Genomic DNA, 115,343 nt, shown 5'->3' on the forward strand with positions numbered 1-115,343 from the left:
CAATATTTACGTTTCCTTTCCTATAAACATCCATAATGCCCGCAACCCCTAACACACTTTTAGCGTTAAACTCTAAAGGATCTAAAAAATCATCATCCACACGCCGGTAAATAACATCTACTTGTTTTAAACCATTCGTGGTTTTCATATAAACAAAATGATTTTTAACAACCAAATCACTGCCTTCTACCAATTCAATACCCATAAGCCGTGCTAGTGTAGTATGTTCATAATAAGCAGAATTATAGATGCCTGGAGTTAAAAGAACTATATTCGGATTTAAATTATTAGACAGCTCCTTTAATTTTTTGTAGAGCATGTTTGGATAGTTCGATACCGAGCGTACACCGCTTTTAGGTAAAATTCCGGGAAACAAACGTTTGGATATTTCCCGGTTTTCCAGCATATAACTTACTCCAGAAGGTGTGCGCAAATTATCTTCGAGCACATAAAATTCGCCATCATTGTTGCGTATTAAATCTACTCCCGAAATATGTACATAAATATCATAAGGGACTTTAACCCCTTTCATTTCCCGTAAAAAATTGGGGCAAGAATATATTAATTCGCCTGGGACGATACCATCTTTAATAATAAATTGTTCGTTGTAGATATCCTTGATAAACAGGTTTAAAGCTTTTAATCGTTGTTTAATACCCCGCTCTATTTTTTCCCATTCAACAGCCGTTATAATTCTCGGAACAATATCAAAAGGGAATATTTTCTCTATGCCTTCATTGTCGCTGTACACCGTGAAAGTGACCCCTTGACTCATGAATAATTGCTTAGAAAGTTCTTCTTTTTTTGTTAGTTTTTCGGGAGATGTATTTTTTAAATATTCTATAAATCCCTCATACTGAGTTCTTATCTTTGAATCGTTACAGTACATCTCATCCCAAGTGCTTGGTAATTGGTCGTAGGATGAAAAAAGATTATTGTTTTCCATAGGTTTTAATGTCTCTAACAAATGTAAAAAATTGTTGAAAAATATTCAATGAATTTACGTTTTAAGTAAATAAAAATCAGTGTTTATTCATTTTTGTTAAAAATATCATCATTAAAAAATTAAAAATAGAGATTTAACATAGCTTAATTGATTTCTTCACAACAAGGTGATAAGTTAAGAAAAGAAATTTTGTTTTACTTAATATTCTGCATGTTATTATTTAATGATTTGAGTTTTTTAATTATTTTTTAACCTTTAGGCAACCTTTTAATCAAAATTAGCGTCTTTATAAATAGATCAACCAATGAAGCCATTTTTGAAAGTCATTCAACTTTATAAAAACGAAGCCACGCTTGTAAAAAAAGCTGCGGAAAATAATCGTGAAGCACAAAAGGTGTTATTCGAAATGCATGCGCCTAAAATGCTAAGTGTTTGCAGATATTATATTACTGATTTGCAATATGCAGAAGATGTGATGCTGAATGGATTTTTTAAAGTGTTCACCCATTTAAAAAGTTTTAAGAACGAGGGTAGTTTTGAAGGGTGGATAAGACGGATTATGATTAGGGAAAGTATTTCGTTTTTAAGAAAGCAAAAGCAAGTGGAGTTTTTAATGGAAGACCTCAATTATGAAAATGATTACGACGATAGTATAAATACAAATATTGAAGTAGCTGATATACAAAAACTTATAGACGACCTCCCGGAAGGCTATAAAATAGTATTTGTGATGTATGCGATAGAAGGGTACAAGCATCAAGAAATTGCAAGCATGCTAAATATTACCGAAAGCACATCAAAATCGCAATTATTTAAAGCTAGAAAATTATTGCAAGAAAAAATAAAAGAAATAAATACCACTAGTTATGGCACCAAATAAATTTGAACAACATATAAAGGACAAGTTAACCAACCGAACACTACAACCTTCGCCCGATGCTTGGAATACATTATCTAAACGCTTAGATCACCAAACAGAAACACGTAAAAACAAACCTTACTGGTGGTTGGGTTTGGCAGCAAGTATTGTGGGTGTTTTATTGGTCACCACTTTATTTAATAATAGGGATGCAGATATAGAAAGCAATCCTATAATAGTTGATAATCCTCAACCCATTAAAGACGTGCTGCAAGAAAACGTTGAACCGCAAGATTTAATTAAAAAGAAGAAACCAATTATAACTGAACAAATAAATAAGAAGGAAGTTCTTATAGTTAATAATACCGACAACCAAACCACAGCCTTAACGAAAGAAACAGTTAAATCAGCAGAATTGGCAGTAAAGGAATTAACGTTTGAAGAACAGAAAATTCAAGATGTTGCTGCCCAAATACAACTATTAAAGGATAACAAAGGGGACGTATCCGATTCAGAAATTGATGCACTTTTATTAAAAGCGCAGAAAGAAATTAATTTAAATCAATTATATAGCAACAAAGGGTTGGTTGATGCCAAATCACTGCTTCAAGATGTGGAGGCAGATATAGATCAATCCTTTAGAAGCAAAGTTTTTGAAGCTTTAAAAGACAGTTTTGGCACAGTAAAATCGGCCGTTGCCAATCGAAATAATTAAAATCATCATCAATCATTAATCAAATCAAAAAACGAACAGTTATGCAAACTATTACAAAACATTTAGTGCTATTAGCGCTGCTACTCAGCATGCAATTAATCCATGCCCAAGATACCATTCCCACAACCCATAATCAAAAAAATATTGAATTGTTGGAAAAAACTAAAGTAGATATTCAAGAAGAAGAAAAGCAGCGTTTAAAAATTGAAGTGGAAGCAATTAACATGAGACTTGATAATAAGGATATTACAATGCAAGAAGCTGAAAAACTGAAAATGGATGCAGCAAAAAAAGCGGCTTTAAACATTGAAAATAGAATTGCCATTGTTGATAATAAAATAGCGCTTTTAGAAAGAAATCAAGAAATTTATGATGATGTTAGTGAAGATAAATTAACATTTAGAATAGGAGGAAGCGAAGGCGGTGAAAATAGCTTTTTTTACTTAGGAAAAGAAGAAAATGATAAACCTAGAATCAGAAAATATGATAGACGTACTGCAAGCGACTTCGTATTGGCATTTGGTTTTAATAATGCCATTGTAGAGGGGGAGAGCTTAAATGATTCGCCTTATAAATTTGGAGGGTCCCGTTTCTTTGAAATGGGCTGGGCTTGGAAAACACGTGTATTTGATCACGGCAATTTTATAAGGTTAAAATATGGCGTATCGCTTCAAATAAACGGATTAAAGCCAACCGATAACCAGTATTTTGTTCAACAAGGCAATCAAACCGTTCTTGAAAATTTTCCTTATGAATTAAGGAAAGCAAAATTATCTGTTTCTAACTTGGTATTTCCTGTTCATTTGGAATTTGGTCCTTCCAAAAGAATAGAAAAGGATAATTATATGAGATATTCAACCGACAATAAGTTTAAAATAGGTTTGGGGGGCTATGGCGGATTTAATATAGGCACGCGACAAAAATTAAAATATGAAATAGATGGCGAGCGCACCAAGGAAAAGCAAAAAAGAGGCTTCAACACAACCAATTTAGTGTACGGTCTTAGTGGTTATATTGCTTTTGACGATACGGCATTATATGTTAAATACGATTTGTCACCTATTTTTAATGACCAAGCTATAAAGCAAAATAATATTTCTATTGGCGTAAGGTTTGATATGGATTAAACCAAGAGGTGATTAAGGAACAAAAAAGCGTTGAAATAATATTTCAACGCTTTTTTTTACTAAAAATAAATACCCTCCAAATTTTATGAAAAAAGAGGTTTGTACTTTTTGCTGTTGTTAATTAATAAGAAAATGTTTAAAAAGGCAACCACTATGGCTGGCCAAAATTTGCTAATGTCATTATTGGTCATGTTGAAAATCAAGAACGACACACTTAAAGGAAATAAAACAATAACTATAAAAGGGGTCCATTTATTTATAACTAGAAGCAAGCCAATGATGATTTCAAAAATGTACAAGTAAGGTAAATATATGGCAACGGCATCAATAAAATACATGGAATCTTCGGGCATCTGCCCATAAGATGTTGGTAAAAAATGTAAAAATTGGTTTAAGGCATATACAATTAGAAATAAACCTAAAACAATTCGTGCCCATTTAAAAACATTAGAATTCATAATATCATGATTAGTTGGTTAATCATTCGAAGATATTAGGATTCCGTAAAATAAAATATGACGAATGTCATATACCCAAAAAAGCCAATTAAATTTTAGTTCTTAAACATAAACTTGACCTCTATGTGGTTTTAAAGTATCTCTAACAGGCTTCATTTGATCTTCATTTACAACTAAAAAAGCAATGGTATGCATATCACTTAAGGTTTCTATGCCGGTAATGGTTATGTCTAATTTTTCAATAATAATATAGTCTTTTAAATGGATTTCATGATGCTGTGCAATTTTGTAGGCATCTGGCCCATGAAAATCCCAAATAAGTTTTAGTTTGCGCATTATTTTATTGTTTATTGAACAAATATACGGCTTCATTTTTATTGGGTATTTTATAATACTAGAAAAGCTTTTTAAACGTTTGTTAATGCAACTTGCATTATAGGTTAATATTAGTATTTTTGTTGCTACTATAAAATTTAAAAGATTACATGAAGTTGAAGTGTTTTTCTGTTTTTTTATTGACATTTTTTTTGTTAGATGGTCAAGCGCAATCAAAAAGCAAAGACGTTCTCTTTACAGTTGACGGAGATTCTATTTACACATCAGAATTTATTAGGGTTTATAATAAGAATTTGGATTTGGTTCAAGATGAATCGCAAAAAGATGTTGATGAATATTTAAATATGTTCATTAATTATAAGTTGAAACTTAAGGAAGCCAAATCGTTAGGCTTTGATAGAAAGCCATCTTACATTAGAGAATTAGGTACTTATAAAAAACAACTTGCTCAAAATTTTATTACCGATAGTGAAGTAACAGAAGCGCTGGTTGAAGAAGCTTACGATAGGGTTTTAAATGAAGTGAAGGCATCACATATATTGGTAAGAGTAGACCAAAATGCCAATGCGCAGGATACTTTGGATGCCTATAACACCATTTTGAAATTTCGGGATCGTGCAGTAAAGCAAGGGTTCGAAACCGTTAGATTAGAAACGCATAATGGACAAACTGTTTTCGGGGAAGATTTGGGGTATTTTTCAGGGTTTAAAATGGTTTATCCGTTTGAAACAGCTGCATACAATACTAAAATGGGCGAGATATCACAACCATTTAGAACCCAATTTGGATACCATATTGTTTATGTGAAAGACAAACGAAAATCTAGAGGAGAACGCACGGTAGCACATATTATGGTAGTTGATAAAAAAGCAGATTCCATAGCGAGTAGTTCAGAAATGAGAATTCAGGATATTTATAAAAAATTGAATCAAGGAGAGAATTTTGAAGCATTGGCAAAACAATTTTCCAATGATACAAATTCTGCTTCAAAAGGCGGATTGTTGTCGCCTTTCACTTCAGGTCAATTAAGTTCTCAAGAATTTGAAGATGTCGCTTTTGCACTGGAAAATATAGGGGATGTATCTAAACCATTTAAAAGTAATTTTGGTTGGCACATTGTCAAGCTTTATGGTAAAAAACCCGTAGAGCCTTTTCAAAATTTAAAAGCTCAATTAGAAGACCAAGTAAAGCGTGACGACCGTTCTAAAATTATTGATAAAGCCTTGTATGACAAACTAAAGGCCAAATATGGTGTTAACAATCATCAGCCCGCTTTAGCTTATTTTGCATCACTTTTAAATGAAAACTATTTTAAGCGTTCATGGCAATTGCCCATTGAATTTGAAAGTGATAAAACGCTTTTCAAAATTAATGATAAACGCTTTTTGTATAAAGATTTTGGAAATTATTTGGTTAATAACCAGAGTAATGTGTCAGTAAAAGAAACCTATACCGATATAGTTACAAAAGCCTATGATTCTTTTTTAAATACTAGTTTGACACAATACCAAGAAGCCAATTTGGAAAATGAAAGTGTAGACTTTGCGAATATTGTTAACGAATATCGAGATGGTTTACTATTGTTTGATTTGATGGAAAATGTCATTTGGAATAACACAACGTCTGATTCATTAGAGATTCAAAAATATTATGGAAACCATAAAGAAAATTATTTTTTCCCTGAGCGCATAGATGCCATTGTCGCCTCATCAGCTAAACAAAACACCATAAAAAGAGTGTCTAAATTATTGGCTACAAATATGGGTTTAGACGAGATAAAAAAACTTGTAAATAACAATGAGGAAGTTCAAGTGCTTTTTACATCAGATGTTATGGACGCTAACCATCAGGTTCTTCCAGATAATTTTGACTTTAAAAAAGGCGTTTCCAAAGTATACAAGCATCATGATGCTTTTGTGGTAGTGCAGGTAAAAGATGTTATGCCTAAAAAATTAAAAACATTTGAAGAGGCTAGAGGTGAAGTTATTTCAGATTATCAGGTTGTTAAAGAAAACAAATGGCTTGAAGGTCTAAAAACAAAATATAAAGTGGAAGTGAATCAAGAATCACTAACTAAAGTAAAAACTCAAATTAAGAACCAGTAAGTGCGTTTTAGAATAGTCATCATATTTATATTAGTTACATCATGTCATTTTTTTAAAAAAGTAGATGATAGAGTCGCTGTTGCGCGGGTTAATGACACATATCTATATTACGATGACATAAAAGATTTAGTGTCTGAAGGTACCAATAAAGAAGATAGCATTCTTTTAGTTCAAAATTTTATTAATAGATGGGCTACACAGCAATTGTTTGTAGATGGTGCCTTGCGCAATTTAAGCGAAGAAAAACAAGTGGCGTTTGATAAACTGGTAGTACAATATAAACACGATTTATATACTAAAGCCTATATTGAAGCATTGGTAAAAAGAAGCATCGATACCAGTGTAACAACTGCAGAAGCCGAAGTATATTATAATTTAAATAAGGAGGTTTTTAAATTAAATGAAGAGCTTCTTAAATTGAGATATATTCATGTGCATGAAAATATTATTAATTATAAAAATATTGAACAAAAGTTTAAACGTTTTAATACAGCAGATAGAAAAGAACTGGATTCCTTATCCATTCAATTTAAATCCTATTCATTAAAGGATTCTATTTGGGTTAAAGCAAGTCAGGTAGTTGATAAAATTCCAGTAATTACATCCGAAAACAGAGATGAATTGTTAAAAAAATCTAATTTTATAGAGCTCAAAGATTCATTAGGAGTATATTTGGTGCAAATAAATGATGTATTATTACGTAATGATACAGCTCCTTTAGAATACGTAAAACCTACTATCGACCAAATCGTTATTAATAAAAGGAAACTGGAAATAATTAGGGAATTAGAAAAGGACATAACCAAAGATGCCATTAAAAATAAACAATTTGAAATTTATAATTAATTTGAAACATATAGTCACATTAAGTTTAACATTGTTATTGATAAATGTTATAACTGCCCAGGAAATTATTGAAGATGAAAAGGTTGAAACGCCTACTGAAGTAAAAGTAGATTCTATAGAAGCATTCAAACCTCGTAAAGTAGATGGTGTTGCAGCCGTGGTGGGCGATTTTATTGTATTAGAATCTGATATCCCAAAAGAAAGACAGCAGTTAATTGCCTCGGGAGCTAATTTAGATGATGTAACAGATTGCCAGCTATTTGGGCGAATGCTAGAATCAAAACTATACGCACACCATGCCATTCAGGATAGTATTATTGTTTCTGATGCTGAGGTGAAAGGGGAGGCAGATTATGTGATAGACCAATTTCTTCAAGAGATGAACGGTTCTATGGAACGTCTAGTAGCATTTTATAGAAAAGAGAATGAAAAAAGTCTTAGGGACGAAATGTTTGAATCAATAAAAAACAACAAGCTTTCTGCGAGAATGCAGGAGAAGATTGTTGAAGAGGTTGAAATAACCCCTGAGGAAGTAAGACAGTTTTTTAATAAAATCCCAAAAGAACAACGACCAACATTTGGAACGGAGTTGAAAGTTGCCGAAATAGTTGTAGACCCTAAAGTGTCTGTAGAAGACAAACAAAAAATAATAGACCGTTTAAACGAGTTTAAGAGAGATGTTATTGAAAATGGGGCTAGTTTCCGTACTAAAGCAGTACTATATTCTGATGATAAAGAGTCTGGTCGGGCGGGCGGTAGTGTTGGCACAATGCACAGGGATAAGCCAAAAATGGTTAAAGAATTTAGAGATGTTGCTTTTTCTATGCGAGAGGGAGATATTTCAGATCCTTTTGAAACAGATTTCGGTTTCCACATCATTAAAGTGGAGAAAATAAGAGGGAAAGAGTATGACGTGAGCCATATTTTGCTGATTCCAAAGGTGTCTGATGAAGCTCTAAAAGAAGCTAAAGAACGCATTGATAAAATAAGGCAGAAAATTGTTGCTGGAGAGCTTACGTTTGCTGAAGCTGCAAAAGAATCTAGCGATAGAAAAGAAACTAGGGGAGATGGCGGACAAATGATTAATCCGAAAACCCAAGATTATAAATTTGAATTGACCAAAATGGATACTGAATTGTACACACAAATTCAAAATTTAAAAGATAATGAGGTCAGTCCTGTTGTGACAGAAACGGAAAGAACAGGTAAAGTAAAGTTTAAAATTTTAACGGTTACAGGTAGAATTGATGATCATGAAGCAGATTATGCAACTGATTATTTAAAAATTAAAGAATTGGCTCTTAATGAAAAGCAGATAAAAACGATTGAAGAGTGGCAAGAAGAAAAAATAATGGATACCTATATTAAGATTGGTGAAGCCTATAAAGACTGTGATTTTTCTAGTAATTGGTTAAAAAAATAAATATATGTCCGACGTCGCTGCCGTAAAGCAATTTGTAGAAAAATATAAAGAACTTAAGAAGGAGATAGCCAAAGTTATCATTGGTCAAGACGACGTAGTAAACCAAATTTTAATTTCTGTTTTTTCTGGTGGTCACTCATTGCTTATAGGTGTTCCGGGATTGGCTAAAACTTTAATGGTTAACACTATAGCCCAAGCATTGGGATTGGATTTTAAACGCATTCAATTCACGCCCGATTTAATGCCCAGTGATATTTTAGGGAGTGAAATACTTGATGAAGACAGGCATTTCAAATTTATTAAAGGTCCTATTTTCGCCAACATTATATTGGCAGACGAGATCAATAGAACGCCTCCAAAAACCCAAGCAGCTCTACTGGAAGCCATGCAAGAGCGCTCCGTTACCGTAGCTGGACATAATTACAAATTGAGTTTGCCTTATTTTGTATTGGCAACGCAAAATCCCATAGAGCAAGAAGGAACCTATCCGTTGCCAGAAGCTCAGTTAGATCGTTTTATGTTTGCTATTAATTTAGATTACCCTTCTTTTGAAGAAGAAGTTCAAGTGGTAAAAACAACCACAAACGATGAGCCATCAAAAGTAAACGCCTTATTTTCGGCAGATGAGATCGTAGAGTATCAGCATTTAATGCGTCGTATTCCTGTGCCAGACAATGTGATTGAATATGCCGTAACGATGGTTGGAAAAACAAGACCCAATACGAACGCTGCCACCGCTTTAGTAAAAACGTATGTTGATTGGGGCGCGGGTCCAAGAGCATCTCAAAACCTTATTTTAGCAGCCAAAACCCATGCGGCCATTCATGGTAAATTTTCACCAGATATGGAGAATGTGCAAGCTGTTGCTCATAGTATTCTAAGACACAGAATCATTAAAAACTACAAAGCTGAAGCAGAAGGTATTTCTGAAGAACAAATTATAAAGAGTTTGTTTTAAACTATCATCATTTTTCATCAAAAAAAATGTTAAAAATTTAATCATATTAATTTATTATGTGACTATAGTAAATTAATATGATAGCTGTTTGTATTGATGGGTTTATTTTTAAAACTTTACATTAATTTTGTAATTTGCAACATTAAAAACTGAAATAAATTATATAGAATTATGGCATTTGACATAGACATGATTAAGGGTGTTTACACCAGAATGGCAGAGCGCGTTGATAAAGCCCGTGAAGTAGTTGGAAAACCGTTAACGCTTTCCGAAAAAATATTATACAATCACCTTTGGGATGGAACTCCAACGAAGGCTTTTACAAGAGGAAAGGATTATGTTGATTTCGCTCCAGACCGTATTGCTTGTCAAGATGCCACCGCGCAAATGGCTTTATTGCAATTTATGCAAGCTGGTAAAAGTAAAGCAGCCGTTCCAACAACGGTGCATTGCGATCACTTAATTCAAGCTAAAGATGGTGCTGCGGTAGATTTAAAACACGCCAACAGTGTCAGTAGTGAGGTTTTTGATTTCTTAGAGTCCGTTTCAAATAAATATGGTATTGGTTTCTGGAAACCAGGTGCAGGTATTATTCACCAAGTGGTTTTAGAAAATTATGCATTCCCAGGTGGTATGATGATTGGTACAGATTCACACACAGTAAACGCTGGTGGTTTAGGAATGGTTGCCATTGGAGTTGGTGGAGCCGATGCTGTGGATGTGATGGCAGGTATGGCTTGGGAATTAAAATTCCCAAAATTGATAGGTGTGAGGTTAACAGGGAAGTTATCTGGATGGACTGCACCAAAAGATGTGATTTTAAAAGTGGCTGAAATCCTAACCGTAAAAGGTGGAACAGGCGCGATTGTTGAATATTTTGGACCTGGAGCGCTTTCCATGTCTTGTACTGGTAAAGGAACGATTTGTAATATGGGTGCTGAAATAGGAGCTACCACTTCTACATTTGGTTATGACGAATCTATGGAACGTTATTTACGTTCTACTGATAGAGCCGATGTTGCTGATGCCGCCAATAAAGTGAAATCGTATTTAACGGCTGATCCAGAGGTTTATGCAAATCCTGAGCAGTTTTTCGATCAAGTTATAGACATTAATTTGTCTGAATTAGGACCATTATTAAACGGACCATTTACACCAGACTTATCATCGACTGTAGGTAAAGAAATAGGTGAAAAAGCCAAAGCTAACGATTGGCCAATCGCTGTAGAATGGGGATTGATTGGTTCTTGTACCAATTCATCTTATGAAGATTTATCTCGTGCAGCGTCTATTGCACAACAAGCTTTGGATAAAGGTGTGAAGATGAAATCGGAATTAGGGATTAATCCAGGTTCTGAACAAGTAAGATACACAGCCGAAAGAGACGGGATCCTTCAAGTATTTGAAAAATTAGACGCTAAAATCTTCACCAATGCTTGCGGACCATGTATTGGACAATGGGCACGTTATAGCGACCCAAAAAATGCGCCTAAAAACAGTATCGTGCATTCATTCAATAGAAACTTTGCTAAACGTGCTGATGGAAATCCGAATACCCATGCCTTTGTAGCGTCTCCTGAAATTACAGCAGCTATTGCTATTGCCGGACGTTTGGATTTTAATCCGATGACAGATTCGTTAATCAATGAGAACGGAGAAGAAGTGATGTTTGATGAACCAACAGGATGGGAATTGCCACCAAAAGGTTTTGAAGTGAAAGATAATGGGTATTTAGCTCCTGAAGCAGATGGAAGCCATGTGCAAGTTAAAGTTGCTGAAGATTCAGAGCGTCTACAATTATTAGCACCTTTTGAGCCTATTGGAAATACGATTACGGGTGCTAAATTGCTAATTAAAGCCTTTGGAAAATGTACAACCGACCATATTTCTATGGCAGGACCTTGGTTACGTTTTAGAGGGCATTTAGATAATATTGCAAACAACACCTTAATTGGAGCAGTAAATGCCTTTAACCAACAAACAAATTTTGTCAAAAATCAATTGAATGGCGAATATGGTGGTGTGCCAAATGTACAACGTGAATACAAAGCGAAAGGCATTAAAACCATTGTTGTGGGCGACCATAATTACGGTGAAGGGTCTTCGCGAGAGCATGCTGCTATGCAACCACGGTTTTTAGGTGTTGCGGCGGTGATTGTAAAATCGTTTGCACGTATCCACGAAACAAACCTTAAAAAACAAGGGATGTTAGGTTTAACATTTGCTAATGAAGCTGATTACGATTTGATACAAGAAGATGATACATTCAACTTTGTGGATTTAAACGCATTTGCACCAGGTAAGCAATTAACCCTTGAGGCTGTTCATGCCGATGGCAGTAAAGATTTAATTAAATTAAACCACACTTACAATCAATCTCAAATTGAATGGTATAATGCAGGTTCTGCTTTAAACTTAATTAAAATTCAAAATGCATCTTAATTTTTAAGATGTTATAAATTTGAAAATCCAGCTTTTAGCTGGATTTTTTTATGGATAATGTTGGGGATTATTTCAGTTGTTTTTTAACATCCATTCGTTGATGAAGAATTCTAACAATCTCAACGATTTCATTTTCGATTTTCCTGTAAAATATAAGATGCGATTTAATTTTGGTTACCCTATAATTTTTTCGAGTTTGTTCTGCGGATTTTCCAATGAGGTAATTATCAGCAATAAATTCAATCTCTTCAATAATCAAATCGTAATATCTATCGGCTTGTTCTTTAGACCATTTATTAAAAGTGTAAATCCAAATAGCATTTAAATCGTCAATCGCTTGTTTGCTTATTCGATAGCTGCTTTTGTTCATAAATGTTGACTATGTAAATCAGACAGATTTTGTTTTGGGTCGAAACTTTCAATAAATCCGCTTTTTTCGCCTATCTCAAGAGCCTTAATCAGTTCTTGTTCTTTTTTCTCTTCACGTTCCAATAATCGCAATGCTGAACGAATAACCTCACTAGCAGAAATGTATCTGCCTGACTTTACTTCGTCGTTGATAAATTCTTCAAAATGATCTCCGAGTGATATGGACGTGTTTTTTCCCATTTAATAAAAAAATTTTAAATCGAAGATACCAAATCTTGGTAATATTGACAAATAATTTGTTTTGAGATCTTTTAGAAGTGATAGATGGTTAGTTTAAACGTGTTTGTGTTGAAAATCATTTTTTTAATTAATAAAGTCGGTTAATATTTTTTCTAGATTAATTTTGAATTCAGTCGCATTTTTAAAAAGACCTATGTCTTTAAATTTTTCATCATTTTCAGGGTTGCCAGTTTTTAAAATTGGACCTATATCTTTAATGCCTAGTCCAAAATTATAGATATAAATAAAACCAGATTTTTCAGGATGTTCCAAAAGAATGTTTCTAATATTTCTGATGCCTATACATTCAAAATTTTTTCCCAAGCCGCCAGAATATCTAATTATGTTTCGTAATCGAAATGCTTTATAATAAAACATTTCAGTGTAAAGTTTTGCTTCAAATAAAACTTTCATTGATTCATAGTGATTATAAATTTTTGAAAGTTCATCACGTTTTTCTAATCTATAAGGCAGGTAATCTATATTATTTTCAATACAGTACAGTGTCCAAGTTTCAATCCTTTTTGTTAATTCTTCGTTTTGTTCGGCAAAATAATTATTGGCTATTGTTACCTTTTCATAGAGGAAATCCAACTGTTCTAAAATTTCTAATCCATCTATTGTATAACCTATTTGAAATCCCACAACTGGTTTCTGAATGTTTATTTTTTTATATTGCTCATATAGATGATAAGTGCTATCAAAATAGTACATATTATTTTTCCTTAAGTTCATGAGTCAACTATCTAAAAAGTTCATCAGTAATGAAACGAATCTAGCTGTTTTTTCTGATAAAATCAAGTTGTTTTTACTTTAAGTAATTTTAAAAATAATCTCAATAGAAAACTAATAGTATTTTATATTAACGCTATTACAAAAATCATTTATAATTGTATTTTTACTAAAACACTTTTAATGAATACCAGAGACCATCAGCTAAAAGCCTTCGACCGTTTGTTAACTATTATGGATGAGTTGCGTACTCAATGTCCGTGGGACAAAAAGCAAACCATGGAAACCTTACGTCATTTAACCATTGAGGAAACCTACGAATTGGGGGATGCCATTTTAGATAATGATTTGGAAGAAGTCAAAAAAGAATTGGGTGATGTTTTGCTGCATATTGTTTTTTACGCTAAAATAGGCAGTGAAACCAACAGTTTTGATATTGCCGATGTGTGTAATAGCATTTGCGAAAAATTAATAAGCAGGCATCCACATATTTATGGCGATGTAAAAGTGGAGAATGAAGAGGATGTGAAGCGTAATTGGGAAAATTTAAAATTGAAGGAAGGGAAGAAAAGCGTTTTGGAAGGTGTGCCTAACAGTCTTCCTGCCTTGGTAAAAGCCAACAGAATACAAGAAAAAGTAGCAGGCGTTGGTTTTGATTGGGAAAAACCGGAACAAGTTTGGGAAAAAGTTCAAGAAGAACTGAATGAATTTAAAGTTGAGGTGGAATCAGGTGATAAAAACGCCATGGAAAGTGAATTTGGTGATGTTTTGTTTTCAATGGTCAACTATGCACGGTTTTTAAAAATCAATCCAGAAAATGCTTTAGAACGCACCAATAAAAAGTTTTCAAAACGTTTTCAGTATCTTGAGCAAAAAGCCAAAGCCATCAATAAGCCACTTAAAGATATGACCTTAGCTGAAATGGATGTATTTTGGGAAGAAGCGAAGCGATTGCCAAATTAAGGAATTAGAAAATCTCTGATTTTCAAATTTAAAAAAGGGAAGAAGCTAAAAAATCAGATATTTAATTATGGAAAAAGGCCAAATAAGTAAAATTATTTTTTTGATAATTGTTGCTGCTTTAATCATTCCGCAGACGCGAAAACCGATACAGGTGTTGTTGCAAAAAGGCGTCATGCTGATAAACAAACCATCCATAGAGAAAAATGAAACGTCAACCAAATTAACTGAATATAACTGGAACTTAATAGATGGAACTAATGCTGGGTATAATCTTCAAGAAGCAAAAGGCAAAGTGATTTTAATCAATTTTTGGGCGACTTGGTGTCCGCCCTGCATTGCCGAAATGCCCAGTTTACAAAAACTTTATAATGATTATAACGACAAAGTCGTATTTCTTTTTGTCACTAATGAAGAACTAAGCGACATCACACCTTTTTTAGAAAAGAAGCAATATACGTTTGAAGTTTATAGACCAGTCAGTAATTATCCGGCTATTTTTGATGTGACTTCCATTCCAAGGACTTTTTTAATTGATAAAGAAGGAAACATTATCATTGATGAAAGTGGTGCTACGAATTGGAATAGTGAAACGGTAAGAAGCACTATTGATGGTTTGTTGAAATAGTTTCTACTGTAATCATTTTTCATTAATTTAATCATATTAAAAAAGACACAAATGAACATGGTAGTTTTAGATGGGTACACTTTAAACCCTGGTGATTTAACATGGGAAGGCCTCAAACAATTTGGTGATTTAAAAGTTTACGATCGTACCGATTTTAGTCCTAAAGCGGTCATTAAAACTATTGGAGATGCCGAAGTAGTATTCACCAATAAAGTTCCCTTTCCCAAAGAGGTGCTCACACAAGTTCCTAACCTTAAATACATCGGAGTTTTGGCAACTGGCTATAACATTATAGATATAGAAACAGCCCATAAATTAAATATTTTGGTGACCAATGTACCTGATTATAGCACCAATTCTGTAGCACAGTTTACAATGGGTCTGTTGTTAGAAATGTGCCATCATATTGGTGGTCATAACCAAGCTGTAAAGGACGGTGAATGGACGAAGTCATTGGATTTTTGTTTTTGGAATACACCGCTTATGGAGCTTGCGGGAAAAACCATGGGCATTATTGGTTTTGGACGTATAGGTCAGACCACGGCAAAAATGGCTCAAGCTTTTGGTTTGAACATTTTGGCATATAATAGAAGCAAGGATTTTTCGTTGGAATCTGATACCTGTCGGTATGTGGCATTGGAAGAATTGTTGATGAAATCTGATATTATAAGTTTGCATTGCCCCTTGACTGAAACCACAAAAGGCATTATTAATAAAAAACATATTTCCAAAATGAAGGATGGCGTGATGCTGATTAACACTTCCAGAGGCGGTTTAATTGTTGAAGACCATTTAAAGGAAGCGCTTAATTCGGGAAAAGTAGCTGGCGCCGCGGTTGATGTGATTTCATCTGAACCCATGCAAGAAAACAATCCGTTATTAAAAGCAAAAAACTGTATCATAACACCTCATATTGCTTGGGCTACCAAAGAATCAAGAACACGAATGATGGGAATTGTTAGCGACAATTTAAAAGCTTACATAAGCGGAAAGCCAATAAACGTTATACGCTAAAGTGTTTTAAAAAAGGCTTTTATAAATGTCCAAGAAAATAATGACCACATAATTTTAAGTTCTTCAAGAAAAGTCGATTCTTCATCTAAAAAACGAAACATTGTTTGTATGGAATTTTTATCATAAAATTGTTGAAAAATCCATTCACCTTTATCATTTTCATCTTTCAAAACTTTTAGAAAAACGGTGTCGTAAAATTTAAACTTTCCTTTAAAGAGTTGATGTGAAGGATTTTTGTTTGCTTTTAAATTCGCTAAAATTAAGGCTACTTTTTTTTCGGTATGTTTAAACGAATAGCCAGTAGAACCCTTTACCCAACCCCCGCCAGTGCCAATTTTTGTGGTGTGTTTGGTGTTGAAATCTTTAAATGGGAAATTCGTCATCGGAATCATTCCTTTTTCGGTTTCCGTAATCGTGTAAGTGTCAATTTTAAGGAAATTTTCAATGTATTTTTTTATGAAATGGTCGTAAACAGTGTCATTCACCATGTTTTCCGTGAAATAAGTGAACTCTACCAAAGCTTCTGTTTCAGAAAAAGGCAATACATAAGTAAAGGTAGTTTGTTCGCCATCTTTCAACCTATAATCCATCATAACGATAGCGTCTATATTAAAAGTGGGTACATCCGTTTTAATGATCCAGCCCTTAAAATGTTGTTTAATGGTAGTATAAGTTGAGACTGTTTTTAAGAAGGCCTCGGGAATTCGACTATCAAAAACATGCAACGCTGTGTAAATATGTTTATCGGTTTTCACAAGAACCTGGGAGGAGGTTTCTTCTGCGAATTCAACTTCTTCTATAATAAAATGAATGTTCTTGTGTTGATTTAGTTGGGTTTTAGCATGGTTATAAAAATCGATAGCGCGTATGGTTTTATAAGTATAAGGTTCAAGATTTAATGCTATTGTTTTTTTTGAGGTTTTTATGGTGGCGTGTTGCCATGATTTGTGGACAATAGCATCCCATGGCGACGGATGTGTTTCCCAAAAACTCCATGTTTTGTCGTTGCTGTTTTTTTCGGAGGGATCAATTAAAGCGATTTGTTTGTCATTAAAAAATGAATCGGAAGCAAATTTCAGCGCTAATTGTAAACCTGATAAACCATTTCCAATAATGATATAATCGAAATGGGTGTCGTTCGTCATTCTAAAGTTAAAAATCTATTTCTTGAAATATTTAAAAGGGACAAAGAGCATACCGAAGCATTCGCCATCTTCTTTCCCAATATGTTTGTGGTGCATTTTGTGGGCGCGTCTCACACCTTTTGCATACCAATTATTGGCATCTCTAAAGATTTTAAAACGCTGATGGATAAAAATATCGTGTACCATAAAATAGGACAATCCATAAGCAAATATGCCTAAACCAATGGGTAAGCCAGGCCAAAAACTGGTGTATTTCCAAAGTAAAAAGAAACCAATGCTCACCACCGCATAGAAAATAAAGAAAGCGTCGTTGCGTTCAAACCAACTATCATGATCTTTTTTGTGGTGATCTTTATGCAAACTCCATAAAAAACCGTGCATGATGTATTTATGTGTAAACCACGCCATAAACTCCATAAAGCAGTAAGTTCCTAAAAAAATAAGTATCCAGAATATGGTTTGCATTTTTGATTTTTAATTTACATTAAATTTAATTGATATTTTACATAACTCCGCATTAAAAGCTCGACTTTTTTTGGGTCTGACACCCGAATTCTGGTATTTTTAATTTGTAGTGCGGGTGTTTTTTTTAATTTTTTCAATAATTGGCTATAATATCTGTAGGCCATGAAAACGCCAAAACGAGCTTCGATAGGAAGTTTTTTAATGCCGCTTAAACCCTTTTCAAAATCAGCTTCAATATCGTTTATAATGTCTTGTTTGGAAGTTTCATCTAAGTTATTCAAATCCGTTTTCGGGAAATAACTTCTGTTCAAATCATCGAAATCTGCTTTCAAATCGCGTAAAAAATTAACCTTTTGAAATGCTGAACCTAAAGCCATAGCGGAATCTTTCAACTCATCATATTTGTCTTCATCACCATTTACGAAGACTTTTAAACACATCAAGCCAACAACATCGGCAGAGCCATAAATGTACATTTTAAATTCTTCTTCTGTTAGGTATTTCGATTTATGTAAATCCAATCGCATGCTGGCCATAAATGCATCAACCAAGGCTTTGTCAATATTATATTTATGAAAACTGTCTTGAAATGAATTCAAAATCGGATTTAAACTAATCTTGTATTTAAGAGCTAGTTCTAAATCGTTAGAAAAGTGTTCGAAGAGTTCTTTTTTATCATAATCATGAAAAGAATCAACGATTTCATCTGCAAACCGCACGAACCCATAAATGTTGTATATGTCACTTCTGATGGGTTTATACAACATTTTAGTAGCCAATGAAAACGAGGTACTGTAGGTTTTTGTTACCAACTTGCTACAGTCATAAGAAACGGTGTCGAATAATGCTTTCATTTGTTTATTGGATTGGTTTAGAGGTCATATGGAACTTAACTATTGTGTTTTAAAACTAAATCAGCTACTAATTTTCCAGAAATCAACGATGGAGGAACTCCTGGTCCTGGTACGGTTAACTGACCAGTAAAATAGAGATTTTCAACTTTTTTGCTTTTTAATTTTGGTCTCAAAAAAGCTGTTTGGGTCAATGTATTCGCCATTCCGTAGGCATTTCCTTTGTATGAATTATAATCTTTAATAAAGTCATTAATACAAAAGGACTCTTTAAATATAATATGATTTTTTATTTTTTGCGATGTTAAAGCCTCAAAACGTGTCATGATTTTTTCAAAATAGGTGTCCCTAAGTTCTGGTGTGTCTTCTATACCTGGAGCCAACGGAATTAAAAAAATACCAGCTTCTTTGCCTTCGGGTGCAACATCCTCGTCTGTTTTGCTTGGAAAGCTTGCATAAAATAATGGGTTTTCAGGCCACTTTGGATTGTCATAAATAGCTTCGGCATGAACATCAAAATCGACGTCGAAAAATAGTGTATGATGATTGACGTTGATTAATTTTTTATCAAACCCAACATAAAAAAGGAGGGAAGAAGGCGCGAATGTTTTTTTCGCCCAATAGTTTTCAGAATATTGTCTGTGATTTTTATCTAAAAGTGTTTCGGTATGATGATAATCGGCCCCGCTTACAACAATATCTGACTTGAAAGTTTCTCCGTTAGAAATAATGCCTGTCGACTTACCATTTTCAACAATGATTTTTTCGACAGAAACATTTGTTTTGATGGTTACGCCCAATTCTTTCGCTAAACTTTCTAAAGCTAGAATGACTTGATACATCCCTTTTTTTGGATGAAATGTGCCTAGTCCGAAATCGGCATAATTCATAAAACTATAAAAAGAAGGCGTGTCGCTTGGCTTGGCTCCTAAAAACAGGACAGGAAACTCTAGGATTTTAACGAGTTTGTCATTTTTAAATTCTTTTCGAACATCTTTTTTGATGTTGCTAAAAAATTGATTTAATTTTTTAATGGTAGCTGGCGTCACCAATTCTAAAGGAGAAACGCCGGGATTATAAACTAAATCTTTAATGGCGATATCATAATTGCTTTTAGCTTTCTCAATAAACGTATTCAGTTTTTTTGAGCTTCCTTTTTCTTCTTTTTCAAAGGCCAATGCTATTTTTTCTAAAGTATCTTCAATGGTAATGTAATCATCTTTTCCAAAGTAAACGCTATAGGCAGGGTTTAGTTTTTCTAAAGTATAATAGAGGGATGGTGATTTATCGAAATCAGAAAAAAAACGTTCAAAAACATCGGGCATCCAATACCAAGTAGGGCCAATATCAAAAGTAAATCCATCTTTAATCAGTTGTCGCGCACGACCACCAATAGTTTGGTTTTTCTCGAATATGGTGACATTGTAGCCATATTTGGCCAGATAACATGAGGCTGCTAAAGAAGAAAATCCGGAGCCAATAATAATAACTGATTTTTTCATATTGTTCAACAAATATACAAAAAAGTTAAACAAATATTACTTGTTTACAAATCTTTAACTAAGTTTTCTATAGAATTAAATATACTAACTTTTTTTGGAAGTAAGGTAATGTCAAAATTAGATAGTTTGGTGCCTAAAAGTAATAGCCTAGTATTGTCTTTTTTTAGAAGCAGTTCGTTAAATTTATTTATATAAATAGGGATGTCCTGAGTTTCTGGATATACCGTAAAGTAAGATATGAAGGTGACATCATCAAAAAATTCCAGTAAGTCTTTTAAGCTTTCCATGGGGACGCTTTCTCCCAAGAAGATAGTATGATACCCCTTGCTTCTCAATTTGTAATTTATAAAAAGCAATCCGATATCATGAATTTCATTGTCGGGTAAAAAAAGCACAAAAGTTTTAGAAATTGGCTTAGGTTCAAGACTTTGAAGTCTTTCAATGTTTATTAATATTTTTTGTTTTATATGAACAGATAAAAAGTGTTCATGCGCTGGTGTTATAGTGTTGGTTTGCCATAACAAGCCGATCTCATTTAATAAAGGAAGAAACACATTGTAAAATATATCACTAAAGGATTTTTTTTCAATAAGCGTATTGTATGTGTTATAAAACAGTACCTGGTCAAAATTAATCATAGCCATTTTGAAGGCGTTGATGGCGTGATTTTCTATTTTTGCCCGAGACGCAATTTCTCTAACTTTTACAGGAATTTCATCTTCTGTTAGATTTGCAATCTTGGAAATTTTTATACCATTATTGTTTAAGTACGAAATGTTTAATAGTTTTTGAAAACTGGCTAAACTGTAATTTCTAATATTTGTATCGGTTCTGTTAGGGCTCAGTAAATTATAGCGTTTTTCCCAAATTCTGATGGTATGTGCTTTGATGCCTGTTAAGTTTTCTAAATCTTTTATGCTAAAATTTATCTGTATATTGTTCATTGATACTTTGTAAAAGTTGAACAATATTACTTAAAATATAATTAAGATAAAAATTTTGATATTTGAATTTTGAATGTGCGCACGAGAAGACTCGAACTTCCACATCCTAAACGGATACTAGCCCCTCAAGCTAGCGCGTCTACCAATTCCGCCACGTGCGCATTAAGAATGTGGCAAAAATAGAAAAAGTTAATTAATTAGGCTTGGTTTTTTATTATTACCTCAAAGACTATGATTAACTACTATAAATATGACTTTTCTCAAAAGTTAAAATGGGGTAAATTATCTATATTTATGGTATATTGCAACATTAAAAAACATCATTTTAATGTGTGCTATTTGGACATCCTTAATAATAGGAAAAAGGTCCACCTAATCCCGTTAAAAGTTAGGATTACAATAACAATATGATTTCAAAATTTAATATAAGGTTCTTAGTATTCAAATTGGGAATGTTGGCTTTCATGTTTTCTTGGCCACCTGTCCAATCACAATCCCAGCTTACATCATTTATGCCTGTTGCACCAGAAGAATTGTCGAATTCCTTCGTTAGATGTTTCCTTAAAGACAGCAAGGGGTATATGTGGTTTGGTACAAACGATGGATTAATACGTTACGATGGAATCAATACCTATCGTTATGTGCATAACCCTATAGACAATAAAACCATAACCAATAATAGTATAAATGCCATTATAGAGGATTCTAATCATAAACTGTGGATAGGAACGGGTCAAGGGCTCAGTAATTATAACAGAGAAACTGATAATTTCACAAATGTTGATTCAATCCCTGGTAACAAAAACCACTTAAATAACGTTTATATTACAGCGTTGTCATTTGATGATCAAGGCAAGCTGTGGATAGGTACGCATGGAGGTGGAGTTAATATTTACGATATATCCAGTTTAACCTTTTCTTATCTCAGCGGAATCAATACGCATAGTAGTCCCTTGGCTAAAGATTATATTTCTAAATTACTACTTATTGATAATAACATGTGGTGTGGCACTAAGGGAGGTCTTAAAGTTTTTAATACAACTACTACAAAGCCCGCATCCTTAAAATTTACAGGTGAAGGCTTGCCAATGGACGAAATTTCCGAATTGATTATAGATGATTTTGATACCATTTTATTTTCAACTTCAAATGGTGAAATAACTAAAGTAATATATAAAGATGGCTATTATTCATTTAAAAACATCGTTTCGAAGTATTCTAAAAATGGTTTAGGTGTAAGTGGTATTTTAGCATTAGCAGCTGATAGTAAAGGTAACCTCTGGATAGGAGGAGAAAATTCTAAACTAATTTATTTTGATATCAAAAATAACAAATTAACCTATTTTGGTAATGAAAGTGGAAATCCTAAAAAATTGCCTACCAACTCGATACGATCTGTTTATATAGACGATGATGGACTAACTTGGATTGGAACGTTTAACAAAGGCGTTTATTTAATTGATAACAATGCTGGTAAATTTGATTCTTATCAATTAGGAGATTTTAAGGCAAGTGAGCTTGAAGGTAAGGACATTAGGGAATTTGTTGAGGATAAAAAAGGAGATATATGGATTGCATGTGATGGTATCGGGCTTATTAGATTGGATTCAGAAACTAATGAGTTAAAACGCTGTGATGAGATTAATAGGCAGCTCGATACTAAATTTATTACTGCAATGACTTTTGACCGCCAAGGTAATATTTGGGTAGCCTCATGGGCTGATGGTGTTTATAAAATTAATCTAAGCACTAATAGAGCTGTTAAGTATATGTTGCAGTCGGGAGGGTTTGGTGACAATAAGGCCTTTTTTTTATATCTAGATAAAAAGGGGACCATTTGGGCTGGAAGTAATGGAAGTGGGTTGTTTTATTTTGATGAAAAAAGACAACGCTTTGTTATTCTTTACGAAGAAAATAAGCCTAATTACATTTCAAAAACCTCATATGTGAGTTCCATGGTAGAGGATTATGAGGGAGGTTTATGGATAGGTACCATGTATGGTTTGTACAAGCTAACAAGAAATGAGGATGGGTTGTTTAACTACCAATTGTATAGACAAGATATAGCGCATGGTGGTTTTAGTAGTAATAATATTCAGGATATTTATCAAGATGCTCATGAGAATTTATGGTTTGGAACTACCGATAATGGTATCGTTTTAAAGCCAAGGCAAAGCAATGAATTCAAAACCTTTCAAAAAAAAGACGGGTTATCAAGTAACACCATCAGATCGATTTTGATGGATTCCGTTGGTAATATTTGGATTAGTGGAAATAAAGGCTTGTCTAAATTGGATCTTAGCACTAATACGTTTACAAATTATGATAAATTAGATGGTTTAGCATCAAACAATTTTAATAATAGTGCAAGTATTACCACTAGTAAAGGTAAATTGTTCTTTGGAAGCAATAACGGGTTCAATACTTTTTATCCCGATAGTATTCAAAGTCATTCTGGAACGCCAATAGTATATTTAACGGATTTAAAAATTAACAATCAGTCCATGGCGATTTCTGGCTCTGGATCACCTTTAAATAAGCATATAAGTCTTACTTCCAATATAGAGCTAAGTTATGATCAACGGTCCTTTACTATCGATTTTGTTGCTATTAATTATGGTAAAAAAGCTCCTTATGAATACTGCTATATGTTGGAAGGTTTCGATAAAAGTTGGAATTGTATAGGCTCTGGCCATTCAGCTACTTACACAAATATAGATCCAGGTGACTATGTGTTTTTGGTTAACGCATCTAATTCCGATGGAACTTGGGCCAATACTTCTGAGCGATTACATATTACCATAAAGCAAATATGGTGGAAAACTTGGTGGGCCATCCTTATATATGTCATTTTTATTGCGTCTGTTGTTTATTTCCTGTCAAGGATTCGTATGGAGCGCATCCGTATGAAAAACCAATTGGTTATGGAGCGTTTAGCTCGCGAACAAGAGCATCAGCTAAGTGAATCTAAAACGCAATTTTTTACCAATATTTCCCATGAATTTAGAACCCCTTTAAGTCTTATTGCCATGCCTTTGGAAAGCTTAAGCGCCATGGAGGAATTGCCGTTTAGTGTGAAGGAAAGAATAGGAGCCATTCAAGCTAGTTCAAACAAAATGTTACGTTTGGTCAATGAATTGATGGATTTTAATAAGCTAGAAAATACCAAATTAAAACTTCAGGTGCAACAAGGCGAGTTGGTTAGGTTTATTACGGATATTGCAGATTCTTTTAATGACATTTCCAAAAAAAGAAATATCCATTTTGGTATCCACAGTATGGTTGGGGCGCTTCATGGGTGGTTCGATCATGACAAATTAGACAAGATACTGGTAAACATACTTTCAAATGCTTTTAAGTTTACTTCAGACAAGGGTCAAATTAACATCATCATCAATTCCAAAGAAGCCATCGTTGGCGACCAACAGGTAAAGTCACGTTGCCTAGAGCTTAGTATTCTGGACAATGGTATAGGTATACCAGAAAATGAATTGCCTTTTATTTTTGATAAATTTTACCAGGCTACATCTTCACCGTCAATAGCTAATTCTGGCACTGGTATTGGTCTTTCTTTAACAAAAGGACTTGTAGAGTTGCATCATGGACATATAAAAGTAGAAAGTAAACCTAATCACGAAACGTTATTTGTAATAGTGATTCCTATTGATAAAGAAATTTATTCTGATGATAATGTTTGTGAAATTTCAGAGTGCATAGATACTGTTCCAGAATCCATGAATCATATAGAAACCATTAATTATGATTTAGATGACGAAGAAAGCAATGACAAACCTCAAATACTTATTGTTGAGGACAACGATGAGTTGAGAAAATATTTAGCACTAGAGTTAAGGCATCAGTTCCATGTTATGGAGGCTAAAAATGGACAGGAAGGATTAGAAGTGGCTTTAGAAACAAGTCCCGATTTAATAATTAGTGATATTTTAATGCCCATTAAAAACGGCATTGATCTTTGTAAAGACATAAAAACAAACTTAAAAACCAGTCACATCCCTTTTATTCTTTTAACAGCAAGAACAACAGTTGATGATCAGATTACAGGAATCGAGACAGGGGCCGATGTTTATATAACCAAGCCTTTTAGTATTCGTTTTTTAATTGTGCAAGTAAACCAAATTATTGAATCCCGTCAAAAATTGTATTCCCAGTTTAGTAAGGATGTTTATTTGCTGCCAAATAAAGTGGCACAGAACGAAATTGATCAAGAATTTCTTCAAAGAGCTATTGACTACATTATAGAGAATATACAAAATCCCCAATTAGGAGTTAATTCTATCGCAGAACTTTTTAATTTAAGTCGTATGCAAGTCTACAGAAAGATTAAGGCTCTTACCGGTAAATCTGTTGTCAATTTTATAAGAATGGTGAGGATTAAACAAGCCTTGAAACTTATGGATACCCAAAAATATGCATTGGCGGAAATAGCATATCTAACAGGCTTCAATTCCGCTTCCTATTTCACTACTTCTTTTAAAGAGGAATATGGAAAAGCACCCTCAGAATATTTGGAGCAAAATATTTAAACAAAACGCTTCCTTAACGGTTTGTTTTAATTTACTTAACTGAGTGATTATTTAAAATAAACAATCATTTTCTCAATGGATTTTACTGCCAAAATCCAACGCCATCTTGTTTTTAATAAAAAGGATATATTATTAATCGTAATAATGTATTAATAAATAGCTTATTATATTAAATCATCATCAGTGTTTTAAATTTTAAAGAGAATGTTCATTTATTGATAACCCAAATCAATGTTAAATGTGATATTTGGTAGTCTGTGTTTCAGAATTTATTTTTCTTGTAAAGACTGTCACAGTAACGGGTTATTAAGGGAGTTTGTTAAAAACAATTGTATTAAAAAGTGCTTCTAAATTCTTAATACTACAATTTTTTCTGGCTTTCAAGATGCTCACAATAGAATATTAAATTTTAACTAAACTTTATTAACATTAACTAATTTTAATTTTATGCAAAATGTAATTTTACTATTTTACTCAAGGAGAAGTCGTCCATGGTTTCTCAAAATTATTTGTTCAACAATCCTATTTTTCTCTATGGTTGTTAACGCCAATGCACAAAAAACCGTTAGTGGTACGGTAACCGATGAGGCAGGTGTGCCTATGCTTGGTGTAAATGTGGTTCTGAAGGGTACCAGTACTGGTACCAATACAGATTTTGATGGGAACTATTCCCTAAGTGTTTCTGGCAGTAATGCTGTATTAGTGTTTTCTTACTTAGGTTATGTAACCAAAGAAATTACTGTAGGAGCACAATCTGTTATTAGTGTTACCTTAGATCCAGATGTGTCAGCGCTTAGCGAAGTAGTTGTTATTGGTTATGGTACTCAAAGAAGAGAGTCTGTAACAGGTTCTGTGGTGTCCATTAAAGGGGAAACTTTAAACGAAGTACAGTCATCTAACTTTGCGCAAGCTTTACAAGGTCGTGCTGCTGGTGTTGATATTTCAACAACTGGAACAAGACCGGGTGCAAATCCAGTGATTAGAATTCGTGGTGTTCGTTCTTTATCAGGAAGTAACGACCCATTAATTGTATTGAACGGTATTCCGTTTTTTGGAGGCTTGAATGATATCAATCCTAATGATATTGAAAGTTTGGAGATTTTGAAGGATGCTTCTGCTACAGCTATTTATGGTTCTAGAGGTGCCAATGGGGTTATATTAATCTCAACCAAAAGCGGTAAAAAAGGACAAAAAGCGAAATTCAGTTATAACACGTATTACATGACTAAAGAGGTGTTTGCTAAGTTTCCTATGATGAATGGGCCAGAATTTGTGGCACTTAGAGCAGCTGCTGGTATTTATACAAATGGTGTAGACGAGTTTGATAACGTCGATACAGATTGGCAAGATTTAATTTATGGAACTGGGCTTCAAACAAGTCATGATATTAGTGTAACTGGTGGTGGAGAGAATGGCTCATACAATATAGGTTTGGGTTATTTTAAAGATACGTCTATTACACCTGGTGAAGATTTGCAAAGGTTTTCTTTGCGCGCACAAGTAGATCAACAATTAGGTGCCTTTCGTTTTGGTTTAAACTCGGTGAATAACTTTAATTTACAAAATGCTGCAGGTGTTGGCCTATATGGTAGCTTAAGTGCAACACCAATTTTAGACCCATACAATGCAGATGGCTCATTAAAGCGAGTGGTTAGTATGCCATTGGATAATTTTGTGTCAATGACAAGAGATGTTGTAAATGGTCTTGGTGATTCTAGGATAGACTTGCAAAAAGATTTTGGTACCTATAATAACCTTTATGGTGAGGTAAGTATTCCAGGGGTTGAAGGTCTGAAGTACCGTATGAACCTAGGTTTAAATATGCGTATGAGTAGAGATGGAAATTTTACTGGTAGAGGTGTATTGAATGAAAACTTAGCTAATCCATCAACTGCAAGAGTTAGCAGTGGTATTACAACAGATTATGTTATTGAGAACTTATTAACCTATGATAGAACCTTTGCAGATAAACACACAGTAAATTTTGTAGGGTTGTTCTCTGCTCAAGAGGGTAGATGGGACGATACCTTTTTACAGGTTAGAAATCTGCCTAATGAACAATTCCAATTCTATAACCTAGGGTCAGTACTTCAAGAAGATATTACTGGTTACGGAGGTGGCTATGGAGCAGCTGGTTTATTATCCTATATGGGTAGAGCCATGTACCAATATGATAACCGTTATATGATTACTGCTACTTTACGTTCTGATGCATCTTCTAGATTGGCGCCAGGCAAACAGTGGGTAACTTATCCTGCCATATCGTTAGGTTGGAATATCCATAACGAATCATTTATGGAAAATGTTGGATTTGTTGACCAATTGAAATTACGTGCAGGTTATGGTGAGACATCTAACCAAGCCATAGGGACATATGCTACACTAGGACGATTGGGAACAAGAGACTATAATTTTGGTAATACGTTTGCAACTGGTTTCTTTGTAACAGAACTCCCTAATCCCGTTCTTGGATGGGAATTCTCTGAAACGTATAACTACGCTTTAGAATTTGGTTTATTTAATAATCGTTTATCTGGTACCGTTGAATACTACATTACAAAAACCAACGATTTATTATACCGTTTAGGCTTACCACCAACATCTGGGGTAGGTTCTTATGTTGCCAATATTGGTAAAACAGAAAATAAAGGTTTAGAACTTGCCTTAAATGCTACCATTATAGATAATCCAGATGGTTTCACTTGGGACATGGGTATCAACCTTTATACAAATCAAAATAAAATTACAGCATTAGCTTCGGGTGAAACTGAGAATGTAGGTAATTTATGGTTTGTAGGTCAGCCAATTAATGTTATTTTTGACTATGAGAAAGTAGGGCTTTGGAACCAAACAGATGCAGATTACCAATATTTAAATCAATATGAGCCAGGAGGTAATGAAGGGATGATTAAAGTGAGATATACTGGTGATTTTAACCCTGATGGATCTCCAACAAGACAAATTAATGCTGAAGATAGGATCGTACAGGATCCAACGCCAGATTTTCAAGGTGGTTTTAATACCCGTTTAGCTTACAAAAATTTCGATTTAAGTATGGTGGGTACATTTAAAAGCGGTGGTACTGTTATCAGTACATTATATGGAGCTCAAGGGTATCTTAACTTGATGACTGGAAGAAGAAATAATGTACAAGTTGATTATTGGACACCAACCAACACAGATGCTAAATATCCTAAACCAGGTGGTATCCAAAGTGGTGATAATCCAAAATATGGAACTACTTTAGGCTATTTTGATGGGTCTTTTCTAAAAGTGCGTACCATTACTTTAGGTTACAATTTTGACCGAAACGTTCTTGGAAACATTGGTGTTGAAAGACTTCGCCTTTATGCAACTGTTCAAAATCCATTTGTACTATTTTCTCCTTTCTATGATGAATCTGGTATGGATCCAGAAACCAATTCATTAGGGGGTCAAAATTCTGCTACAGGTTCAGGAGGTGCTTTTTCTGGTGGAATTGCTACCATCGGCGCTAACCTACCTACCACACGTAACTACATGATAGGGTTAAACTTAACATTCTAAAAAAATTATTATGAAAAGATTTAAAATTAAACTAATAACAATAACAATGCTCGCTTTGACATTGCTTATTGGTTCTTGTACGAAAGACATCCTGGTGGAAAATCCTAGGAGTGTTTATACACCCGAATTTTTTAAGACGGAATTAGGTGTACAGGGAGGATTAACAGCATTGTATTCCAATTTGAGGTATATTTATGGACAAGCATACTATTATAATTCTCTAGAAACTGGAACAGATGAGTACACATGGGGACAAAGTGCCGATGGTAACTTTAGGGACATGGACATGTCTGGAGTAGGATCCATTATTTCAACAAGTTTCCCTACCAGTATTCCATGGAATAGCAGTTTTCCTTTCATTAATACAGCAAGTGGTATTATTGAAAATGCCGCTGAGGTGGGTCTTTCAGATGCTCTAATTTCTGAAGCAAAGTTTTTCAGAGGTTTTTATTACTTCTTATTGGTGCAAACCTATGGTGGTGTGCCATTAGATTTGGGAGCAGGTGAATTAAAATTTAATACATCAACTTCTAGAACCTCAGTACGTAATACAGTGCCTGAAGTGTATACAAAGGCTATTTTTCCAGATTTGTTGGCTGCAGTAAACGATTTGCCAGATAATCCTCGTTTAACAGGTACCTTAACTAAATCAGCTGCTCGTTTATATTTGTCTAAAGCTTATTTAACGTACGCATGGTGGTTGCAAAACCCAAATAACATTCCAACCTATCCTGAGACGCCTAGAACAGATCCTGATGGACATGATGCCGCTTGGTATTTTCAGCAAGCGTATGATGTTGCAGCGGCAGGTATAGACAATCCTGGCCCTTTTGGTTTGGAAAGTACATTTTACAATGCACATGTTGGATCAAATGATAGGAATAAAGAAATGGTATTGTTTGCAGACCATACTGAATTCAGTGAAAAATACAATGGGGCTAGCTTAACGTTTAGTGGTGCAGGTGGTGCAGACAATGCTGCTGTTTGGATGGTAACTTGGAACTATACTGAGATTAGAAGTTCAGGTGCAAGTACAGTTCAACGTGAAGCGTCCCAAGATTTAGGACGCCCTTGGACTCGTATGGCGCCAACTATTAATGTGTTTGAAGAAACATTTGCTGATAAGGAATTGGATTCTCGTTATGATGGGACTTTCGTAACAGTTTACCGTGGTAACTGGGATAAAGCAAATAATTCTACACCAACCTATAACAATGCCAATGGACTTCCTGTAGCACCTGGTGATGCTATATTAACATTCTTAGATGTAGAGAATCCTGCGGTTGTGTATCCTAGTGGTTCTGGGCCTAGCAATGTTGGTGGTGGTACCCTACCAGGAAGAGCAGATTGGGTTATCAATCCAAGTGGCATTAGCCGAGTAGTATATCCTGGTTTCTGGAAATTAGGTACTTATCGTACCGATAATGCAGGTGGATTGGGACAACCTAATGCGGCTACTACACGTCCATATAATATTGGTAAGTTCTCGGAATTTTATTTTATAGCTGCTGAAGCCGCTGTAAAAGGCGCCACACCACAAGGTGGTAAAAGTGCAAGGGAGTTAATCAATGTGATTCGTGCACGTGCAGGAAAATGGAGTTTTGACCGTGGTGCTAATACTGTTAGAATTGAGGATAACAGCGCTCTTTTAACTGCTGCTACACCAGCTGTGATTGATATTGACTATATTTTAGCTGAACGTTCTCGCGAATATTTTGGTGAAGGTTATAGATGGTTGGATTTAGTTCGTACCCAAAAATGGGGTGAATATGCTGCATCATATAAAATTGCAGGAACGACTAAAGGTGATCACAATGCTGTAACGGTTAATCGTACCATTTTACCTTATCACTATTTGCGCCCTATTCCACAAGGACAGATAGATTCAATGGAAGGAACTGCGGCTGAAAAAGAGGAATACCAAAATCCTGGTTATAGGCCATAATTAGAAATTAACATTGTATATTAAATATAATTGGGGCTACACTTTTGGGTAGCTCCAATTTTTTTTAATCTATCTGAAAGTTAAATATTAAAAAGATTAGGAATGCAACATGAATTTTATACTTTTTGTTAAATATTAATAAATATTAATCTTATTATTTCAATATTTATCATTAAATATTAAATGGAGGTAATATTTACTATTGGATATTTTAACTATGTTTTTGTTTAACCAAAGATAACTGTATTATAAATATGTCATGTTTTATATCACGGGCCCCACTTGGACAAAACAACAAGTGGAGTATCAAGAAGAATAATCTTAGTATAAATAATTCCATAAAAAAATGCCTTGACACACTGTCAAGGCATTTTTTTTATACTAAAATCTATCATCTATTTTCTAATATCTACTTAAACAAGAGCTGACTAAACATAAATATATCATGTCGCCATACAGGCCAAGCATGACCTCCGGGATATTCACTGTATTTATAATGAATGCCCATCTCATCAAACTTTTTTATCATGATTTCACAATTATCATGAGCGATGTCTTCTTCGCCTCCCATAGAAATCCAGAATTCCTTTAAATTGTTATTAATTGTAGATACATTGGTTTTCATAAATTCATATTGCGGAGCAGACAATTCGGTATTATTAGCCCACCAACCGGAACTAAAAACACCTAAATAAGCAAACATATCGGTGTTTTGAATACCAGCGTATAATGTTTGTAAACCACCCATGGAAAGTCCCGCTAACGCTCTATTTTGAACATCGGTTTTTACTCGGTAATTGCTTTCAATAAAAGGAATGGCTCCTCTTTTTAGTTCATTCTCAAATGCTTTCAAAGAATTTTCACCAAACCCAGCCATACCGCCGCCGCCAACATTGCCATCAATCATGGCGATTACCATAGAATTCGCTTTTCCTTCAGCAATCAAATTATCTAAAATGAGATTGGTCTTCCCTTGTGTAGCCCAGCCGCGTTGGTCTTCACCACCACCATGTAATAAATATAAAACAGGATATTTTTCGGTCGATGTATCATATCCGGGCGGTGTATAAATGTACATTTCACGCCAAGAATTGGTGCCTCTAGAAAAATATTTTTTAATACGGATATCTCCATGAGGTATATTGTTAAGGGCATAAATATCTTGGTCTTTGTGTGGTATTTCAATGCCACTAGCCATACGGCTCATCCCGTAGAATGTTTCACTAGCAGGATCGGCAACAGCAACACCATCAATGATTAAGGAGTAATAATTGAAACCAGGATTCACGACATCTGTGGTGACATTCCAAAAGCCTTCAGCATCTTTAACCATATCGTATTTTTTCCCTAAATCAATCTGTACTTTTTGAGCATCAGCCGCTTTTAATTTAAAAATCACGCGGTTATCAGGTAATACTTGGGGGTATTCAGCATTACGCATGTTAGTTTCTGGCTTAGTTCCCAAAACGGTATATTGAGTAAATGTAGATGGATCTACTTGTTTGAACAGAAATTGAGAAAACATATAAAGCCCATTCTTCCAAACTTTAAAATCGTGTACACCAGGTTCTATGTAGTAGATATGCGGTACATCATTTTTGAACAAATAGTCATGGGTACGTTTGCTATTGGTAATCAGACCGTCTTTATCCCCACATGAAATCCATAACACTTTTAGTTTTTTAATGGCTTCTTCGGGATTTGGCAACAATTCTTGAGGTTGTTTGGTATTTGGTGCCGATGAAAATCCCCCTACATAAGCAAAGGTGTCTAAATTACCCAAACCAAAATTTAAAGATTGTCCCCCACCCATAGATAAACCTGCAATGGCACGGTTTTCTCTATCGGTAAGTGCTGGATAATTTTTTTCGATATACGGTATTAAATCATGCAACAAATCTCTTTCAAAAGTAGCAAATGCTTGTACTTTATCTGGAGCCATAATATTGCCTTTATTGCTATCGTCTTTCATCGCTCTACCGTTTGGCATCACCACAATCATAGGTTCTATTTTGCCTTGAGCATATAAATTATCTAAAATAACTTGTGGTGTGCCACCATTTAGCCATTCGTTTTCATCGCCTCCAATGCCATGTAGCAGATACAAAACGGGATATTTTTTGGATTTTGTATATCCTGGAGGTGTATACACTAATGCCTTTCGGGTAGTTCCAACGGTTTTAGATTTGTAATTTATATACTTTAATTTCCCTTTAGCAATATTGGGGTTTACGACATCAAAACCTTTTGGGGCTTCCTTTTCAATATTTTGAGCCATTAAAGAGGTGTTTATAACAACCAAGCTAATGACCGATAAGATGATTTTTTTCATTTTTATAGGTATTTTCTAACTATGATAAACCCATTGCACAGAATGTGTACAATGGGTTTTTATAATTGGTGTAGTTAAATAGTATTATTTAAAAAGAAGTGGTGCTAATTCGCGTAAGCTTCTTCTCCATGTTTGAAATTCATGGGCTGTACCTTCAGAAACATAAGAAACGGCATTAAATCCTGCTTCTTTAAGTGCAACAACTGCAGCTTTAACAGGATCAGGGCGCTCTTTACTTCCTGTGCTAATAAATAAAAGTTTAATTTTATCTTTATTAGCTTTAACATCATCAACAGAATAGGTGCCCCCACTTAAAAGTGCATAATGTGAGAACACATCAGGATTTCCTAAAGTAATCGTTTTGGTTTCCATCGCCCCCATCGAAAGTCCGCCCATAGCACGGTTAGGTTGATCTGCAAGGGTTCGGAATTTTGAATCTACATAAGGAATCAATTCATTGATTAAAACTGTTTGGAAAGGTTCAATTTTGAAATCTCTCATACCGCCCATTCTAACTTCATTTGTCATTCCGTATGTCATAACAATAATGAAAGGTTTTGTTTTTCCTTCTGCTATTAGATTATCCATGATTAAGTTAGCATGGCCCTGATTGCTCCAAGCAGTTTCATCTTCACCCCATCCATGTTGTAAATAAAGTACAGGATAACGTTGTGTATTGGTTTCATACCCTGGAGGTGTGTAAACGAAAGCGCGTCTTGAAGTTTTAGTACTTGGTGAAGGGAATAGGATTTGATGAACATGACCATGAGGCACATCTTTTAAAGCATAAAAATCTTGATCGTGGGCTGGAATTTCAATACCACTTTCCCAACGGATAGATCCATAATAATTTAAAGCACCTGGATCGTTAAATTTGCCTCCATCGATATTAAGGTTATAATAGTGGAAACCTTCATCCATGGGGCCAGCGGTTGTACCCATCCATGAACCATCTGCTGCTTTTTGTAATTTGGTTCCACCTTGACCGCCTAAGCCCAGACTCACTCTAACGCTATCAGCAGCTGGAGCTATAATTTTAAAACGGGCATAACCTTGGGAATTAACCATTGGATATTCTTGTCCGGGTTGATTCTTCGTCGAGGGTTTAAAATCTTCTTTAATTTCTTGTGCTTGTACTAAAAATAGCGAACAAGACAAAAAGAGTGATAATACTAAGTGTTTCATAATGTTTGTTTTAATTGTTTTTATTTGAATATTAATTGTGCAAATTCTTTAAGGCTGCGTCTCCAACTTTGCCATTCATGGGCAGTTTGTGGAGATACATAAAAATGTGTATTCATGCCTGCTTTTTTAAGGTCTTCGGTAGTTGTTTTAGGGTTGGCGCTACCTTCTCTTGGGTTTTCAAGTTCACGACTGCCATAACTGATAAATAGTAATTTGACTTTATCTTTAAAATTAGGGGATTTGCTAATATCTTCTGTACTGATGCTTCCTCCACTAAACATACCTACATGTGAGAATACCTCTGGATTAGCTAAGGTAATGATGCGCGTTTGCATACCACCCATAGATAATCCTGCCATGGCTCTGTTTTGTTGATTTGCTAACGTGCGATAGTTTGCATCAATCATAGGAACAATATCATTTAAGAGCGTATTTTTGAATCCATCAGCCCAACCTTCAGGAAGACCTGGTCGACCACCTTGAGCGCCTTGAGGAGCGCTTTGAGCAGGTCTCGCCCAAGTGCCATTGTCCATCACAATGATAAAAGGATTGGCTTTCCCTTCAGCAATTAAGTTATCCATGATAAGGTTAGCATGACCTTGGCTTGACCAACCAGTTTCGTTTTCACCGCCACCATGTTGTAAGTATAAAACAGGATATTTTTTGTCATTAGTATTGTATCCGGGTGGTGTATATACAAAACAACGGCGCATACTATTTGAGGTTTTAGAGAAATAAGTAACCTCACGCACTTCGCCATGTGGTACATTTTTTAATGCATAGAAATCTTGGTCTTTTGCTGGGACTTCAATACCGCTGCTCCAACGGCTTGCACCATAAAAGTATAAACTACCTGGATCTGGCACGGAAGCACCATCAATGTTTAATTGGTAATAATGAAAGCCTTCATCTTGTGGTGCCGATTCACCAGTCCATACGCCTTTGTCATCTTTTACCAGATCATATTTAACGGCGCCAATGTCCAATTGTACTTTTTTAGCTTCAGGAGCTGAAATTTGTACACGCACACGTCCTTCAGAATTTACTTGTGGATATTCCTTCCCTTGTTGGGTGGTTTCGGTTTTTTTGAAATCTTCTACTACAGTGGTTTGCGCAAAGCAAATACTGCTTGTTAATACAGTAGAAAAAATAATTGCTAAAGATTTGTACTTCATTTTTATTATGTTTTAGTTTAGTTTAGAAATTTTAATTAATCTTGAAAAAGCAGTTGTGCAAAGCCATACAAACTTTTTCTCCAAGTTTGGAATTCGTGAGCCGTACCCGGAGCTTCATAATAAACATGTTTTACACCTGCTTTTTCTAATTCTTCATGAGTGCTTCTGCCAGCACGAGCGCCTTCTTTAGAACCCATGGTTACATAGAATAACTTTACTTGTTTTTCAAATTCACTTGGGGTTTTAAGCAATCCGTTATAGCCCGTTTCAACACCTGGAAAACCAAATGGCGCACTAAAAATGCCTATTGAAGAGAATTTATCAAGGTTAGCTTGGGAAATTTGATACGTTTGAGTGCCTCCTAAAGATAAACCAGCAATAGCACGATTTAATCGATCGCTTTTTGTACGGTAATTGGCATCAATATTAGGGATAAGATCTTTAATCATGATATCTTCAAAACCATCCCAGAAATTTTTATCCTGAGGTCTTTTCGGACTATTAAAAGCTTGTGCGATGCCACCATCTTCCATAACAATAATCATGGGTTTGGCTTTGCCTTCAGCAATAAGATTGTCTAGAATAAAATTGGTAAGACCTTGATTAGCCCATGCGCGACGGTCTTCACCCATACCATGTTGCAAGTATAAAACAGGATAACGTTCAGTTGAATTTTTATCATATCCCGGTGGTGTGTAAACATAAGCAAGACGTGTTTCTCCAGTAGAATTGGCCACATACCAATGAGATTCTATCTTGCCATGAGGTACATTTTTAATGTTGTAAAAATCAACACCTTCTTCTGGTACTTCAATACCGCTTGCCATACGACTCATACCATAGAAGGTTTCACTAAAAGGATCGTTCACATTAACACCATTGATTTTCAAAGTGTAATAATGAAATCCTGGGTCAAGTGGTTTTGTAACGCCTGTCCAAACACCCTTCGCATCTTTAGTTAAATTAACATTTCCTAAGCTGACAGAAATACTATCGGCTGCAGGTGCTTCAATTCTAAAATAGGCTTTTCTTTCGCTATCAATTCTTGGGTATTGTGCACCAGCAATATTGCTTGAAGCTGGTTTTGTGCCTTCTGGAAATGTGTTTTCTTGTGCATAAGAATTTATGAGCGCAAAAAAAGATAATATAAGTAATGCTGTTTTTTTCATTTAGTTGTTTATGTTTTATTGTTATTTAAAGAGTAATTGAGCAAATTGATGCAATGATCTACGCCAAGTCAGCCACTCGTGAGCCGTGCCAGGAGATTCATAGTAAATGTGTTTTATGCCTGCTTTTTCAAATTCCTTATGAACACTGTTTACGTTTTGATACATACCAGCTGGTTCATCTGTTCCTATACTGATGTAAACCAATTTAGCTTTTTCATTGAACGTTTTTGCATCTGCATATACACCATTGTATAAATTTTCGATAGTGCTTCCCGGAGCTCTCATTAATGCTGAACCACTAAAACCCCCTATGTAAGCAAATTTGTCTAGGTTATGCATGGTTGTGTGAAAGGTCTGGAAACCACCTAAAGAAAGTCCAGCCATAGCTCTGTGGTCTCTATCTGCAATAATCCTAAAGTCTTTTTCAACCATAGGTATGATTTCATCAATAAATACCTTTTCAAGTGTTTCAAAATTAAAACCACCTCCAGGTCTTTGGCCTTCTACAGGTTGTGCATTTGGGTCGGTTGCAGCACCTTTATCCATAACAATGATCATCGGGTCTGCTTTACCTTCAGCAATTAAATTATCTAAAATAAAATTAACGTTGCCTTGTTGTGTCCATCCTGTTTCATCTTCACCCCCTCCATGCAATAAGTATAGCACAGGATATTTTTTACTTAAATTGGTATCGTAGCCAGGCGGTGTGTAAACAAAAGCCCTTCTCCAATCTTGGGTAATTTTTGAATAATAATATTTTATTCTAATATCACCGTGAGGCACATCTTTTGGAAGGTAATAATCCACATTCTTTTCTGGAATTTCAATACCACTTGCCCAACGGCTCATTCCAAAATAGGTGTTGCTATTTGGGTCGGTTGTTGCAACACCATCGGCAATTAATGAATAATAATGAAAACCTTCAACAATGGGATCGGTTGTTACCGTCCAAATGCCTTTATCATTTTTCACCATGTCATATTTTTTACCCAAGTCTATCTGCAAACTTTTAGCATCTGGCGCATTCACTTGAAAAATGACTCTGTTATCTGGTAAAATTTTCGGGTATTCTCTTCCATCAACATTCGTTGAAGCAGGCATGCCATTATCTTGTGCGTTGCTTTCAAAAAAGGTTATAAAAATTATGAATATTAAAAGGAATTTCTTCATTTGATATTTAATTAGGTGTAATAATTTGATAGTTACCACTTAAATGCATTAAGCTAAAAAGATATAATATGCCATCATAATAAGGATCGAAATAACCATCTTCATAAGGCTCAAGTTTAGCATCCCAAATCGCATGAACAAAATCCATACTGCCTTTTTCCTTGTTCATAAATGCGGTTGTGGCGGCTGTAGAAACCAAACCAATGGAATGCCTTAATGTAGCAACATCACCAGCCTTAAGTATAAATTCTGGACGAGAGCCATCTAAATTAAATTGGTCTTCGTAAGTATCCATTCCTTTAGATCTTAGGAAATTTTGAAAGCGTTTCGCATAGCCTTCTTGCCATTCTTTGTCTTTGCCAAACCACACATAATCCATGGCGATATTCATGGGAACACGCCAAGAATCGTAACGAAATCCTGCAGGCATCCAACGAGTAGGGTGGGGTTCGCCGCTAAACTCAGTATAATCGGAATTTAGACCAGTGACTGGATGTGTGGCTCTGTGTAAAAAGACACGGGATGTATCCGCACAAGCTTTATAAAACTCTTCGTGCCCATCTTTGGCATATACAGTCCATATTTCGTAAAATGCTGGTAAATGATAGGAAGGGTCTGTCCAATTATAATTATTGCCCTCTGGAACGAAGGTTATTTGTTTGTGTTCAGTATTAATAAGGTTGTAAATATTTCCCGTTCCATCTTTTTCCCACATAGAATCCAATATGAATCTAGCTTCTTTATAGTAATCAATACCTGTATTATTTCCCCATTTGTTGGCTGCAAATAATAAGCTGGTGATGTAATATAGTTCACCATCAGATGCTGAGCCTGGCGAATTATGTTTCATCGTTACTGGGTTAAGGCTCCATGCGAAATAGCCTTTTCTAGGACCCGTTTGGTGCTGTAAATATGTTTTTGAAAATCTCCAAATTTTATCAAAAACTTCTTTTTTATCCAACTGAACAGCGATCATCATGCCATAAGACATGCCTTCTGTTCTGGCATCTTTGTTTTTGACATCGGATACATACGCCATGGAATCGCCAACTTCAAAGTAAACACGATTAGGACCTTCAAAAATATCGTAATATGCTTTTGAAAGTTTTTTATCAATGTCAGCTTTTTTGTAACCAGCTTCTTTGAATAAGTTTCGGTATTTCACATTTTTAAAACTTTCATTGTTTTGACCTGTAACTAGATAAGAACTGAATGTTACTAGTAAAACTATTAATAAACTACTTTTTTTAAATATGCTGATGTTATTAGATATGTATTTCATGATCCTAATTATTTAAAAACTTGTTGTAATGAATTTGCTAAAAAGAGTTTACAGTTCATCCAAGTATGGCCACCAGAAACTATTATAGGTTCTACTTCGATTTTTTTTTCCTTAAACATGGCTAGGTTTCCTTTCACACTTTCATATAGAAAATCTTCTGTGCCTACGCTGATGGTAAATAATTTTAGTTGTTCATTTATTTTTTTTGCATCTGGATTCCAATTAGTGAAATTCTTAGAAAACTCTTCTGTAGCTGTATAAGGCGCATAAGAAAAAATATAAGAGAATTTATCGGTGTTGGTTAAACCAATGTTTAATGTTTGACCCCCGCCAACTGAAAACCCAGCGACAGCTCTATTTGCTGTGTCCGTGTAAACTGGATAGTTGCTTTCAATAAAAGGAATGACATCATTCATAACATCTTTTGTGAAATCTGGCATGGGTGACGGACGCACATTTCCGTAAGGCATAACAATAATCATGGGTACGGCTTTTCCATCGGCAATTAAATTATCGGCAATTAAATTAGCTTTCCCAACTTTAGTCCACGTTTCTTCAGTATCCGAGCCACCGTGGATTAAGTAAAGAACAGGATATTTTTTTCCGTCCTGCATATTAAATCCCGGAGGTGTGTAAACCAATAATCGTCTTGTGGTATTTAATGATTCAGACTTGTAATAACGATAACTAATTTTTCCATGAGGCACATTTCTTAAGGAATGCACTAGTGGTTTGTTGCCCGGAACATCCACAATACTTCTTTTGAAACGTTCGTTGGCAAATACATAGGTATTGTTGGGGTCTTCTGTCTCTACACCGTCCACTTTAAAGCTGTATGGATAAATATCTGGTTTTACTTTTGAAAGAGTCGCTGTCCATACACCTTTATCGTCTTTTTTCATAGCAAGCTCTTTAGAAAGAATTTCGGTACTTAACAACACTTCTTTGGCGTTTGGTGCAAAATATCTGAAAGTAACATTATTATTTTTATCAACATCAGGAGAACTCAACCTAGGTGCTCTCTGGGCACTAACCAATTGAATTGACGTGAAAAGTATAAAAGCTGTATATATAAATTTTTTCATGATGCTTATTTTTTAAATAGTAATTGGGCTGTTTCGGTGACATATTTTTTAACATTCATCCAAGTATGTCCACCCGCAGTAATTAAGCTTTGAAACTTAATTTTATGTTCATCAAGATATTTAATGTACTCCATTGTTGAAGGGTACATAAAATCGGAATTACCTACACTTACCCAATTTAATTTTAGCATTTTATTGGTTTGTTCTGGATTACTACTAACGGAAATAAAATCGGTATCCATGTCTTTTGGAGACGCCGAAGCCGCATAAGAACACACCCAGGCAAACGTATCCATATTGCCATAAGCAACTCTTAAAGTTTGTCCGCCACCTCTTGAAAATCCAGCAATAGCTCTACTTTCTCTGTCTTTTATGGCTCTGTAGTTAGACTCTACATAAGGGATTATTTGTTTTATTAAATCATCTTCTAATTGTTTCATTCTTTCAAATGCAGCCTCAGTATCTCTTGCGGGATCATCTGGTTTAGCACCACCATTTTGTTCCGCTATTCTAGCGGCCGTATTGCCATTTGGCATCACTACAATCATGGGTTCTGCAAGTCCTTCAGCAATCAGATTATCTAAAATCCAATTGGTTCTTCCCACTTTAAAAAAAGTTTCTTCGGTATCTGTGGTTCCGCTAATAAGATAGAAAACAGGATACGATTTATCTGGAGAAGCATCATATCCGGGAGGTGTATAAACTACTAATGAACCCGTAGAACCTTCAATGGAAGGATAATATTCGTAATTTACGGAGCCATGGGGCACATCTCTTAATTCATACATGCGCGGTTCATCTCCTGGCACCAATAATATACTTCCTTTAAAACGTTCATTAGGGAAATAATCAACATTCCCAGGGTCCATCACGGAAGTACCATCAACCACAAAATTATAAGGATAGATATCTGGTTGAACTGGACCAACCGTTACACGCCAAATGCCTTGTTCACCTTTGGTCATTTCAACAGCACTATTTAAAAATTGCCCACTTAGCATGACCTTTTGTGCATTGGGAGCTAAATATTCAAAAGTGACGGTTTTATCGTTGTGTACTTGAGGAGAACGAACAAAAGGGCCTCTTGGGGGTTGGGCAAATGTGCTAAATTGTAGCATAAACACAACTGCGAAAAGCCATAAGTAAATACTTTTTCTCATTTTTATATTTAATTTAAAATTCATATGTATCATTTAAAAAGTTTTTCTGCTAAGATGGATAAATAGAGTTTACAATTCATCCAAGTATGTCCACCACCAGATATAAAACGCTCGTATTTAATCCCTTTACTATCCAATAATTCAAAATACTCTTTTACAACTCGGTAGGTGAAATCATCTTCACCAACTCCAATCCAAAAAAGGTCTAAATTTTTATTGGTTTGAGCAGGATTCTCAAAAGCAACAGCGTTATTACGCTCAAATTCATTAGGCAGCATGCCAGGTGCAAAACCAGCTACCCAACTAAACATATCTGGATTATTTAAGCCCATAAATAGACTTGTACCACCACCGCCAGAAAAACCAGCAATGGCATGGGAATTTCGGTCTTCTTTAACTCTGTAGTTTTCGTTTATGAATGGAAAAAGATAATTTAAAAAATCTTTTTTTATTTCCTGAAGATTGTCCCAATTTCTTAAACTTCCAGCTGATTTACTTATCGAAGGATAAGCTCTTCCATATGGCATGACGATAATCATTGGCTTCGCTTTTCCTTGAGCTATAAGATTGTCTAAAATAATATTTGCGCGACCCACTTTTGTCCAAGTTTCTTCGGTATCAGAACTTCCATGGAGTAAATAAAGTATTGGATATGTTTTGTCTGTGCTCGTTTCATACCCTGGTGGAGTATAAATAACAACAGGTCTTTCACCTAATTCTGGAGAGGTGTAATATCTATAAGATACTGTACCATGAGGCACATCTTTAATTGTATGTACCAATGGATTATTTCCAGTTATTTCTACGATGCTATTCTGAAATCCTTCATTAGGGAAAATATTTGTGTTTTTTGGATCTGCTACTTGAATGCCATCAACATTAAAAGCATAAGGGTACATATCTGGTTTTACCGGACCAATAGTTGCGCTCCATATACCTGATTCATCTTTAACCATATCAACCGAACCATTTTCTATTTGTGTATTGAGCTTTACTGAATTGGCATTAGGGGCCAAGAATTTAAACGTTACGGTATTATCTGAATTAACTTGTGGTGAATCAAACTCAGGTCTTCTTGCTGGTTGAGAAATTGCAATGGCACTGATAAAAAGAAGAAGTATGGTGTTAAATAATTTTTGGTTCATTTTTAATGTCATATATAAAGTTATTATTTTAGTAATTCATTTCTTTTCATCCACTCAAATAATGGGTTCATCCAACCTGGGTGTCTAAAAATAAATCCGTGGTCTCCCTTCGGATAAATATGCATTTCTGCATCTACTTTATTATGTCTTAGTTTTTGGAAATAGACAATACTGTTATCTACATCCACTGTTTTATCATCCGCCGTGTGGGTTAGATATGCTGGTGGGGTATTGGCGTTAATCTGCATTTCATTTGAAAAAAGGTGGATATCTTCCTTACTCGGATTTTTACCTATTAAAGCATCGCGAGAGCCAGTATGTGTTAAACTATCGGTCATGCTAATAACGGGATATACCAAAATTTGAAAATCTGGACGTAAACTGGTATTATTTGAATTTTCAATATAAGATTTTTCGAAATGAGTGGCAGCGGTTGAAGCTAAATGACCTCCCGCTGAAAAGCCCATAATGCCTATTTTGTTTTTATCCAATCCCCATTTTTCAGCGTTTTCCCTAACTAATTTGATAGCTTGTTGCGCATCTTGTAATGGACCAATTTTCTTGTCTTGCATAATCGCGTCATTAGGTAAACGGTATTTTAATACAAATACAGCGATGCCTTGTTCTGCCAGTGCTTTAGCGTTTGTAACACCTTCACCTTGATAAACCACCACACTGTAACCACCACCGGGAACAATAATAATAGCGGCTCCAGAAGCTTTGTCAGGATTAGGTTTAAAGTATTCTAGGGTAGGAGTGGTAACATTTCTGTACATACCTTCTCCAGATTCTTTGATATCTGATACTTTAGAGTTTGGAATATTAGAAGTGTATAATTGAATTATTTCTTGGGCATAAGTGAATTTACATGTCAGAAATAATAAAAAAATAATTACTAAAACAACCGATTGCTTAATGATGGAAATGTTAGCTGATTTTTGCATTAAAGTTTTATTTAGTTTAGTTGGTTTTTTAGTTGGGTAGGTTATATATCTTGTTATCAGTCGGTTTTAATATTATTGTAACCTAATAAAGATAACATTTTTGTTGCATATCTCTTACCAAAAGTTCTATAACCTTCAGCGTTAAAATGGAGATTATCAGGGCCGTCGGTACAACCTTGAGATGAAATAACGTATGAATTAGGAATTGTTTCTGGTAATGTTGCTATGATTTTGTTCATGCTCGCACAAACACCACCTTGGTCTTCATGAACGGTTTCTCCAGCTAAAAGAGGAACATCTGCTGGATTAAGGTTTAAATCTTTCATTAAATTGTCATAAACAATTTTCACTTTTTTAGTCCAAAGTGTATCATTAGTGTTTGATTCGCCTTGATGCAACAGAATCCCTTTTATAACACCATCTTTTTGGGCTAATTTCGCCATTTCAACAAGGCGTCCATAAGGATTCCCATCATACTCTTTTACCATATTGGTCATCCAACCAGGTACATTTGTTAAATATTCTTGGTATTTGTCTTTATCAAACAATTCAATTTTACAGCCTCCAATAGAAACATTTATAACACCAACTTTAACATTTTCTGGAAGATTGTCTACCATCGTTCTTCCAAAGTAATCAGTGGGGGAAAGTCCTGTTCTGCAACGGCATAATGGAGGAACGGCTGTGTACCATTTACCTTTTTCCCGATCTAAATTAGGACAATCAACAGCTTCCAAAACTTGAAAGCGATCATTCACATTTATGGTGTCCTGTGCTTCAATTCGTGCACTTCCTTCCATATTAGATTGTCCAAAATTTAAATAAATATGGAAATTAGGGTCTTGGGAATAAGAACAATTTACAACCATTAATAAAGTTGCGAATAATATAATGTTGAAATATTTTTTCATGATATAAGTGTGTTTGATATGGTTATTTATAGTCTAGTGGTCTTTTCATGGTGCTTATTTTTAAATCTTCTAAATCGTGCATAGGGCGTTCTATATCATAAGGTATAGGCATGTTGCTAAATTCTTGGAAATAAAGTAAGCAGGCATCTTTCCAAACTTGGGCATTTCTACTTTGGTTACGTAGTTTGCTTTGAACTTCGACAAATCTTTGATTATCTACATAAGGTTTTGCCATGTCCCATATTTTTTGGAATTCCCTAACTTTTTTTACACCAGCATCATAACGATAGGCAAGATTATCCCATAGACTTTTACCATTCTTCATTTTATAATCCCATGGCACATGATGGAACCATAATAATACGTTTTCCGGGCATGTTTCTATGTTATTCAATTGCGAACGAAGGGGCTCTTCATATTGGATGGTAGCATTACTTCCTGTAGGTGTTCTATCAAAACCAATTCCTAAACTATCTGCTTTATGATAGTAAAGCGATGTCCAATCTTTTCGAGCTCTAGCAGGACCATACCAAGGCCCAGGGCCATAATGTTCGTTTGCAGAAAAAATATGGTGCAGACCTAAAGGCATCATATAATCTACTATGGCTTCACGGCTATCCAGCATCATTTGTTTTACTGGTTTAAGGAAATTATTTGACCAATCACTTTTAGAGAAATCAGTTTTATTTTCACTGTTTGAAAGGTCAAAAGGAGAGAAGGTTAGCTTCACCCATTCGTCTGCTATTTGCTCGTTTGACAGTTCATGGTTCCATGCCAAACGTCCAAAAGCATACCAATTGGATTGCGCAAATGTATGTCCGGTCCAATTGTTATCTAATCCAGTATTCGCTACCCCTGCAATAGCCGATATTTTTTGATCAAAAAGGCTACCATCAGTAGTTTTTGCTACAGTACTGCCTTTCCCTTCTTGGTAAGTGTCACTGTCTAAAAACTCTTTCCACATAGGAGCCAGATAGGCTAAATGGATGGAATGGCCTAAGTATTCTTGTGTAATCTGTAATTCTGGCATGATAGCCGTTTTTTTAAGGGCACCAAATAGTGGGCTAAACGGTTCTCTAGGTTGAAAATCAATAGGGCCGTTTTTAACTTGAATAATAACATTATCCCTAAATTTACCATCAAGATGAACAAATTCATTATAAGCTTGTTTAGCTCTATCTTCATCATTGGCAATGTAAACGAAGGCTCGCCACATAACTATACCATTAAATGGCTTAAAGGCATCAGCCAACATGTTAGCCCCATCGGCATGTGTACGACCATAATCTTGTGGTCCTGGTTGCCCTTCACTGCTGGCTTTTACCAAAAAGCCACCAAAGTCGGGTATGAGTTTATAAATGTCTTTTACTTTATTGTTCCACCATTTTATGACTTCAGCATCCAAAGGATCTGAGGTTTTTAAACCTCCAATCAATGAAGGGGAAGAAAATTTAATGGAAAGGTATGTTTTAACACCATAGGGACGCAACACATCGGCAATGGCTTTCACTTTTTCTAAATACCCTTGTGTTAGCATCATGGGCGATGCATTGACATTGTTAAGAACAGCGCCATTAATGCCCACAGACGCATTTGCTCTGGCATATTCTTTCCAAAGTTTTATATCACTTTCTGTAACGTCTAAAGAATCTTTGCCAAAATGCCAAAATAAGGACTTACCGGCATATCCGCGTTCTATACTTCCATTAGGATTGTCCCAATGGTTTAGAACGCGTCTATCGTAAGATGGATTAATGCTTTCATCTTTAATTGTGCTTTCTGTTTGTTGTTTTCTTAAAAGCTCGTAAACGCCGTATAGAATTCCTAAATCAGTGTTTGCTTGTATACTGGTCGGTGTTATCTTAAATCCATCCGTATGTAAGGATTTGTCTTTTTTTATGGTTAAAGTTATGGTAGATCCTTCTGCGCCTTGCCAACCATTTATTAATTCATTTTTTGCGATATCAATAGTAGGGGATTGTTTTGTAGTTGTGACATTAACGGGTTTTGCCTTTTTATTTTGAAGCCATATATCATGACCATTTTGTGCGTTTAGAGTTAAGGCGAAGATTAGAAAAAGGACGAGACTTACACGACGTTTAAAATAATTCATTTGATACTTTAAATTTATTAATTCAGATATGGAATTATTCCATCATCATCTTTCATTATTTGATATTTTAATTCTAAAACCCAATGGTTTCATGATACTGATTTTCAGATAATGAATTATCAGGTTAAAGTAGGAAGATTGGTATTGGGTTATATTAGACTCTTGATTTCAGTAAAAGTCAATTCTAATTCTTAAATTTTAATACTTTATTTTTATAAAACTAATAATCAATTTATAATTCTCTAATTATGGATGTAGGTTTTGCTTTGAAAATGAAAATTCAAAACAAATTATTTCGAAAATTTCCAATAATCGAAATTGAATAAAACATGCGGTTCTCTTCCTTTGAAAACAAAATATAGGTCATGAACGCCTTTAATATTTTTAATATCAGTACTTAACAATTCCCAATCATCCCAATCTCCAATATAAGGTATTTTTAATGTCCCAACTAATTCACCAAATAAGCTGTCAACATGAATTTCAATCTCCCCGCCAAAATATCGACTTGAGACACTTGCCTCAAATTTGGATACTCCATTGCTGCCAAAATCCACATCACGCACTTTGATATAATCGTTATTATGAATAGACGTTACATATACACCAACTTCGTTGTTTTCGTCAAGTTTTAGGCCTTCAGACCATGCGATGGTTTCTGCTTCTGTTCTTTTAAAAGGGTTTAATGTTCCAACACCTTTTGTGATACCATCTGTCATGGTCATCTCAGGAATGGAACCATCAGGATTATATTTAAATTCCTCAACACAAACCGAACGATTAAAATCACCGCCATCAGGTAGTGCTGCATTGTGGTAGAAAAAATATGAATGTCCTTTGTAGTCTATGATTCCTGGATGATTTGATCCGCTTTTGCCCATGTGTGGCATTATTAATCCGCCATAGTTCCATGGTCCCTCAGGACTTTTGCTCGTGGTGTAATGAATGGACTCAACCACATTTGAAGCATATATCATGTAGTAAGTTTTATTTTTTTTGTAAACCCACGGCGCTTCTTCAAAGTCAGGCCCAAAAGCCGATTTATCAAAAATATCCAAGGCGGTAATTGGACTTGCTAAAGAAGTCATGTCTTCATTCAATTTAGCCCAATAACACGCATTATTTCCCCAGTAAAGGTAAGCTTGTCCATCATCGTTAATCATCACCGTGGGATCCAGATCATCCCATGAATGTTTGCCAAACGTAGTCATGTTATTGGTTATTAAAGCCTTGCCTAATGCGTCTTTAAATGGTCCATAAGGGCTATCTGATACTGCTACACCAACACTAACACCTGGAGATGTTTTATTTAGAGAAGAAATGTACCAATAATATTTGCCATTTCGTTCAATACATTGCGCTGCACTGGCATCTCCTGCAGACCATTTAAAATCACTGGTTTTTAATGGTGTTTTATGAGCTGTCCAATTCACCATATCTGTTGTTGTGAAAAGTGAATATTCCCTCATTAAAAATGAGTTGAGAGGATTTTTGTCTTCATCATGACCAACATACAGAAATAATGTATCGTTATAAACCACGGGAGCAGGATCACCCGTGTACATGGTTTGTATAATTGGGTTTTGACCTACACTTATTTCAGTAATAAGGATTAATAAACCTATTATGGTAATATTAAATTTTTTCATAATTGTAATTCTACCATATCACCTTTATAATTAATGGATTTAGAGATTGGTTCATTTTTTCCATCAACAAAAACAATATTAAAAGAACGGTTTTCCAACATACCATCAAAAGAGCCTTCCCTTTTTGCAATGGTTAGTTTTTTATTGGCATCATCCCATGTGAATTTGATTAAGGAAAATGCACCTTTTTCATAATTATAATTGTCGTTTTCGTCTTCATATAGGTTGAACTCACCATTTGCACCAGCGTATACACGTATTTCGAGATTCGACCAATCTTTCTCTTCTGCATATTGTACTTGAGGTCCAAAAGGAATGATGCTTCCAGCTTTCACATATAGTGGCATGATATCTATGGGTGTTTCTTTACTTATGGTTTTTCCTCCATCATGTTTTTCATTCGTCCAGAAATCATACCAAGCGGAGTTGGCAGGTAAATAAACTTCTGAAGATTTTACCGTACTGAAGTCTTCAATTTTATTTGATTTTCCACCTACAGTAACATCTTTAGTGTACATGGAGGTTGTTACTGGTGCTACTAATATAGATTTACCAAACATGTACTGATTGTTAATGTCATGTGTGTTTTTATCTGAAGTAAAATCCATTACCAAAGCACGTGTCATACTTGACTGGTTTGCGGTAACATCATGAGAAGTAGAATAAATGTATGGTAATAAACTATAACGTAAATGGATGAATTTTTCAATGGCATCATAAATGGCATCGCCTTTTTTACCGAATTGAAATATTTCCCTTGGGGCATCGGCGCCATGGGAACGCATCATGGTAGAAAAGGTTCCGAATTGTAACCATCGTGCATAAAGTTCTTTATAGTCTGGGTCGTCTAATTTCTTTGGATATTTAGTTAAAAAGAAACCGCCTATATCCGTATTCCAATAAGGGATACCAGTCATAGAGAAATTAAGTCCGGCAGGAATTTGATTTTTAAGAGCTTCCCAAGAAGACGTTACATCGCCGGTCCAGGTATTTGCTCCATAACGTTGTTGACCAGCAAAAGCCGAACGTGTTAAAATAAAGACACGTTTGTCTGATGTTACGTCCCTTTGATGATCATACACGCCACCAACCGTCATTAAAGGAAATGCATTGCGTACTTTTCTGAAAGAACCCAGATAGGTTTTGGTATCTAAATCTTCAGGTTTGGCATTCAGGTGGTCTGGTTCTGTAGAATCCATCCACCAGCCATCCATTCCCAAAGAGAAAAGGCCGTTATTAAGATACTTCCAATAAATGTCTCTTGCTTCTGGGTTGTAGGGATCGTAAACAACCACACCAGAAGGATAATCCATATCTGGAGGCCAAACATCTTTTCCTGATAAAGGCCACGTTGCAAAATTCATCAACATGTCCTTGCCTTTCAATTCTTTGTATACCTTAGTTTCAGGACCAAAAGAAGACCAGATGGAAATAATCATGTGTGCGTTTAAGTTGTGCACATCATCCACAAATTTTTGTGGATTTGGAAATTGCGGATTTAAAAATTCCATAGCATTCCAATGGTAATTGTCTCCCCAATATTGCCAATCCTGAATAATACCATCAATAGGAACCCCTAATTCACGGTGTTTTTCTACAACGCCAACAGTTTCTTCCTGACTTTTGTAGCGTTCTTTGCTTTGCCAAAAACCGAATGTCCATAATGGGAACATCGGTGCTTGTCCTGTAAGATCTCTCATTTCAGCAATAACGCCATCGGCATTACCACCCAACATAAAATAATAATCGATAGAAGTGCCAACTTCGGAACTGAACTGTGTTCCATCAGCATCATCTTTAAATGTGGTAGGCGAGTAGTTGTCCCAAAAAAGACCGTACCCTTTTACCGATTGGAAAAAGGGTACATAGTCTTGTGTGTTGCCTTGAACCATATAAACTTCTTGGTTTCTTTGGGACATCTTGCCTTGTTGCAGAATGCCTAACCCATAAATAGCTTCATCTGGCTCCAATTGGAATGATTGGCTTACTTTAAAGGTGCTTTCTCCAGCATCATTGTTAGGTGTAAAATCAGAACCTGGTGCCGCTTCCGTAAATAACGAATTGCCGTTTGAATCAGCATACGCAATCTCTCCAGACTTTCGGTTTAACTTTACTGATAAACTATTGCTACTTATTGTGAAATAATTTTCATCTTCCGAAATGTTTAAATTCATCTTTTCAGGTGTTTTAACCACCGAAAGGCTTTTTTTATCAATTACGGAATCTTGTGGATACTTTAAAATTCTAACAATTCTAGGCGAAAAAAACTGAATGTCCACTGTTGTGGAATCAATAGATGTCTTTAATCCTAAAGCTGTTTTTTCATAATTTTTTGTGCCACAGCCAACAATAAATAATGACAATAAACCTATCCAATAAATGCACTTCATGTTTGTTTAGTTTATTTGTATCTTATATCTCTATTGAGGCACAGCATCATTAGCAGTAGTTGCATAAAGACCTAATAAAGCACCAGTAAAACCTCCAGCAACATCTGTAGATAGAATGTCTCCTGAAACAGTTCCACCCACATTTACGAAATCAGTTCCATTTGTTGAATAACCAAAATCGTATTTATCACCATTTGCTTTTATTTGAAGAGTAACAGGGTTTTTAACATCAATTTTAGTGCTGCCAACAATAGTAGATTCTGTTTCACGACTTCTCTGTTTACGTTGGTTTTTTTGTAACAACAAGAAATAATCTTCACCTTTTTTGGTGATACCAAACACGTAATTTGAGTTTTCATTTTGTAATGCAACAACGCCCGCCAAATCTTTTTCTGAGTTTGGTTTATATGCTAAAGTTGTAGTTAATGAAAACGTATTATGCATTTGACGATGGAAAAGCGTAGATGTAGGCTTCATTTCCTTGATATTGGTGTCAAACGGATTAATTTGTAACCCATTTTTTGTTTTTGATATAAATGCTTCACGTGGGCCTCTTAAACCTATCCAACGGTTATCCAATTTTTCTGAAGTAAAGTTATCAGAAAATGTAAAATTTCCGTTAGGAAAAAATCCCTCTTTGCCAGTTTTGTTTTGTGCACCTTCAGGCATTTTTAATTTTGGCTCTAAAGGAACTAATCCGTTTTCAAAAATAGGAAATTCTCCTGACCAATCTACTGGTAAAATAAAGGTTTCACGACCTGTGTTTACTCTATGTTCTTCGTTAGGACGAACCGCTAAAAACACACCATAATATTGATCGTTTGGACCTTTTACCAAATCGGCATGTCCTGCCCAATCCACTTTATTCTTACGGTCTTTAGGAAAATGTCTTTGGGTAAGGATTGGGTTGCTAGGTGCTGGGATATATGGGCCTCTAGGACTATCACTTTTAAAGATAACTTCACTGTGCCAATCACCTGTACCACCTTCAGCACACATTAAATAATAGCTACCATCCTTCTTGTAAATATGAGGTGCTTCAATCCAAATAGGTTTTTTGGTGATATCCACACCACCGTCAACTATAATCTTATCAGTTCCAGGTATTACCTTGTCATTTTCAACATCATAGTCCCAAACTTTTATAACACGATGACCACTATATTGTTCTTTATCTTTATCGGGTGCATCATTATGAACGATGTAGCCTTTACCATCATCATCAAAGAAAATAGAAGGATCAATACCGCCAAATCCAAGTTTAATTGGGCTTCCCCAACCTTTCATTGGGTCTTTTGTTTTCACGATAATGTTTCCTAATCCACCTGAAAAAGCCGTCACAATCATGTAAAACGTATCGTTGTGAGGATTATAGGTAATACCTGGGGCGTAAACACCTTGGCTAATACCCGTATCATGAGGATTGAATTCTGCTACATTATTTAAAACACCTCCTAAGTCAGTCCAGTTAACCAAATCTTTTGAGTGAAAAATAGGCACACCCGGAAACATGGCAAATGATGAACAAACCATATAATAATCATCGCCTTTTCTAGTGATAGCTGGGTCAGGATAGCAGCCTTGTAAAACAGGTGTGTAAAACTCATCTGGTTTCAAGGGATTGTCTATGTATACTTGGTCGTTGCCTTGGTAAACAAAGTTTGAAAATACAGGTGGATTTTTAACTTTGCTTTTTTTAGTCTGTCCATTAACTCCGCTGAGTGAGGCCAAAGCCATGATGGATGATAGGAGTATTAATTGCGTCTTTTTCATTGTTTAATATATTTGTTATTTAATTGTGTTTATATTTTATTTATCATTTTTATATTCCATGATGAAAGCATAAGTATAAGGTTTGTTTCCATCATTGGTATATTTGTCTAAAGTACGGGCGCCCCAAGAATCGACTCCACCAACACCATGAATATTCAAATCAATATTCAAATTTATGAAATCGCGGTCTTTTAGTTCATAGGGGTGTTTTGCTTTTTCTAGATCTTCTTCAGTATAGGGCCAAGCTCTAAAATTTAATGGTTGGAGACCATAAATCATGATGCTTTCATTTTGGTTTGAAAGCGAAAACCAACGAACATCGCCACGATTGGCGTTATCTTGTGGGTAAATATAATGGGTTATAAAGTTATTCAATTTTAACTGATTTAGTCCTATAAAACTGGCAGTTTTTCGATCGGGGTAATTTTCATAAGGACCCCGACCGTACCAATTTATCTGATTCAAATTTGATGGAATTCTCATTCTCATGCCAAATTTTGGTATTAATGGAATGTTTTCCGAAACAGGAATATATGACGCTTCTACTTGTACTTTCCCATCTCCATTAATAATATATATTAACTTGTAGGACGCACCAATTTCTGGCAACTCCATATCAAACGTTATAACAGTCAAACCCGCTTGCTTTTCAACATTAATTTTAGTCACTTTTCTGGACGCATCGGCATGTTTCCATTTTCCGAGACGTTGTTCGTATCTGTTATTTATTTGATTATTATTTGGTGGTTTCCAGAAATAAGGTTCTAAGCTGCCTTTTAATAATTCGATATCATTGGTTGTCCATGAGGTTAAAGCACCATTCAATTTATCAAAATTATATTTAAAATGATTTGTCTCAACATTGACAGCGTTTGGAGTTTCTTTAATAATAATATCTCCTCCAATACTTATTTTTTGTAGCTCTATAGTTTTTAGAATAAACTGTTCTTTGGCTACTGTAAAACCTGGATTGGCCCATAACGTTGCCTTTTTTAATTTGGCATAAATATTTAGGATTATTTCACTTTTGAAGGTATTTAAATCCGATTTTAAGTTAAAAGGAATGTCTTCAGATTTCCCTGGTAAAATAGTTGGACATGGCACTAAGCCAGTTTCTATAATTTTTCCATCTGAAAGAAGGTCATAAACAAAATCAAAATTATCTGTAGTTGTGAAATCATAAAGATTACTTATTTTAATTTTTTGACTCTTTATGTCATCTAATTTAAAAGTAATATTCTGATAAACTTTTTGAACTTCGTAATAGTGTGGATGAGGTATTCTGTCTGGGCCAATCAAGCCATTATTACAGAAAGGGCCATCATTTGGTACATCACCAAAATCACCTCCATAAGCCCAATACTCATCGTCTTCTAAAGTTAATTGGGCAGGATTGTTGGGATATTTTAGCTTAGAACCATCTATTTTTTTTGCTATTCCTTGATCAACCCAATCCCATATAGCAGCTCCCGTCATACTAGGGTCATCATAAAAAACATCCCAATACTCTTGAAGATTGCCTCCTGAATTACCCATGGCATGCATGTACTCGCGCATAAAGAATGGTTTGTCATTTATTTCTTTTGCAAGTTTCTTTGCGTTTTCAGGGGTTAAATAACTTTCATCATATAAAGCTGAAATATCTCTTTGTGAGTCTGAAAAAATAAGTCTTGTAGGGTCTATGTCTTTTATGGCATCTGCCATCGCTATGAGGTTTTGCCCTTGTCCACCTTCATTTCCTAACGACCAAATAATAATACTTGTATAATTTTTATCCCTTTCAACCATGGACACGGCCCTATCTACATGCGCTTTTTTCCATAAAGGGTCATCACCAAGAATTTTATTGCCAATTCCATAACCATGCGATTCTTGATTGGCTTCATCCATGACATACATACCATATTCATCACATAGTTCATAGAAAAGCAAATCGTTTGGATAATGACTGGTTCGAACCATATTGATATTGGCTTGTTTCATGAGCTCAATGTCTTTGATGACGGTTTGTCTATCAACATATTTTCCCGTTCTGGGATGGTGTTCGTGCCTGTTCACGCCTTTTAGTTTAATAGGCTTGCCATTCATATAAAAAATTTCACCAATAACTTCTGCTTTTCTAACGCCGAATTTCCAATGAAGGGTTTCTACAATTTCCTTTTTATTGTTTATTAATTTTAAATTTAGTTTGTATAGGTTGGGTGTTTCGGCCGACCATAAAAGTGGATTAATTAGGGTGGAACTTATTTCTACAACATTTTCTGAAAGTTTATTTAAAGTTCCCACCTTTTTGGATATTTTAATATCCCCCAGATTTCCTAATGTAGAATATCCTGATATCGTTCCTTCCACAGAAAACCCGTCAAGATTTTTATCCAATTTATTATCAATATTTAACTTGATATTTACAGTGGCACTATTGAAAGTTTCATTAGGTTCTGCCAACACAGTAAAGTCGCGAATACATGTTTTCGGACGCATTATAAGCTCTACATCTCTGAAAATACCACTTAAACGCCACATGTCCTGATCTTCAAGATAACTGCCGTCGCTTAACCTGTAAACTTCTACGGCTAATTTGTTTTCTCCAAGTTGGATATAGTCTGTAATATCAAATTCAGCGGGCAGAAAAGAATTTTGACTATAGCCCACTTTTTTGCCATTAACCCAAACATACATAGCAGAACTAACACCACCAAAATTGATAAATATTTGTTCGTTTTTTAATTCCTTAATATCGAAGTGGGTAACATAGCTTCCCACAGGATTTCTACTTTTATAAAACGTGAAATTCGGTGGAGGTTCTGTAGTTACTCTTGGTTGGTCTTTTTGAAAATGATAAGGTATATTTGAATATATGGGAGTATCATAACCTTGTAACTCCCAATTACCTGGAACAACTATAGTATTCCAAGATTCTGTATTATATTCCAATGAATAAAAATTCTCTGGTCTAGATTGGGGGTCTGGTGCCCAATTAAATTTCCATATGCCATTTAAAGAAATGATAGTGGGATTATTTGCCTTTTCATTTGTAAGGAAAAGTGAAGCATGTGGTTTCTCTTTGTTTATACCAATAATTTCAGGATTTTCCCAATCATTTTGAACTTGGGAAAATAGGTTTCCTGATAAAAAAGGAAACACAAAAAGAGCATACAAAAATAATCGCTTTGTCATTTATTTGAGTTATTCAAACTTTATCCAATCCGTTTCAACAACAGTATTGGTTTTTGATATGGTGAACAGATTTTGATTATTAGATTCAAACTTTTTTAATGAAACTTTTATTTCTGTCCAATCGCTACTTTTTGGAATTTTAACTTCAGCAATGACAGGGCCATTTGCTGAATTACTTCTAATTTCCAGAATGGCATCAGTTTCAGACTTAGCTTTTACAATAATAGATTTTAAACGCTTTTTACCAAAATCTACATTATCATATTGTATCCAAGCATTGGGTTGACTGAATACCGTTTTCCAACCTTTAAAAGTATTTAAAGTATCTAAAAAAGCAATGGATGCACCTTGCTCACTTATCGCACTATATCTATCTATTTCAATTTGTTTGGTAGCATTTGCAACACCAACACCTCTTAAAGTAGGAATGACTTTTTGAATGGTGCCATCTGCATTAAAGTTTAAGTAATCTGCTCTGATGGAACGTGCTTTATCAAAATTGGGAGAATAATCGTTGTGGTGATAAAACAAATACCATTGGTTTTTAAATTCTATAATGGATTGATGATTGGTCCAACAACCCGTAGGCGATTCATCCATAATAACGCCAGTCACTTTAAAAGGCCCTAAAGGATTATCTGAAATGGCATATTCTAGACGTTCAATTTTATCTTCAACATGCGGATAGGTTAGATAATAAATGCCGTTTCTTTCAAAAAGATAGGGACCTTCTTTCAAGCCTTTTGTTGGTAAATCTCCAAGTGTTTTTACTTCAGAATCCAGTTCAAGCATGTTGTCTTTTAGTTTTGCGCCAAAGATGTTTCCTTGCGACCAGTACATGTATGCTTGTCCGTCTTTATCAATAAACACATTCGGGTCGATGCCTCTCACATTTGGAATAGGCAGAGGTTCTGTAACATAAGGACCTTCGGGTTTATCGGCAATAGCAACTCCAATAGTGAAGCCTCTAACATTTGTCAGAGAGTCTTTAATGGTCGATGGAAAATAGAAATAATATTTACCATCTTTTTCAATACAATCTGGAGCCCACATACTGTAACTATCTGGTTTTACCCAAGCTACTTTGTTTTGTTCCACGATGGTACCATGGTCTGTCCAATCGGTTAAATTTTCAGAAGAAAACACATGATAATCTTCCATGCAAAACCAATCCTTGCGTCCTTTGCCTTCGGTGGCTAAAATGTCATGCGAAGGAAATACATAAACTTTGTCACCAAAAACCCTAGCGGATGGATCGGCAGAAAACTGATCCCTAATGAGGGGATTTTGACCAAAAGAATAGCTGATTGCGAAAATCAGTAATATTCCGTTTTTTAGATGTTGATTAATAATTTTCATTTTTATTTATAATTACAAAACTTTCGTTATTAGCTGTTTTTATTCAATTGATTCATTTTGCTTGCCTTCACATATATTTTGGGGCATGTTTTTCAATTAGAAAACATCCAATAATCAAAATACATAATCTGACTAGCTGCCTTTCCTTTGAAAACAAAATATAAATCGTGAATTCCCGTTACTTTGTTAATATCAATTGTTTGTAGCGACCAGCGGTCATTACCTCCAGTCATTGGTACTTTTATCGTCCCAAGTAGCTCGCCTTCTTTACTGTCCAATCTTATTTCCATAGATACATTTCCATTATGGGTTGTGCCAACTCTTGCCGTAAATTTTGAGGCTCCTTCTTTACGGAAATCTACTTCTTTGACTTTGGTGTAAGCATCATTATATTTTGCCGTAATAAAATTACCAACAACATTATTTTCCATGGACTTTACGCCTTCCGACCAAGCTATAGTTTCTGCTTCATTTATAGCATAGGGATTTAACGGGCTTAAACTCTGTTTGATGCCTTCTGTCATATTCATCTGTGCGATGGTGCCGTCTTTATTAAATTTAAGTTCTTCTACACATACGGAACGGGTAAAACCACCACCTCCAGGCAATGCGCCATTATGATAGAAAAAATAGCTTTTTCCTTTAAAATCGATAACACCAGGATGATTGGTAAATGCGCTACCTTGGGTAGGCATGACAACACCTTGGTATTTCCAAGGTCCTGTTATATTTTTACTGGTTGAATAACCGATATGTTCTGATATGGGACCTGCAGCAAAAAACAAATAATAGAGATTATCACGTTTATATAGCCAAGGTCCTTCTTCATAAGTTGTTGGTCTTTCTTCGTTTACCTTTCCTTCACGCTTGCCAAATGCTTCTATGGTATTAGCGATTTGTTTGATTTCGCCTTCATAGGAAATCATATTTTCATTCAATTTCACATAGTAACAAACAGGATTTCCCCAGAATAAATAGGCTTGTCCATCATCATCAATAAAAACGCTTGGATCGATATCGGCATTGCTATTGGAAATTAAAGGTTTTCCTAATGGATCAATGAATGGGCCATAAGGACTATTAGAAACGGCAACACCAATACCGTTCTTTCCTTGGCGATCCGTGATGGGTACATACATATAAAATTTCCCTTTTCGCTCGATACATTGAGGAGCCCACGCATTCATTTTAGCCCAACTAAATTCTTTATAGGACAATACAGCTCCATGATCAGTCCAATTGACCATATCTTCTGTAGTATATAATCGCCAGTCATTCATAGTAAACCAAGTAGATTCATCTTCGTCGTGACTTGTGTATAAATATACCTTACCGTTGTAGACCATCGGAGCTGGATCTGCTGTATAATTTGTTTGCACAATAGGATTTTGTGCAGCTACCATAAAATAACTTAAAAGAATTTTAAGCGTAATTATTGTTTTTTTCATTACTCTTAGTTAGTTAATACAAATCCTCCATTAGGTTGCATTGTTATTGAAATTTCTCCTTTTTTAGAAATTTTAATATCCTCTAAAGATGCGTTTTTATTTTTGTCGTCGTTATAAATTGTTGCTTTACCATCTGCAAGCATAGGGAGTTTTAGTTTTAAATTTTTTGCGGTTTTTTCTGCATTAACACCTGCTATATACCACTTATCTCCATGGCGACGGGCCAATACCACATATTTACCAGGATAACCATCAAGAAACACAGTTTCATCCCAAGTAGTTGGCACATTTCTTAAGAAATCCAATTGATATGCTGGTGTATCTTCAAGATTGTTAGGAGCTAAAGCAAACATTTGCAACGGATTTTGAAAAAGTACACTGGTAGCCAATTGAAAAATATTGGTTGTTAAACGTTCTTGTCCTTTTGCATTTCCTTTGTTTAAATACTTGTTTAAAAAAACACCACCATATTCCATACTCGCTACAGAATTACGAATAAAAGGATGCAACGATGCATAAAAAGATTCTTTATTGCGAGCATCTTGAGTAAAGATAAGCATTTCAGAAGCTATCACCGCTTCACTGCCTACGAAATTAGGGTACATGCGTTCCCAACCACGAGGAAGGGTAGCACCATGGAAAATAATCATAAGCCCATAATCGTTGGCGTCAGAAAGAATGTCTTCGTACAAACGCATGGTTTCTTGTTTATCACCACCAAAAAAGTCGACTTTCAAGCCTTTTACACCCATTTCTTTAAGCCATTTCATTTCTTTTTTTCTGGCTATAGAGGTGTTCATTTTATCCTTTGGGGTTTGGAAAGCATCATTCACAATACCATTGGAATTGTACCAAAGAAACACATCAACACCTTTAGATTTGGCATATTGAATGAGCTCTTTCATTCTATCATACCCAATATTTTTATCCCACCAAGCATCAATTAATATGTATTCAAAATTCATGGCAGCAGCCAAATCAATATATTTAACTTGGTCTTCATAATTCATGCTTTCATCTTGCCATACTATCCAACTCCAACTGCCGCGACCATATTCAAATTTTTGGGAAGCTTCGTAAAGTGGTTCCACAACATCATAAGGGATAGTAGTTTCTACTATAGGTTTTAATGTTTCACCAACGGTGATGGTACGCCATGGTGTCATTCCGGGAAGTCCCACTTGAGCGCCTACACTGCCAAAACCATTGTTTGTTTTCACGTCAGGGTATTCTACAGTATACATCCCATTATTATAGTTGCTTAAATGAGAAGCAGTATATAGACTGGATACACCAGTTTCTGATAACAATACCCAACCATCATCGCCTACATGGAATAATCCTGGAAACACATAACCATTTTTATCGGTATTGGTGTTCATGGCAACATCTGCAGTATAAGTGCTTTCGTAACTGGGGGCTGTGCGCGCAAAACCGGTCATAGGGGACATCATAGATGAAAGAAATGTTGTTGTATTACTTGGGAATTTATATCCCGTAACTTCTTTTTCAACCACGCAAGACATGGTTTCTCCCCAACTTGGGATTTCGTATCTAAATGCAATATCATTATTACTTACTTGGAATGCAACCGATAGCTGTTTTTTATCCTTATTTGCAACCGTAAATTTTAAAGTATTGGCCTCATAATTAATTGAAGATTTTTTGATTTTTTCTTGACTATAATTTTTTGTGACTTTGTCTGGAGTAGATTCTACAAAGCTCATGTTTTCAGTAAAATCACCTTCATTGGTTATCAAACCTAAAGGGGAATTTTCAATCATCACTTTGCCATTATAAGCTACCGAATATAATGCTTTTCCATTTTCCACAGAAACATTTACTTTTAGTTTGCCATCGGGACTTACCACTTCCGCATTCTGCGAGATCATTGCTGATGATATTAATAAGCAGCATAAAACAATTAATTTTTTCATTTTTTAGATTTTAAATTTCCTTTTAGTTATTCCTTTAGTTTTAATTTGTTTTTATTTAATCGGACTCAAATAGGCCGCAAAACCACCACGACGAAGCATGGTTACGTCAATCGAAGTAGATTTATCAACCACCATGTATTTTGTTGAAAATAAGGTGTCATGTGCGCCATCTGCAATCAATGTTAGTTTATAGGATTGTCCTTCAGGTAAGAAATCAAATTTTAAATTTTGAACTTTTTCCCTTCTTCCATCGGAATTAATGGCGCCAATATACCAATCCAATCCTTTTCTCCGAGCCATAACCGTGAATTTTCCGGGATAGCCATCTACTAATTTGGTGTCATCCCACGTGCTAGGCACGTGCTTAAGAAATGTTTTAGGGGCGTCTGGTAAGTTTCTGTAGCCTTCGGGACGATCTGCCATGTGTTGTATAGCGGATTCAAATACCACACTTAAAGCCAGTTCATGTCCATATGATGTAATATGAGCGTATTGTGAATTGGTGAAAGTCACTGGTGTATAATCCATAGAACCTACAATGTTTCTTGTAAAAGGCAAAACATTATTATGTTCTGGGGCAGAGGTTGTTAATTCCGGACCATTGTTGTACCATTCAGCACCTCTGGCAGCTTCAAAAGTCATTGCATGCGGATAGGTGCGTTGCCAACCTCTAGGGACGACACAGCCATGAAAGTAAACCATGATTTTAAACTTGGCGGCATCATCAAGGATGTCAAGGTAATATTTAATCATATCTTGTTTTTCACTCAAGAAAAAATCGACTTTAACACCATAAACGCCTAGTTTATTTAGCTTGGCAAATTCTTCCATACGGTTTTCGTGGGTTTTCATACGGTCTACAGGCGTAGAAGTCACCCATTTAAACATTCCTGAATTGTACCACATCAAAGGTTTTACACCTATGGAATGGATGTATTTTAAAGCATCTTCTAAATTGCCACCATTTTCCATTTGATCCCATTCCCAATCCAAAAGGGTATATGGCCAACCCATTTCGGCAGCTAAATCGGCAAATTCGGTTACCACTTTATAATCTTTGGTACCGTGATTATTCGACCAATAATTCCATGAGGCAACACCGGGTTGAATCCAATCGGTATCAGTTAAAACGGAAGGGGAGGAAACATCATCTACCAAAGTGGACTCTACAACTTCGGCTAGATTTCCCATAATGATAACACGCCATGGAGATTTCCATGGGAGGTTGATGGTTGGTAATGGCTCACCAACACCTTCATCTGCACCGGGAAGTGTTACTTTGTAATCAGAATTTGTGATGGTATTAGCAAGCTTTGTTGCAGCATACTGTCTATCAACATCTGCTTCATGGATAAGATACCAGTTGTTGGTATCATCTTTTGTATTAAAAAGAGCTGGATAGCACCAATCCTGTTGCACACTGGCATCTTTCATATTGGTATAAAGCCCTTCATTGGAAAGATCAAATTTTTCCAACCATCTACTGGTACTATCTGGAATCTTGTAAGCGGTCAACTCATCTTTTATTTTAAAAGTTCCCGTTTTTTCTGGAAATTCATATCTGAAAGTCACACCATCGTTATAAGCTCTTACAATGACATTTAATTTGGCTTTTGAAGGGTTCTCAAAATATAAAACTATTTCATTGCCAGAATTGCTACGTTGTGAGCTTTTACCGTGTATTGAGGTGTATTGCTCCGTTATTAATTTAGGTTTGTCCGCTTTAATAAATTTCAATTGATTAGAGAAATCTTGGTCACTACGTAATAATCCCAAATCTATTTTCGGAATAATCTCTGAACTTGCATTTTCTTTTAAGGCATTGATTTTTAAAAACCATGTCCCAGTAGAAGCAGAGTGCTCATTTTTCAATTCAACTTTCCATTTGTTGTTTGGTGATACGACACTTACATTTTGAGCAAAATTGGTTATTGAGATTAAAAAAGATATAAAAAAGATGAGTCTTTGTTTCATTAGGATTGGATTTATTAATTTAAAAATTGTTAGTGTATAATGTTTCAACTATTCAAGGTTTTTCCATAGGTTTGGTAGAAACTGGTAGTAGAGTAGATGTCTCCAAGTTGTTAAATCATGAGCCCCTTTACTACCTATATAATAGTGATGTTTTACATTTAATTTTTCTAAATCATTATGAAAAACCTCATGTCTTGCTCCAGGACGGGTTTCATGGGTTCCTGCGCCGACAAATAAATAATCCAATTTTGAATTGATATCAGCATCCTTTAAAGCAGGTGTTTCTTCAATAGCAATAGCCGCACTTAAAATACCAACCGAACTAAATAGGTCTAAGTTGCGAAGTCCCACATATTGTGCATGTCTTCCACCCATTGATAATCCGCTAATAGCTCTGGCACGACGATCTTTGATCACGCTATAATTGCTTTCAACAAAAGGAATGATACTTTTTTTGAATTCTTCATTAACCAATTCAAATGTTTTTGCAGTATGGTCTGGATGCATACGATGGATTAACTGATTGTTGGGCATCACAATAATCATAGGTTTGGCTTTGCCTTCAGCAATTAAATTATCCATAATGAAATTGGCTTGTCCGTGCAAGTACCACGTTTCTGCTAAATCGCCCGAACCTCCCATTAAATATAATACAGGATATTTTTTTGAAGCGTCATATCCAGGTGGTGTGTAAACCAATATCTTTCTTTCACCGTTTGTTACATCAGAATGGTAATACTGCCAATGAATGGTTCCATGAGGCACCTTTTTGGCATCATAAAAATTAGGTTCATCACCGTGAACCCAAAGCATACTAAAAGCGGGCATATTAGCATGACCCGTATAGGTGTTATTTGGGTCTGCCATACCGACGCCATCAACATTTAACCAATATAAATAAATTTCAGGGTCTAATGGCCCAATTTTACATGTCCAAATACCATCTTCTCCCTTTACAAATGGCACTTGTTTACGAGCTTCTTCGCCTACAAACATTGAACCACCTACAGTAACACTTTTAAGTTCAGGACCTTTAATACGGAAGATAACAGTGCGGTCATCCAAAACCTCAGGCGATATAACGTTTGCAGATAAAGGAATAAGGTTTTCCGTGTTTCTCATAGGATCCCAATCTTCATTAATATGGGCTTGTTGGGCTATTAGTTGAAAAGGAAGTGCTAGCGTGGTTAGGGCTATGATAATTATTGAGTTTAGTGTTTTCATGTTTATTGGTTTAATTAATCGTTCATTTAGTTTAATAGTTTCTAATAGTAGCGTAAACGCTATACATATCTTCATCAATATTGTATAAAGGCTTTAATATATATGTGCTATCTGCATTATCAAGACTAAATACATTATCATTTTTTGATAACTGGCTTAATATGGTTTCATGTTTTCCTTTTAATATAATTTCAGAATCATTTTGAAAAGCCATAAGTATGGGGCCGTAAAAAATGGCAATAACATTTTTGTCGTCTGGCATTGTCTTTATGCAAAAATCGTAATGGAACACCAATTTTACTGTATCACTATTTTTCCATTCCCTGTTGATATGCACGTATGAATTAGGAGTAATTTCAATTTCCTGCTTTATGTTATTAACATACACCTCTACTTTTTTGCCCCAAGAAGGTACAAAAAGATTTAAATTAAATGCTGTTTTCTTTTTTGCTGAAACTGAAAAGGAAACTTCTGAAGACGTTGGAAAGTTCCCGGTTTGTTCGATACTTATATTTTTTTCATCCCAATTTACTTTTGAAGGCACATATAAATTGACCCATAAATTAGAATCATCATGGTAATAAATGCCGGAATTTAGTTGCGAGAACGCTTCAATAGAAGATCCATTACAGCAACGGAAATCGTTATCTTTCAAGAATATTTTTTTCCGTGGAGACCCTAAAGGCAAATGATAAACCACAGCTCCAGTATTAGCACTTTGTAATGCCATGACTGAATTGTGAAAGGTATTCATATAAGTCTCGGCGTACATAGGATTAGCTGTCCAACTAAAAAGTGTAGCAGTTAGTTTTTGGGTATTGTGTGATACACATGACTCCGCTATTTCTTTAGTCATAGTATTACTTAATTGATCTGGGACACCCCAGTGTTCTGCTGTTAATGAGGTTTTGGTTGTTACATTCGGTCGCGGACCACTACTCGAGCCATTAGCATACGCATGGTGATTTATGAGCATATCCCAAAAATTATATACGGCGTTTTTGTATAATGCTTCGCCAGTTACAGCATATCTTTCAGCAAAACCATTAACCAATACCAAGTGCGTGTTGGAATGCAAGCCAGACAAAATATCGTCGTTGTTTGCCAATGGAGTTACAAACCAATCGCGGTCAAATATTTTGGCTAGTTTTAAATGATTAGGATTTTTTGATACTCTATAAAGTTTATATAAAACTTCATTCATGGCACCCGCTTCATTTGATGGATTTGCAGCAGCTGTGTAAAGTAGCTTTTCTATAGTTGCATCATCTAGTTTAGACATTCGCTTTTCAACATAGGATGCCATATCCACAACCATCTTGTAAGCTTTTTGGTTATTGGTTTTTGTATAGGCATCCAGCAAACCTTGCATGATTTTGTTATAAGTATAATATGGCGCCCAAACACCTCCAAAGGTCGCTTCTAAAGTATCAAAATCCTTTTCCGGAAACGCACTTAAATAGCCATTGCCTAAAGCCTGCTGACATTTATATAATTCTTCAATCATATAATTAAGGTGTTGTGTCAATAATGGTTCTTTGTTTCTTTCAACAAGTGTTGAAACCGCAGAAATATAATGTCCTACGAAATGTCCGCGAAGCCCTAAAGAAGGAGATTCCCAACCATCCAAAGGTTTTGCGTTGGATGGGAAACCAGCGTTAACCCTAAAATTATGCAACAAACGTTCAGCATCAAGGGATTCTAAATAATTGGTATTTAAATCTTCACGATGTTTTATCCATGAAGGACTCAATATTACAGAAGTACTTGAAAAAGGTTTTGCTTTTTCTATATCATGATTAGCCAATGGGTTCTGAGCAAACGAACTTAGTTGAGTAAAAACAAATAATATAGATGCAATTTTTATAAACATATTTAATTCTTAATAGCGCTTCAATAGTCTTTAAATGCTCGTTTTTTGTATGGTGACTTTAGTCATTTTTAAATCTTTGGAATTGGAGCTGTTACCATAATAAACTTCATAGTCGCCCGGAGTTACATGCATTCCCATAGTATTCCAATCGTAAAACTCAAATGACGACGGCGGTAAATCAATGGTAACATTTTCTGCTTTACCGGCTTTAATATCCACGCGTTTGAAACCTTTTAATGTTTTTATTGGGCCATCAGTGTCATTTACTTTGCGTACATACACTTGAACGATTTCTGTGCCATCACGTGTACTTGAATTCGTTACAGGAATGGTTAATTGGATAGACTCATCCGATTTTATAGTGGTTTTATTTAAACTAGCAGAACCTATGTTGAATTTTGAATAATTTAGTCCGAATCCGAAAGGAAATAAGGCATCATTCATATAACGGTAGGTGCGTCCTTTCATGGAGTAATCTTCAAAATCGCCTAAAGCATCCGAATTTTTATAAAAAGTTACAGGAAGTTTTCCTGACGGATTATAATCCCCAAACAGTACATCAGCAACCGCTTGTCCGCCAGATTCACCACCATACCAAGCTTGCAGTATGGCATCACAACTTTCAGTTTCTGGAGTTAAAGCAATGGCAGAACCAGAGCAGTTAACAAAAATCACTTTTTTACCAGCGTCTTTTAAGGCTTTTAAACACATCCTTTGAACGGCAGGAAGGTCGATATTGGTGCGGTCTCCACCTTTAAAACCAGGGTAGGATACAGGCATTTCTTCACCTTCAAGCAAGGTTGAAAGTCCACCAACAAACACCACGGTGTCGATTCCTTTTAATTTTTCAATCAATCCTGTAAAATCAATATCATATTCTTTCCCAAAATCAAATTCTAGATTTGCTTGCCAGTTGTTTGACTGTGCAAAAAGAATTTCAATTTTATAGGTTTTTCCAGCTTCAACTTGGAATGGAAGGCGAGCAGGAATGGTACGCCAGTTGGTATATTTGCTGATAGATTCACCATTCACGAGTAATTCAAATTCTCCGGTAGCTCCCGTTTTAAAAACCAATTCATCATTTTCTTCAGCAATAAATTCGGTTTCATATTTTGCCGAAAAGCCTTCAAGTTTTACGCCCGTTGCAAATTCATGTTGACCAGCAGTCGTTAATTTTAAAGGATTTACTATTTGAGTGGTTGCTATGATATTTCCTGTTCTATCTGGAGTGTTCCAATAAGTCGCTTTAAACCCTTTTTTTCCTTCAAATATGGTTTTTGGAAAATAGGTGGTTGTAACTTTATCTTCAACTAAATCAGCAGCTTTGTCATAAAAAATCTTATTTTCTGCAACTTTTGATTTTATACCATTCAGAATGGTAATGGTTTGATTAGGCGTTCCATTATAATTTCCCCAAAGCATAGGCTCATTATCGGCATTAGGACCAATCACCGCAATTTTGCTGATGGACTTATTTAGAGGAAGCACATTATTTTTATTTTGAAGTAGGGTCATGGATTTTCTAGCCATTTCAAGAGCTAAGTCTTGGTGTTTCTTACTGTTTAAAACTGATACCGGTATTTGAGCCCAAGGTACAATGGCATCATCATCCATCTCGCCCAAATCAAAGCGACCGATTAAAACACGAGCTAAACTTTTATCAACATCGGCTTCTTTTATTAAATCTTTTGCAACAGCTTCAGGTAATGTTTTAAACGGATAATTTTCCCAAACGCATTCCACATCAGTTCCTGCTAAAACGGCTTTTGCTGCGGCATGTGTAGCTGTGGAAGATACGTTGTGAGTGGTGAAAAAATCGGTCACAGCTCCACAATCCGACACTACCAAATATTTATATCCCCATTCATCCCGCAGAATGCGTTGAAGCAATTTGGTATTGCCACAACAAGGTTCATCATCTAGTCTTTGGTAGGCACACATGACCTGACGCACATCGGCGTCTTGTACCAAAGATTTAAAAGCAGGTAGATAGGTTTCGTATAATTCACGTGGATTAACATCATTAAGATTGAGTTCATGTCGGCTCCATTCTGGGCCAGAGTGTACCGCGTAATGTTTAGCGCAAGCCAACAATTTACGGTATTTTGAATCTTCCGGGCCTTGTAAACCTTTAACAACGGACACTCCCATTAAGGAAGTCAGATATGGATCTTCGCCATAGGTTTCTTGACCACGACCCCAACGTGGATCACGAAAAATATTCACGTTTGGTGTCCAAACAGACAGACTCAAAAAGCGTTTGTTTTCATTACCATCTTGAATCCATTGATTATACTTAGCACGAGCTTCATCTGAAACCGCATCAAAAACACGATATACCAATTGATGGTCGAAAGATGCTGCCATGCCAATGGGTTCTGGAAATACAGTCACATTATCATTATTGGCATAGCCATGCAAGGCTTCACTCCACCAATTGAATTTTTTAATGCCCAATCGTGGTATGGGGTCTGATTGATCGCACATCAAAGCTGCTTTTTCTTCAATGGTTAAGCGGGAAATTAAATCTTTAGCGCGTTCCTCAGAACTTAATTCAGGATTTTTAAAAGGGAATTGTTGGGCATTTAATTGCCACATTCCCAAAACACATAAGGATAAAAACCATAGGCATTTTGTCGTTTTTTTAGTTGTTAAAGCGTTCATAATTAATGCTATTATTCATATTTTATATTAAAATTCTACAGCATAACTAATCACTATTAGAGATACGATCGCTTATGTGGAAATAATCAAAATCCACAGAGCCACCTATATGTTTTGTAGCATAATTGAACAGACCAAATCTGTATCCCATAAAATGCGGGAGTGTGTAAGGCATGTTTATAGTGTCCCCAATACGTGTCCAAGATGTTCCATCCAAGCTATAAAAGAAATTAGCTTTGTCGGTTTTATCTTTAAAATTACATTCCGCTTTAAAATAGATTTTGTTTTGGTTTAGTGGGACACTTTCCAATTCCTTAACAACATCACCAGCAGCACTAACCATAATAATTTTTTTAGCTCCATTATCAATTTTCACACCAACCAGTCCAAATTCTTTTTGTAATAAACATAAGCCAGCAAAATCCCCTTCTTTCATATTTAATAAATCAAGCGACGTAGAACCCGTGCTTTCTGGACCAATGGTACGTTGTGTCAATGTGTTTTTTGCTTGAACAAAACTGGTATCAATTCTACCGGTTTTTAATCTTAAATAGCCTTTTCGTTCTTTAAGGGACCAAAGTGAATTATCTGGATTGTGGTTCCATTGCCAAACTAAAGGAAGTGCCCTGTCTTTTTTCTTGCGTTTAAAATCATCTGATGCTACCAAAGCCGGTATTAAACCTTTGCTAGCAGGTAGGTCAAGAGTTTCAGGTACTTTGCCTTCTTCACCTAAAATAGGCCAACCGTCTTCCCATTTTACAGGTACGATATATGGAATACGTCCAACACCACCATAATCCCTAAATAAATAAGAGAACCATCTGCCATCAGGTGTGTCAATAAGTCCGCCTTGCGCCACACCTAAATCTTGTAGACCAACTTTGCCTTCCCACGGACCATTGATGTTGTCCGCTCGGTGAATAACCACAGTACGCATGCCACCCCTAGGCCAAGTAATATTAAATAGGTAATATTTGCCATTGACTTTAAAAAGCTGAGAACCTTCAGCACCAAGCATGATATTAGTTCCTGCTGGAGCACTAGCATTTTCTATTAAAACGCGCTCTGTGCCTTCCTTAACACCTGAAAGGTCATCCTTTAATTCCGCTATATTAAGTTTGCCTGCAGCCCAAATCATGTATATTTTGCCATCATCATCAAAAAAGATGGTATTGTCATGATAAGAAGGTTTGAATTCTATTTTATTCAAAGGACCTTTTTCAAGATCTTTGGTAGTGAAAATATAGGTTTTTCCTGTTGTTGCAGAAAACGTGCTCACGTAAAAAGTCCCATTATGATAGCGTATGCAACTGGCCCATGAGCCTCTTCCATACATATTCTTACCATTTTCTAAATCAAGTTCGTCATTATTGCCAAGCGTTTCGTAGCCATAATTGATGAGTTCCCAATTCACTAAATCCTTCGATTTCATGATTGGCAATCCTGGACTCATGTGCATGGTTGTACTACTCATATAGTAGGTGTCTCCTACACGGACCATGGATGCGTCTGGTACATCGGCAAAAATTATTGGGTTTTCAGCTTTGTTATTTTGAGCATTAGCAGTACAAACAATTAATAAGCTTAAAATTAGTGTGAATTTGAAAAGTAATTTCATTGATTTTTTGATGTTTTATTATGATTTTATTTTTATTCCTTTAAAATTCTTAATTCATAAAACCTGGGAGTTGGTTTGCCATCCTTAGAAGTTATTTTTACATCAATGACTTCTATATTACTTATATCTATTCTAATGGTTTTATCTTTTGTTGAAATAATGTTGGCAGGTTTTTCATTAATGGAAATACCCACATTATCTAATTTTAATTCATCCAATACTGTAATATCTAAAAATTTCCCTTGTAGATTTTTGTTTGAAAGTTGGTAAGAGATATAGCCACGCGTGCTTCTCCAAAATTTATCATCACTAAATCCAGAGTTGCTTTTTTCGCCTTTATATAAATGGCCTACTTCGGGTTGTTGTTCGCCACAGTTTACTTTGTCCACTGTTTTGGCTTCAAGAGCCGCTGCTTCGATTTCCTGCTGTTTCAGTAAGGCTTGTTTTTCTTTGTATTCTTCTTGACTATAAGTTTGAAAATACATTTGGTAGCGCGCATCGTGTAGTTCAAAAAAAGGTTGCAGTTCTAAAGAATCTAAACTGAAACGACGATTTCCAATATCTTTGATTTTAGAAAGATAGGTGTCTTTATTACCTACTAAAGCATAAGCTTGATCCAATGGGATATATTTACCATGTGTAGCATGCCCCATACGGCTATCGTCTGCAAATAAACCATCCAAATCTTCAGTTGAGGTTTTGGCGGCTAAAACGATAGGCCCATCAACAAACGCCACCCAATTGGAGCCGTCTGGTAAATTTTCTAAATGGGTTGCCGTTTTAAATTTAACGGTGATGTTGTCTCCAGATTTCCATGTTCTATTGATATTGATGTAACCAGATGGATTCTCTTGTATTTTTTGAACCTTTCCATTTATTAAAACTTCAAAATTTTCAGCCCATTTAGGTCGACGAATGTTTAGCGCAAATGTTTGTTTCTTTTTGAGTTTTAAGATTATTTCCGACTGATTTTCATAAGGGAATTTGGTGTTTTGAGTCAACTCAATCCCTTTTTCTTTCCAATTCAAAGTTGACGGAATAAAAAGATTTACAAACACATTGGTATTATTATGACTGTAAACAAGTTCACCGTATTTAGTATGATTTTCTAAACCAGAACCCACACAACACCACATACTGGTTTCTGGTTGGGAATACACTCGGTAGTGGTTAGGACGTATGGGTGTAAAATATACAAAACCGCCTTTTTCTGGATGTTGACTAGACAAAATATGGTTGTAAAGGGTGCGTTCGTAAAAATCTAAATACGACACATCATTATTATTAAAAAAGAGGGCTTTGCTTAAACGCAGCATGTTGTAAGAATTACATGTTTCTGGGCCTTCGTTCGATTTTACCATACCGCTAAAATCATCAATAGGATTAAAATGTTCCCCAACACTATTTCCACCAAAGGCTACACTACGAGTGTGAGTCACATTATTCCAGAAATACTTCACAGCCTCATGTAATTCCTCATCATTAGTTAGGGAAGCCACCTTTTCATAACCAAGAACTTTTGGTATTTGGGTGTTGGCATGCATCCCCGTTAACTTATCTTCTTTCTGTAATAATGGATTTAAGAAATTTTTATGCGTTAGTTTTTTAGCTGTGTTTAAGTATTTTTCATCTTTTGTAATAATGTATAAATCGGCAAAAGATTCATTGATGCCACCATGTTCGGTTCTTAAAATGTTTTGTATTTGCTCATCGGAAAGCGGTTCAATCAAATCTATAAACCAATCCCCTAATTTTATAACAATGGTTTTGGCTTTTTCGCTATTGGTAAAGTGATACGTATCAATTAAGCCAGCGAACAATTTATGGATATTATAAAGGGGCACCCAGGTATTATTTAAACCGAAACCGCTTCCATCTATATCACCTTTATGAATACGTTCCCAGAATATTTTTCCTTGCGGAATGCCGCCAACATAGCCATTGCCATTTTTAATTTGACAACGTTCCAATTCAGAGAGCATATAATCCAAACGGGTTTTTAATTCGGTATTATCAGTGGAAGCGTAAAGCATAGCTAGAGCCGATAAATAATGCCCAGCAATATGACCATCTAGACCGATACTTTCCCAGTTGCCATAGCGTTCATCTTTTGTTGGTAAACCCGCATCTATTAAATAAGGGGCTAAAAGCCTATCGGGTTCCATATCAAGGATGTATTTTAAATCAACGTCTTGGGCATTTTTAAAAGGACCATCTGTGATCCTAACATCTTGGAATTTAAAAGACTGCATTTGGGCCAGCCCAACAAAAGTTATAAAAAATAAAAAAGTAGCATGAGCAATATTCTTTTTTAATGACATGGTTCTATTAAGATTCTTAGTACACATTTTAATTATATTTTGTAAACACGTTTTGCTATTTGCAAAAAGTGCTTTAATCATTTCAATCAATTATCTATTTTACAACAAACGTGTATGACTCCCCTTTTTTAGTTTGTAAATCATATAGAAATGTTGGTTTTATTTGTAATGGTTCAATGTTAGATGCTTCTGATATAATTGGAGTAGCAATATCATTAACCACAAAAAAGCCATTTGGATTTTTACCTGAAGCGTTTTTTAATTTTTTACCGGCTTTTGATTTTATTTCATTAGGCGTTCTTAAACGAAGATTGCCACCTAGGTTTGATTTAATTTCAACTGAAACCAATTTGTGGTTTTCCCAAACCATATTGGAAATTTCAAAGCCTCCTCTTGCAAGTATACCCGCAATGGTACCCTTATCAAAATTATCTGGCAGGGCAGGTAATAAATGAACGGCGCCATCAGAACTTTGCATGATCATTTCTGTAATGCCCGAAGTACAACCAAAATTACCATCTATTTGAAAAGGTGGATGTGCATCAAACAAATTATTATACGTTCCGCCACCACCACGTACAGTTCCCAATGGCATTAATTGGTTTTGAATTAATTTATAAGCATGGTTGCCATCTTGCATTTTTGCCCACCAATTAACTTTCCAACCCATACTCCAGCCTGTAGAGACATCACCTCTATGTAAAAGTGTGTTTTTTGCTGCAGCAAAAAGTTTCGGATTGCTGTAAGGTGATATTTGATTGGATGGATACAAACCATATAAATGTGAAATATGTCGGTGGTTATCATTAGGGTCATCAACATCATCCAACCACTCTTGAATTTGATTGTGCTTCCCAATATGCATTGGAGGTAATCTTTTCTTCATGGTTTTTAACTTTTCAACAAATGCTTTGTCTTTGCCAAGTATTTCTGCTGCGTTAATGGTGGAGCTAAAGACATCAAAAACAATTTGATTATCCATAGTAGAACCAGCAGTAATGGATGCCCCTTGATGTTCTTTTGGTGCATTTTCAGGAGAATTCCCAGGAGCTACCACGAGCCATTTATATGTAGGGTGCTCCACAAGGAAATCGGCATAAAACTCCGCAGCACCTTTAATGGCAGTATAGGCCGATTCTAAATACGTTTTATCACCTGTGTACAAATAACGTTCCCATAAGTGTTGACTCAACCAACCGCCACCACCGTTCCAAATACCCCAAAAAGACCCATCTAAAGGACCAGTGATTCTCCAAATATCAGTATTATGATGGGCCATCCATCCACCAGCACCATACATAACTCTTGCGGTTTCTTTACCAGTTTCAGAAAGTTCCATGATTAACTTTAAAAGCGGCTCATGCATTTCAGAAAGATTGGTTTTCTCAGCAGGCCAATAATTCATTTCGGTATTGATGTTGATGGTGTATTTACTGTCCCATGCCGGCTTCATATTCCCGTTCCAAATACCTTGAAGATTTGCTGGTTGCCCTCCTGGTTGCGAAGAAGAAATTAAAAGGTATCTTCCAAATTGGTAATATAAAGTTACAAAGGAAGGATCAGAGGTATTTCTGAAATTATTAAGTCTTTCGTTGGTTGGTAATTTGCTAGCTTCAGTAGAACCCAAATCCAATTTCACCCTATTGAAATATTTTTGATATGCTTTTATGTGCGCAACTTTCATGTCATCAAAATTCTTATTGAATGCTTTGTCCATGTAGTCTTTTGCACGTTGATTTTCATCACCACTGATGTCATTATAATTATTGAAGTTGGATGCAATGGAAACAAATATGGTAACGGAGTTTGCATTCTTAATCTCTACGGAATTATCATTAGGTGTGATGGTTCCGCCATCAGTTTTTATCCTTCCCAAAGCATTAAACTCTACTTTTCCTTCCACACCTTCATGGTCGCTAGTAGTGCCCCAAAGCGATAATTCGTTGTTGCCATTAATTTTAATGTCGTTTTTAGTATGTTGGGTAGTTAGAGCCGCTGAAAAAGATAATTTTCCTGGCTTATCGGCAGAAAGACGTATCACCATCACTCGGTCTGGAAAAGACGTGAAAGCTTCTCTGGTATAGGTTACACCATCAACTGTATATGAAGTTTTGGTAGTAGCATTTTCAATATCCAATTCACGATAATAATTAGAAAAATTTTCATGACCTGTAAAAGTCAGTTCTAAATTTCCAACTGGCTGGAACATTTGTCCATGCGATTTTTTCGTGATAATTCTTTGGTTAGCCATATTCTCTGCGGCTTTGTATTCGCCTTCAAAAATGAGTTTTCTAACACTGTCAAGAGCTCCTAAGGCATTAGGGTTATCGTTTCTATTCGGACTACCGCTCCATACGGTATGTTCATTAAGTTGGAAAATTTCTTTTTCCACATTGCCGTAAACCATGGCCGCTTGGAAACCATTGCCAATGGGCAGTGCGTTTTCCCAAACACTACCAGATGGGGTGTTGTACCATAATTTTAAATCGTTCGTGTTTTGTCCGAATCCCGAAATGGAAATTCCGATAAAAAATAAAAAGATAATTAGTTTTTTTCTCACTTTAGTTTGCTTTTTTAGGTAAGGTTTAAGTGCTTTTAAATAGAAAAATAAATATAAGACATAAAAGTGTAAAAATTACACTTTTAAATATAAAAATATTCAATCCTCTATAAATTTACAGAAAGAGCTTAAAATTTAATAATTGTGACAGGCTCTTTCATTGTCAACCTTTACGAAATCAGAAAAGGAATACCGTAATTTATTTTGCAATTTTTTTCAACTGATATATATCATTGAAAAAGCAGATTTCTAAATATATTTTTAAACAAAACAAAGAAACGATGTAACTATTTTAAGGTATTGTGATGCTTTATATTCTGCTAAGTGAAATGTCTTATTCGGGTGACAGGTTCTTATCGGGTTATCATTGTCATCATTTTTTACCTTGCCTCCTAATTTCCTTTATCATTTTTGAACTTAAAATTATAGAAAAAAACTATTGAATTATGTAATGCCTTGTATCTATACTGTAATATCTTTGAATATCCGTTTTAAGATGAATAGTTGAAGAAAGCCGCCAAACTTATATTAAAAGTTGTCTTGCTAATTGTAGCACTATTTTTAATACTGGTTATTTCAATACAGTTGCCTTTTGTTCAGAATATTGCAAAAAATAAAGCCGTAAACTATTTAGAAACTAAAATTAAGACCAAAGTTGAAATCGGTTCCCTAGAAATAAGTTTCCCTAAAGACATTATTTTAAATGATTTTTATTTTGAAGACCAGTCAAGCGATACACTTTTAGCAGGAAAGTCATTAAAAGTTGATATTGGTCTTTTTGCTTTGTTAAGTAATAAAGTAGAGATTAACTCCATAGACTTAGAAGAAACTACCATAAACATTAAGATTGATAAAGATTCCATTTCCAATTTCGATTATATTATCAAAGCTTTTGAAACTCCAACTAAACCGGAAAGTGATGAGCCAATTGAATTATCAGTAGATAAAGTTAATCTCAATAACATCAGGTTTAGTTATAACGATCAAGTGTCAAATATTAATACCGCCGTTAAATTTTTAGAATTTAAAGCGCGATTAAAAGCCATCGATTTAGAAAAGCGAATCCTAACTATAAACAGTTTGGAGTTAAATAATACAAATGGTTATGTCACCTTAAGTGCCTCAGAAAAAGTAAAGGAACCTGAATTAACAGTTGAAGAAAATAGCTCAAGCACATCATGGAACATAACATCCGATGCCGTTAGCATCAACGGTTTTAATTTTGTATTCGATAATAATAATGCCGAAAGAGTATCGAAAGGTGTGGATTATAACCATCTTAAAATAAATGATTTGAATCTGAATATGGAATCGCTAACGCTAAATAGCGATGGATATTCTGGCACAATAAATACCTTTAATTTTAATGAAAAAAGCGGTTTTGTTTTAAGCGCATTAACAACCGAATTCAATTACACCACAACGAGCGCTTATTTAAAAAACCTGTACTTAGAAACGCCTCAAACTGTTTTAAAAGACCATATTTCAGTCACGTATCCTTCAATTGCATCCTTGAGTGAAAATCCACAAAATCTGTATGTCGATGCCAATCTTGAAAATAGCAATATTGCATTTAAGGATGTTTTGTTATTTGTTCCAAGTTTGGATACGAATGATGTTTTTAAGAATAATCCAAATGCCATTGTAAACTTCAATGCGATTATACAAGGAAATTTAGATGATTTAAAAATTGACAAATTTAATGCCAAAGGTATCGGGAATACCATAGCTGACTTTAACGGAACCATAACAGGTCTACCAAATGTTGATAAAAGTGTTTTTGACATTACTATCCTAAACTTTGAAAGTTCCTCGGAAGATATCTATGCTTTTATACCAAAAAACACGATTCCCAATACCATTCAACTTCCTGATAATTTTAACATTAAAGGACATTTTAAAGGAAGTATCCATAATTTTGAAACGCTTCTGGATTTAAAAAGTTCCTTAGGAAATGCCGTTGTAGATGCCACTTTCGATCAGTCACGAAAAAATAACGAAACATATATTGCCGATGCTAGCTTGGATAATTTCGATTTAGGCAGATTCATCAAAAATAATCAGTTTGGGAAAGTGACCGCAAATGCGACTATAAATGGAAGAAGTCTGGATCCGTCAACAGCAACTGCCAAACTCACATCAAAAATCGTAAAATTAAATTTCAATAATTACGAGTATCAAAACTTAAGCCTTGATGGCACGATTGATAATGGCAAGTATGTTGTCAATGTCAATTTATCGGATCCTAATTTGAATTTTGTTTTAGATGCAAATGGCTCTTCAGATTCGGAAAAGCCGACATTAGATTTAAAGTTGAACATCGAGCTTGTTGATTTAAACAAATTAAATCTGCACGCGGGACCTTTAAAAATGAAAGGGGATATTGCTGCAAATTTCACTGATTTAAATCCTGACAATTTAAATGGTAGCCTGAATTTTAACAACTTTTTAGTGGCTTTGGAAACGGAACAATTTCCGTTAGATACCATAAGTATTAGGGCGGTTTCAACAAAAGAAAAAGATTCTATTGTGTTGAAATCCCAATTTGCAAGCGGATTAATTATAGGTAATTATCAGTTGTCTACCATAAGCAACCAACTTATGAATTCCGTTTCAAAATACTATCAATTAGATAAAAAATACTTTGCTAATAGCACAGAGCAAGATTTGCAATTTGATGTTATTATTAAGGATAATCCCATTCTTAAAAAAATAGTGCCTCAAATTACAGAGTTATCAGAAATCAATATCAGCGGGAAATACAATTCTATTAATGATACCATTGTAATGAACGCATCCATTCCTAGATTACACTATGGAACTATTGAGATTTCCAACGGTATTATAAATGCAAACACAAAAGAAAATGCCTTGATGTATGATGTGTCCATTGCAAATATTAAAAACAATGATATCATTGTTCCTAAAACTCAAATTATAGGAAAAATAGAAGACAATGCCGTTGATTATGAGCTGAACATAAAAGATCTAGAGGATACAGACCGCTATCATATTTCGGGAAATTTTAAAGACACTAATGGAGCTTCAGAAATTTATTTCAATCCACAGGAATTCTTATTGAATTATGAGAATTGGACCATTAAGGATGACAATCTCATAAGAATTGAAAAAAGCGGTATTCTAGTCAATAATTTCGAGATTCAAAATAACCAACAAGTGTTTTCAATTCAATCTGAAACTGCTTTGGTACAATCACCAATTGCTGTCAATTTTGAAAATTTCAAGCTCGAAACCTTAACAAACATCGTGTCTTCCAATTTTGAAATGGGAGGTCAAGTAAATGGAAAAGCCACTGTAAAAAATATAACCTCCAGTCCGTTGTTTGTGGCAGATTTAAATATAGGCGATTTTACGTTTAAAAAAGACACCATCGGGACGCTGACTGTAAAAGTAGACAACGAAACCACTAATTTGTATAGTGCAAATGTGAGTTTGACCGATAATGACAATCAATTAGATATTGATGGGAATTATAATATTAGCAGTAAAAACCTCGACTTTATTGTAGATATTCAAAAATTGAACATGGCATCCCTAGATGCTTTTACCTTAAATAATCTTGAGGAAGGTGACGGCTATTTAAATGGAAAACTAACCGTAACAGGCCAAGCTTCCAACCCCAATGTAAATGGAAATATTAAATTTAATGAGGTTGGTTTTACGGTAGTTAAATTAAATTCCAGATTTCAATTACTTAATGATAATGTCGTATTCAATACCAATAAAATCATTTTTGAGAATTTCAAATTACAAGATGAAGATGATAATCCATTAACAGTAAACGGTTTTATAGATAGTAAGGATTATACCAATTTAGTATTTGATTTGAAAGTGGTAGCCAGAAACTTTAGAGCGGTAAATTCTGGTCCACAGGACAATGATTTATTTTATGGCGAATTGTATTTGGATAATGACTTAGGAATTAAAGGCACTTTGGAAAATCCGATTATTGATGGTACAGTCAAAATTAATCCCGACACCAAATTCACTATTGTATTGCCGCAAAATGATCCGTCCATTGTAGATAGGGAAGGCATTGTTGAATTTATAGATCAAGATCAGCCGGTTTTAATTACCTTGGAAGATCCAACAAAACAAATTACCCAAACAGACGTCACAGGTATTAATGCCTCGGTAAATATTTCCATAGATAAGGAAGCAGAAATATCAGTTATCATTGACGAAGCTAATGGCGATTATTTAAAATTACAAGGGGAAGCGGAATTATCTGGAGGTATAGATCCTTCAGGAAAAACGACCTTAACTGGGAAATATGAGTTTACTGGCGGTGCTTATGAAATGAATTTCAATTTAATAAGAAGACGGTTTGAAATCCAATCAGGAAGTTATATTCTCTGGACGGGCGAACCAACAACCGCAAACATCCATATTACAGCCGTTTATAATGTTGAAGCGTCTCCAATAGATTTGATAAGCGATCAATTAACTGGAATAACCGCAGAAGCCAGAAACACATACAAACAAAAAATTCCTTTTGAAACCAATTTGATAATGAAAGGGGAATTAATGCAACCAGAAATTACGTTTGACATTGTTTTACCAGAGGGGAATAATGATGTGTCTACCGAAATAATTAATGCCACCCAAGCCAAATTGGAACAAATTAGAAATGATGGAGATTTGCTAAACAAACAGGTTTTTGCCTTGTTGTTATTGAATCGTTTTATTGGTGAAAATCCGTTTCAAAGTGAAGCGGGCGGGGTGAGTGGTGCCTTTATAGCCAAACAAAGTGCTAGTAAAATTTTATCGCAACAGTTAAATAATTTGGCTGGCGATTTAATACAAGGATTTGAATTGGATTTTGATTTGGAAGCTACGGAAGATTATTCAACTGGACAAAAACAAGAGAGAACCGATTTGAATGTGGCACTTTCAAAACAATTGTTAAACGACCGATTAAAAGTGACTGTGGGAAGTAGTATTGGTCTGGAAGGGGCGCAACAAGAAAATGAACAAGCGTCCACCATAGCAGGGGATGTCTCAGCCGATTATTTAATTACAAAAGATGGTCGTTATAAGTTGAGAGCGTATAGAAAAAATAACTATCAAGTGGCTTTACAAGGTCAGGTTATTGAAACAGGCGTAGCATTCATCATTACCATGAACTACAATAAGTTTAGAGAGTTATTTCAAAAAAACAGAAGAGGCAATAGAAAAGATAGAGACAGAAATGAGATTTAATACCTACATACTTTTATTTTTTTCAGTTACCATGTTGTTGAACTGTAGTGGGACACGGCATATTCCTGAAAGGGATTTATTGTACATAGGTCATACTATTGATATTGAAAAAGGTGAGGAATCAAAAAAAACCAGGAAAAATATAAAGGCCGAATTGGATGGATTGATTCGTCCAAAACCCAATAAATCCATTTTGGGAATGCGTCCTAGTATCATTTTTTACAACATATTTCCTGAGGTAAAAAAGGATTCGGGTTTTAAATATTGGGTAAAATATAAATTAGGGAAAGAACCTGTTTTAATGAGCAAAGTAGACTTGGAATACAACCGGAAAGTGATTCAAAATTATGTTGAAAATAAAGGTTTTTTTAATGCCGAATCCAAAGCCGATTCTACAAGATATGGTAAAAAAGCAAAAGCCAATTATACGGTTAAATTACACAATCAGTACCACATTAAATCGGTTGTTTTCCCAACAGACTCCATGCTATTAAGTAAGGAAATCAATAAACTACAAGAAGAAAGCTTTTTAAAAGTAGGTAAACCCTATGATTTGGATATTATTAAAAATGAAAGAGCTAGGATTGATGCCCATTTAAAGGAGCGTGGTTTTTATTATTTCAATGAAAATTATCTATTAGTGCAAGTGGATAGTACGGTTGCAAACCATGAAGTAGATTTAATTGTAAATATTAAAAATGATATTCCGGAAAAAGCGAAAATTCAATATAGCATCAATAACATTTTTGTATATCCCAGTTTTAATCTAGGAAGAGATACCATTGCTACCCGAAAAATGGATACTTTAAAATATAGAGATCTTGCTATTATTGATAATAAAACAGTTTTTAAACCTCTTATTTTCGAAAAAACCTTATTGTTTAAAAAGGGGGATTTATACAATAGAACAACGCACAATCTCTCATTAAATAGATTGATTACCTTGGGAACATTCAAATTTGTGAAAAATGAATTTAAGGAAACAGATTCCGTAAACAATCAATTGGATGTGTATTATTATTTAACGCCCTTGCCTAAAAAGTCAATTCAAGTTGAAACCTTAGCTAAAACCAATTCCGCAAACTATTCTGGAACGGAGTTAAACATCAATTGGAGCAACAGAAACACCTTTATGGGAGCAGAATTGCTTAAAATTTCTGCGTTTGCTGGGCTGGAAGTTCAAATTTCCGGACTCAATAAAGGGTTCAATGTGTATCGTTTTGGAGGGGAAGCCAGTTTAATTTGGCCACGATTTATTTCGCCATTTAATATGAGTTCAGGAAGCGCGTATGTGCCAAACACAAAAGCCTCGATTGGTTATGAATATCAATTACGAACCCAACTATATTCGTTAAAGACACTAAATAGTTCGTTTGGATATATATGGAAAGAAAACGAACGAAAAGAGCATAATCTTAACATCGTCAATATCGCCTATACATCATCCAATAATGTATCTGATTTATACAAAGAACAAATTGCCGTTAATCCTTCTTTACAAAGAGTGATTGATAGACAGTTTATTTTAGGTACAACCTATTCGTATGCCTATACCAACACGATGATAAAGAATAAAACAAATAATATCTATTTTAGGGGTGCTATAGATTTATCGGGCAATTCTACCAGCTTACTGTTAGGTGCTAATGATAGTGACAATCCGAAAGCCATTTTAGGGGTTCCATTCAGTCAATATTCGAAATTAGAATTTGAATTTCGTCATTATTATAATTTTGGTAACGAAACCACACTTGCTAGTAGGTTTATTGTTGGGGCGGGAATGCCATATGGAAATTCAGATGAATTACCATTTATAAAACAATTTTTTATTGGAGGTACCAATAGCATTAGAGCTTTTAGGGCAAGGTCTATTGGTCCTGGAACATTTAATAGTGCCGAATTAACCAATACATTTTTGCCAGACCAGTCGGGTGATTTGAAGTTGGAATTCAGTACGGAATTAAGAGCTAAAATATACAAAATGGTAAAAGGAGCCGTGTTTCTCGATGCTGGTAATATATGGCTATTAAATGAGGACGCAGATAAACCTGGAGCTAAGTTTTCTGGACAATTTTTAGATGAATTAGCCGTAGGAACGGGTGTTGGATTGCGATTTGATTTTAACTTCTTGATTTTAAGAACCGATATAGCATTCCCTTTAAGAAAACCCTATTTGCCAAAAGGTGACAGATGGGTTCTTGACGATATTAATTTTGGTAGTGGTACATGGAGAAAAGAAAATTTGATTTTCAATCTCGCCATAGGTTATCCATTTTAGATTAAACGAGTTTGCTAAAACTTTAACTTGCCTTCTCTTCCAATATTCATTTTTAAACCTGTTACAGCTTGGGCGGCTATTTTTAAAAGTGAAATAACCTTCCCGCTTTCAGAATCCCAATAGTAAGCATCATTGGGTTTTACACAAATTACTGAAACATCTGGATCATCCTTACCTTGATTAAACCATGCTTTTGCAATGGGAGTCCACAATTTTTCGATGATGGATGTATCCGTATAAATTTTTGCTTCTCCATAAAGAGATAAAAATTCATTGTCTTTAGTGTTGGTAAAGAAAAGTTGGACTTTATTATCCTTAAATATTTCAAAATTTTTATTGCTCTGTTTGGAACTGATAAACCATATATCACCATTATCATCAATCTCTGAAACGGACATAGGCCTGGCATTTATAGGTAATACAGATAAATCGGTACAGAAAAGACACGTTTTGCTGCTTTCTGTAATTTTTTTAAGTTTTTCAATCGCTTTATCATCGAATAAGTTTTTTACGTTACTCATAACTTTCATTTTTTTGGTTACATCACAAATTTACAGTATAGGAACAGTAATAATATTACAGTATTCAGTTTCAGATTTATAGAATATTCAGATGTTCAAATTTATTGTGTAAGAGATTGATAAAATTATATAAAGCTCTATGAACAGTTTATGGTTAATTTCGCTGGTTAATAAAAATGATATGATAAAACATCAAAAAAGCGATTTATCAGAAAGTATGGATTATGTAATCAAGTACATAAAAGACGTTATGCTGAAATTTTTCCTTGATGTTGCCACGGTGATCTATTATTTAAAAAGTGTGATTAAAAATCTAGTTTCCTCTAAATTTGAAACTAGTGAATTTTTAAAGCAATGTTATCAAATCGGGAATAAATCAGTTGGTTTAATTTCTATAACAGGTCTCATTGTTGGACTCGTTTTAACAATCCAATCAAGACCTCCTTTGGTTGAATTTGGGGCAGTTGGCATGTTGCCTGGCATGGTTGCTGTATCCATCATTCGCGAAATGGGGCCAGTTATAACGGCTTTATTGTGTGCAGGCAAAATTGGCTCTGGTATGGGGGCTGAATTAGGTTCTATGCGTGTTTCGGAACAGATTGATGCCATGGAAGTTTCCAATACAAATCCAATGAATTTTTTAATAGTTCCAAGAGTGATTGCCGCCACTATCATGATACCTATATTAACGCTGTATGCAGATGCTATAGGTATTTTTGGAAGTTGGTTAGGGGCTAATATTAAAGATGATATCAGTCTATACTTATTCTTTAACCAAGCTTTTGGGCAAGTTGAATTTATAGATATCATTCCAGCGGTTATAAAATCGTTCTTTTTTGGTGCTGTTATAGGCCTTGTTGGATGTTACAAAGGGTTCAATGCGGGAAGAGGAACCGAAAGTGTTGGAATTGCTGCTAATTCAGCGGTGGTAACAGCTTCATTATTATTGATCATTGTAGACTTAATAGCCGTACAAATTACTGATTTATTATAATGGGAGCACATTCAAAAAATATAGTTATAGAGATACAGGGACTAACAAAAAGTTTCAAGGATTTATCTGTTTTAGAGGGTATTGATTTGAAATTATACGAAAAGGAGAATTTAGTAGTGTTAGGAAAATCAGGTTCAGGAAAATCAGTTTTGATTAAGTGTATAGTAAGTCTTATAAAACATGATGAAGGCAGTATTAAAGTTGAAGACATTGAGCTAACAAATATTAATGAAGATGATTTAATGGAAGTTCGTAAAAATATAGGGTTTCTATTTCAAGGTGGCGCCCTTTATGATTCCATGACAGTTAGAGAGAATTTAGCGTTTCCATTAACACGATTGAAAGAAAAATTAACGGTTGATGACATTAACCAAAAAATTGAAAGCATTTTAGAGGATGTTGGCTTGCCTGATGCGATTGACAAAAGGCCATCTGAACTTTCAGGCGGAATGAAAAAGAGAATTGGATTAGCAAGAACATTAATTGTAAACCCTAAAATTCTTTTATATGACGAACCCACGACGGGATTAGATCCTATTACGTCCAATGAAATAAGTGATTTAATTAATGAAACAAAAGATAAATTCAAAACAACATCTATAATTATTACCCACGACATTAATTGTGTTAAAATTGTGGCCGACAGAATTGTAATGATTAAAGATGGAAAAATATATAAAGAAGGAATATTAGAAGAATTCATGAATGATAAAGATCCTTACATAAAATCATTTTTTAAATAAATAGTTATGGGAAATCAAAATAATAGTTATAAGATAAAATTAGGAATCTTCGTTTCCTTGGGGCTTGTGCTTCTTTTCGGAATGATATTTTTAATTGGTAGCCAACAAAACTTATTTAAGTCTACAACCACAGTAATTACTCATTTTAATAATGCCAGTGGTTTAAAAATCGGAAATCAAGTTCGTTTTTCGGGTATTTCTATTGGCACCGTAGATAATATTGAAATGTTAAATGATACGACGGTAAAAGTTGTTGTCATGATTGATACTGATATTAAAAAGTTTATCAAGAAAGATAGTAAAGCATCTATCGCATCTGATGGTGTTGTTGGTGATAAAATTTTAATGATTTCTCAAGGAAGCCAAACTTCCAAAGAAATTGTGGATGGCGATGCCATTAAATCGTTTGAGCCTGTAGAGTTTGACCAGATAATGACATCCATTCAAATAACTGCAGAAAACGCAGAAGTAATAACAGATGAATTAGCCACCCTTTTATGGCAGATTAACAATGGTGAAGGTACTTTAGGGAGGTTATTAGGTGATGAAGGTATGGCTGAAAACCTGGATAAGACCATGGAAAATTTAAAGAATAGCTCCCAAGGATTAGAAGAGAATATGGAAGCTGCCAAGAGTAATTTTCTCTTGAGAGGATATTTTAAAAGGAAAGAAAGAGAAAAAGAAAAAGCCCAAAAAGAGGCTGAAGAAGCTGCTAAAGAAGCGGCAGAAAAATTACAAGAGGAGAAGAAATAATTCATGCCTTAAATTGAAAGTCTCTTTTGATCATATTCATTTTTTGAGCTAATAATCAAAGTAATAGAGTCACATGTGCAACTATCATTGCCATACATTTGAATTATTAACTTAATAAAAAAATGATATTTATGAAAACATTAGAAAAAATGATATTGGTTTGTTTGCTATTTATTGGCACTGGTGCAATGGCTCAAACTGATAAAGACAATGAAATATTAAAAGATGCAGAGCGAGCCAAAAGCGCGCTTATGGCTAAAGATGCAGGATTGGAGAAATTCTTCAATAATGCTTCTGGGTATGCCATTTTCCCCAATGTTGGAAAAGGCGGATTAATAGTTGGAGGTGCCAGTGGGAATGGTATCCTTTATGAAAAAGGAAGCCCTGTGGGAATGACGGCCTTAAAAAAAGTGAATATTGGGCTTCAAGCAGGCGGACAAGCAGTTAGTCAAGTTATCTTTTTTGAAACCGATGCTGCTCTGGCTAAATTTAAGGAAGGAAATTTTGAATTTTCTGCGGAGGCTTCTGCTGTAATTGCAGACGAAGGAAAAGCTGAAGAAGCCAATTATGATGATGGTGTAGTGATTTTTGCAATGCCTAAAGCAGGACTTATGGCCGATGCTTCTGTAGGTGGTCAGAAGTTTGAATACCACCCTTTTAAATAATAATAAGTGATTACATAGAAAAAGTTGGCAAGTTGTCAGCTTTTTTTTGTTTATGGGGGTTTCCAAGTAAATTTGTCAATTCCCCTTCGCATAAAAAATACCCTTAAGATTTAAATCTTAAGGGTATCCTACCAACCAACTAATAAAAGCTGTTACCAACTTTAAATAAACCAATTTTTCTTTTAATTCATATCTTCTCTTATCACAAATTCTACTTGAAATTATATTTAATAAAATTACCCATTATCAAGAATGAGAATTGACCCAAAACAATTATTTCTTGATACAATAGATAATAATTCAACATACGCTTTTTTTTGAAGTTAATATTTTATCCAATTAGATTAAATGCCCTTGTTTTTTATATTAAAATTTGAAACATAAATATATAAGCAATGGAAATTTCAAGTATAAAAAACGAAGCCCAGTATGAGGCTTTAAGAGATAAGGGTTATAGTAAACAAAAAGCAGCACGTATAGCTAATACACCCAATGCAGGTATAAAAGGCGGTAAGGCAAAACCTTATGAAGAATGGACCAAAACGGAGTTGTATAAACAAGCTAAGCACGTAGGAATTAAGGGGCGCTCCAAAATGAACAAAAAGGAACTTATATATAGTTTAAGAAACAATTAAAATCAACTCAAATTTTTAAGTAATAATAAAATTAATGAACATTATAAGTCCTAAAATAGTACAACAAATATTTACGCTTCTATTAATTCTTTTACTCGGAGCTTTGATTTTTAGGGAAATGATCCCCTACTTGTCAGGAGTACTAGGGGCTATCACTATTTATGTGCTTTTGCGAAATTTTATGGCTAAATTAGTAAATAAAGGTTGGCGTCCCGATTTAGCAGCAGCATTTCTCATGTTCCTATCTTTCATAACGATTTTAGTTCCAGTAGCTGGGGCCATACTCATGCTGAGTAATAAATTAGATAAAGCGTCAGACAACGCCAAAGAAGTCTTTAAGGTTATTAAAATACGACTTGAAGATTGGGAAAACTATTTAGGATTTCAATTTACTGATAACATGGATGCTTCAGGGATCTCCAGTAAATTAACCGAAAACGTATCCATGATTGCAGGGAGTGCGTTTAATACGTTTATTGCTATATCCATCATGTATTTTTTGCTGTTCTATATGTTTACAAACCGTAAGCTATTTCGGGAGACTTTAATAGAATATATTCCCATAAGCAAAGAGAACCTAAAATTATTGGGTGAGGAAGTTCAAGAAATGGTGCGTTCCAATGCCTTGGGTATTCCTTTGGTAGCTATTGCACAAGGTTTTGTTGCATTAATAGGATTTTTAATATTTGGTATTGAAAGTCCATTTTTTTGGGCTGTTGTTGTAACTATAGGGTCTATGATTCCGTTTGTAGGTAATTTTTTGGGAACCATTCCTGTTTTTATATTAACACTATCTAGTGGAGATACAGCACAAGCCTGGGGTGTTTTAATATATGGTATTGTAATAGTAGGTACTACTGATAATATTATTCGTTTATACGTTTTACGACGGTTAGATAATGTTCATCCTTTAATTACCCTCATTGGGGTTATTATTGGCCTCCCTTTATTTGGTTTTATAGGTTTAATTTTCGGGCCTTTACTAATTAGTTTATTCTTGTCAATCGTTCGTATTTACAGAAAAGAATACGTTCTGAAAACCAATCTTTAAGTTTAGTATTCTCCTTTATAAATAGATCAAGCGAAAGAAATCATTCGAAGCATATTTATGATAACGCGTATATAATAATGAATCTTCTTACTTTAAAAGAGTGATTGCGTTAAAATAGAATTTTATAGGGTCATTTTTAATTTTCTTTTTGCCCCATTTTTGTTAAACAGACAACGAAATTTATTATATATAAAAGCATAAAATGATGAAAAAAGAATATGCACAACACGAAATGGATTATATTAAAATTTATCAAGATAAAGGTTATACATCTAATTTTCATTTTAAAAACAATAAGTTAATTAATAGCGAAACAAAGAATGGCTATTTCCCACAAGATATTCTCATTGTCGCAGAACACAGGTATGAAGGCATGAGCGATCCTTCCGACATGTCAATTTTATTTATTATTGAAACAAGTAAGGGCGAAAAAGGCACCTTTTTAATGGCTTATGGGCCTAATGCCAGTCTAGAAATTTCGGAATTCTTCAATAAAATACCAAAGATGAATGTTTCTGACGAAGAAAATATTAATCTTAATGACTCTTTGCCTTAAATTAATTTCTCCTGATTCTGTATTCATCAGCATTCATTTATTGCTAAAAATTCAAATTAAATTTTTTCTGACATTTTGTTTATATTTAAAAGAGATAATTATATATTCGATTTATAAATTGAATAAACACGTATAATGGATTTTGCATGCTATCTTAAAATCTATGGTGTCTTTTTCAAGCCCTAAACCGATTTATTGGTTTTTATTACAAATTAAGCCCTTTAATATGTTTTTTATCTTAAAAACAGAATATAAATAATACATTAGCAATAATAAAATACTACAAAATATGAGGAATAACTTTTTTAATATTGCTTTGGCAGATGATGATGAAGATGATAGGATGTTATTTCTTGAAGCATTAGATGAAATATCCGTACAAACAAAATTATTACTCTTTAAACATGGCCAAGAATTATTGGATTACCTTTTTCAGCCTCATGTAGAACTTCCTAGTTTAATATTTTTGGATCTTAATATGCCCATAAAAAATGGGATGCAATGTTTATGTGAAATTCGGAGGCATCCTAAATTGAAAGATTTACGCATAGCCATCTATTCCACATCCTCCTCAGACAAGGATATTAGCGATACTTTTTTAAATGGTGCTGATATGTATATAAATAAACCCAATAGCTTTAGAACATTACGGGAAGTCGTAGAAAAGGTTCTTAATATCAATTGGCAGGACCATATTTCTACTTTAAATAAGGATACTTTTTTATTTCGTATTTAAGTCAAGATGGAATTTAAGCGTGTTTATACTTCTTCTCAAACCTATGTCATATTATTGATTATTGCTATTGCATTGCTTTTGTTTACTACAAGCATGGCATATAGACAGATTATGCTTACACAGAAATCTGCAGAAATGGTGGTAAATACATTGCAAGTATATAATACGATTGGAGACTTAACCAATCATTATTCCAAAGCTGAATCTAATGAATTTAGGGAAGAATTATTAAACAATACATCTTCTAATAAGGTTTTTGAAACTTACAAATCCCATGGTATAAAAATACTAGACACCTTAAAATTGCTTAGTGAAGATAATGATTTACATAAAGCGCGTTTAAAGCCATTGCAAGGGTTGTTGGATACCATGTACGATCAATTATTAGACCTAAACTCGGTTAATTATCAAGACTTTCAAGAAGGTTTACAGGAATATGAATTACGCAAATTAAAAATCAAAAAAACCATAAGCAGCATACGAAGCCTTATAAACAGGATGTTAGCAGATGAAGAGCGTTTGATGAATTCAAGGAAAGCCGAATATTCTTTTCATAAATCTTTAACGCCTACCATGTTATTGGTAATGGCCTTTTGTGCACTAACTGTATTTGTTATTTCTTTTTTTAGGATTTATAATAACAAGCTAAAGATTCGGAAATCTGAAGCCTTTTTAAAAAGCGTACTGGCAACTACCGATAATATAGTAACTTATTATGAGCCCATATACATCAATAATGACCTCATAGATTTTAAAATTGTATATGCTAACGATTGTGTCCGTGATTATCTAAACCTTGAGCCAGACGACATTAAGGATAAAACGGTCTCTAGCGTACATCCTTTTCATAAGTCTAAGGGAGAACTAGAAGAATTAATTCAATCTTACAAAGAAAGGAGTAAGATCATTTTTGATAGACAAATTATAGTTGACAATAAAAAAATGTGGTTTCATTCAGTCGTTATGCCCCTGGATGAAGGACTTTTGGTAACATCCCGTAATTCCACAGCTGAAGAAGAAGCTAAAGAGGTTGAGTTATTATTTAAAAAACAATTAGAAAATCAGAATATAGAATTACTGGATAACAGGGCATTTTTAACAAACATCTTTAAAAGCATATTGCATTTAGTTATGCATTTTAAAAGCATTAGGGGAGAAGATGGCAACATCATAGATTTTGAGATTTTATTTATAAATGATAGGGTAAACAAAATTATTCCAGGGCTTCCAGAAGACATCAAAAACAAAAAAATATCTGAAGTCTATCCTGACATTTTCAAATCGGAAGTGTTTGCACATTTAGTCAATGCAGTGGAAAGTGATAAACCTGGTCGTTATGAAATATCTTACCATAATAATGGTGCCATAAAATGGTACCGTTATACAGCCATTAAATTGGGAGATGGTGTTACAGTAACCACTAGAGATATTACAGAAGAAAAGGAAAAAGCGAATGAAGTGATAAAGTTAAATGAAGAACTCATTATTCAAAATTCAATTTTAAGAGATGCCGAACGCATTGCAAAAACCGGTAGTTTTTTATGGCATTTGGTTAATGATGTTTCTGAGTTTTCAGATAATTTTTATAGAATGTTAGATTATGAACCAAGAGAAATTAAACTTACGTATGAGAAATATAGGGAGTTTATACATGAACAGGATAGAGAGGATTATGATAATAATATAACAAAAGCGATAAACGAATTACATGTTAAGGAACATATTTTTAGGATTATTACTAAACATGGTTTAGTAAAACACTTTAAAACTACAGTACAATTTGTAACAAAGGATGTTGTAATGGGTGTTGTACAGGATGTTTCATTGGCTATAGATGCAGAAGAAAAATTATTAAAAAGCAATATAGAACTTAAAAACAGTAATGCCGAACTAGAATCTTTTAACCGTGTGGCAAGCCATGATTTGCAAGAGCCCTTGCGTAAAATACAGCTGTTCGTTCAAAGAATAAATGATACTGAAAATGATAATCTTTCTACTAAAAGCCAAGAATATTTTAGTAAAGTAATTAATGCCGTAAACCGCATGCAATCACTCATACAAAATTTACTGGCCTATTCCAGAATAGATAGCAGTAAAAGAGATTTTGAAGAAGTGGATTTAAATCAGGTTTTGGATAAAATTAAGGAAGATTTGGCCACAAGTATCAATGATTCCAATGCTGAAATAATTTCAGTTAGACTGCCTAAAATAAATGGGGTTTTATTTCAAATGGAGCAATTGTTTACAAATCTATTATCGAATGCCCTAAAATACCGCAGTATTAATGAAACCCCGATAATACAAATACGTTGCGAAAAAATTCCGGCTTCTCAGATATCAGAGCATGTGGAGAAATCAATAATGCAGTATTATAAAATTTCTTTCATCGATAATGGTATTGGTTTTGATTCACAACATACCAGTAAGATATTTGAAGTTTTTCAGCGCTTGCATCAAAAAACAGAATATACGGGCAATGGGATTGGTTTGGCAATTTGTAAGAAAATTGTAGAAAACCATAATGGCCATTTGTACGCTAAAGGGTCGGTTGGAATTGGTGCAGAATTTATTATTTACCTTCCCGTATAACCCACTTTAATCTGCTCTTTCAAGTTCTTGCATTTTAGATTGATGCTATGGTATACTTTTCATAGCGTCAAAAATTATTGGTTTTGAGCAAAAGTGATAGGGGCTATCCTGTTAATTTTAAAGTAAATATAAAATAACAGAGATGAAAATTAATTATGAAAACTGTATAAAGGCTTGCTACCAATGCATGATCGATTGTCAAAATTGTCTTGTTCAAATGCTCGGTAAAGAAAGTATGAATGATTGTCCTAAATGTTGTTTGTTGTGTGTAGATGCCTGTTTAATTTGTATTAAATTTATGGTTGCCGGTGGGCCTTTAACAAAAGAGTATTGCAGAGTATGTGCCGATATATGTGAATGGTGTGCCGAACAATGCCAACAACATGACCACGAACATTGTAAAGTTTGTGCCGCTTCATGTTTAGCCTGTGCACAAGAATGTCGTAATATGGCTTAAAAAATATAAGGATATGAACTACTCTATACTTTATTAGTTTTTTCTGTGATTACAAACTCCGAAAAATCGCTAGTATCTCGTGAAAGATGAATGTATTCCAAACTTCTACTTAATAAATTTTTGAGCATCTTAAACGAATTGGGCTTTACCAGATATAAATTAGCACCCTTTTTTTGTAATTCATCAGAAATGGACTTGTCAGCATAGTTAGAGTAAATGACTATGGGAATGTGTGAAAGCCTAGGTTCGTTTCTAATATCATTTAAACATTCCTCTCCATTCATTAAGGGCATATTTAAATCTAAATAGATCATATCAGGCAATGGTTTATTTACATCTAAAAGATTAACCATAAGGGTTACTCCATTGTCAAAATCTTCAATGGATACATTCATATCTATATCATCCAGTGCCTCTTTAAATAGCATACGATCTTCATTATCATCATCAGCTAGGTAAATTAAGAGCGGTTTTAAAAGCATAATTTTATTTTTAAAAATATTTATGTAAGATTGGAACAGGAATGTTTAGAATAATTAATCAAGGGGTCTTCTCCCTGAAATTATGTTATATAAAATAGCAATTATAGCAATTACTAAAAGAACATATATCAAACTGCCAGTAGCGATACCTTCTACCACTCCGAAAAATCCTAAAATCCAAATTATTATACAAATAACGGCGATTAACCAAAGAATACTTCTCATAATATATAATTTTAAATAGTTGTTATCCAATTATTTAGTCAAAAATACTGTAAGATTATTAATTAAAATCTTTAAATTATCGGGATAAATCTAGGTTTTGTGGGTAATAATAATTAACTCATTTAGACTAAATTTTAACGCTATCTGATATATGACGTATACAATGAAGATGATAGCTATTAAGAAATATTCATTAAATACTTATCGGAATAGACTTTTGTAAACTGGGCACCAAAGAAGAGAATTAAGCTGGTATATGAGGTCCAAAGCATGACTATAATTATAGATCCTGCAGCCCCATATGTGGAGCCAGGTTCTGTTTTTCCAAAGTAGAAGGCTAAAATATATTTACCTATAATAAACAAAAGTGCTGTTAAACCCGCTCCTATTTTTACGGCTTTCCATTTTACAGGCGTACTTGGTAAATATTTAAACATGGCTGCAAATAAGAAATAGATAAATACCATAGACAATATGATATCTATAATATATGCAAAATCTAAAATGTCGCTTGAAAGGAGATGAGTTATTCTATTGGCAAATGTGGTAAGTAAAGCTGTTAAGATGAAACTTATAAGTAATAAAAATCCAAAAATCAAGATGAATCCAAAACTTTTCAGTCTCCCCAATAAAGTAGCTATTATTTCATTTGAAAAGGTTTGTTTTTTCTCCCAAATATCATCTAGTGCATTTTGTAATTGATAGAAAACGCCCGTAGCACCATATAATAAAATGCCAATTCCTAAGATAGTAGCGAATATAGAAGTAGATTCATCACCTCTTTTAGTAACCATATTTAAAATAGAGGTAGCGGTATCAGGTCCTAAAGCCGTTGATATTTCAGAATTTAATTCACCTTTAACCAATTCTTCTCCCCATAAGGTGCCAACCAAATTCAATATTATTATTAGTAAAGCCGGCAGAGACAATATAGCGTAGTAGGCAACGATGGCACCTAATTTAAAGGGTTCTTTTTCAATCCAAGCTTTATAGGTTGTAATTAGTAAACTTGGCATATGCTTAAGTTTAAATGTGTCAGATTTTTTTAAATCTTTATTCTGATAGTCCATAAAATTATTTTTTTAAAATAAAATAATATAAGTAAAAATATTTAATGGAATTAGAGAAATAATTATCACTAATGATTCATATTCTTTAGCCTAAATCAAAAAAACAATCCTGCCAAACACTTTTGTTTAAAATAGCACATAAAGGCTCTCCGGTATTTTATAATTCATTAAGAATGGCTTGGGGACTAATGTTTTAAGAAAATTCAAGATAACAAAAATTATATAAAGTAATTATAAAATGATGTAACAAAACATGTAGCCTCTTATTGCAATTTTGTTAAAACAATATAAATAAATATTAACCTTATTGAAAATTTAAGATTTAAAGCATGCGCCTTTATTCATTAAGGGCAATCGAGCTTTTGAATTTATTGTGAGGTATTTAACCAAAATATGAAATTAAATCGGTCTTATTAAACACTGTAAAATTTGATTTTCTATTAATAAAAAGCAACCCACTTTTAATAATTTAAAAAAAAGAATAAGTATGAAAACGGTATCAATAACTTCAAATTCCCTCTCTGTTATTTTTGATCAACTTCAAGCGGAATTGGGTGGAAAACTAGATATAAAGTCTAAAGAATACAAATTGGAACTTAACAATGATATTGTTAAAGGATTTATCTCAGGAGTTTCCATAGAAAAAGCAATTATTTATATGGAATATAGCATTGTATTTAAAGAAGATGTATCTTTTTTAAATAGACTGAGCGATACGAGTTCGATTTATTTTGGATACTGTTCCAAAGGACATGTTAAGCAAAGTTTTGAAGGCCACGCTAAAGAAAATAAACTAGGTCAATTTCAAACGGGCATTTTTTCAAACTCTTCAGAAAACAACATTTTTTTCAGTTTTGAAAAAAATAAAAAGGTAGAATTCTCTATGGTTACTGTGGATGTATTATCGGTTTCAGATAAAGAATTAAGAGATCAATTAAAAACCACATTCATTCTCGATCAGAAGCATAGTGTTTTTTCATATATAGGCTCTTTCAACTTGAAGATTGTAGAAAAAATAAATCATCTTAACTCTTTGAGCCAAAAAGGATTGGTTAGGAATTTATTGATTAATAGTGTTGTTTATTTAATTCTAGCTCTTGAAATTGAACAGCATAAAAATGACCTAAGTAATGCCATGACCAATTATTATTCCCTTACCCAAACAGATATGGAGGCTGTAAAAGATATAACCGAACATATAAGAAGTTGTCCGGAAATTCAATACAGTTTAAAGTATTTAAGCAGAAAATCAGGTTTATCACCCTTTAAATTACAAGAGGGGTTTAAAATATTGCACAATCGAACAGTTGCCGATTTTATTAGAAATATAAGAATTGAAGTAGCAGAAAATTTAATAAGAACAACAGAACTCAATATCTCAGAAATTGTTTACTCAGTAGGGCTTACAAGTAGAAGTTATTTTTCCAAAATTTTCAAAGAAAAATATAATTGTAGCCCCAAGCATTACCAAAATCATCAAAATCTTTTGTCTATTAAAAGCTTAAATATGAATGCCGTTTAAATGAGTCAATTTTTCATTTAAAAGCATCAATAGCTGGAGATTTTCATCTCTAAATTACACAAATAAATTATAATCATTAATTAAACTTAAATTATTATGAATACGTACACAGAAACAATAGGTAATAAATTGAATGATCTTTTAGAGAAAACATATGATGCTGAAAAAGGTTTTAGAAAAGCAGCAGAAAATACAGAGCATACATATTTAAAAAATTATTTTCAAAGAAAAGCGCAGCAGCGTTATGCGTTTGGACAGGAGTTAAAAGCGGAAATTGTTTCTTTTGGTGAAGATGTTCAAAAAGAAGGAAGTTTTGCTGGTGCAGCCCACCGAACATGGATGGATGTAAAGGCATTGTTTTCTTCGGATAATGATGAATCGATGCTGGAAGAAGCTATTAGAGGTGAAAAGGCCGCTCTAGAAGAGTATAATGACATTCTTAACGAAACGTCGTTGCCATTTAGCACACAAGGCGTAATACTTAAACAGAGAGAAGCTATTGCCAATGACCTTAATACCATTAAAAAATTAGAGGATATACATTAATTAATAGGTCAACGTCAATTGAAAAGAGAAGTGTTAAACTTCTCTTTTTATATTATTGGCATTAACAATTTCATTCTGGTTTTTCAATACATATCATACCAAGAATATTGTGATGCATTAAATGTTAAGGTGCCAAAGCGATATATCAAATGGGTCAATAATTTTATTTTTAAGATTAGTCGCCCGCAACTTTTCAAAATATCTTTAAACAAACAATTAAAAAACTTAAAACATGAAAACATTAAAAGATTTATTCGAACATCAATTAAAAGATTTATATAGTGCAGAAAAGCAATTAATCGATGCACTTCCTAAGGTTGTTAGTAATGCCGGAGACAGCAAATTAAAGAAAGCGTTTGAAGTCCATTTAGAGGAAACTAAAGCACAAAAAAAGCGACTTCAAGACATTTGTGAAGAACTAGATATATCTCCAACTGGAGAAACCTGTAAGGCTATGAAAGGTTTAATCAGTGAAACTGAGAGTTTCATAGAGGAAGTAAAGGATGCTGAGGTTATGGATGCTGGCCTTGTTGCAGGAGCTCAACGTATAGAGCATTATGAGATTTCGGGGTATGGCACTGCTGTTAGATATGCTAAGGAATTGGGCTATAATAATATAGCAAGTAAATTACAGGAAAGTTTGGATGAAGAATATGATGCAAATCACAATTTAAATAAATTAGCAGAAAGCAGACTTAATAGAAAAGCTGTTAATTAAGAAACATAATGCAATTATTTTACTGCCTATAAATTAATTCGGTTAAAACAATCTCCAATTAATTTATAGGCAGTTTATGTTATTATACCAGTTTAATAGTAACAGATTTTAAAATGAAAATGAAACAATAATTTAAAAATTAGATAATACCATGTCAATTACAGTAGTTCGTAAAAATCTATATTTTAAACCAGATTCTAGTAGGGTAGTGGCCAGGTTTTTTAATAATGGTGATGCTAGAACCATTAATCTCGTGCACCGTATCATGAGTTTAAGCGAGATAGAGGTTAAACATGAATTAGAAATAACCCTTAAAGAGTTTCTGGGCAGGCACAGAAATATTTCAAATATTTTTTTAAAACACTTTTATAATTACGTGAATCTCATAGAATCCATGGGGATGGATCATAAAAAATTATCTTTGGAACGTAAACTTTTAATAGGCTCTTACAGTACCATGGAATATTCTGTAGAGGCCTCCGCGTTGTTTAATCCCTCTATTGTTGAAGATTTCGATCAGTCTTTTTTGTCTGAAGGAGAAAAACGGGTCATAATATCGTTTAGGGCTACAGGAGAGGGACATTTGTCCTCTATCGTTTTCAGGAAAGGCATTTTGGATGCCTCCAATAATTTACATATGGAGAATCTTCATAAACATATCGACCTTCCTAATATTAAAAATAAAAAAACGTATAATAAAAAACGATTTATGAAGAAAATGGAGGAAATGAATATTCCAAAGGAATATTCTTCAACCATTATGAATTCATTATCAAGCAGATTCGAATATTTTGCTTTAAAAGATGCCGTTGGGGACGTATTGAAACAGGACATAGATGAACAAAGAAAAAAGGCGCTTAACGAAATGACCTGGCTGATTGATTCTTATTACGATATTGAATTTCATGAAGATTCCAATATTTCAGAACGTGCTATTTTCCCTATTTCACCATCAGAGAGTAAAGGAATTGAGGATGCCAGATTTGTGCGTTTTACGGAAGATGATGGCACTGAAACCATATATGCCACTTATACGGCCTATGATGGTTACACCATACTCCCTAAATTACTTTCAACAAACGATTTTAGGAATTTCAGAATCATGCCCATGCACGGCGATGGCGCACAAAATAAAAATTTCGCTCTTTTTCCCCGTAAGATTAAAGGTAAGTATGCTATGTTGGCAAGAATTGATGGCGTTAATAATTACCTTTTTTATTCCAAAAGAATCACATTATGGAATAATCCCATAAAAATTCAAGAGCCTAAATTCCCATGGGAGTTTACGCAAATAGGAAATTGTGGCTCACCCATATACACAGATCAAGGTTGGTTATTAATTACCCACGGTGTGGGAGCCATGAGACGTTATTGTATTGGTGCTTCATTATTGGATTTAGAAGACCCAACTAAAGAAATTGGCAGGTTAAAAGAACCTCTTCTTTCTCCTTTGGAAGAAGAAAGAGAAGGTTATGTTCCAAATGTTGTATATTCATGCGGAAGTATTATTCATAACAACCATTTGATTTTACCTTATGCCGTATCAGATTATTCATCCTCTTACATTACTATTAATTTGGATGATCTCTTAACGGCTCTCAAAGCATAAGGTTAATATAATTGTGTATGAGGAAATGCAAGTTTTAATCCATTTCCTCAAAAGCTAGCCGGGCCAGTAAATAACTAACAGTAGATTCTGCTCCTTGGTTCAAATTGACATTGTTCGCTTCAAGACCATCATGGCAGCCTCCTGTACAAGAATTATAAATAATTTGTTCTAATTGGTTGTTGCCAAGAAACCAGCTGAAAGCTATTTTCATTTTGGTATCGTAATCTTCTAATGGGAAAATTAGATTAAATTGTTTTAAAGCCAAAATGGTGTATGTAACATCAATGGGTTGTTCTCCTCCTATATATGCTAATTTTTCATCAGATCCCTTTATCAGCCAGTTTTGATTACATATTATTTTAATTGAATTTTCGTCAAACGTTTTCGAAAGTAAAAAATCAAAAGACTCTTTAGCTATAAGCTTGAATTTTGTTTTCCCAGTAGCTTTCCATGCACATAATAATGCTTCCGGTAATACGCTATTGGCATAGGTTAGATAAGGTTCATACCAATTCCAATCGTCTTCAGAATGGAACTTATATAAATCAACAAGTTTGTTACCCATATCTTCAATAGATATGGTTATTTCCCTACTGTTAAGCTTCATATTAAAAAAGAATAAACCTTTTATAATAAAGGCTAGGGCTCTAGGGGATTTGAAATGTTGCATTTGTAATTGAAATTCATTGATTGCCCATTTCATGTTTTGAAGGAGAGTTATATCTAGATCAATTGCTTCTTCCATTAATGAATACGCATAGCCTAAAGACCATATGGCCCTTCCATTGGCATCTTCTAAATTCTCTTTATCATTTTGCTTGGTGAATTTTTTATCCTTGTCCACATAATTCAAAAATAAACCATTGCAACGTTGACACTTTAAAATAAAATTGATGTATGTCTTTATCAATTTTAAATCGGATGGATTATGCGTTAATTTGTAATGTTGGCACATAGCTATTAGTGCTCTGGCATTATCATCTACTGTATAGCCAGATTTTAAATCTGGAGTGTTAATTATTGAAAATTGAATGATTCCAACATCTGTCGTCATCGCTTTTAGATGGTCAAGGTTGATCTGTGGTTTTTTATAGGTTAGTTTTAATGGTTTTTTTACTTCTTTAGAAAAAATATGGGCATGTGCTATCGATGCATTTTCCCAAGAGGTAGCAGATGAAGCATGCAATCCTTTCAATTTCATGTCATTTCTAAGATTTTTATTATTTAATAATGTATTTACTTCCTTGGCCAATTGTTCGGAGTTACCAAAATCAAAAAGAACGCCACTACCATTTCGTAAAACTTCATTGGCATGGGGAATGGGCGTAGAGATAATGGGACAACCACAGCTTACTGCATAAGAAAAGGTGCCACTTACAGCCTGATTTGGGTCTTTTGAAGTAAACACATAACAGTCAGATAATTGCAGGTATTCAAGTAATTCGGGAAGTGGAACAAATTTAGTTATAAACTTAACATGGTCGTTTAATTTTAATTCTTCTACCTTTCTCTGTAGGAAATCCATATAAGTATTGCCTTCTCTATTAAAAAGTGTTGGGTGTGTTTTACCTATAACTAAAAAAATAATATTCTTGTGTTCTTTTATAATGTTGGGTAAAGCATCTAAAGTGGTTTCAATACTTTTTCCGGGTCCCAATAAACCAAAGGTAGATATCACTTTTCTTCCCGATAAGTTATATTTTTCTTTAAGAATCGATTTTTTCTTGTGTTTTACTAAATGGGTTCCATGCGGTATGATTTCTATTTTTCTTGGATTTATACCATAGGTGTTTATTAGTAATTCAGATGAGGATTTTGTCATAACCGTAATTATTTTAGCCGTCGATGCCAAAGCTTTAACATGTACTTCTAAAGCCAAAGTCGGGTTGGGCAGTACGGTATGAAAGGCTAGAATTATTGGTTTGTTGAGTATCTTTAAAAAATTTATAAATATGTCTTCATTATTTTTAAATAATCCAAACTCATGTTGAACCATGACTAGTTCAATATTTTCATCGGCATTAATCATTTTGGATATTAATATAAATGATTGTAAATCGTCCGTATTTAACACCAAATCGACATCATCTTTTTCATAAGTATGCCTCTCTACGTTTGATTCAACTGCACATATTGTTGTGTCAAAACTGTTTTCGTATGTATTGTCAAGCGCATTTTTTAAATCTTGAGTATAGGTTGCTATACCACATTGTCTTGGAGGATATGTTGATAGTATTAAAACCTTTGGTAAGTTCTTAGGTTTATTAACTTTGAAATTAAGTCTATCTTTATAGTCTACATGTTTGTTGATAGCCGACTTACTGCTAGTAGCTGGATTTTTAATTTTTATAGCACTTCTCATAATTTAAAGGGTTATTATAGTTCATATCATAGTGGTGGTGGTTTATTTGATATCATTACTGGAAATCTTTTTTGATTAAAATTCACAATTAATTTAGCTAAGTTATATTTTGAATGAGAGCATCATTGCCCTTAAAAAGATATTTCTTAACCCAATCAGTTTAGCTGTATGACTAAAATAAATGAATACTCACTTAAATATTTATTAAAAACCATGGGTTGAAACAAGGAATGAACCCTTGTTATTTGATGAAAATGAACAGTATTTTTTAGAACAATTCCACAAAGGAATTAAGAATTATTTCTTTGTTTTCAGTTACAGTCTTTAGGAATAGATTAATTATAAAGGTATTTATTGGATTAATTTTTAGTTTAATAGAGTTTATGGTTTTCTATCAATAGTTTTTAATTTGCTAAAATGTGAAATGAGAATTATTATGAAAAAGCCAAGCAAATTCCCGGCACAAAAGCTATCCCAGCCAGGAGAAGAACATAAAATGAATCCTCAACCAGAGTTAATACGCGCAAATTATAAGGGCTCTGAAAAATTAAAAAATAAAATTGCTTTAGTTACAGGGGGCGATAGCGGTATTGGAGGTAGCACTGTCTTACATTTTGCTAAAGAAGGAGCAGACATTGCACTGGTTTATTTAAAAGAGACCACTGATGCCAAAAATATAAAAAAACTAGTGGAAAAAGAAGGTAGAAAATGCCTTCTTATCAAAATGGATTTAAAGCAAGAGGCGAATTGCAATGCAAGTATTGAAGCTTGTGTTAAGGAATATGGACACATAAATATTTTAGTTAACAATGCCGCTATGCAGTTTCCAAAAGATTCCCTTACAGAGATCAATAAACAACAACTGCACAAAACTTTTGAGACTAACATATATCCGTTTTTTTATTTGACCAGAGCGGCTTTAAAATATTTTAAGAAGGGTGATGTTGTAATAAATACAAGTTCGGTTACTGCTTACAGAGGAAGCGAACATCTCATTGATTATGCTAGCACAAAAGGAGCGATTGTAAGTTTTACAAGATCGTTATCTGCACAATTGGCTAAAAAAGGAATCCGTGTTAATGGTGTTGCTCCGGGGCCTATTTGGACACCGCTTATTCCAGCTAGTTTTGATGATGTAACCGACTTTGGTCAAGATACCCCAATGGGCAGAGCTGGGCAACCCAGTGAGGTTGGGCCTGCTTATGTTTTTTTGGCATGTGAAGATAGTAGTTATATTACAGGTCAATTTATCCATATTAATGGGGGCGAAATTATTGGTGGTTAATTTGGATCCAAGCCGTTTTATTTTTTGAGAAAATATAATTTAAGAAATCTTAATAAATTTCCTTTTGAAATTTGCATGTTGTTAAGTGCTAGTAGTTTTTTATATTGTCAATTTGTAACCGGTAAGCTTAAGAAGAGAACTTTAGATTATACATAAATCAAAATTGATTATTTTTTGAATACTAAACATATATATCCCAAATCTATTGCTAATGAAGTTAAAATGGCGTTGTCATATTATCCTGAACTAAAGGATGTGGCTATAGAGTTTAAATTCAAAAAAAATATTAGGAAATCCACCATGCAAGCTCAACCAACTATTGGTACTGTATTCTTGGCTAAAAAAAAGCGAAAATATGTAGTATTAATAAGTAAAACCTTTAGAATTTCGGATAACATTTACCAAACTAAAGATATTCCTCCCATGGTATTGATAGGATGGTTTGGACACGAATTGGGTCATATAATGGATTATCATCAACGGAGTGGTTTTAATTTGATAGGCTTTGGTTTAGGGTATTTGTTCTCTGAAAGGTTTATGAAAAAAGCTGAACGTGATGCTGATACCTTTGCGGTTATGCATGGTATGGAAGATTATATTTTGGCTACCAAAAACTTTATTTTAAATGAGGCTGGCTTTCTTGAAAAATATAAAAATAGGATAAAACGGTTTTATCTATCTCCAGAAGAAATTATGATGATTGTTCAAGAAAGAGAGGATAATCCAAAGTTATTTAAAGAAAATGAGAATTAGATATTCCATTTGGCAACAAATGTTTCCCACTCAGAAAATGTATCTTCATTCATAACGCGTTGCATTTTAACTTGTCCGCCTTTCTTATTATTAACAGCGTTCCATTCATAAAAAATCGATGATGGAATGGTTTTTGCCTTCACACCTTTTAATGCTTTAGTACGGGCCACATCGTAATTTTTATTAGCTTTTAAATAATCATCTATTGATTGGGCTAGTACATCACTTTCAATATTATCTACTGTGCCTAAATACCAACTATGATAGAATTCGCCCTCATAACGTTTTGCACATATAGTATATTCCCTTATTTCAATATTAAAGCTTTCTTCAAGGTGTTTAATGGCATCATCCAGTTTGTTCACGGAAAGCTGAGACCCTACAGTGTTTAAGAAAAATTTAGTACGCCCGGTTATTTTAATCTCTGCTCTTTCAATATCCTTAAATTCAATAGTATCACCAATAATATATCTCCAAGCGCCAGCAACGGTGCTTATAATTAATACATACTCTTTGTTGAGTTCTACGCTATCAAGGGTATGGGCTGGAGCCTTAGGTTTTATTGAGCCATCTTCATTTATATATTCTGGGAGAAAAGGGACAAATTCAAAATAAATACCCTGATTTGTAGCTAATTGCATAGCGTCTGTTTCCGGTCTGGTTTGAAATGCCATAAATCCTTCAGATGCTAAGTATGTATCAATAACGGTAATGGGTCTACCCATAAGGGTGTTAAAGGTTTTTTCATAGGGACCAAATGCAACACCACCAGATGTATATACTTCTAAATTTGGCCAAATTTCATGAATATTTTTTACTTTGTTATGAGAAATAACCTCAATCAACATGAGCTCAATCCAGGAAGGGATACCGCTTATGGCACCTATGTCCCAATCTGTAGCATGTTCGGCAATTTGGCGAATACGGGTGTCCCAATCTTTAATCTGAGCAATATCTTCACCCGGTTTATAATAACCTCTAAACCAGGCAGGAATATTGCTCGCGCTTATACCGCTAATTTCGCCTTCTAAATGTCCTTCTTTTTCGAGTAAATCAGTTGAACTTCCTAGCATTAAGATGCCTTTTTCAAAAAAAGCAGCAGGCAAATCAAAATTACTTAATGCCAAAATTTGTGCAATTCCAGTAGATTTGATGTTATCAATCATGGCTTGAGTTACAGGAATGCGTTTACTGGCTTTTCCAGTAGTACCGGCACTGAGTGCATAATAATCTGGATTATCTGGCCATGTTACATTGGTTTGTCCTTCATGTAGTTTAGACCACCAGGCTTCATTTATGTTATTATAATCAAAATAGGGAATCGTATCAGCGAAGCGTGTTTGCATGTCTTCACTTTCCAAGATGTCATCAAAATTATAGAATTTACCAAAAGCAGTATCCTTAGCTGTTTCAAGTAAATATTGTAATACCTCCTTCTGATTTTTGATAGGGTTGGATGAGGGCGTTAATTTTTCCGTTAACTCTATGGCCCCTTTAATAATGTTTCCTATAATATTCATATAACTATTTCTTTTTAAAACTAATTAAGAGAAGCTCATCGAGCTTCTCTTAATATATAGTTGAGATTGAGGCGAAAATTTCTAAGCTTTTAAAACTTCTTTTTCATATTTACCTTCAGCTACTTCTTCAATAATCTTATTTATAAAAGCAGGCAAATCTTGTGGATCTCGACTTGTAATTAATCCAGAATCTACAACCACTTCTTGATTTTTCCAACGTGCACCAGCATTGATAAGATCATCTTTTATGCTGAAGTAAGACGTTACCGTTCTATTTTCTATGACTTTGGCACTAATTAGCAACCATGGCGCATGACAAATGGCGGCAACAGGTTTTCGTTGTGAAAAAAAATTCCTGATAAATGATAAAGCGTCTTCATTAACCCGCAATAAATCTGGATTAATAACACCTCCCGGTAGTATTAATGCACTATAGTCAGATGGATTGGCATTCTTAGCTAATTTATCTACTTTAATAGTTTCTCCCCAATTTTTATCATCCCAGCTTTTAATGTTACCTTCTTTTATTGAAATGATCTCTACAGTCGCGCCTTGTTCTTTCAAAGCTTTTAAGGGGTCGAATAATTCTGATTTTTCAAATCCATCAGTAGCTAATATGGCGATTCTTTTGTTTTGTAGTTTCATATTTATGATTTTAAAAATTAAATGTGTCTTGTTTTGATTTTAGACAGATTAAAGATATTGACAGTAATATTATCGAATGTGCTCTATTACAATTTTGATTGACTTAATAGCTTGTCTATTTATAAATTGAAAAGGAGGAATAGAACTTAATTCCTAAAAAAAGTATTAATAATGGTACTTTGAACTAACCGTTGGTTGTAAGAGTGATATATTCTTACAGTATTATGTTGTTGGTTATAATGGCAATTATGTAAAAAGGATATAATATTTTATAATAGATAAGACGTTGCGGTATTGCACCTTTGTTGAGTATAATTTAAACATAAAAATTATTAGTATGAAAAACAGAATTTATTCAGCTCTAATTTTAATTTTTGGAGCCTCATTGATAACGGCACAAGCTCAAACAAACGATCCATTACAAGTTCAATTTGGTGTTAAAGGAGGGGTTAATTTTTCAAATATGTATACTGAAGATGTTGATGACGACAATATGTTAACAAGCTTTAATGCGGGTTTGTATGTAAACATTCCAGTATCAAGTTCTTTATCCATTCAGCCTGAATTTTTATATAGTAGAAAAGGATCTGAATTAAGTTATGATAATTTATTTGCAACAGGTACAGCTAAATTTAAATTGAATTATATAGAAGTTCCTGTTTTATTGAAAATGAATGTAACGGATAATTTTAATATCCATGTGGGTCCTTACGTTGCTTATTTAATTGATTCACAAGTAACAAATGAGTCAAGTGAGGGAACTTATGATTTTGAAAGTAATTTTGATAACGACGATTTCAATAAGTTTGATGCGGGTCTATCAGCTGGTATTGGTTTTGATTTTGATTCATTTGGAATTGGAGCCCGTTACAATTATGGCCTCATAGCTGTAGGAAAAGAAAGAGATTTCGGTGGAACAACCTACACGGTGCCAGATGGCAAAAATAGTAACATAAGCATTTATTTCGCTTTAAAATTAAATTAAGAACGGTAGCAAAAAAAAACACTGATTTTACAGTGTTTTTTTTTGCTATTACTACACATCAATTATAATAAAACAATTATTCAATCCATAAATTAAAACCATGAAAAACACCATAAAAATCCTAGTAATTATTTGTGTTTCTATCTGCACAAATTTTTCTTACTCACAAGACAATGCTGATACTTATGAAAGAAGTCTTAAACTAGGTGTTGGTCTTAGTGGAGGTTTACCTTTTAATGATCCTTATAGCTTTAATGTAGGGGGAGACGTAAGGCTGCAATACAATATTTCGAAAACATATTCTTTAACCTTCACTACAGGTTATAATAATTTATTTGTTGATGATGATGGTGTAAATTTTGGTTACATTCCAATAAAAGTTGGTTATAAAACATTTCTCTTTAGTAATGAATTTTATGTAATGGGTGAAATGGGAGGTGTGTTTTCCGTGACTAAGGAATATAACAACAATTCTATGCTTTTTGGACCAAGTATTGGATATGCAACCAAATATGTAGATATAAGTATAAGATATGAATTTTTAAAAGACTTTCCTATTATTAAAGATGGTATAGCAGATAATGGCTTAGGCCAGGTATTGGTTCGTCTTGCTTATGGTTTTGATTTGTAACAAGAATTCAGGGCTAGTTGAACCCAACTAATCGTTAGTTAGAGAAAGTCAATTATTAAAATTAAAATTTCTTGCTTCCTAACTTTGGGAGTTTAAGCTACATTCATCATTTTCAAAACGTTGTCAATATGTGATTTGCTGGCTAGATTGGTTCCTTCATTCATCGTTGTTGCGACACCACAAACAACGCCCCATTTTAAAATATCCTTTACCAAAAAATCGTTCTTAATTCCATAGATTAACCCTGCCACCATACTATCGCCAGCACCAATAGTGCTTTTTACCGATACTGAAGGAGTGGACTGATAAACAATACCATCCTTAGATGCCATAAAGGCGCCTCTTGCACCTAAAGAAACTACAACATACGTAGCATTACCAGATTTAACCCTGTCTAAAGCAAAGGCTTCTTGTTCCATGCTTGATAAAAATTCTTTACCAGCCCATTGTGCCAACTCTTTTTGATTGGGTTTTACCAGAAAAACCTTTTCTTTAAGTGCCTCTGCGAGTGCGGGGCCCGAAGTATCAATAACAATCCTAATGTTTTTGTTGGATACATATTGGATTAATGTCGCATAATAATCTGTTGCTACGTTTGGTGGAAGGCTTCCGCTTAAAACAAGCATATCACCATTACTAAGGCATTTATCTAGCACCGACTTTAGCTCAACGAGTTCCACATCTTGTAATCCATGACTTGGCATCCCAAAACGATATTGAAAATTGGTTTTTGTATCCACAATGGACAGGTTTTCCCTTGTCCATGCTTTTACAGACATAGTTTCCGGATTAATGCCTTCTTTTAAAAGTAATTCATTAAGATTTTTCCCAGTATCACCACCGGAAGTAAATATACAACGTGTTTGTTCATTAAGCCTATTGAGCACTCTAGAGACGTTAATACCACCGCCGCCAGGTTGATAACCTATGGAATGGCATTGGAGCTTTTGGTCAGGCACCAAGCCATCTACTTTGGCACTTTTATCTAAAGCAGGATTTATGGTAAGTGTTATGATATTCAAAAGTTATTATTTTTAAGATTAGGAGTATTTTAAACACTTCTAATATAGTTATAAACTTTTAATTTGTATTTAAAAAGTTGATTCTTAATCATCATTAATGAAGATCCTTTCAAACTAAAGTGGGCCAATAATCACCTAAAAAAATAAAGCCTTGAAAATATTATAATTTTCAAGGCTTCGTAACTACTTGTTGAAAGTTAATTAAAGTGACCGGGCTGGGATTCGAACCCAGGACCCTTTCATTAAAAGTGAAATGCTCTACCGACTGAGCTACCAGGTCTAGTCTCTTTAATGAGGGTGCAAATATAAAATGTTTAATTAATAAAACAATGCTTTTTTTGTATAATTTTTTGTTTTTTTGCCTGACGAATATCTATGTTTTTAAGAATCAATTTAAAAGCCAAATAATGAATGTAATATTAATTGGGTATATGGCTTCTGGAAAGTCAACTATAGGGAAGATTTTAGCAAATAAATTGAATTATGATTTTATTGATTTAGATGATTATATCGAAAAAGAGGAGCAAACCTCTATTGTAAATATTTTTAAATCTAAAGGAGAAATTTATTTTAGAAAGTTGGAAACAGCACATTTAAAAACAATTTTAACGAATAAAAACAACGTGGTTTTATCCCTTGGAGGTGGTACCCCTTGCTACGGAAACAATATGGATGTTATTTTAAACGACAACAATTCTAAAAGTATTTACTTAAAAACTGGGATTCCTGAATTGGTTAGTAGATTAAAAAATGAAAAATCCAAACGCCCTTTAATAGCTCATATAAAAACTGACGATTTGCTTACTGAGTTTATTGGTAAACATTTATTTGAACGTTCTCAATTTTATAATCTGGCAGAAGTAAAAATTACAACCGACAATAAAACAGAAACTGATATTGTAGAAGAATTGCTTTTAAATTTATTCTAAAAAGGCTTCAAAAGATTTTCCATCTAAATTGATATGCACATGTTCGTGTAACGACGTTGATAAGGAAATACCTTTAAAATCGGCTTTAACGGGATACTTTTTATGGTTTCTATTTACCAAAACAGCCGTTTTAAATTGTTTTAATGGCACATTCAAAAAATGTTTTACACCATAAATTAGTGTCGTTCCAGAATTCAATACATCATCCACCAACACCAAGGATTTGTTTTTATAATCCTCCGGAGAAAGAGAGGTTTTAATATCTAACCAAGGATTTTTTTTATCGATGGTTACTTTGCAAAGTATCACATTTATGTCTGATATTTTTTGAAGAACCGTTTTCAATTTTTTAGCAAAAATATAGCCATTACTATCTATGCCAGCTAAAACAACTTCCTTTTCATTCACATTTGCTTCATAAATTTGAAACGCAATACGTCTAATTTTATGATTGATTTCGTCGTGGTTTAGTATTATATTGTTTTTAACTTCCATAAGTTTTGGTTAAAAAATTAAAAGTATAAAATTACTCATTTTTATTTGTTTACTTTACTTTTTTTCAAATGACAGATTGAACATGTCGCATTCACTTTCTACGGAATTAAATGTTATTCATTAGATGCTTCATCATTATAATCGTCTATATCCCTTCTATCTTTTTTAGTTGGTCTTCCTACACCTTTTTCTCTATAATAATCCTTCGCGTATTTTAAGAGTTCTTGTGCTTCAAATTGTTCCTTCGGGGTTTTGTCAATTCTATATATATCAACCAATTTGGCGCCAACTCTGCTTTCGGGGAGGTCATTGACGGTAATTTGATATTTTATTTGATTTAATCTTATCTCAATGTTATCCTGTGCATAAACTTCCCTACTAGGTTTTACAATATCATTGTTTACCCTAATATGTCCTTTTTTACAAGCGGTAGTAGCTAAAGTTCTGGTTTTATAGTACCTAACACACCATAAATACTTATCAATTCGCATATAATATTTATAAAAACTACGTTAATGTTCTTGTGCAAGATTACTTTAAAATTGTATCTTGCGACCTCAAAAATAAACAATAATGATACATTTACTATTTAAATCTGTAAATGTTGAATGGTTATATATTGTATTATATGAAAGTAGAGAAAAACAATAAAAAATTGCAAATGAATTTAGGAAAAATTGGGTTACTTATGTTGTTTTTAACATTAGGTCTATTGTCTTGTAAAAAGGATGATGATGATACTACACCTCCAATACCTCCTAGAGATCGAGGCGAGCAACAACTAATTGATAATGATTCTTTGATTGAGTATTTAGAAAGCCATTATTATAATTCAGCAGATTTTGTATCAAATCCAAACCCCAGTCTTTCAGATATTATCATCACTAAATTGGAGGAGGGAGAAGTAGTGCCTGATGGTAGCACATTGTTAATGACTGCCGTGGGAGATCCTAAAGAAGTAACTTACGCAGGTACACCATACGAATTTTATGTTCTTAAATTAAATCAAGGAGGTGGAGAAGATAAACCTACTTTTGCTGATAATATATTTTTTACTTATGAAGGATTTACTTTAGATAATAAAATATTTGATAATGTTGTATCACCAATAACATGGAGTTTAACCGAATTAATCCCCGGTTGGAGAAAAGTGTTGCCAGATTTTAATACTGCAGAATCCTTTGTTGATACTGAAGATGGCACAGTGAATTTTGTAAATAAAGGAGTGGGTGTTATGTTTTTGCCATCTGGATTAGGGTATTTTGCTAATGCACAACGTAATATTCCAGCTTATTCTCCCATAATATTTAAGTTTGAATTATTAAGAATGTTTCAAAACGATTTTGATGGAGATGGTATTCCTTCTTATCTAGAAGATTTGAATGGAGATGGTGAATTTACGGTTAATTTTGAAAATCCTAATGACCCAGATGATGATGATACCGATGGTGATTTTAACCCTGATTACGCAGATACAGATGATGATGGTGATGGCATTTTAACTAGAGACGAAATCGAAATTACAACGGTTAATAAACCAACTAGGCAAGAGGTTCTTGATACGCCTTTACAAACGGATCAAGTGCTTTTAAATAAAATAAGAAAAGAGCAAGATGGCACTTATACAGGAACTATTCTAACCTTAAAAGATACGGATGGGGATGGTATTCCAGATTACTTAGATGCTAAAAATTAAAAGTTCTTGAAAAGAAACATATAAAAAAAGCTCACTAAAATTAATTTAGTGAGCTTTTTGTTTGGATTAATATATGTTTTACAATAGTAACGATAAACTTAAAATAAGCTGATTTGGCCTAGTATCTAATCTACTGGTCCCAACACCATTATTACCTATAAAAGTGGCTTCGTTTTCACTAAAACCTCGTTCATATCTGACGTCGATTCCAAGCTTGTTTATGTTAAGGCCAATACCAAAATTTAGTCCAACACTAAAATCATTTTTTACATCTTCAATGGCTATGCCATTAAAATCAGAATCCAAAATATATTGAAACGATGGTCCAGCAAAAACACTAACGGGTCCTAATATTTTAATACCAACTAACATAGGGGCATCCAGTTTTTGCATTTCAAAGCTTTCATTGTCATAATCACTCTTAGTGCTAGTGTAAACAAGTTCTGGTTTAAAGTATATTTGGTCGCCTATTTTTCCAAATAAACCAACATGGTAACCCACATTTCTGTCAGGATTCTTGGCATTACTACCAATAGACTCAAAATAATCGCCGTTAGCATTGTAGTTTAAACCGCCTTTAATACCAAATCCAGTAGCTGTTTGAGCATAGGTAAATGATGATATTGATACTAAAAATAATGCTAGTAAAATAGTTTTTTTACTAGCATGTAATTTGCTTTTTAAATTTTTCATAAGTTTCGTTTTTAATTTGACTTGAGTTTTTCTTTTCCAAAAGTATATAGTCTCATTTGTTATCCGTTATATAATTTTTTTTGTTTGTTATATAATTAGATAAATGAATTTTACATACAATATTATATGTAAATTATATACTGAAAGAACGAGTTATTGTACTAAATCAAAAACGTTGCCAAATGAATATTATTACTTTCTTTTTATAACTGATAACGATTTTTCAACAATGGCGGCACTATTTAGTCCGTATTTGTCCATAAGCTGCGCGGGGGTTCCAGATTCACCAAATGTATCATTGGTCGCCACAAATTCTTGAGGTGTAGGATTGTTTAATGCCAAAACTCTAGCGACACTTTCACCTAATCCACCCAGATAATTGTGTTCTTCAGCAGTTACCACACATCCTGTTTTTGCAACCGATTTAAGAATGGCTTCTTCATCTAAAGGTTTGATGGTGTGAATATTGATAACTTCAGCAGAAATGCCTTTTTCAAACAAAACCTTTGAAGCTTCTAAAGCTTCCCAAACCAAATGTCCGGTAGCCACAATAGTAACATCGGTACCTTCTGTAAGCATCACAGCTTTGCCAATCTCAAATTTTTGGTCTTCTGGAGTGAATATAGGCACTACTGGTCTTCCAAAACGTAAATAAACAGGACCATGGTGGTCTGCAATTGCGATAGTTGCCGCTTTGGTTTGGTTGTAATCACATGTATTGATAACCGTCATACCTGGTAGCATTTTCATCAGACCAATGTCTTCAAGGATTTGATGCGTTGCGCCATCTTCACCTAATGTCAAACCAGCGTGCGATGCACATATTTTTACATTTTTATCTGAATAGGCTATCGATTGACGAATTTGATCATAAACACGACCCGTTGAAAAATTGGCGAACGTACCTGTAAAAGGTATTTTACCTCCAATAGTTAAACCTGCTGCAATGCCCATCATGTTAGCTTCTGCGATACCAATTTGAAAAAAACGTTCAGGGTTTTCTTCAATAAATTTTTCCATTTTTAAAGATCCAATTAAATCGGCGCAAAGAGCTACAACATTAGGGTTCGTTCTTCCTAGTTCGGCTAAACCAGCTCCAAAACCGCTCCTTGTATCTTTTTTTTCTGTATATGTATATGTTTTCATGTTCTTAATTGGTCTTATTATTAGTAATCTCCTAAAGTTTCAGGGTTTTGTGCTAAACCTTTTGCTAATTGTTCATCATTAGGTGCTTTACCATGCCAAGCGTGTGTATACATCATAAAGTCTACACCATGTCCCATAATGGTTTTTAACAACACACAAACAGGCTTACCTTTCCCAGTATGGGATTTAGCTTCAGCCATGCCTTTTAAAATAGCTTCAATATTGTTGCCTTGTTCTATCTCAATCACAACCCAGCCAAAAGCTTCAAATTTAGCTTTGATGCTTCCCATTGGTAAAACTTCATCTGTAGAACCATCAATTTGTTGTCCATTTAAATCGACTGTACAAATAATATTATCCACTTTTTTGGCGGCAGCATACATAATGGCTTCCCAATTTTGTCCTTCTTGAAGTTCGCCATCACCATGTAATGTATATACTAAATGTTTATCTCTATTAAGTTTTTTTGCTTGGGCAGCACCTAAAGCAACAGACATCCCTTGGCCTAAAGAACCAGAAGCGATTCTTACACCAGGCAAACCTTCGTGAGTTGTTGGATGACCTTGTAAGCGAGAATTTAGTAATCGGAATGTATTTAATTCTTCAACAGGAAAATAGCCTGCTCTTGATGTAACACTATAAAAAACAGGTGAGATATGGCCGTTAGATAAAAAGAAAAGGTCTTCGCCAATACCATCCATATCAAAACCTTCCTTTCTTTCCATGATTTCATTATATAATGAAACCAAGAATTCTGTACAACCTAATGAGCCTCCTGGATGACCAGAGTTTACTTTATGAACCATGCGTAAGATGTCTCTTCGAACTTGTATGGTTAAATCTTCTAAATGTTTAGTGTTTAGCATATCTAATTTGTTAATTTTGCTTGACAAAAATAGGCTATTAAGATAGTTTTACAAAGTATTAACTGTCTATTTTTAAGTAAAAAAGCGAGTTTGAAAAAAAAATTAAAAGTCTTGGGCTGTTTTAAAAAATTAATGGGAGGGCTTCTTCTTGGTTACTTTTGCATCTCCGCAATTTATTTTGATAAATTGTAATTAGTGGACCTAGTTAAATGGCATAAAGTCATTTTAAAATTAAAAAAATATGTAGGTTTGCCGACTTATTATTTCTGAATATGATATTTGAATTAAAAGCCAAGGATACACAAAGTAAAGCAAGAGCAGGAGTCATCACAACCGATCATGGTGTTATTGAAACACCTATTTTTATGCCTGTTGGAACCGTTGCTACTGTAAAAGGGGTGCATCAACGCGAACTTAAAAATGATATCAATCCTGATATTATTCTTGGAAATACCTATCACCTGTATTTGCGTCCACAAACCCACGTTATTGAAAAAGCTGGCGGATTGCATAAATTTATGAATTGGGATAGAAATATTTTAACCGACTCCGGCGGTTATCAAGTATATTCCTTATCAGCTAATAGAAAAATCAAGGAAGAAGGCGTCAAGTTTAAGTCGCATATAGATGGGAGTTACCATATTTTTACACCTGAAAATGTGATGGAAATTCAACGAAGCATTGGTGCAGATATTATTATGGCTTTTGACGAATGTACACCCTACCCATGCGAATATAATTATGCAAAACGATCCATGCACATGACGCATCGTTGGTTAGATAGATGCATTAATCATTTAGAGAAAGTACCCTTTAAATATGATTACAGTCAGGCTTTTTTTCCCATAGTCCAAGGAAGTACTTATAAGGATTTAAGAATACAGTCTGCTGAATATATTGCCAATGCTGGTGCGGTTGGAAATGCCATAGGTGGTTTGTCTGTGGGTGAACCTGCCGAGGAAATGTATGCGATGACAGAAGTTGTTTGTAATATTTTACCAGAAGACAAGCCTCGATATTTAATGGGAGTTGGTACGCCAATTAATATTTTGGAAAATATTGCGTTAGGTATAGATATGTTTGATTGTGTCATGCCAACAAGAAATGCAAGAAATGGGATGTTGTTTACAGCTCATGGAACCATAAATATTAAAAATAAGAAGTGGGAAGAAGATTTCTTGCCTATTGATAATATGGGAATTACCTTTGTAGATACAGATTATACAAAAGCGTATTTAAGACATTTATTTATAGTTAATGAGTTATTGGGAAAACAAATTGCAACCATTCATAATTTAGGATTCTATTTATGGTTGGTTCGTGAAGCCAGAAAACATATATTAGCGGGAGATTTTAATGATTGGAAAAATAAAATGGTTAAACAAATGGACAATCGTTTATAAAGTTAAAAGTTACTTCAATTTATAAATCAACAACATATCTAATACAGCATACTGAAATTGAAAATACTAGACTGGTACATATTAAAACGTTATCTTTTTACATTTTCCGCCATGTTATTGCTATTCATTCCTATTGGAATTACCGTGCATTTAGCCGAAAAAATAGGAAAGATTTTAGATAACAACGTACCAATAAGTGAAGTTCTTGTTTATTTTTTAAATTTCACTATCTATTTTGCAAATCTATTATTCCCGTTATTTTTATTTTTATCCGTTATATGGTTTACTTCTAAACTTGCCAATAATACAGAAATTGTAGCATTTTTAAGTTCTGGCGTGTCTTTTTCCAGATTTTTAAGACCGTATATTTACGGGGCAATTATTGCCGCTATTTTAGCTTTGGTATTGGGCTTATACTTAGCACCCATTGCAAGTAAAGGATTTAATGAATTTGATTTTAAATATTTCCATCCCACTAGAAAAGATACTCAAGACACTAATGTCTTTCGGCAAATAAATGAAAATGAACTTATTTATGTGAGCAGTTTTGATCCTAAAAATAAACAAGGGACAAATTTTATTTTAGAACATTTTAATGATAATGTGATGACCCATAAAATAACGGCAGATATTATTAGATACAGTGAAGAAGATACCCTATACACATTAACTAATTATACCAAACGGACTATTGGAGATATTACAGATAAGTTAGAAAGAGAAACTAAAAAAGATACCGTATTGGCTTTTGATGCTGAAGAT

At 34.3% G+C, this 115,343-nt stretch carries 87 protein-coding genes and 2 tRNA genes (2 of these 89 only partly in view); 37 read left to right on the plus strand and 52 right to left on the minus strand.

The annotated features are described in order from the left end of the window. Positions 1-946, minus strand: the 5' portion of a protein-coding gene (locus CDH49_RS05305; RefSeq protein WP_100614330.1) for a circularly permuted type 2 ATP-grasp protein. 497 nt of this gene lie to the left of the window's left edge; only the first 946 of its 1,443 coding nucleotides appear in the window; it begins with the start codon at positions 944-946; its stop codon lies off the left edge, out of view. A 304-nt stretch (positions 947-1,250) separates the two neighbouring features. On the opposite strand from CDH49_RS05305, the gene CDH49_RS05310 reads away from it, so the two are divergent. From CDH49_RS05310 to CDH49_RS05320, 3 genes are read left to right on the plus strand one after another with little or no spacing between them, the layout of a single operon-like run. Continuing rightward, entirely contained in the window at positions 1,251-1,826 is a 576-nt protein-coding gene (locus tag CDH49_RS05310) for an RNA polymerase sigma factor (RefSeq protein ID WP_239970574.1), read from the plus strand. After that, positions 1,813-2,520: a hypothetical protein gene (locus tag CDH49_RS05315; protein ID WP_100614331.1), complete on the plus strand. Its 708-nt coding sequence runs from the start codon at positions 1,813-1,815 to the stop codon at positions 2,518-2,520. The genes CDH49_RS05310 and CDH49_RS05315 overlap by 14 nt, the downstream gene beginning before the upstream one ends. A 41-nt stretch (positions 2,521-2,561) precedes the next feature. Next, complete coding sequence (locus CDH49_RS05320; RefSeq protein ID WP_100614332.1) at positions 2,562-3,647, plus strand: hypothetical protein; 1,086 nt, start codon at positions 2,562-2,564, stop codon at positions 3,645-3,647. 83 nt (positions 3,648-3,730) lie between these two features. Here the strand turns inward: CDH49_RS05320 and CDH49_RS05325 are convergent, their stop codons facing one another. Both CDH49_RS05325 and CDH49_RS05330 read right to left on the minus strand, forming a co-directional pair. Then, complete coding sequence (locus CDH49_RS05325) at positions 3,731-4,105, minus strand: hypothetical protein (RefSeq protein WP_100614333.1); 375 nt, start codon at positions 4,103-4,105, stop codon at positions 3,731-3,733. Between the two features lie 102 nt (positions 4,106-4,207). After that, positions 4,208-4,441: a hypothetical protein gene (locus CDH49_RS05330; RefSeq protein WP_100614506.1), complete on the minus strand. Its 234-nt coding sequence runs from the start codon at positions 4,439-4,441 to the stop codon at positions 4,208-4,210. Between the two features lie 149 nt (positions 4,442-4,590). Between CDH49_RS05330 and CDH49_RS05335 the strand changes: the two genes are divergently transcribed. From CDH49_RS05335 to CDH49_RS05355, 5 genes are all read left to right on the plus strand, one after another. Next, entirely contained in the window at positions 4,591-6,546 is a 1,956-nt protein-coding gene (locus tag CDH49_RS05335; protein WP_100614334.1) for a peptidylprolyl isomerase, read from the plus strand. Further along, positions 6,547-7,392, plus strand: a complete 846-nt coding sequence (locus CDH49_RS05340; protein ID WP_239970577.1) for a peptidyl-prolyl cis-trans isomerase — start codon at positions 6,547-6,549, stop codon at positions 7,390-7,392. Then, positions 7,355-8,815, plus strand: coding sequence for a peptidylprolyl isomerase (locus tag CDH49_RS05345; RefSeq protein ID WP_100614335.1), 1,461 nt, complete (start codon positions 7,355-7,357; stop codon positions 8,813-8,815). Before CDH49_RS05340 ends, CDH49_RS05345 begins: the two co-directional genes overlap by 38 nt. A gap of 4 nt (positions 8,816-8,819) precedes the next feature. After that, complete coding sequence (locus tag CDH49_RS05350) at positions 8,820-9,773, plus strand: AAA family ATPase (protein ID WP_100614336.1); 954 nt, start codon at positions 8,820-8,822, stop codon at positions 9,771-9,773. A 171-nt stretch (positions 9,774-9,944) separates the two neighbouring features. Continuing rightward, positions 9,945-12,215, plus strand: a complete 2,271-nt coding sequence (locus tag CDH49_RS05355; protein WP_100614337.1) for an aconitate hydratase — start codon at positions 9,945-9,947, stop codon at positions 12,213-12,215. A 67-nt stretch (positions 12,216-12,282) separates the two neighbouring features. Here the strand turns inward: CDH49_RS05355 and CDH49_RS05360 are convergent, their stop codons facing one another. The 3 genes from CDH49_RS05360 to CDH49_RS05370 all read right to left on the minus strand — a co-directional run bounded on the left by CDH49_RS05360 (position 12,283) and on the right by CDH49_RS05370 (position 13,577). Continuing rightward, positions 12,283-12,585, minus strand: coding sequence for a type II toxin-antitoxin system RelE/ParE family toxin (locus tag CDH49_RS05360; protein ID WP_100614338.1), 303 nt, complete (start codon positions 12,583-12,585; stop codon positions 12,283-12,285). Further along, complete coding sequence (locus tag CDH49_RS05365; RefSeq protein WP_100614339.1) at positions 12,582-12,824, minus strand: type II toxin-antitoxin system ParD family antitoxin; 243 nt, start codon at positions 12,822-12,824, stop codon at positions 12,582-12,584. The genes CDH49_RS05360 and CDH49_RS05365 overlap by 4 nt, the downstream gene beginning before the upstream one ends. A 123-nt stretch (positions 12,825-12,947) precedes the next feature. Continuing rightward, the gene (locus CDH49_RS05370) at positions 12,948-13,577 is read right to left on the minus strand and encodes a hypothetical protein (protein ID WP_100614340.1); all 630 of its coding nucleotides are present in this window, start codon (positions 13,575-13,577) and stop codon (positions 12,948-12,950) included. A 201-nt stretch (positions 13,578-13,778) separates the two neighbouring features. Here CDH49_RS05370 and mazG point away from each other — a divergent pair, with 201 nt between their 5' ends. The 3 genes from mazG to CDH49_RS05385 all read left to right on the plus strand — a co-directional run bounded on the left by mazG (position 13,779) and on the right by CDH49_RS05385 (position 16,197). Then, positions 13,779-14,558 (plus strand): nucleoside triphosphate pyrophosphohydrolase, encoded by a 780-nt coding sequence (mazG, locus tag CDH49_RS05375; RefSeq protein WP_100614341.1) that lies wholly within the window; start codon positions 13,779-13,781, stop codon positions 14,556-14,558. Positions 14,559-14,625: 67 nt separating this feature from the next. After that, positions 14,626-15,183, plus strand: coding sequence for a TlpA family protein disulfide reductase (locus tag CDH49_RS05380; protein ID WP_100614342.1), 558 nt, complete (start codon positions 14,626-14,628; stop codon positions 15,181-15,183). A 51-nt stretch (positions 15,184-15,234) separates the two neighbouring features. Beyond that, the gene (locus CDH49_RS05385; RefSeq protein WP_100614343.1) at positions 15,235-16,197 is read left to right on the plus strand and encodes a D-2-hydroxyacid dehydrogenase; all 963 of its coding nucleotides are present in this window, start codon (positions 15,235-15,237) and stop codon (positions 16,195-16,197) included. Here the strand turns inward: CDH49_RS05385 and CDH49_RS05390 are convergent. The 6 genes from CDH49_RS05390 to CDH49_RS05415 form a co-directional block, all read right to left on the minus strand. Further along, entirely contained in the window at positions 16,194-17,342 is a 1,149-nt protein-coding gene (locus CDH49_RS05390) for a lycopene cyclase family protein (protein WP_100614344.1), read from the minus strand. The genes CDH49_RS05385 and CDH49_RS05390 overlap by 4 nt on opposite strands. Positions 17,343-17,357: 15 nt before the next feature. After that, on the minus strand, positions 17,358-17,807 hold the full coding sequence (locus CDH49_RS05395) for a sterol desaturase family protein (RefSeq protein WP_100614345.1): 450 nt from the start codon (positions 17,805-17,807) through the stop codon (positions 17,358-17,360). A 14-nt stretch (positions 17,808-17,821) separates the two neighbouring features. After that, complete coding sequence (locus CDH49_RS05400) at positions 17,822-18,661, minus strand: phytoene/squalene synthase family protein (RefSeq protein ID WP_100614346.1); 840 nt, start codon at positions 18,659-18,661, stop codon at positions 17,822-17,824. Positions 18,662-18,696: 35 nt separating this feature from the next. Then, complete coding sequence (locus CDH49_RS05405) at positions 18,697-20,160, minus strand: phytoene desaturase family protein (RefSeq protein WP_100614347.1); 1,464 nt, start codon at positions 20,158-20,160, stop codon at positions 18,697-18,699. Between the two features lie 44 nt (positions 20,161-20,204). After that, positions 20,205-21,104 (minus strand): MerR family transcriptional regulator, encoded by a 900-nt coding sequence (locus tag CDH49_RS05410; protein WP_100614348.1) that lies wholly within the window; start codon positions 21,102-21,104, stop codon positions 20,205-20,207. A gap of 76 nt (positions 21,105-21,180) precedes the next feature. Continuing rightward, positions 21,181-21,265: transfer RNA gene (locus tag CDH49_RS05415), tRNA-Leu, on the minus strand. A 246-nt stretch (positions 21,266-21,511) separates the two neighbouring features. Between CDH49_RS05415 and CDH49_RS05420 the strand changes: the two genes are divergently transcribed. From CDH49_RS05420 to CDH49_RS05430, 3 genes are all read left to right on the plus strand, one after another. Next, a complete protein-coding gene (locus CDH49_RS05420; RefSeq protein ID WP_100614349.1) occupies positions 21,512-25,648 on the plus strand; it encodes a hybrid sensor histidine kinase/response regulator transcription factor in 4,137 nt (1,378 codons plus the stop codon). 534 nt (positions 25,649-26,182) lie between these two features. After that, positions 26,183-29,194: a SusC/RagA family TonB-linked outer membrane protein gene (locus CDH49_RS05425; RefSeq protein WP_239970579.1), complete on the plus strand. Its 3,012-nt coding sequence runs from the start codon at positions 26,183-26,185 to the stop codon at positions 29,192-29,194. Between the two features lie 10 nt (positions 29,195-29,204). Continuing rightward, a complete protein-coding gene (locus tag CDH49_RS05430) occupies positions 29,205-31,139 on the plus strand; it encodes a RagB/SusD family nutrient uptake outer membrane protein (RefSeq protein WP_100614351.1) in 1,935 nt (644 codons plus the stop codon). Positions 31,140-31,548: 409 nt separating this feature from the next. On the opposite strand, the gene CDH49_RS05435 is transcribed toward CDH49_RS05430, so the two are convergent. From CDH49_RS05435 to CDH49_RS05560, 26 genes are all read right to left on the minus strand, one after another. Beyond that, positions 31,549-33,471, minus strand: coding sequence for an alpha/beta hydrolase-fold protein (locus CDH49_RS05435; protein ID WP_100614352.1), 1,923 nt, complete (start codon positions 33,469-33,471; stop codon positions 31,549-31,551). 84 nt (positions 33,472-33,555) lie between these two features. Continuing rightward, entirely contained in the window at positions 33,556-34,656 is a 1,101-nt protein-coding gene (locus tag CDH49_RS05440; RefSeq protein WP_100614353.1) for an alpha/beta hydrolase, read from the minus strand. A gap of 20 nt (positions 34,657-34,676) precedes the next feature. Further along, positions 34,677-35,831, minus strand: a complete 1,155-nt coding sequence (locus tag CDH49_RS05445) for an alpha/beta hydrolase (protein ID WP_100614354.1) — start codon at positions 35,829-35,831, stop codon at positions 34,677-34,679. A gap of 35 nt (positions 35,832-35,866) precedes the next feature. Further along, positions 35,867-37,000, minus strand: a complete 1,134-nt coding sequence (locus CDH49_RS05450; RefSeq protein ID WP_100614355.1) for an alpha/beta hydrolase-fold protein — start codon at positions 36,998-37,000, stop codon at positions 35,867-35,869. A gap of 21 nt (positions 37,001-37,021) precedes the next feature. Further along, a complete protein-coding gene (locus tag CDH49_RS05455; RefSeq protein WP_100614356.1) occupies positions 37,022-38,170 on the minus strand; it encodes an alpha/beta hydrolase-fold protein in 1,149 nt (382 codons plus the stop codon). A 7-nt stretch (positions 38,171-38,177) separates the two neighbouring features. Next, complete coding sequence (locus CDH49_RS05460; RefSeq protein WP_100614357.1) at positions 38,178-39,452, minus strand: glycosyl hydrolase family 8; 1,275 nt, start codon at positions 39,450-39,452, stop codon at positions 38,178-38,180. 8 nt (positions 39,453-39,460) lie between these two features. After that, a complete protein-coding gene (locus tag CDH49_RS05465; protein WP_100614358.1) occupies positions 39,461-40,537 on the minus strand; it encodes an esterase in 1,077 nt (358 codons plus the stop codon). Between the two features lie 5 nt (positions 40,538-40,542). Beyond that, a complete protein-coding gene (locus tag CDH49_RS05470; protein WP_100614508.1) occupies positions 40,543-41,697 on the minus strand; it encodes an esterase in 1,155 nt (384 codons plus the stop codon). 29 nt (positions 41,698-41,726) lie between these two features. Continuing rightward, complete coding sequence (locus CDH49_RS05475) at positions 41,727-42,842, minus strand: esterase (protein ID WP_100614509.1); 1,116 nt, start codon at positions 42,840-42,842, stop codon at positions 41,727-41,729. Positions 42,843-42,865: 23 nt separating this feature from the next. After that, the gene (locus CDH49_RS05480) at positions 42,866-43,786 is read right to left on the minus strand and encodes an alpha/beta hydrolase (protein ID WP_100614359.1); all 921 of its coding nucleotides are present in this window, start codon (positions 43,784-43,786) and stop codon (positions 42,866-42,868) included. A 56-nt stretch (positions 43,787-43,842) separates the two neighbouring features. Further along, positions 43,843-44,697 (minus strand): sialate O-acetylesterase, encoded by an 855-nt coding sequence (locus tag CDH49_RS05485; RefSeq protein ID WP_100614360.1) that lies wholly within the window; start codon positions 44,695-44,697, stop codon positions 43,843-43,845. A gap of 22 nt (positions 44,698-44,719) precedes the next feature. Beyond that, positions 44,720-46,810 carry an alpha-glucuronidase gene (locus CDH49_RS05490; protein WP_100614361.1) on the minus strand — a complete coding sequence of 697 codons (2,091 nt, stop codon included), beginning with the start codon at positions 46,808-46,810 and terminating at the stop codon, positions 44,720-44,722. A 290-nt stretch (positions 46,811-47,100) separates the two neighbouring features. Next, positions 47,101-48,459 carry a glycoside hydrolase family 43 protein gene (locus CDH49_RS05495; RefSeq protein ID WP_100614362.1) on the minus strand — a complete coding sequence of 453 codons (1,359 nt, stop codon included), beginning with the start codon at positions 48,457-48,459 and terminating at the stop codon, positions 47,101-47,103. Then, complete coding sequence (locus tag CDH49_RS05500; RefSeq protein WP_100614363.1) at positions 48,456-50,849, minus strand: glycoside hydrolase family 31 protein; 2,394 nt, start codon at positions 50,847-50,849, stop codon at positions 48,456-48,458. The genes CDH49_RS05495 and CDH49_RS05500 overlap by 4 nt, the downstream gene beginning before the upstream one ends. 30 nt (positions 50,850-50,879) lie before the next feature. Then, positions 50,880-52,622, minus strand: a complete 1,743-nt coding sequence (locus tag CDH49_RS05505) for a glycoside hydrolase family 43 protein (protein WP_100614364.1) — start codon at positions 52,620-52,622, stop codon at positions 50,880-50,882. 36 nt (positions 52,623-52,658) lie between these two features. Continuing rightward, complete coding sequence (locus tag CDH49_RS05510) at positions 52,659-55,799, minus strand: glycoside hydrolase family 2 TIM barrel-domain containing protein (protein ID WP_100614365.1); 3,141 nt, start codon at positions 55,797-55,799, stop codon at positions 52,659-52,661. A 9-nt stretch (positions 55,800-55,808) separates the two neighbouring features. Next, positions 55,809-57,158 (minus strand): family 43 glycosylhydrolase, encoded by a 1,350-nt coding sequence (locus CDH49_RS05515; RefSeq protein WP_100614366.1) that lies wholly within the window; start codon positions 57,156-57,158, stop codon positions 55,809-55,811. 92 nt (positions 57,159-57,250) lie between these two features. Then, positions 57,251-58,606 carry a glycoside hydrolase family 43 protein gene (locus CDH49_RS05520; RefSeq protein ID WP_100614367.1) on the minus strand — a complete coding sequence of 452 codons (1,356 nt, stop codon included), beginning with the start codon at positions 58,604-58,606 and terminating at the stop codon, positions 57,251-57,253. Positions 58,607-58,611: 5 nt separating this feature from the next. Continuing rightward, the gene (locus CDH49_RS05525) at positions 58,612-60,543 is read right to left on the minus strand and encodes a glycoside hydrolase family 97 protein (RefSeq protein WP_100614368.1); all 1,932 of its coding nucleotides are present in this window, start codon (positions 60,541-60,543) and stop codon (positions 58,612-58,614) included. A 51-nt stretch (positions 60,544-60,594) separates the two neighbouring features. Then, positions 60,595-62,517 carry a glycoside hydrolase family 97 protein gene (locus tag CDH49_RS05530; protein WP_100614369.1) on the minus strand — a complete coding sequence of 641 codons (1,923 nt, stop codon included), beginning with the start codon at positions 62,515-62,517 and terminating at the stop codon, positions 60,595-60,597. A 48-nt stretch (positions 62,518-62,565) separates the two neighbouring features. Continuing rightward, the gene (locus tag CDH49_RS05535) at positions 62,566-63,741 is read right to left on the minus strand and encodes an alpha/beta hydrolase-fold protein (protein WP_100614510.1); all 1,176 of its coding nucleotides are present in this window, start codon (positions 63,739-63,741) and stop codon (positions 62,566-62,568) included. A gap of 31 nt (positions 63,742-63,772) precedes the next feature. Next, entirely contained in the window at positions 63,773-65,614 is a 1,842-nt protein-coding gene (locus CDH49_RS05540) for a beta-L-arabinofuranosidase domain-containing protein (RefSeq protein WP_100614370.1), read from the minus strand. A gap of 30 nt (positions 65,615-65,644) precedes the next feature. Next, complete coding sequence (gene xyl3A, locus CDH49_RS05545) at positions 65,645-68,278, minus strand: xylan 1,4-beta-xylosidase (protein ID WP_100614371.1); 2,634 nt, start codon at positions 68,276-68,278, stop codon at positions 65,645-65,647. 46 nt (positions 68,279-68,324) lie between these two features. Then, positions 68,325-69,896 carry a glycoside hydrolase family 43 protein gene (locus tag CDH49_RS05550; RefSeq protein ID WP_100614372.1) on the minus strand — a complete coding sequence of 524 codons (1,572 nt, stop codon included), beginning with the start codon at positions 69,894-69,896 and terminating at the stop codon, positions 68,325-68,327. A 32-nt stretch (positions 69,897-69,928) separates the two neighbouring features. Beyond that, positions 69,929-72,244 carry a glycoside hydrolase family 127 protein gene (locus CDH49_RS05555; protein WP_239970581.1) on the minus strand — a complete coding sequence of 772 codons (2,316 nt, stop codon included), beginning with the start codon at positions 72,242-72,244 and terminating at the stop codon, positions 69,929-69,931. 67 nt (positions 72,245-72,311) lie between these two features. Continuing rightward, positions 72,312-74,777: a glycoside hydrolase family 95 protein gene (locus tag CDH49_RS05560; RefSeq protein WP_100614373.1), complete on the minus strand. Its 2,466-nt coding sequence runs from the start codon at positions 74,775-74,777 to the stop codon at positions 72,312-72,314. Positions 74,778-75,281: 504 nt separating this feature from the next. Here CDH49_RS05560 and CDH49_RS05565 point away from each other — a divergent pair. Both CDH49_RS05565 and tamL read left to right on the plus strand, forming a co-directional pair. After that, the gene (locus CDH49_RS05565; RefSeq protein ID WP_100614374.1) at positions 75,282-80,000 is read left to right on the plus strand and encodes a translocation/assembly module TamB domain-containing protein; all 4,719 of its coding nucleotides are present in this window, start codon (positions 75,282-75,284) and stop codon (positions 79,998-80,000) included. Beyond that, a complete protein-coding gene (tamL, locus tag CDH49_RS05570; RefSeq protein WP_100614375.1) occupies positions 79,990-82,278 on the plus strand; it encodes a translocation and assembly module lipoprotein TamL in 2,289 nt (762 codons plus the stop codon). The genes CDH49_RS05565 and tamL overlap by 11 nt, the downstream gene beginning before the upstream one ends. Positions 82,279-82,292: 14 nt before the next feature. On the opposite strand, the gene CDH49_RS05575 is transcribed toward tamL, so the two are convergent. After that, the gene (locus tag CDH49_RS05575; RefSeq protein ID WP_100614512.1) at positions 82,293-82,799 is read right to left on the minus strand and encodes a pyridoxamine 5'-phosphate oxidase family protein; all 507 of its coding nucleotides are present in this window, start codon (positions 82,797-82,799) and stop codon (positions 82,293-82,295) included. Positions 82,800-82,980: 181 nt separating this feature from the next. Between CDH49_RS05575 and CDH49_RS05580 the strand changes: the two genes are divergently transcribed. The 9 genes from CDH49_RS05580 (at position 82,981) to CDH49_RS05620 (ending at position 91,521) form a co-directional block, all read left to right on the plus strand. Further along, positions 82,981-83,793: an MlaE family ABC transporter permease gene (locus CDH49_RS05580; protein ID WP_239970583.1), complete on the plus strand. Its 813-nt coding sequence runs from the start codon at positions 82,981-82,983 to the stop codon at positions 83,791-83,793. Beyond that, a complete protein-coding gene (locus CDH49_RS05585) occupies positions 83,793-84,536 on the plus strand; it encodes an ABC transporter ATP-binding protein (RefSeq protein ID WP_100614376.1) in 744 nt (247 codons plus the stop codon). Before CDH49_RS05580 ends, CDH49_RS05585 begins: the two co-directional genes overlap by 1 nt. A 6-nt stretch (positions 84,537-84,542) precedes the next feature. Continuing rightward, complete coding sequence (locus tag CDH49_RS05590) at positions 84,543-85,289, plus strand: MlaD family protein (RefSeq protein WP_100614377.1); 747 nt, start codon at positions 84,543-84,545, stop codon at positions 85,287-85,289. A 131-nt stretch (positions 85,290-85,420) separates the two neighbouring features. After that, the gene (locus CDH49_RS05595) at positions 85,421-85,954 is read left to right on the plus strand and encodes a lipid-binding SYLF domain-containing protein (protein WP_100614378.1); all 534 of its coding nucleotides are present in this window, start codon (positions 85,421-85,423) and stop codon (positions 85,952-85,954) included. Between the two features lie 395 nt (positions 85,955-86,349). Continuing rightward, the gene (locus tag CDH49_RS05600) at positions 86,350-86,589 is read left to right on the plus strand and encodes a DUF7218 family protein (protein ID WP_100614379.1); all 240 of its coding nucleotides are present in this window, start codon (positions 86,350-86,352) and stop codon (positions 86,587-86,589) included. A 34-nt stretch (positions 86,590-86,623) separates the two neighbouring features. Further along, a complete protein-coding gene (locus CDH49_RS05605) occupies positions 86,624-87,640 on the plus strand; it encodes an AI-2E family transporter (protein ID WP_100614380.1) in 1,017 nt (338 codons plus the stop codon). Between the two features lie 202 nt (positions 87,641-87,842). Beyond that, positions 87,843-88,196, plus strand: coding sequence for a hypothetical protein (locus CDH49_RS05610; RefSeq protein ID WP_317044377.1), 354 nt, complete (start codon positions 87,843-87,845; stop codon positions 88,194-88,196). Positions 88,197-88,485: 289 nt separating this feature from the next. Then, complete coding sequence (locus CDH49_RS05615) at positions 88,486-88,932, plus strand: response regulator (protein WP_100614382.1); 447 nt, start codon at positions 88,486-88,488, stop codon at positions 88,930-88,932. A gap of 6 nt (positions 88,933-88,938) precedes the next feature. After that, positions 88,939-91,521, plus strand: coding sequence for an ATP-binding protein (locus tag CDH49_RS05620; protein ID WP_100614383.1), 2,583 nt, complete (start codon positions 88,939-88,941; stop codon positions 91,519-91,521). Positions 91,522-92,001: 480 nt separating this feature from the next. Here CDH49_RS05620 and CDH49_RS05630 read toward each other — a convergent pair whose 3' ends face one another. The 3 genes from CDH49_RS05630 to CDH49_RS05635 all read right to left on the minus strand — a co-directional run bounded on the left by CDH49_RS05630 (position 92,002) and on the right by CDH49_RS05635 (position 93,701). Next, positions 92,002-92,460, minus strand: coding sequence for a response regulator (locus tag CDH49_RS05630; RefSeq protein WP_100614385.1), 459 nt, complete (start codon positions 92,458-92,460; stop codon positions 92,002-92,004). A 54-nt stretch (positions 92,461-92,514) separates the two neighbouring features. Next, positions 92,515-92,685, minus strand: a complete 171-nt coding sequence (locus CDH49_RS15615; RefSeq protein WP_157805273.1) for a lmo0937 family membrane protein — start codon at positions 92,683-92,685, stop codon at positions 92,515-92,517. 179 nt (positions 92,686-92,864) lie between these two features. Beyond that, on the minus strand, positions 92,865-93,701 hold the full coding sequence (locus CDH49_RS05635) for a YihY/virulence factor BrkB family protein (RefSeq protein ID WP_100614514.1): 837 nt from the start codon (positions 93,699-93,701) through the stop codon (positions 92,865-92,867). A gap of 541 nt (positions 93,702-94,242) precedes the next feature. Between CDH49_RS05635 and CDH49_RS05640 the strand changes: the two genes are divergently transcribed. The 4 genes from CDH49_RS05640 to CDH49_RS05655 all read left to right on the plus strand — a co-directional run bounded on the left by CDH49_RS05640 (position 94,243) and on the right by CDH49_RS05655 (position 98,150). Continuing rightward, positions 94,243-95,277, plus strand: coding sequence for a helix-turn-helix domain-containing protein (locus CDH49_RS05640; protein WP_100614386.1), 1,035 nt, complete (start codon positions 94,243-94,245; stop codon positions 95,275-95,277). A 96-nt stretch (positions 95,278-95,373) separates the two neighbouring features. Next, complete coding sequence (locus CDH49_RS05645) at positions 95,374-95,823, plus strand: ferritin-like domain-containing protein (protein ID WP_100614387.1); 450 nt, start codon at positions 95,374-95,376, stop codon at positions 95,821-95,823. Positions 95,824-96,055: 232 nt separating this feature from the next. After that, positions 96,056-96,541, plus strand: a complete 486-nt coding sequence (locus CDH49_RS05650; protein ID WP_100614388.1) for a YciE/YciF ferroxidase family protein — start codon at positions 96,056-96,058, stop codon at positions 96,539-96,541. A 151-nt stretch (positions 96,542-96,692) separates the two neighbouring features. After that, positions 96,693-98,150 (plus strand): glycoside hydrolase family 130 protein, encoded by a 1,458-nt coding sequence (locus tag CDH49_RS05655; protein WP_100614389.1) that lies wholly within the window; start codon positions 96,693-96,695, stop codon positions 98,148-98,150. Positions 98,151-98,184: 34 nt separating this feature from the next. Here CDH49_RS05655 and CDH49_RS05660 read toward each other — a convergent pair whose 3' ends face one another. After that, complete coding sequence (locus CDH49_RS05660) at positions 98,185-100,512, minus strand: glycosyltransferase (RefSeq protein ID WP_100614390.1); 2,328 nt, start codon at positions 100,510-100,512, stop codon at positions 98,185-98,187. 436 nt (positions 100,513-100,948) lie between these two features. On the opposite strand from CDH49_RS05660, the gene CDH49_RS05665 reads away from it, so the two are divergent. Together CDH49_RS05665 and CDH49_RS05670 are read left to right on the plus strand one after the other, a co-directional pair. Further along, a complete protein-coding gene (locus CDH49_RS05665) occupies positions 100,949-101,797 on the plus strand; it encodes an SDR family oxidoreductase (protein ID WP_100614391.1) in 849 nt (282 codons plus the stop codon). A gap of 174 nt (positions 101,798-101,971) precedes the next feature. Continuing rightward, complete coding sequence (locus tag CDH49_RS05670) at positions 101,972-102,550, plus strand: hypothetical protein (protein WP_100614392.1); 579 nt, start codon at positions 101,972-101,974, stop codon at positions 102,548-102,550. On the opposite strand, the gene CDH49_RS05675 is transcribed toward CDH49_RS05670, so the two are convergent. Both CDH49_RS05675 and CDH49_RS05680 read right to left on the minus strand, forming a co-directional pair. Continuing rightward, complete coding sequence (locus tag CDH49_RS05675) at positions 102,547-104,070, minus strand: GH3 family domain-containing protein (protein WP_100614393.1); 1,524 nt, start codon at positions 104,068-104,070, stop codon at positions 102,547-102,549. The genes CDH49_RS05670 and CDH49_RS05675 overlap by 4 nt on opposite strands. An 81-nt stretch (positions 104,071-104,151) precedes the next feature. After that, positions 104,152-104,715 (minus strand): type 1 glutamine amidotransferase domain-containing protein, encoded by a 564-nt coding sequence (locus CDH49_RS05680; RefSeq protein WP_100614394.1) that lies wholly within the window; start codon positions 104,713-104,715, stop codon positions 104,152-104,154. 337 nt (positions 104,716-105,052) lie between these two features. Between CDH49_RS05680 and CDH49_RS05685 the strand changes: the two genes are divergently transcribed. Together CDH49_RS05685 and CDH49_RS05690 are read left to right on the plus strand one after the other, a co-directional pair. Continuing rightward, positions 105,053-105,700, plus strand: coding sequence for a porin family protein (locus CDH49_RS05685; protein ID WP_100614395.1), 648 nt, complete (start codon positions 105,053-105,055; stop codon positions 105,698-105,700). Positions 105,701-105,800: 100 nt separating this feature from the next. Continuing rightward, entirely contained in the window at positions 105,801-106,331 is a 531-nt protein-coding gene (locus CDH49_RS05690) for a hypothetical protein (RefSeq protein WP_100614396.1), read from the plus strand. A gap of 92 nt (positions 106,332-106,423) precedes the next feature. Here CDH49_RS05690 and CDH49_RS05695 read toward each other — a convergent pair whose 3' ends face one another. Both CDH49_RS05695 and CDH49_RS05700 read right to left on the minus strand, forming a co-directional pair. Further along, entirely contained in the window at positions 106,424-107,353 is a 930-nt protein-coding gene (locus CDH49_RS05695) for a 1-phosphofructokinase family hexose kinase (RefSeq protein ID WP_100614397.1), read from the minus strand. Positions 107,354-107,560: 207 nt separating this feature from the next. Next, a tRNA-Lys gene (locus CDH49_RS05700) sits at positions 107,561-107,633 on the minus strand. A 127-nt stretch (positions 107,634-107,760) separates the two neighbouring features. On the opposite strand from CDH49_RS05700, the gene CDH49_RS05705 reads away from it, so the two are divergent. Then, positions 107,761-108,282, plus strand: a complete 522-nt coding sequence (locus CDH49_RS05705) for a shikimate kinase (protein WP_100614398.1) — start codon at positions 107,761-107,763, stop codon at positions 108,280-108,282. On the opposite strand, the gene CDH49_RS05710 is transcribed toward CDH49_RS05705, so the two are convergent. Both CDH49_RS05710 and CDH49_RS05715 read right to left on the minus strand, forming a co-directional pair. Further along, positions 108,274-108,777, minus strand: a complete 504-nt coding sequence (locus tag CDH49_RS05710) for a phosphoribosyltransferase domain-containing protein (protein ID WP_100614399.1) — start codon at positions 108,775-108,777, stop codon at positions 108,274-108,276. The two genes, CDH49_RS05705 and CDH49_RS05710, sit on opposite strands and share 9 nt — an antisense overlap. 113 nt (positions 108,778-108,890) lie before the next feature. After that, positions 108,891-109,268, minus strand: a complete 378-nt coding sequence (locus CDH49_RS05715) for an RNA-binding S4 domain-containing protein (RefSeq protein ID WP_100614400.1) — start codon at positions 109,266-109,268, stop codon at positions 108,891-108,893. 137 nt (positions 109,269-109,405) lie between these two features. Here CDH49_RS05715 and CDH49_RS05720 point away from each other — a divergent pair, with 137 nt between their 5' ends. Further along, positions 109,406-110,473, plus strand: coding sequence for an FKBP-type peptidyl-prolyl cis-trans isomerase (locus tag CDH49_RS05720; RefSeq protein ID WP_157805274.1), 1,068 nt, complete (start codon positions 109,406-109,408; stop codon positions 110,471-110,473). Positions 110,474-110,551: 78 nt separating this feature from the next. Here CDH49_RS05720 and CDH49_RS05725 read toward each other — a convergent pair whose 3' ends face one another. The 3 genes from CDH49_RS05725 to CDH49_RS05735 form a co-directional block, all read right to left on the minus strand. After that, the gene (locus CDH49_RS05725) at positions 110,552-111,166 is read right to left on the minus strand and encodes an outer membrane beta-barrel protein (RefSeq protein WP_100614402.1); all 615 of its coding nucleotides are present in this window, start codon (positions 111,164-111,166) and stop codon (positions 110,552-110,554) included. Positions 111,167-111,358: 192 nt separating this feature from the next. After that, the gene (locus tag CDH49_RS05730) at positions 111,359-112,312 is read right to left on the minus strand and encodes a transketolase family protein (protein WP_100614403.1); all 954 of its coding nucleotides are present in this window, start codon (positions 112,310-112,312) and stop codon (positions 111,359-111,361) included. 20 nt (positions 112,313-112,332) lie between these two features. Then, positions 112,333-113,193, minus strand: a complete 861-nt coding sequence (locus tag CDH49_RS05735; protein WP_262496602.1) for a transketolase — start codon at positions 113,191-113,193, stop codon at positions 112,333-112,335. Between the two features lie 257 nt (positions 113,194-113,450). Between CDH49_RS05735 and tgt the strand changes: the two genes are divergently transcribed. Next, the gene (gene tgt, locus CDH49_RS05740; protein ID WP_100614404.1) at positions 113,451-114,581 is read left to right on the plus strand and encodes a tRNA guanosine(34) transglycosylase Tgt; all 1,131 of its coding nucleotides are present in this window, start codon (positions 113,451-113,453) and stop codon (positions 114,579-114,581) included. 57 nt (positions 114,582-114,638) lie between these two features. After that, positions 114,639-115,343 carry the 5' portion of an LptF/LptG family permease gene (locus CDH49_RS05745; protein ID WP_100614405.1) on the plus strand. 372 nt of this gene lie beyond the right edge of the window, so the window shows 705 of its 1,077 coding nt (coding positions 1-705); it begins with the start codon at positions 114,639-114,641; its stop codon lies off the right edge, out of view.

It is taken from the genome of Confluentibacter citreus (assembly GCF_002807055.1).
Taxonomy (GTDB): domain Bacteria; phylum Bacteroidota; class Bacteroidia; order Flavobacteriales; family Flavobacteriaceae; genus Confluentibacter; species Confluentibacter citreus.

Bases quoted from the DNA above. Each gene is read 5' to 3' on its own strand.
- CDH49_RS05360 (WP_100614338.1), bottom strand. From the start codon at position 12,585: ATGAACAAAAGCAGCTATCGAATAAGCAAACAAGCGATTGACGATTTA.
- CDH49_RS05380 (WP_100614342.1), top strand. From the start codon at position 14,626: ATGGAAAAAGGCCAAATAAGTAAAATTATTTTTTTGATAATTGTTGCT.
- CDH49_RS05365 (WP_100614339.1), bottom strand. From the start codon at position 12,824: ATGGGAAAAAACACGTCCATATCACTCGGAGATCATTTTGAAGAATTT.
- CDH49_RS05580 (WP_239970583.1), top strand. From the start codon at position 82,981: ATGATAAAACATCAAAAAAGCGATTTATCAGAAAGTATGGATTATGTA.
- CDH49_RS05405 (WP_100614347.1), bottom strand. From the start codon at position 20,160: ATGAAAAAATCAGTTATTATTATTGGCTCCGGATTTTCTTCTTTAGCA.
- CDH49_RS05425 (WP_239970579.1), top strand. From the start codon at position 26,183: ATGGTTGTTAACGCCAATGCACAAAAAACCGTTAGTGGTACGGTAACC.
- CDH49_RS05430 (WP_100614351.1), top strand. From the start codon at position 29,205: ATGAAAAGATTTAAAATTAAACTAATAACAATAACAATGCTCGCTTTG.
- CDH49_RS05455 (WP_100614356.1), bottom strand. From the start codon at position 38,170: ATGAAGAAATTCCTTTTAATATTCATAATTTTTATAACCTTTTTTGAA.
- CDH49_RS05720 (WP_157805274.1), top strand. From the start codon at position 109,406: ATGAAAGTAGAGAAAAACAATAAAAAATTGCAAATGAATTTAGGAAAA.
- CDH49_RS05395 (WP_100614345.1), bottom strand. From the start codon at position 17,807: ATGCAAACCATATTCTGGATACTTATTTTTTTAGGAACTTACTGCTTT.
- CDH49_RS05505 (WP_100614364.1), bottom strand. From the start codon at position 52,622: ATGAAAAAGACGCAATTAATACTCCTATCATCCATCATGGCTTTGGCC.
- CDH49_RS05420 (WP_100614349.1), top strand. From the start codon at position 21,512: ATGATTTCAAAATTTAATATAAGGTTCTTAGTATTCAAATTGGGAATG.
- CDH49_RS05460 (WP_100614357.1), bottom strand. From the start codon at position 39,452: ATGAAATACATATCTAATAACATCAGCATATTTAAAAAAAGTAGTTTA.
- CDH49_RS05585 (WP_100614376.1), top strand. From the start codon at position 83,793: ATGGGAGCACATTCAAAAAATATAGTTATAGAGATACAGGGACTAACA.
- CDH49_RS05715 (WP_100614400.1), bottom strand. From the start codon at position 109,268: ATGCGAATTGATAAGTATTTATGGTGTGTTAGGTACTATAAAACCAGA.
- CDH49_RS05470 (WP_100614508.1), bottom strand. From the start codon at position 41,697: ATGAGAAAAAGTATTTACTTATGGCTTTTCGCAGTTGTGTTTATGCTA.
- CDH49_RS05330 (WP_100614506.1), bottom strand. From the start codon at position 4,441: ATGCGCAAACTAAAACTTATTTGGGATTTTCATGGGCCAGATGCCTAC.
- CDH49_RS05490 (WP_100614361.1), bottom strand. From the start codon at position 46,810: ATGAATTATTTTAAACGTCGTGTAAGTCTCGTCCTTTTTCTAATCTTC.
- CDH49_RS05480 (WP_100614359.1), bottom strand. From the start codon at position 43,786: ATGCAAAAATCAGCTAACATTTCCATCATTAAGCAATCGGTTGTTTTA.
- CDH49_RS05475 (WP_100614509.1), bottom strand. From the start codon at position 42,842: ATGAACCAAAAATTATTTAACACCATACTTCTTCTTTTTATCAGTGCC.
- xyl3A (WP_100614371.1), bottom strand. From the start codon at position 68,278: ATGAACGCTTTAACAACTAAAAAAACGACAAAATGCCTATGGTTTTTA.
- CDH49_RS05640 (WP_100614386.1), top strand. From the start codon at position 94,243: ATGAAAACGGTATCAATAACTTCAAATTCCCTCTCTGTTATTTTTGAT.
- CDH49_RS05370 (WP_100614340.1), bottom strand. From the start codon at position 13,577: ATGTACTATTTTGATAGCACTTATCATCTATATGAGCAATATAAAAAA.
- CDH49_RS05535 (WP_100614510.1), bottom strand. From the start codon at position 63,741: ATGAAAACACTAAACTCAATAATTATCATAGCCCTAACCACGCTAGCA.
- CDH49_RS05635 (WP_100614514.1), bottom strand. From the start codon at position 93,701: ATGCCAAGTTTACTAATTACAACCTATAAAGCTTGGATTGAAAAAGAA.
- CDH49_RS05530 (WP_100614369.1), bottom strand. From the start codon at position 62,517: ATGAAACAAAGACTCATCTTTTTTATATCTTTTTTAATCTCAATAACC.
- CDH49_RS05620 (WP_100614383.1), top strand. From the start codon at position 88,939: ATGGAATTTAAGCGTGTTTATACTTCTTCTCAAACCTATGTCATATTA.
- CDH49_RS05400 (WP_100614346.1), bottom strand. From the start codon at position 18,661: ATGAAAGCATTATTCGACACCGTTTCTTATGACTGTAGCAAGTTGGTA.
- CDH49_RS05680 (WP_100614394.1), bottom strand. From the start codon at position 104,715: ATGAAACTACAAAACAAAAGAATCGCCATATTAGCTACTGATGGATTT.
- CDH49_RS05650 (WP_100614388.1), top strand. From the start codon at position 96,056: ATGAAAACATTAAAAGATTTATTCGAACATCAATTAAAAGATTTATAT.
- CDH49_RS05510 (WP_100614365.1), bottom strand. From the start codon at position 55,799: ATGACAAAGCGATTATTTTTGTATGCTCTTTTTGTGTTTCCTTTTTTA.
- CDH49_RS05325 (WP_100614333.1), bottom strand. From the start codon at position 4,105: ATGAATTCTAATGTTTTTAAATGGGCACGAATTGTTTTAGGTTTATTT.
- CDH49_RS05605 (WP_100614380.1), top strand. From the start codon at position 86,624: ATGAACATTATAAGTCCTAAAATAGTACAACAAATATTTACGCTTCTA.
- CDH49_RS05705 (WP_100614398.1), top strand. From the start codon at position 107,761: ATGAATGTAATATTAATTGGGTATATGGCTTCTGGAAAGTCAACTATA.
- CDH49_RS05355 (WP_100614337.1), top strand. From the start codon at position 9,945: ATGGCATTTGACATAGACATGATTAAGGGTGTTTACACCAGAATGGCA.
- CDH49_RS05320 (WP_100614332.1), top strand. From the start codon at position 2,562: ATGCAAACTATTACAAAACATTTAGTGCTATTAGCGCTGCTACTCAGC.
- tamL (WP_100614375.1), top strand. From the start codon at position 79,990: ATGAGATTTAATACCTACATACTTTTATTTTTTTCAGTTACCATGTTG.
- CDH49_RS05410 (WP_100614348.1), bottom strand. From the start codon at position 21,104: ATGAACAATATACAGATAAATTTTAGCATAAAAGATTTAGAAAACTTA.
- CDH49_RS05600 (WP_100614379.1), top strand. From the start codon at position 86,350: ATGGAAATTTCAAGTATAAAAAACGAAGCCCAGTATGAGGCTTTAAGA.
- CDH49_RS05515 (WP_100614366.1), bottom strand. From the start codon at position 57,158: ATGAAAATTATTAATCAACATCTAAAAAACGGAATATTACTGATTTTC.
- CDH49_RS05655 (WP_100614389.1), top strand. From the start codon at position 96,693: ATGTCAATTACAGTAGTTCGTAAAAATCTATATTTTAAACCAGATTCT.
- CDH49_RS05520 (WP_100614367.1), bottom strand. From the start codon at position 58,606: ATGAAAAAAACAATAATTACGCTTAAAATTCTTTTAAGTTATTTTATG.
- CDH49_RS05675 (WP_100614393.1), bottom strand. From the start codon at position 104,070: ATGAATATTATAGGAAACATTATTAAAGGGGCCATAGAGTTAACGGAA.
- CDH49_RS05610 (WP_317044377.1), top strand. From the start codon at position 87,843: ATGATGAAAAAAGAATATGCACAACACGAAATGGATTATATTAAAATT.
- CDH49_RS05485 (WP_100614360.1), bottom strand. From the start codon at position 44,697: ATGAAAAAATATTTCAACATTATATTATTCGCAACTTTATTAATGGTT.
- CDH49_RS05730 (WP_100614403.1), bottom strand. From the start codon at position 112,312: ATGAAAACATATACATATACAGAAAAAAAAGATACAAGGAGCGGTTTT.
- CDH49_RS05710 (WP_100614399.1), bottom strand. From the start codon at position 108,777: ATGGAAGTTAAAAACAATATAATACTAAACCACGACGAAATCAATCAT.
- CDH49_RS05540 (WP_100614370.1), bottom strand. From the start codon at position 65,614: ATGTTTATAAAAATTGCATCTATATTATTTGTTTTTACTCAACTAAGT.
- CDH49_RS05665 (WP_100614391.1), top strand. From the start codon at position 100,949: ATGAAAAAGCCAAGCAAATTCCCGGCACAAAAGCTATCCCAGCCAGGA.
- CDH49_RS05385 (WP_100614343.1), top strand. From the start codon at position 15,235: ATGAACATGGTAGTTTTAGATGGGTACACTTTAAACCCTGGTGATTTA.
- CDH49_RS05555 (WP_239970581.1), bottom strand. From the start codon at position 72,244: ATGTGTACTAAGAATCTTAATAGAACCATGTCATTAAAAAAGAATATT.
- mazG (WP_100614341.1), top strand. From the start codon at position 13,779: ATGAATACCAGAGACCATCAGCTAAAAGCCTTCGACCGTTTGTTAACT.
- CDH49_RS05685 (WP_100614395.1), top strand. From the start codon at position 105,053: ATGAAAAACAGAATTTATTCAGCTCTAATTTTAATTTTTGGAGCCTCA.
- CDH49_RS05630 (WP_100614385.1), bottom strand. From the start codon at position 92,460: ATGCTTTTAAAACCGCTCTTAATTTACCTAGCTGATGATGATAATGAA.
- CDH49_RS05345 (WP_100614335.1), top strand. From the start codon at position 7,355: ATGCCATTAAAAATAAACAATTTGAAATTTATAATTAATTTGAAACAT.
- CDH49_RS05440 (WP_100614353.1), bottom strand. From the start codon at position 34,656: ATGAAACACTTAGTATTATCACTCTTTTTGTCTTGTTCGCTATTTTTA.
- CDH49_RS15615 (WP_157805273.1), bottom strand. From the start codon at position 92,685: ATGAGAAGTATTCTTTGGTTAATCGCCGTTATTTGTATAATAATTTGG.
- tgt (WP_100614404.1), top strand. From the start codon at position 113,451: ATGATATTTGAATTAAAAGCCAAGGATACACAAAGTAAAGCAAGAGCA.
- CDH49_RS05645 (WP_100614387.1), top strand. From the start codon at position 95,374: ATGAATACGTACACAGAAACAATAGGTAATAAATTGAATGATCTTTTA.
- CDH49_RS05660 (WP_100614390.1), bottom strand. From the start codon at position 100,512: ATGAGAAGTGCTATAAAAATTAAAAATCCAGCTACTAGCAGTAAGTCG.
- CDH49_RS05725 (WP_100614402.1), bottom strand. From the start codon at position 111,166: ATGAAAAATTTAAAAAGCAAATTACATGCTAGTAAAAAAACTATTTTA.
- CDH49_RS05495 (WP_100614362.1), bottom strand. From the start codon at position 48,459: ATGAAAAAATTTAATATTACCATAATAGGTTTATTAATCCTTATTACT.
- CDH49_RS05525 (WP_100614368.1), bottom strand. From the start codon at position 60,543: ATGAAAAAATTAATTGTTTTATGCTGCTTATTAATATCATCAGCAATG.
- CDH49_RS05310 (WP_239970574.1), top strand. From the start codon at position 1,251: ATGAAGCCATTTTTGAAAGTCATTCAACTTTATAAAAACGAAGCCACG.
- CDH49_RS05390 (WP_100614344.1), bottom strand. From the start codon at position 17,342: ATGACGAACGACACCCATTTCGATTATATCATTATTGGAAATGGTTTA.
- CDH49_RS05575 (WP_100614512.1), bottom strand. From the start codon at position 82,799: ATGAGTAACGTAAAAAACTTATTCGATGATAAAGCGATTGAAAAACTT.
- CDH49_RS05550 (WP_100614372.1), bottom strand. From the start codon at position 69,896: ATGAAATTACTTTTCAAATTCACACTAATTTTAAGCTTATTAATTGTT.
- CDH49_RS05500 (WP_100614363.1), bottom strand. From the start codon at position 50,849: ATGAAGTGCATTTATTGGATAGGTTTATTGTCATTATTTATTGTTGGC.
- CDH49_RS05435 (WP_100614352.1), bottom strand. From the start codon at position 33,471: ATGAAAAAAATCATCTTATCGGTCATTAGCTTGGTTGTTATAAACACC.
- CDH49_RS05445 (WP_100614354.1), bottom strand. From the start codon at position 35,831: ATGAAGTACAAATCTTTAGCAATTATTTTTTCTACTGTATTAACAAGC.
- CDH49_RS05615 (WP_100614382.1), top strand. From the start codon at position 88,486: ATGAGGAATAACTTTTTTAATATTGCTTTGGCAGATGATGATGAAGAT.
- CDH49_RS05335 (WP_100614334.1), top strand. From the start codon at position 4,591: ATGAAGTTGAAGTGTTTTTCTGTTTTTTTATTGACATTTTTTTTGTTA.
- CDH49_RS05590 (WP_100614377.1), top strand. From the start codon at position 84,543: ATGGGAAATCAAAATAATAGTTATAAGATAAAATTAGGAATCTTCGTT.
- CDH49_RS05690 (WP_100614396.1), top strand. From the start codon at position 105,801: ATGAAAAACACCATAAAAATCCTAGTAATTATTTGTGTTTCTATCTGC.
- CDH49_RS05315 (WP_100614331.1), top strand. From the start codon at position 1,813: ATGGCACCAAATAAATTTGAACAACATATAAAGGACAAGTTAACCAAC.
- CDH49_RS05595 (WP_100614378.1), top strand. From the start codon at position 85,421: ATGAAAACATTAGAAAAAATGATATTGGTTTGTTTGCTATTTATTGGC.
- CDH49_RS05350 (WP_100614336.1), top strand. From the start codon at position 8,820: ATGTCCGACGTCGCTGCCGTAAAGCAATTTGTAGAAAAATATAAAGAA.
- CDH49_RS05465 (WP_100614358.1), bottom strand. From the start codon at position 40,537: ATGAAAAAATTTATATATACAGCTTTTATACTTTTCACGTCAATTCAA.
- CDH49_RS05450 (WP_100614355.1), bottom strand. From the start codon at position 37,000: ATGAAAAAAACAGCATTACTTATATTATCTTTTTTTGCGCTCATAAAT.